The organism is Legionella brunensis (assembly GCF_001467025.1).
GTDB lineage: Bacteria > Pseudomonadota > Gammaproteobacteria > Legionellales > Legionellaceae > Tatlockia > Tatlockia brunensis.
This window is the reverse complement of sequence record NZ_LNXV01000004.1, coordinates 209264-324606: the sequence shown is the minus strand read 5'-3', so window position 1 is coordinate 324606 and position 115343 is coordinate 209264. Positions and strand designations below refer to the sequence as shown.

Here is a 115343-nt window from a genome sequence, read left to right as displayed (position 1 = left end):
ACATTGTAACGTAACAGAGGGGCAAGTAAGGCGCGAACCCATGAGTAGTTCGTTAATGAGTGCATAAATTTGGGCTTATGTTTTGCTGGTTTATTTTTGATATAATAAACTGCTGCCCGCTTTAATTGTCTTAATGGAACAACATCATCCACAACCCCTAAGTGCTTAGCTTTTTCCGCACTAAGTGGCGCTCCAGTGAGAATCACTTTAGACAATGCATCGAAACCACCAATTATCTGAGGCAACCGAACTGTACCCCCCCACCCCGGATGAATGCCTAACATAATTTCGGGTAAACCCAAGCGAGTCTCTTTATCATCGCTAGCTATGCGATAATCGCATGCCAGGGCCAGCTCCAATCCTCCTCCCATACAAAAACCATCAATCATTGCAACGGTGGGAATTGTCAGCGCTTCTAGTCGCGAAAAAACCGCCTGCCCCTTTCTTAAAAAATCGACTGCTTCTGCTGGTGTGGTAAATTGTGAAAAAGCATTCACATCCGCGCCAGCAATAAATCCTTTGTCTTTAGCAGAATAAATAATCAAACCTTTTAGATTAGAACGCTGGCCAATTTCTTGTAGGAGACCATTTAATTCATCTAAAACTTCATTGTTGATTACATTCACTGCCGTATCATGACGATTGATTGCTAACCAGGCAATATGATCAGCATCAGTTTGTAGCTCCCAATTTTTATAATTACTCATGTCCTTTCACCTCTGTCACACGTTCGAGATACATTGCTCCACCCTGACCACCACCAATACAAATGGCAGCCATTCCTCGACTTCCATTATGATGCTTAAGTGACTGGAGCACATGCAAGACAATGCGAGCCCCACTAGCACCAATTGGATGCCCCGCGGCTATAGCTCCACCGTCCATATTTAGTCGGCCAAGTGACGGAGCCCCCATCGCTTGTTTTAAACCTAACTGGGTACGACAATACTCTTCATCATCCCAAGCTGCCAAACAGCCAAGAACCTGAGCTGCAAAAGCCTCATTAATTTCCCAACAGTCTAAATCGCTAGGCTTTAAGTTATGGCGTTGCATAATTGGTGTAGCAGCATGGACAGGTCCCAATCCCATTTGCGAAGGATCGAGTGCTGCCCATTGTGAATCAACAATTCGTCCCATAACAGGCAAATTATATTTCTTAACAGCCTCAGCACTGGCTAATAGCAATAAACAAGCACCATCAGTCACCTGTGAACTATTACCTGGCGTAACCATGCCGTATTTTTTATCAAAATAAGGTTTTAACTTTGCTAATTTCTCAACAGTCGAATCTGGACGAATTCCATCATCTTGAGGATAAACACGTCCTTTGTAATCAATAATTGGGGTCACTTCTTCCATACGCCCTTCAGCATAAGCTAAGGCCAAACGATGATGGCTTTCACTTGCAAAAGTGTCCATCTGTTCTCTTGTAAGATTGAAGCGATAAGCTACTTTTTCAGCTGTTTGACCCATGTTCAATCCAACTATTGGATCAGTTAATCCTCTTAATAAAGCAATTACTGGAGCAAGAAAAGAGGGTCTAAACTTAGTCATTAGAACTGCTCTTTGCCCCATGCTTTTTGCTGCAAACCAACTTGCAAGCCATGCAGCCATCTTTTGATTGAACAGTAGAGGAGCATGACTCATAGCATCAGTTCCGCCTGCCAATATGAGGTCACTTCGGCCATTAGCAATTTGTATCGCTGCATTATCAAGGGCTTGCATACCAGAGGCACAATTTCTCATTACGGTAAACGCAGGTACCTTTTCGCCGCAACCTAATCGCAAAGCCACAACTCTGGCAATGTTTGCTTCGTCAGGTCCTGGCATGGCAGAACCAATAATCACTTCATCTAATTCAGTAGGGGAAAATGGTTGACGTTTTAACAATGGCATTCCGGCAGCGACAGCCAAATCAGAACCCGTAAAAGGACCTATTCCTTTTGCTTTTAAAAATGGGGTTCGACTACCATCAACCACATATACATCTCTGCCGCTTAAATTTGATTTGAGCTTCATTACTCCTCCTGATAGTTGCCAATGCAGCCTAACATCGTTCTAAGCTCTGTCGACAATTGCTTTTATGGTAATGATTTGGCTCAAATTTCAGCTTGAAAAAACGAATAGGTGAACCTACTCGAGAGCTCTCAAGCTAAAATTTGAGCAAATCGACGGCATTTGCAGCTGGGAAAAACGATTGTCGACAGAGCCTAAATCATCTTATAAAAGATAGCAGTTATCCTGAGCTTTTGTAAGCTTTTAGAGGTTTGATATTAAAAAAGATTTTTAAGAGAGTTGACGAGTTCTAAATACCTGTTATACTTCGCCTCCATTGAATGGAGAGATGGCCGAGAGGTCGAAGGCGCTCCCCTGCTAAGGGAGTATGGGAGAAATCCCATCGAGGGTTCGAATCCCTCTCTCTCCGCCAGTACACGCGCCCGTAGCTCAGTTGGATAGAGTATCTGGCTACGAACCAGGGGGTCGGAGGTTCGAATCCTTCCGGGCGCGCCATTTTCAGTAAATCACTGAAAAATAATAAAGCACTTCAAAATCAAAGGCCAATACATAGATGTAGTTGGCCGGAAGTGTTCAAACTCCAAATGAATATTTCAAAAGCCAGCTAACTAATAACATTACCAGTTGAGAGCCGTGCTATCTCATCCTCTTTCTCTTTGATTATTCCTTCAACTTTCTTTTGGGAACTCGTGTCTAAGAAAAATAACTTTGTCGTTAAGTCTTGTCCTGTTGAAAGCACTTTATAAGAAATACTTTTCTTGAAATCGTCTACAAAATGATCGAGTGTTTCTTTATCTGATATATCATCTAACTTATCTTTAAAGTCACTAATAATTTGACTTTTTAATATATCGCCTCTCAATGATTGATATTTTGTCTTAAAGTCTTCAAATTCAGAGCCTCGAACCTCAAACGAGTGTTTGCGATTTTGGGTAGGTATTTGAGCTGGTTGCTGTGGTTGATTTAAACTTTCATGAGGCCCATCCATCCTACCTTCTACTCTATCCTCTATATTCTCTGCTACTGTTTGATTTCGCCACATTCCTTTATGAAACTTTTCGAGGCCTAATTCTTCAATCTTTTTACCCTGCGATGCAACTCTGGCAAATGAACTGAGTTCCTTCATTCGCCTATCAGTTAGAGGTCCCTTTGTGTCGTTCAGCCCATCCAGGAGTGAAAAAATAGCAGTCTCACCAATTAATTTATCTCTGGCTCCGGGCATAGTCATTATTTCGCTTCCTTTCCCATAACATTCCCCATCAAGAACATTATATCCGCTTTTTCCTTTCAATCTTTCAATATCAATTTGCGCGCCTTCAAATTTTTCAGGGAAATAGAATTGGCATCTTTGTACATAGCTATCAATCATAGCCTTAAAGGTACCTCCCCCTGGCTTTGGATTATACATGGCCCATACATCAGGTAAGATAACAGCTTCCCCATCATATAGTTTTTCAGCTTCATTAGTAACTCTGGGAAACCAGACATCTTTAGGTTGATGATTGATTAAGGTTTCAACCGAGTCGATGGCTGTAGTTGTATCTAAAAAGTACCCCCCATATTCTTCTAATATTGCCGCCGAGAGGATGTCTTTTTGAGAGGCATAGGCATTATTTTCCCCTAATAAATCAACGGTTTTTTTTAGGTTTGCTCTTTCTTCTTCCGTTAAATGTTTAGCATTTCTATAGAGGTCTTCTACAGGTTTAAGAGTAATTTCTGGATTTAGAACACCTGAAGCTTTAATACCCTCAATAAGATCCTCAGGTACCCACATTATTATTTCTTGATCTTGAGGATTAGGAGTACCGGGGGCTCGATTTTTATTCTTATCCATTACATATTCATTTAATTGTCTCGCTAAATCATTTGGACCATTTTTAAATGAGTCTTCGTATTTACCAGTAGGTAAACGCCCCATCCAAATATAATGAAATTTATTTGTAGGCATAAAACATCCAGATTAATTAATTTACTTTGTGTTTATTTATTATAATATTAGTTTATTATTTAAATATTAATGGATTAATTAAGCGTTGATTTTGTAGAAAGAAACGCGCATCTTTTATCTAAAAGTCGTAATCAACTGCTTCTTAATTTAGAGAACAACAAGAAACTATCATAAATGCTTTAAATTAACTCACTTTGATATTATAATATACTTCTTAACCGCATTGGTTTTGCTATATTTTTACAAATTCGCCTCGCAAAACTAATATAACTAGCACTATCATTGTGTTTTAAATTTAAGAAAGGAATGTCACTAATGCCCCAAAAAATTGTTAAAGTCCTTGATATTGAAGAATTTGATACATTATGTGAACAATATAAATCCGAGCAGGATGTAAGGTTTGAGTTTTCCCCAACTAGTCCCACAACAAATAAAGTGCAAGCAATTTGTCAAAGTCTTTCTAAAGAAAACTCAAGAGATACTCTATGTTTAGATTTTACCCATCACCAATTAAGTGAAAAAGACATTTCCGAATTGGCGACATTTTTGCAATCTGATAAGTGTCCAAACTCTATTAATCTCATACTAACCAAGACATCTCTTAGTAAAAATTCATTAAATACCCTTGCGAATGTCATTGCAAAGGGGTGTAAGGCTTCGGAAGTTAGATTAGGGCTATGTAATAACCGGCTTGGGAATGCTGGCGCTGTAATTCTTGCTAATGCTTTACAATCAGAACATTGTCCAACGACAGTAGCACTAAATTTAGCAAGTAATGATATTTCAGACATGGGCGTCATTGCATTAACGGAGATGCTTAAACTCACGGGTAGCGCGAAGAACTTATCCTTAAATTTGTTATTTAATCCAACAACCAAACAAGGCTCTGCAGCTTTAGTTGAAGGCATGAAATGTGGGGCAACCAAAGATAGCTTAAAAATCCAATATGAATTTAGTAAGCATGGGACAGGTATCATTATTAATTTAAATAATGCACTAAAATCTAATGAGTGTCCCGAAAAATTATCCTTACAATTTGGCGTTAAACATCTCAGCACAAGTGAAGTTACTATATTATTTTCAGCGTTAAAAACAATGAGTTGCCCTGAGCAGCTTGAGTTAGATTTAAGTGAGCAAGGGTTACAGGATGACGGCTTCGCCGCCATTTTAGATGCTCTTCAAAATATGAGTCAAGGGTCAAAAATAAAACTTCATTTGGTATATAATGGGATTAAACAAGAAGGCGCCAAAAAACTCTCAGAATTTATTCGCTCGAATAAGATTGAATCAGAAGTGTATATGGATGTTACTCAAAACTCCTTTGGAGGTGAGGCTGCAAGACGCCTGATTTATGAGGCAATTATTACTAATCCTCAAGTTTTAAACAATCTGACAATGCAGGGACCCAGCGCAGATATCAATGAACTTTGTAGAAACATTCGCAAGAATAGGTTAGCAGATGCAGATGTCACTATCAGTAGGGATAATTCAAAGTACACGGATTTATAGCGTTTTGAACGCTTTGTAGAGAATAAGGATCAATGTCTATTCATGAGCTAGAGTTTTTTTTCTTAATACCTTTATTTGACTTTGCTTCGATTTTTCATCCAGCATCTTTTGCTTCGCTCGTCTTGAGCGCCTTTTCTTTTGGCGCTTTATTTTTTCATTTTCCTGTTGCTCTTTTGTTTTTTCATCACTAACTATTGCCTGTAATTTTTCGCAAAGTCGCATTCTTGCAAAATAGCGGTTATCTTCACGGCCTCTAGATTCCTGACATTTTATTTCCAAACTTGAGGGCAAATGTTTCAAATAAACCGTTGAGGCGGTTTTATGTAATTTTTGCCCTCCTTTACCGCTGCCTATGATGAATTTTTCAATGAGATCAACTTCATTGATATCCAGTTTAATCATAAAGTCGGACAATTTGTCCCATTTTTCTTTATTAATCATCTCAGTTCGTAACCCCTAGAGACTATTCCATAACCCAGCTAGACAATTTGACATGTTTTAAATTATAAGTTTAATTTAATTTCAAGTTGCTATTAATTTAAGGCCTTCAAAATGGTTAAAGTTTTAGTAGCTGCAAGTTTATTTTTATTCCTTCCGCCTATTTTCGCCGCTACTTCTGACAACTGCCAGCCTAATACCGATAGCTATTACGAAAAAAAAATTATTGGAACACGATTAGAGAGTGAAAGCCTTACCCTATTTGGAAAAACTTATTTGGCAATTACAATTTTTAAGCCAGACCATACCTTTATTGGTAAAATTGTCAATAAAGACGATCACAACGACGCAGTAAAAGCAGTGTCTGGCGACTGGAAAATAAAAGATGGCAAACTTTACGAAACAATAAAGGCTTCATTTATTGTTTTCCCTATACCTAACTCGGTTGACCAAATTCTTTGTATGAATGAAACCATGTATAAGGCGAAACATTTAAGTGACGAGAAAACCATTTATACAAGCACCAAGCTCCAGTAATTAATACGAACGATGATTGCTGATATTCTACGTATTGCAGCTCTAGCAATGGGTATTAGAAAATTTTATTCTTGAGAAGACCAGTTTTTGCCATCCACCCAACGTGCAATCAACATACTGCTGACAGTATTTCCAGTTACATTGAGCATAGTCGCAATGGGATCAATAATAACACTGATGGCAGCAACTGCAATTAACACTGAAGGAGGAAAACCATAAACAGTCAATATGAGCAATTCTCCAAGCATACCCCCACTTGGGATAGCCCCCATAACCGTACCTACCAATAATGAAACACCAATCGCTGTCAGCAAAACGCCCGCACCATTAAAATTTAGGTGGAAAATCCCAAATAAAAAAGCAATCTTAAACATTCCACCAATTATTGAGCCATCCTTATGAATGATTGAGCCCAGTGGGATGACTGTTTCATAGATTTCAGAAGAAACATGCATATTTTTAGCAGCGCTCAGATTCGCTGGAATACTAGCAGCACTACTACAGGTAGCAAGAGCCGTGGTTGCCGGCAAAAAAAGATTTTTCCAAAATGACTTTATACCGTTCTCTTTATCAGCGAGATAAGCATAAATTGTAAATACGAAGAAAAAGTAAACAAGAACTGCGGCATAGTAAATTACAGCAATCCGAATATAGTTTTCCATTATTTTAGGACCAAGGTCACTAACTAAAACTGCAAAATAGGCAAAAAATCCAATAGGAGCATAATACATAATGAGCGAAAAAACCCGCATAAAAATCTCTTCACCTGCTTTTAAAAAGTCGACAAAAATCGCTCCTTTTTCTTTGATTAACGCAACAGCAAGCCCTACTAAAATGGAAAAGACAATTAGAGCCGTCATATGCTCGTGTGAGATTAATTTGGTAAAATCAGGAACAGTAAAGATTCCCACTAATTGCTGTGCAAAATTGAGTGTTGATGATTCTTGAAACTTAGGCAATTCTATATAAACTCCCTGTGCAGGAGGGAAAATTTTTACGATAAAAAGAGCATACAATGCTGCTATTAGACCAGTAAGAAGAAACACAGCTGCCATATAAAACATAATTCGCCCTAACTTGCCTAGAGAACCTGATTTGGCTATAGCGGAAGTAATGCTGAAAAAAATAAGTGGGACTATCACTGTAAAAATCAAATTAAGGAAAATATCACCAAATGGTTTTAAAATTTTTGCCTCTTCCTGGAAGAAATAGCCTGCCAGCCCCCCTAAGATAATCGAAGATAATAAAAGAGTAGGGAAAAAATACGAACGAAGTGTTTTATTTTGACTTATCACCAATTTGCATTTCCATGTGAAAATTAACTAATAAAATGGCTTAATAACAGAACTCTTATTGAAAGTCACTTAAGATAAAAAGATTTGTCATACCCCCATTGGAATATATCGTGGCCTAATGCAACCTCTCTGGAGTTTTTCCATTCAGACCAGGTCCCCTTATATCCATGTATGGAAGCTTGAGAATAATAGTAAAATTGTCGTAAAAACTGTAACCGCTCAATGTAAAAAGGAGTTAGCTCTGGATCACTTCTAACAATTAATCCCAGATTATAGAAAGGTGGAATTGCTGCTTGTCGCGCTAAAATTTCCTCAAAACTCACTTTATCCGCATTGTTTAACATATCGACCAAGGCAAGAAAACTAGTTGAGCGCCCTTTACCCCCACGACAATGAATATGCAGCCACGTATTCGCCTCAAGGTGCTTATAAAACTCAACAAATCGATCAACCTCATTATCAACTGGAGCACGATGGTCGCTTACATAAAAACGCACATAATCCAAGCCTTTTTCCTTAACAGCTTCTTCCTCATCTTGGATAGTGTGTATTTCAATACTTCTGCCTTGTAAATAATCGTGAGTTTCGAACTGCTGGGGAGTAAGTACGCCCGAAACCATCATTTGACTTTTCAAAAAAAATAGCCAATTTTTCTCAGCTAATTTAATTTCTTCATTAGTTTTATTGATATTAATCCAGTTATGTGCGGTGGTTAAATTAATTGCCATTCCATTTAAATAACCGTGACTTTCTTGGCGCAAATCAACAACAATGATTTTTTGCGGCATAGCTGGTGCTTGCTGCTCAATATAATTTTTAACTTCCCCCCAACCTACTGCGTTTGGCATCGCACTGGCAGATAAATTCAGGGAGTCTATACCGCTAATATCACCCGAATAGTAGTTTCTTATTAAGCGGATATCGCGAAGATTCATGACGGGATTGACTGAATTTAGAGATTCTTGAACAAGACAGGGGTAAGCTTGAGAACCATCACAATTAAAAAGAACCTCTGAAAAAGCCACTCTCTGGCCGAGGATGTCCAGTAATAGCCCCAGTAGAAGCAGTTGAAGCTTTCCGTAGCTCATAGCAACTCCCATATTCTGAAACTACAGTCTAGGTGAAAATTCAGTTGAGTATCAAGAGTATCGATAAAAAATTACTCACTAAAGTTTTTAACAGGAATAATCACCTGTTGTTCTAAAACTTAATTATGAAGCGTTTAATTTTTTAATTGCATTGAGATAAACATGCTTCTCCATATTTTTTCTAACCGCATTAAACGCTAGAAGTTCATAGTCTTTTAGACTAATTGCCGCGTGATGATTATCCCAGCTAAAAGTAGCCGATTTTTGCAAAATAAAATTAACAAAAATATCTAGCATCTTTAAATCTGGATATAAATCTTCAATCCACAAAAACTGCCCTTGTTGGTTAATCTCAAGAAAATAAATTGCATCTTCAGGAGTGACTATAAAATCAAAGCATCCAAATACCACCCCTAATCTTTTCATGAACACTCGAATCATATTTTCAATCCTTGGGGATAGCTGATAAGGTTCAATTTTTAATTCATTTGGGGGAATAACTCGCCAATCTCCCATTCCCTTCGGATGTTGCTGCGAATCAATTTTTACGGCAACGATGTATCCGCCAAAACAGGTCACTCTTAATTCATATTTCTTTTGTAGTTTTTCCTGAAAGATGCCGGGAGTCATTTGAAGGATATAATCTGTAGGTAATTGATCTAAGGTCACAGTTTTAGTATACGAGAGTCTTAACCTATCGTTCTCTAACCAATGATGCGAAGAAAACCCCTTGTAGATAACATTTTTTTCATCATGCTTTAATATAAACTCTTTAATTCTTTCGGGAGAATTTGATACTAATGTCGAAGGAATATTAAAACCTGAACGAGCTGCCAATTTTAATTGATATGGCTTTGAATTTGCGTATTTGATAGATTCATAGGGGTTAATCCACCATGATCTATTAATTGCCAAGGGGATTGAGTCGTAGAATATAGAGTTTTCTTTTTTAATAAAATCAATATCATTTTGGTGTAAAGTTTCAGGAACAAAGGGACGTCTGGGTCTTCTCCACCACACCACATCAAAAGAACCATCGTCTATTTCTATTGGGGTATCAATATTATTTTCAGACACCCATTGATAGTGTTCATTTGAACAATAAATGCTATTAATCTGTTTTGTAGGTATATCAGCCATAAACCATAATATGCAAGTGTGTCCTTTATCTTCGAGAGCTAATTTTACAAGCTGAGCATGTACATCATCGGGCTCTGTTGCTATCAGAATATTCATAGATTACTCGTTTCCATGTAAGAGATTGTCTTGATGTGACCCTGATTTATATCAGGGTCACGAAAAAATTATTTAATCCCAATCATCATCACGCTCTCTATCTCCCCCAGCTTTTTTAGCAGTATAATAGTGAGTAACGTAGTGCGTTAATTTTCCGGCCCCTCCAGTAACATCATGCAAATCAGACTCACTAATTTCCGTTGATAAGCCATAGGCTAGGACTCGCTCTTTTATATTTTCCATTTATCTTTCCTAGTTGTTATTAAACTTAACAATATGAATCCCTTCATTATTAAGCTTATTATTATAATTTCTCATCCTTGAAATCTTGTGCTTAACCCTTTCGAGATTGCACTGAAGCTAACCAACTTTTCCAAGCCGCTATATTATTTTCCCCAAAATCTTTTCCGCTTATTTTTTTAAAGATTAGGTAAGCTATTTGATGATTATTAGGCTGTTTCAGTTGTAGCAAGGCTATTAATGTCCCCCCACCCTTTTGAGTAATAACTTTTTTTGAAGACTCAGAATCTGCTGCGTTTAGTAATACATGAAGAGCCTTATTCCTATCTGTTGTTGCTGGTGAATCTATCAAACTCAAAAAAGGCATCAAATCGATCTGGGTAATTTTTGACTTACTCATCGTCGCAGCGATGACGCGAATTACATTATTCCTAACACCGATATCTTGATCATTGACGTGTGGCAATAAGAGAGAAAGAATTTCCTTTGGATCATGAAAGTGCCCTATTAAAAAAGCAGCAGCAGCTCTTCTTTCAGGATCGGGATCTTTATTTAGTGTATCTGCTATCAATTGCTTTTCTTTTACAGCACCAGTATTAAAAACTTTCAAGTAAGGTTTTAATTTAGGATGATTAAAGCCGCTGAGGCAATGATAGACAGGGCATGAGTCGCTCCTTTTTTGATTATTAGGCATGAGTTGTAAATCTAAATTTATGAAGTTTACCATCTTATTAATTAAGTCATCTTTGGGCTGGCTTGCAGTTACAACTCGTTGATTAACAAATTGCAATCTATCTGGTTGGTTTTTATCAATAACTTCAATAGTCGTATATTGATTATTATCACCGGGGTATAGAATAGTAGAAAAATTCACAAATAAAAAATTACCCTCTCTTTTTATTTTCTCCTCTAACAAATATTTTTTCATTAAAATTTTTTCAGGGATTTCTTTTTCTAAATTGTCACTTATTTTCCTAAAGTTCTCTTGTAATAAATTTTCAATATACCCCACTTCATTTGAGTATTTTTTTATTATTTCTTCAGACTTTTTGGCATTCGTTCCGTACAAATCAACAACGTTTTTAGAAAATAAATTAGCAGATGAGATTAAACCTAATACTACTAACACTGTTTTTATCACAATTACTCCTTACTCATTATGTGTTTTCTCATTATTTAAATTCACATGATATCTTGTATTTTTTGAAAATATTTCCGTCATCTCATTTCTGTAAATTTCTATGGTATGCATCAATTTCTTAGGCTCCCACATAAATTTTTTAGATTTATTGAGTAGGAAATTAATAAAAATATCTAGCATTTTAAACTCAGAGTTATATTCCTCAATCCATAAAAACTGACCTTGCTCGTTAACTTCAAGAAAAACATAGTCATTGTTAGGGGTCACAATAAAATCAAATGAACCAAATACGATTCCTATTTTGGACATAAAATCTCGTATTTTATACTCAATCATTGAAGGTAGTGTGTAAGGTTCAATTGTCATTTTTCCTTCTGATATTGCTCGCCAATCAATCTGTCCCTCTTCATAACTTTGAGAATTTAATTTTGCGGCCACGAGAAAGTCGCCAAAGCATGTAACTCTCAATTCATATTTTTTCTTGATTTCTTTTTGGAAAATTCCAGGGACGAGTTGTAAGGATTTGTTGCTTGGAAGATCGGGAAAATTGATTTTTGACGTATAAGAAATTTTAATTTTTTTTCCTTCAAACCAAAAATTGGAACAAAGGGGTTTATAGATAACCCCTTCTTTGTCGTGTTTTAACAAAAAATGTCGTATATCTTGAGGATCGTTGGAACAAAGTGTAACAGGAATATCCATACCCGATTCACGAGCTATTTTTAACTGAAGCAATTTAGAATTAGCTCTATGAGCCGACTCTTTTGTATTGATCCACCATGCCTCTGGTGCAAAACTATAGGTTAATGATTCATAGAATAATACATTTTCTCTAACAACAAATTTGTGATCCTTTTTATGAATTATTTCTTTGGGGATATAAGGTTTTCTTGCACGACGCCACCATACGACATCATAATCGTTGTCTGAAATCGAGCTATACTTGTCAGAACTGCTCCACTCATAACCCTCACTGCTAATAGATACTGAATTTTTTTGTTTGGTTGGTTGGTCTGCTGTAAACAGAAGCCGTACTTGATGCCCTAAATTTTCAAGTGCGATTTTAACAAGTATGGCGTGCGTATCATCCGGTTCTGTAGGGATTAAAAACTTCATTTTTTCTCTTTATATGATAATAGAATTAATTATTCTTTCATTAGGGCTCATAATCTGAGCCCTAAATTTGAAGTCAACAATTACCAATCAAACGCAACATCGTATGCAACATCAGCACCTTGTCCACTGCCAGCCGTTGCACGCACTGTCTGTCTACTAGTCATCAGTGCACTACCTCCAGAGACCTTATCTAATTCCTCATTATCGATAGTTTTAGCTAATTGATAAGCAAAAACTCGCTCTTTATCTTCCATTACATTCTCCATATTTTTAATTATTTTTTTAATTAATCTTTAGTTGTACTTGCTATTATCTAACTCCTATTAGATTGTTATCTATCACTAAAGATGATTAATTATCATCAATTTTATAGCGATATAAACTTGCTTAATTATGGTATTGAATTCCTTTTATTTTCATGATATTTGAACTATGATGTTTAAATAAAAATATTTAATAACAATAACTTAATCTGCTTTATTAGCTTATATTGTTATAAATCTTTATTAGAGAAGATAAAAGGAATTTTTAGTGTTAAAACATCAAGGATATGCTTGATTAGACAGATCGATAATCCTATCTGCCATATTAATTGTTTCTTGTCGATGAGCGATTACTATTTGTGTTATTTGTAACTCTTTTAACGCTGCATTAATTTTAATTTCTTTTGCAATGTCCAAATGACTCGTTGCTTCATCTAGAAATAATATCTTTGGCTTTTTATACAATGCCCTGGCAATTAATATTCTTTGCTTTTGCCCACCCGATAATGAGCTTCCCATATCACCAACTAATGTTTCATAGCCCATTGTCATACTCAGAATATCATTATGAATTTGCGCTATTTTAGCAGCCTCATAAACTCTCTCAATATCGATCTTGGCGTCCATGAACGTTATATTATCTAAAATCGAACCACTAATTAAGGAGTCATCCTGCATAACACTAGAACAAATTTCACGGTATCTTCTCTGGCCTAAAGCATCCAGGGAAACATCGTCAACTAAAATTTTACCTTCAGTTGGGGGTATCAATCCCAGCATAATCTTAAGTAAGGTTGTTTTTCCGATACCTGAAGAACCTGTAATAACTACTTTTTCGGCTTGGCGAATATGAACGCTTATTTTATCAAAAATAGGTTTAGAATTACCCGGATATTTATAGGTTACATTTTCGACTTTTATATCACCCTGAATATGTTCTTTTACAATATTTGGGTCTTCAGGGGGGAGAGGTTGAGTCAGAATGTCTGCAATCCTGTTAATTTGAATTGTAATGAGTTTATACTCAAATATCTTATGGATAAACGAAGTGGCTTTATTAACTAATGTCTGTCTATAAGCAAGAAAAGCAACCAACATACCTACTGAAAACTGATTGGTAATAACCAAGGTTGCACCAATACATATTACTAAAACATGCTCGAAATTAAATAGCAAAATATTAGAGACATTATAGACAATATTAGCCTGTGAAATTTTAATATCTGCATTGACTGCCTTAATAAAATAATTTTTCCAGCTTCGGTACATTGTCTCTTCTTTCGCAAAGATCTTAACTGGCATAATGCTTTGGATAATCTCCAAAAATTTTGAATTAACATTCGCATGTTCACCTATAGAGATCTCCGTTTGATTCTTCAAATGATTGTAAGATATTGCTCTTAGAAGAAGATAAATGGTAAATGCGCTGGTAACAATAAGTGTTAGGAACCAACTGTAAACAGACATAATTATTAATGCTAATACAATGACAAGACCATCTAAAACGGTATTAATTGAATCGGTAGTAATTTTACTTTGAATCTCATTGACAGAGTGAAATCTTGATAAGATATCCCCTTTATGCCTTCTCTCAAAATATTCAAGAGGTAGTTTTAACAGGTGACTCATAACACCAGAAGAAAAATATTCTGATAGGCTGTTAGTTAAATAGATTACAAAGTTACTTCTTACATACTCTGTGAAAGCATGAAAAACTGTTAATATTATTACTCCTGTAGCTATTACATAAAGATTATTAAGATTAGTAGTAGTGGCAATATTGTCAGTGACATATTGCAGAAAAAGTGGATTGAGTAATATAAATACTTCGATAGCTAACGATAGTAATAACAATGTGAGCAAACTACTTTTGATACCCTTTACATTTTTAAAAAGGTTAACGAGTTTTAATCTATTACATAAATGAATATTTTTAAATTCGTCATTTTTTTCAACCTCTAGGGCAATCCCAGTAAATGAACTTGATAATTCACTCATAAGAATTTTTCTTCGCCCTGTTGCAGGATCGTGAATCACAACATAATTATGACCCACGTATTTTAAGACCACAAAATGATTCATATCCCAGTGTAAAATAGCGGGACATCTAACCTTCCCGAGCTCTTCAATATCTACCCTTAGTGCCCTGGATTTAAGCTTTAATCGTTCTAAGAGCTTAACCAAATCAAGCATTGTACCGCCATTTAAGGATGGGGTATCTAACTCTCTTAAAGAAAATAAATCGATATCATGACCGTAAAAATTACTTATCATTACCACACAAGCATGACCGCATTCGGAAATTTGATCTTGTCTAATTACCGGAAGTTTATTTTTTTCGGATCTAGACAATTTTAAACTTAACTCCATCATGAAACTTTCCCGTAATAACTGAAGATAGGGTCTAAAATCCATTGCCACATCTTTCTTTTGTCACCGGAAAATACGGCTGTCAGGGTCATTCCATGACTCAGATTAGTCTTTTCCCCATACACATTCACATAATATTTATCAAGCTCCGCTTTAATTTTATAATAGGGTTGCCCAACATTAATTGGTTTGTCTTCTTTGTCATCCGTCAATACAGTTAAATTAATTTCTTTCACTAGAGCTTTATAAATCCCAAATCTTTGGGAAGGATAAGCATCGTATTTTATAGCAACGGAGTCTCCTTTTTTTAAGAAACCAATATTTTGAGCAGGTATGTATAATCTAGCGATTAATTTGGCATTATCAGGTAGTATTTGCAGCAATGCTTTTGATGGATCAATTGATTGCCCCTCTTTGTAAAGAATATTAGTGACAACACCATTAATAGGTGACTTGATTAGCTGGTATTGATTTTGTTTGAATTGGATGAGTTCTAAGTCGACTGATTTTATTCTATTTCTAATTTCTAGTAGTTCGGCCTTTGTATTTTGTAACAATGTCAGTGAAACATAATGTTTCTTATATAACTTGGATAAAGATTGGCAATATTTCTTTTTTATTTGGTATTCATTCTTAAGATTTTTCCTTCTCTGATTAAGATTTTCGAGAAACTCTCTAGTTTTTTCCTGGCCTGCTCGCGCAATAACAAAGAGGGTACTGTTTTTAGTTATACGCTCCCCTTCCTCGATCATTGACTGAGTAATAATCCCTCTGGAATCAGAGTACACAGAAGTAATACCGTGCTCCGTATCTAAATAACCACGAACAACTATTTTTTCTGAGGTTTTTGCAAAAAATAAAAAAATTATAATTATCAAAATAAAAACCACTAAAACGACGCTGATAATTCGATAACTTAAAGGTATATTAATAGAAACACTACCTAAACTTCTATTTAGGCGGCTATCGATTGCCTCTTGTCTGAAGAGTGATGACTTATTATCCATGGGATAATTTAAATGGACGCTAGTTTTTGCAATTTAAATTTAATCGACTCATTATTGCTTTGATTTTTCATAACCCCTCTCACTTGTAATAACTCAAGTAGAATTCTATGAGTTTCAAAAACAGAGTACCTTCCTAAATTCGAGTGTTGAATTTTATTGTTCCCTATGTTACCTATGACTTATTTTTTTCTTGTGGCTATTAAATGATTTGTTTTACGTGGAATAGTGAAGTTCGCGCCCATGAGATTGATGCTCAAGGTATTGTCAATAATGCACATTATCTAAGTTATTTTGACCATGCAAGAACATTACTTTTACGTGAGTATGGCATCGACTGGGTTAAGCTGAGTCATGATGGATTTAATCTTGTTTTAGCACATGCGGATATTCGTTTTTTACACTCACTTCGTGCTTTTCAAACTTTTAGAGTTATTTCAACAGCCAGGCGTGAAGGGAAAATTAAGCTATTGTTTGATCAGACTATTGTTTGCACAAATAATGAAAAACTAATATGTACAGCAGTCAACACCATTGTTTGTGTAGACAGCAAGCGCAATAAACCTGTTTCTCTTGAGCTAATAAAGCAATTCGAGCTCATGGGGTAATTTTGACATACATCGAAGTTTACGATTTTGTTCTATATCGACTGTATGAACTATAATTCTTTTTCAGTATGATGAAAAACGTAATTTCATAAAATGCAACATGGAATGCAACTTCTCTTAATTAAGGAATGATTATGGATTACCAGTTAAATAATAAAACAGCACTGGTTACAGGCTCAACAGCAGGGATTGGTTTCGCCATCGCGCAATTGCTTGCTCAAGAAGGTGTTACTGTTGCTATTAACGGTCGAAGTGAAGCAAGAGTAGCTGAGTCAATAAAAAAAATAAAAGCGACACATGCCGCAGCTAAGCTTATTTCTGCTCCCGCAGATCTAAGCAATAAAAAAGGTATTGAAGCGATTACCCGTTACGTCCCGACTATTGATATTCTTGTTAATAATTTTGGCATTTACGAAACAAAACCATTTCAAGAAATTTCAGATGATGACTGGTTTCGATTCTTTGAAGTGAATGTCATGAGCGGCATCCGCTTAAGCCAACATTACCTTCCTGAAATGCTTCAAAGAAATTGGGGAAGAATTATTTTTATTTCCAGTGAATCAGGATTACAAATCCCCGCAGAAATGATTCACTATGGAATGACGAAAACAGCCCAACTTTCTGTTGCTCGCGGCATTGCAGAAACAACAGTGGGAACAAATGTTACTGTTAATTGTGTTCTTCCTGGACCAACAAGCAGCGACGGTATTAATGATTTTGTTAAAAGTATCGCGCAAGAACAAAACAAAAAGTTTGAGGAAATTGAAAAAGAAGTCTTTACATCTATGCGCCCTTCATCATTACTCAAACGATTTGCCACCCCCAGCGAAGTTGCTGCTATGGTAGTTTACTTATGTAGCCCTTTATCTTCAGCCACAAACGGTGCTGCATTACGTGTTGATGGCGGAATTGTACGATCTATTGCCTAAAAACTTCATGACTGCTATTAATAAAATCAGACTGGCTTAAACGCTAGCCTGATTTTAAAATAAATACCGCGCAAAAGGATATTACATGGTAATCGGCGAACTTTCTTTAGTTATTTCACTTATACTTTGCTCAGCATTCTACCAACTAATCAAAAAATTATGGCTACTGACGAGATGGCTGCTAATGAACAAACCCGAAATTTAATTAAACAATGGGGAAAGCTTCATGCAATCCGTAGTTTATTAGGTTGTGTAGCAACATTGTTCTTTTTGCTTGGCTCACTTGATTAAGCTCGCTCAGCCCCCTTCTCAAGAGCAATCTTAAGTCTTTCCACCCATCTTACATCAATGTAATTGGTTAACATCAAGTCGTGATGTAATGACGCCCTGTTCTCCTTGAAATGTTCACACAAATGAGGACGGTAATAATTGAGTTCGGGAACCTTTAAATCTATTTCCTTTGCTTTTTCGTCGTTAACCCTTACCTGAAGAATTTCTTTAAAGTAAGGATGAGTTTCAAAGTGATGCATTTCTTCAAAAGACATGACGCCCCCTTGAAACGCTAAAGTCCCTTTACTTGCTTCGGACAATCTATCGAAGTAATTGCTTTTTTTGGCGGCAAGATAACGCTTAGCCTCGACATGATATCCTACTAACAAGGCCACCTTAGCAGAAAAGCCCAAATCATAAGCCAATTTTGCTCCTATCCACTCATGGTTAACCACCCCCAAATTCGCCATAGTAAATTGTTGGGTATCAGAAGCAAAATGCCCCATATCATGAAATAAAGAGGCTAGAATAACCTCCCGACTATGTCCTGCTTGCTCCGCAAAATAAGCAGCTTGTAAAGCATGCTCTAATTGTGAGACAGACTCGCCTATGTAGTCAGTATCTTTAACTGATTTAAGACAGGAGAACGCCCTATTAATTTTATTCTCTAGATTCTCCATAGTTCACTGCATAGTTTCAGTAATTGGATTAGCAACATTATAAATTGCAGCACCAGCAGCGTAATCTTTATTTGGATCACGCTCACAATCGGGAGGGAATTTTTCGCGTTTATCTTTATAGTAAGCTTCTCGTTTTTCCCCACCTTCTGAGAACTTATTAAACGTAATAAACATCGCCCGACGTGGATTATTACTGCGATTCGGTTCTGAATAATGCGGCAGATACGAGTCAAATAAAATCACATCACCACTACTGCATTCAATGGGTGACCAAGCCAAAGTCGCAGCAATATTTTTTTGAATCGAGCCATCTGCTTCTTGAGGGAGAATAATCGGTTTGTTAGCCCCACCCTCAACAACCTGCAAACAGCCGTTCTCCAAAGTGCAGTCATCAATTGCCACCATCATCGTAATATGAAATTTTTGGTTAAAACTGACAAAGGCAGGTGCATCTTGATGAGGCTTAAAACCACCTCCACCAGGAAATTTATAATTGATCTTCTCTTTAAAAATGGCAGCAGGTTCATTCATTAGTTCAGAGACTAGTCCCAGTGTCCGTTCACCATTCGCAACATCATGCAAAGATTTATGGTAATCAATGAAATTTTCTACGCGGCAAAGTTGGCGTTGACCTTGTGCATTTTTTTCGAAATATTTCATCCATTTACCTGGTGTTTCTGGCAATGCTGTTAACTCATCACACCAAGTTCTCAATTGATTTTTAAACGCTGACGGGAAAAAATCCGTCAAAACAATAAAGCCATGTTTTTTCCAAAACGCCTGTTGTTTTTCATTCAATTGATAGTACATAACTCCCTCGCTTTTAAGTACTACGTAATAGTAATGACTCTGCCAATATATCATCTGTTGTTTTAGATAGCCTGACCTTTTCTTTCTCCAAAAGTTGCGTTAACGCCCAACCAAGTAATAAGGTACCCGCAAGAATGCTTACCGTTAAGTAAATATCTAATTTTGCCTGGAAAATAGGTAGCAATACAGTCCCCAGAAAAGCACCAAATTTGCCGGCTCCTGCAGCCACACCATGCCCTGTCGCTTTAACTTCTGGATTATAAAGCTGAGCTGGCAATAAATACGTTGTTATCCCAGGGCCAAAATTAATGAAAAAATTAAATAGAATAAAACCTAAAAATACCATACTGGTATTAGGTGACAGATAACTAACACTAAGTATTAATAAACCTAAAAATGAAAATAGAAAACCAATTTTTTGTAGTTTGATAAGGGGAACTCTATTGACAAAAAAGATCACTGCAAACGCCCCAAGGGAAACAAAGAAATTAACAAATAAAGTGCTTTTTAATACTTCTGCTTGTGCTGTAATAAAATTAGCATCACTCGTAATGCCAAATGCTTGTAAAACATAAGGGGTAAATAGGCCTATTCCGTAATAAGAAATATCAAGAAAGAACCAGCAAAAGCATAGATAAAAAGTGGCTTTCATCATATTCGGAGAGAAGAGCTTCCCGTAATAACTAATAATTGTAGACTTTGTAGTTGAGTTTTTTAGCTTCTGATGAGCTTTCCATAAAAAGCTTTCAGGTAATTTTGCTCTAAATAATAAGCCGATTACTGCAGGCAGTGCACCAGAGGCAAACATCCATCGCCAGACATCCATATGAGGATATATTTTAAACAAAAACCAGGCAACAACTACCCCTACTGGAGAAGCAAGGCAATTGAGAAACATCGCCGTAGCAATAAATTTATTGCTTTTATTTTCGGGTATCATTTCTGCAAGATAGGCAGCACAAATAGGATAATCAGCTCCAACACCAAACCCTAGTAAAAACCGCAAAATACACAGTGACGTGATATTCCAGGCACACGCTGAAAATAAGGCTACGAAGACAAAAAAGACAAGATTCACCATGAGCATGCTTTTTCTGCCAACCATATCAGCCAGTCGTCCAACGATAATGGCTCCAAATACTGCGCCTAGTGGGGCTGCGGCCTGAGTTAGTCCTATCATTAGAGAGGAAGGATGGTACAAAGCATTAATAAAAGGTTCAGCAACCGAGGCAATGTATAAGTCATACCCATCAATAAACAAACCTAAGGCACAAACTATCCAGACATGAATAGCCAATTGCTTACTGTAATTTTCGTCCATGAAAATCTCTTGAAATGAAGTGACTTTAAACTGCTACGACATTTTTAACACATGCAATTTTCAAAAACAAATAAAGTGCACCTAGTTAACTATCAATAAACATTCAAGTTATTTCATTAAAAAAATGGGTATTTATTCCTCCACAAACAATCACTAAGATTGATTGATATTCTTGAAGTGCACTATGTTTTGCATACACTAATGACAGTGCTGCTCCTGCTGATAACTCAACTAAAATTCGCTTGTCTTTTGCAAAAGCCCTACAACCTGATTCAGCCTCCTCATCCTTAACAACGATATTTCTTATCGCATGCTCTGAAGCCCATTGAAACAACCTTGCTGCGATTTGTTTTGCACCTAAACTTGTAGCTTTTGAAGTAATTTTTTCAAGAATAATACGTTTTTTAGCCTGTATAGATTGATAAAAAGCATCGGCACCTACAGTCTCTACTGCAATTAATGGAATATCTACCCAGCCATTTTGATGCATGCCTTGCAGAATCCCACAAGCAAGACCACCGCCTCCTACTGCAGCAATAATTACATCAGGTTTTAAACCAATCTCCTTGATTTCATCGATCATCGTAGCATGCCCCTCCCAAATGACAGGATCATCAAATGGTGGAATATAGGCAGCATTTTTTTCTCGCGCAAAAGATAGCGCTGCCTGGTGAGCCTCATCCCAAACATTGCCTGAAATAATAACTTGAGCACCGTAGGACTTAATTTCATTGATATAAATTGGATTACTCGTGCAGGGGATAAAAACTGTAGTAGGGATTCCTAACTTCATACCCGCATAAGCAACAGCAACTCCGGCATTTCCTCCTGAAGAGGCAACAAATTTTATAAAACCTTGCTCTTTATAGCATTGGCACAACTTCCCAATCCCTCTGATTTTAAACGACCCAGTTGGCTGTAATGCTTCGAGTTTAAAATATACATCTTTTCCCCAAGCGTTTTTAAGATGTTGTGAATACAGTAAGGGAGTTGCATGATGTAAATCTGGATGCTCCATAATGGTATCCATGTAATAAATTAAACAATCAATTTTAACATCATAAGCTATTATATAGCAAGCTATATAATAGGACAATAAAGTCTACCCATGACAACTTAGCTTACAATTGCCTCATTAAGAACAGCACGGAGGGGGAAATCAATTTGTCATAAAAGTCATCTTGTCTATCATCAGATACTTTAATAAAGCCTTTTTTCCCAAAAAATACTTCGCTTTTTTTTGTGGAGTCCACTTCCAATATAGTAACATTTTGATACTGTAACCACTGCTCGCAAAGAGTCAACATCTTTGTTCCAAATCCCGACTCTCTGAACGCTTCATTGATAAAGAGAAGTCTTATGATGGCTCTTTGTTTTGAGCTCAATTGAAGGTGTGTATAACCGATAATTTGAGTGCCCTGATATAGAACCAAATGCGCGTGCTCTTCGTGCTCAAAGGTCCAAATATAAGGATCAGAAATAGAAAATTCCTTAGCAAAATAAATCTGGCGAAAAGAACGTGCAGTATCCCATTCACGTGTAGTCAAGGCTTTGACAATTCGAACACCTGAAAACCCAGTTTGAGTATCAATATCAGTTATAAAAGCATCTTTTCCTAAACAATAGGCAAGAATATCGTCAGGATGCTTTTTGGCGAGCTCTCGTTTTAAATTCGCATAAGTATCTCTATCTTCCTTATGGGATCTCATCCAATCCCGAAACCTCAAATGCCTTTCAATTTCAGGATTGTTAATCTCAAACACATGGATATTATGAGTTCTTAAGTCACCACCTTTTTGGAAATAGCGACGAAATAGGATGCCAAACTCTCCTTTGACTTCATAACCTAGTGCCTGCATAGCATCATTTGCATCATCAACTTTCCTAATGTCCTTAACAACAGGTACCATATCAATGACCGGTTTCGCCGCTAATCCTGGAACGGCAGTTGAACCGATATGATGAATCTCAAAACAATTTGCACCTAAAGCATTTCTAATCTGTGCTGCTTCTTGCTCAAACAATAATGACCATTGTGGATTGTAAGGCACAACCTGAATAATTCTCATTTCTTTATTCTCAGGATACACTGAAATTCCTTATCATCTTGAAAGGATAAGCCGAATAAATTTTAGCATTTTATTATCAATACAAAGTTATCTGCTATTTCCAACTTTATCAATGTGTTATAGCTTGATCTATTCCTTTCCGGTAAGATGTATGGGCTTTTTGCACAAGAAATTAAATGCTTTAAGGGGTATCAATGAAACGGATTTTTGCTTTGCTTTATTTTTTTATCACCTCAGCGATGGCATCAGTTTTTTCGCCTACTGAAGTTAAAACACTCAAACAAAATTTTATTGCCAATATTACCAATACAGGAGCAGTTATTGCTTCTCCTTCCAGATATTATCCTGACTATTATTATGATTGGGTTCGTGATGCAGCTATTGCAATGGATTTAATTGAGACTTGGTATGAGAAGGAGAAACAACCAGAAGATAAAGCGCGCCTATTTAATTATGTCCATTGGGTAGAACAAGCTCAACATCAGATTGATACCATTCCTGGACAAGATATTATAGGCGAGCCTAAATTTTATTTGGATGGCAGGGCTTATGATGGCTCTTGGGGACGCCCCCAAAATGATGGTCCTGCCCTTCGAGCACTAACTTTAATTCGCTTTGCCCATATCCTCTTAAACAACAAAGAAGAACATTATGTTCGTTCCCATCTTTATAAGGGGGGGCTAGATCCCCTAACAATGGGGGCTATTAAAATAGACTTGGAATACGTTGCTCATCATTGGCAAGATAAAAATTATGATCTCTGGGAAGAGGTTTATGGCGATCATTTTTTTACAGCAATGGTTCAAAGAAAAGCCTTATTAGAAGGCGCTATTCTCGCACGCAAACTTAATGAGCCGTCAACAGCTGCTTTTTACGAGGTTCAAGCCCGCTTAATTGAAGAACGTTTGCAACAACATGTTAATAGCAATAAGGCAATTATTCAAGCAAGCTTGGCACCTCATCCAGGTCCACAAAAAACTGATGAATTAGATTCAGCAGTGATGTTAGCCATTTTACTAGGAAATACTAGCGATACGCCTTTTGCACCTGATAATACTTACGTCAAGAATACTGCTATTGCTTTAAAAGAGCAGTTTAAATTACTTTATCCTATCAATGACAACCACCATGAAGCCCTACTATTTGGACGCTATCCAGGAGATACCTACGATGGATATCGTAATGACAGTTTAGGCAATCCCTGGTTTATCTTAACTGCAACCATGGCTGAGTATTATTATACTCTAGCAGACACACTGCCTTCGGATACAGAACATCAAGCTACAATGCAAGCCTATATATCAGAGGGAGATAATTATTTAAAGCTCATTAAAATCTATGCTCCCAACTTAAACATGAGTGAACAAATTAATCTTAATACTGGTATACAGCAAGGTGCAGTTTCCTTAACTTGGAGCTACGTTGCAGTTCTTAGAGCAATCGAATTACGAGAAAAATTAATCACTCGTTAATAAGCATTTGACACAAAAGTTATGAATACTTTGTGTCAAATACTAAATATTAAGCCATATCAAGGTGAGCAAGGATGCTGATTTACTTTATATCGACTTATTCATACACCAAAGTAGCTTTTACAGTATCCTTCGTGTTAGAAATCACTTCATCTCGACCCAAATACTGTAAGGAATTCCCTTTCATTAAATAATCTTCAATCACTTCAAGACTAAGATTCTTGGTTTCCGGCATATAGTAATAAGTGTAAATCAAGCCTAGAAGACAAATTAAAGCATAAATTGCAAAAGTAAATTCAATACCGAATTGGTTGTGTAGTATAGGGAAGCTAAATACTGTAAGCGTATTGAACCCCCAATTGCTAATTGAAGACAATCCCATACCCATTCCACGAACATGCAGAGGGAAAATTTCTGACATCGCAATATGAGGTATAGGACCTATACTTATTGCAAATGAAAAAATATAAACAGTTAGACAAAGCACTGAAAGATAAGCGAGTAATGAGGCTTGATAAAAAGAAAACATACTTAGTGAGGCTAAGCTTATGCATGCCCCCGTGAAGCCAATGAGTAAAAGTTTACGTCGCCCCACTCTATCCACACAGAATATTGCAACAATGGTAACTAGTAAATTAACCACACCAACACCCATCGTTGCTAAGATCTGTCCAATTGTATTCGTAAACCCCAAGTTCTTAAAAATTTCTGGAGCAAAATAAATAATCACATTAATCCCACTCAACTGTTGTAAGCAGAATAACGTCATCCCTAACAACAATACGGGTAATAGTGGTTTCTTAAACATGGCACGCCAATTGTGCTCTTTAGGTTCATTCGCCAATGTAGTTTGAATTTCAATTAACTCCTGCTTAATTAATTGGTTTTTTCGTAAACGTCTTAATGCTTTTGCCGCTTTGTCTTCTCTACCAATACTCACTAACCAACGGGGAGATTCTGGCAAAAAGAAGACTCCGAAGACTAAAATCAATGCAGGAATAGCACTCGATGCAAACATTGACCTCCAAGCATGATGTTCAATGAGTAAATAATTTACTGAATAAGCACAAACAATTCCGACAGTAATTGCCAACTGATAAATGGCAACCATAGCTCCTCGCAACTGCATAGGGGCAGTTTCGGCAAGATAAAGAGGAGTGGTGACAGCCGCTGTTCCAATAGCAATTCCAAGAGTAAAGCGTGCAAAAATGAGTATCCACTCTTCTGCAGCTAAAGCAGTTCCTAAGGCTCCCATAAGAAATAGAAGGCCCGCTAAGAATAAAATTGAACGTCGACCAAAACTCTTAACAAAACGTGACGCCAACACAGCCCCAATAAGCATGGAGCCAATTAATGCACCGAATGGTAATGCTGAGGTCATTACACCTACATCGGTATGGTTTAAGCTAAAATGATTTCGTACTAAATCTAAAGAACCGGCGATGATACCTTCATCGTAACCAAATAAAAATCCTGTTATTGAACCAATGATTGCTACTAACCATGCCATTTTTTTAATCCTTAAAAAATGTTAAAATCCCTTACAGGGTCTGAAAGACTAGCCAGTAGCTTTTACTGCGGCTGAAGCTAGTTCAGTAATTTGATCCCATTGCTTTTCCCTGATTTTTTCAGAAGGGACAATCCAACTACCACCTACACACTCTACATTGGGCAAACTCAAATAGTCCAGAAAGTTTTTTTCATTAATCCCACCTGTCGCACAAAATCGTAAATCAGGAAAGGGAGCATGGATGGCTTTTAACATCGCTAAACCACCTGCAACCTCTGCTGGGAAAAATTTAAAATGGGTATAGCCTAAACCAACCCCCTCCATCAATTCAGAAATACTGCTTGCTCCTGGAATAAACGGTACATTCAACTCTCGGCCTGCATAGAGCAGATCTCGAGTTAATCCAGGACTAATCGTAAACTGAGCACCTGCCTCAATGACTTGTTGCAATTGATTAACGGTAGTTACCGTACCAGCACCAACAATAGCCTCTGGTACGGTGTCCTTTAACAAACGAATTACATCAAGCGCTATCGGAGTTCTTAGAGTTACCTCCAGGATATTGATGCCACCAGCCATTAAAGCCTTTGCCAAGGGAATTACATCAGCAAGCTCTTGAATGACAAGGACGGGCACAACGGGGCACAGCGAAAATAGCTTTCCAGGACTTACTTGCCAGTTACTAAATGACATAGGACTCCCTTACCATAACTTGTTTTAAATAGGCAGCTGCTCCTAATAAACCAGGTTGCTCAGCCACAATGACATAGGTGGGTATTTGACGATTAAAAGCGCTCGATCGTCCTTTAGCTTCAAAACGTGTTCTAAATTCGCTGAGCTCTAACAATGGCAATAATTTAGGTACTATCCCACCCGCAATGAACACTCCACCTAAAGCGCCCAAACTTAAAGCCAAATCACCAGCATAACTTCCTAAACTTGCAAAAAACTGTTCGACTGTTGCTGATGCAAGCTCACATTGGCGAGACAAAGCCAATGCAGTAATCTCCTCCGCCGAAAGTGCTGAAACTTGTTTCTGTTGATAGGCTGCCAAGGCTAAATAAAGATTCTCTAGACCAGGCCCAGAAAGCAGCCGCTCACAAGACACATGACCAAACTGTTCAGACAAATAGCGTTGAATAAACCACTCTTGCTCGGTTTGAGCTGCCCATGTTGCATGTCCACCCTCCCCAGCTAAAGCAATAAACTCATCATCAGCAGGAATTAAGTGTGCAACTCCAAGTCCTGTGCCAGCTCCAAGAACCACCATTGATTTGCTCAAATCAGCGATTCCTTGACCAATTTGTACTTTGTCATTAGCCGACAATAAAGGCAAACTCATTGCTGCAGCTGTAAAATCATTCATGACCTGCAACTGGCTTACACCAAGTTGATATTTCATATCAGCAATTGAAAATTGCCAGTGAAAATTAGTCATGCGTACGAGGTCACTGGTTACAGGACAGGCTATTGCAATAGCGATGTGTTTTATTTCTGAGAATCCTTGTTCTTTCTGATAAAAGGTTAATGCAGCAACTAAACTGGGAAAATGAGCACAAGGATATACCTCTATTCTGTCGACAAACCAATTCCTCAGATCAACACGACAAAACCGCGCATTTGTACCACCAACATCTGCAACAATAGCATGGCTCCCCTTAGTGTCATTAGTTGACCAATCCTGCGGATTAATCATCCTCAATCTCACTTGCAAATAAACAAGAGGCCCCTTCCTCTGCACCTGTTAATTGAAACCGTAAATTACTAAACATTTCCCTACCCATACCATAAAGTGATTGATTATGTTCTGGTTTAATGATTTTGCGTTGCGCTAACTCTTCTTCAGATACTAAGACCTCTAGGATACCTTCTTGGCTATTAATAAGTATCATGTCACCTGTTTGAATTTTGGCAATTACGCCCCCGTCAATTGCTTCAGGTGTAACATGGATGGCCGCAGGTACTTTTCCTGATGCTCCAGACATGCGACCATCGGTAATAAGTGCAACCCGAAAACCTCGATCTTGTAGCACTCCTAGCGCTGGCGTAAGTTTGTGTAATTCTGGCATACCACAAGCTTTAGGGCCTTGAAAGCGGACAACGACTACACAATCCTTGTTTAACTCTCCTGCTTTGAAAGCTTTATCCAAATCATGTTGATCAGAAAATACAACAGCAGGAGCCTGGATAATTTCAGCGCTAGGTTGCAGCGAAGACGTTTTAATCACGCCTCTGCCAATATTACCGGATAAAACTTGCAATCCCCCCTGCTCTTTGAAAGGGGTTACAGGTGATCTTAATACGCTCAAATCGGATGACTCTTTAACCCCATCCACCCATATTAATTGGTTTTCCTCAATAATAGGTTGTTGCGTGTAGTGTCGTAAGCCAAAACCCATAATGGTATTAACATCTTCATGCAGCAATTCTGCATCCAATAAACTACCTATTAAATAAGACATTCCCCCGGCTTGCTGAAACTGATTAATATCAGCACTACCATTGGGGTAGATTCGGGCTATTAAAGGAGTCACTTTCGATAATTCAGCAAAATCATCCCAATTAATGATCACCCCTGCAGCACGAGCGATTGCTACCAGATGCATTGTATGATTTGTTGAGCCTCCAGTTGTCAGTAGCGCTATCATGCCATTGACAATGACTTTCTCATCAACCAATTTGGCAATAGGTAAGTAATTAGTACTTAGATGAGTTAACTCAGTAACTTGACGAGCAGCAGCCTTTGTTAACTCTTCCCGCAACTGGGTTCCTGGGTTAACAAAAGAAGCACCTGGCAAATGTAATCCCATTGCTTCAACAACTAATTGATTGGAATTGGCGGTACCATAAAAAGTGCAAGTTCCCGGGGCATGATAAGAGGCCGCCTCCACCTCAAGTAGAGCATCTTTGCCAACCTTCCCCTCAGCGTATAACTGGCGCACACGAGCCTTTTCTTTATTAGGGATCCCCGAGGGCATCGGACCTGCGGGGACAAATATAAAAGGCAAGTGGCCAAAACTGAGTGCTGCAATTAATAATCCTGGAACTATTTTGTCGCAAATGCCAAGCATTAATCCGCCATCAAACATATTATGGGATAAAGCTATAGCAGCAGACATCGCGATAATATCGCGACTCATGAGGCTAAGTTCCATACCAGGTTGACCTTGTGTCACACCATCACACATTGCAGGAACTCCTCCTGCAAATTGAGCTACACAACCAACCTCGTTGATAGCTTGTTTAAGTATTGCAGGGTAATTTTCATAGGGTTGATGTGCAGACAACATGTCATTATAGGCAGAAACAATTGCAATATTAGCTTTTGTCAGCGCACGAAGTTCTGTTTTCTCTCGTGCAGGACAAGCCGCAAAGGCATGTGCCAAATTACCGCATTGTAAAGCGCCACGATGAGGCCCTTTCAACTGAGCTTTTTCGGTTTGTTCTAAATAGTTTGCTCTAGCTTTTTCGCTGCGCGCTATTATGCGCTCAGTAATTTTCTTGATAACTGGATGCATTAGTAACCTCTTCAGGTGCAAACATAATTTGGATATCGGTAGTCGGATGATGCAAAAAAGCCCTAATGGGCATTTCAAATAAATTACTTCCCGCAAGCGCTTTGTTAAGAGCAGCCATTTTGTTCTTTCCCACTAAATGCAGAAAAATTATTCGGCTATTGAGAAGGCGGGTTTTACTTAATGAGATTCTGCGGTAAGGGGCGCTTGTTGGGTTTACCATTAATACGGCAGAGGACGTATCAGCTAGTCCCGAATAAATTTCTGTACTACAAGGGAATAAAGACGCGGTATGACCGTCCTCTCCCATTCCCAAGATAACCACGTCGAATGTGGGTAAAACTGCAAGGCGAGTTTCAATTTCATCGCAACAATGGTCATCAGCCGTACTATACAAGCTAATAAAAGTAGCTTTTGCAGCTTTATCTTGTAATAAGTTTTCTTTAACCAAATATTCATTGCTGTCCTTATCCAAAGGATTAAGCCATCGCTCATCAGTTAAAGTAATAGTGACATTTCGCCAATCCAGGTTTGTTTGTGCCAGTCTCTTAAATAATCCCAAAGGTGTTTTCCCACCTGATACTGCTAAAAAAGCCTTTCCTCTCTGCCGAATAGCATCCGTCAAGAGTGTTGCAATTTGTTGCGCAAAGTGTTGATTTAGTTGGTGTACATCGTTAAATTGATGAATTTGCATCTTATTCGTCCCAGTTGCGTCCACCTCGAGCCAAGAGCGAAGTAGCAGCAACAGGCCCCCAGCTTCCCGCCTGGTAAGGCGATGGTATCTCATTGAAGTTACGCCATGCATCCAGAATCCCATCAACCCATTTCCAAGCTTGTTCCACTTCGTCACGACGCACGAATAAGTACTGATTTCCTAACATAACCTCCAGCAATAACCGTTCATAGGCATCAGCAATACGCTGAGATTTAAAAGTTTCATCAAAACTTAAATCCAATTTTGATTGCTGCAATTGCATAGTCTCACCTAAGCCAGGAATCTTATTCATGATTTGAATTTCTACACCTTCATCAGGCTGTAAGCGAATAATTAATTTGTTAGGTGTTAAATGTTTGTAGCTTTTCTGAAAAATATTATGCGGTTGAGGTTTAAAACAAATTGCAACTTCACTATGCTTTTTCAGCATGCGCTTTCCAGTGCGCAGATAAAATGGCACGCCAGCCCAGCGCCAATTATCAATATCGACCTTCAACGCAACAAAGGTTTCAGTTTTACTATTTTGCCTAGCATCAGCCTCTTCCAAATAGCCAGGTACTGCCTTACCATTGACAAAGCCATGACTATATTGTCCTCGTACTGTATTTTCTTGCACATTAGATAGATCAATTGGCCTTAAAGCCTTTAAAACCTTAAGTTTTTCATCACGAATACTATCAGCGTCCAAATTTCTTGGAGGCTCCATTGCTATCAAAGATAAAATTTGCAGCAGATGGTTTTGTACCATATCCCGTGTCTGCCCTGCGTCATCATAATAGCCCCAGCGACCTTCAACGCCAACTTCTTCAGCAACTGTAATTTGCACATGGTCAATAGCCGTATTATCCCAATTGGATGCAAAAATTGCATTGGCAAAACGCAAAACTAATAAATTAAGAACCGTCTCCTTACCCAGGTAATGATCAATACGGTAAATTTGGCTTTCATTAAAGTAACGAGAAACTTGATCATTAATCACTATTGAGGATGCTAAGTCATGCCCAATCGGCTTCTCTAAAACCACTCGTGCAGACTGCCCTGCAAGTCCTATCATCGATAAACCCTGACTAATCTGACCGAACAAGGAAGGAGGAGTAGCAAAATAACTTATGGGAATACGCAATGAGGGGTTAGTAACTGCAGCAAGCTTTTCGTAATCAGCTACCTGTGTCAACTCGACTCTCACATATTGCAACCTTTGTTGTAAGCGCTGCCAGATTTCGCTATCTAGTGAATGTATAAGAAAATTCTGTAACCTTGCTTGTACGATCTCAACATAGTCCTGCAGTACTAAATCTTCACGTGCGACACCCGTGATACGAGTATCCGGGTGCAGTAAGTTGGCTTTTTCTAATTGATAGAGTGCTGGTAATAATTTGCGAGAAGCTAAATCACCTAAAGTTCCAAATAGAATCAAATCACAGGCTTTGTTACTCACAGTTGTTGTCATATCTAATCCTTAGAACTTGTCTTCTGATGGACCTCTATTCAAGCTCTACTGCAATAATTTCATCGGTGTAACGTCTGATCCAGCAGAATGCGATAAAACCCAAATCGGGTATATCTACAGGAGTACTTTGTTACAGAAAATGGTTTTCATTCTACAGCAGTGATGGTTAGCGTCAAGACTAGAGCCCCCCGAATTAAAACTCATCATCCCACAAACTTAATTGCTTGTGTGCAGCATCTTTTGCTATTTTTTTAAACTTTTGAACATCAAGTTCCGGTGATAGTTTTATATTTAAATTGAATCGTTTACACGCTAACCGGAAGCGTTTTTCAATTAAGTTAGCAAACTCCCCTTCTCCTCGCATACGCTTCCCAAATGTCGAATCATATTCTTTTCCTCCCCGCATTTGTCGAATGAGACTCATAATGTGCTCAGCTCTCTGGGGGAAGTGAGTAGCAAGCCATTCTTTGAATAGATCCTTTACCTCATGGGGCAACCTGATTAATACATAACTGGCATATTGAGCTCCTGCTTGACATGCAGCCTGCAAAATTCTTTCCATCTCAACATCGTTCACCATGGGAATTATTGGTGCCAACATCACTCGAACAGGAATATTCTTTTCAGAAAAATGTTTTACTATCCTTAGTCTTGCTGACGGGGAAGATGTTCTTGGTTCCATAATGTATTTAAGTTTGGTAGAAAGAGAAGTAATGCTTACCGCTATTCTTACCAAATCATCCTTAGCCATATCACTCAAGATGTCTGCATCGCGTTCAATAAGTGAATTCTTAGTGATAATAATTACTGGATGTTGATGCTCTCTCAAAACCCCCAGAATATTACGGGTAATTTTTAATTTTGATTCTGCAGGTTGATAAGGATCAGTGTTTGCTCCCAAAACAATAGGTTTGCAGGTATAGCCAGGTTTATTAAGCTCTCTGACTAATAACTTGGCTGCATCCATTTTGTAGAAAATTTTCGTTTCAAAATCAAGGCCTGGAGACAAATTCATATAGGCATGACTTGGCCTAGCATAACAATAGATACAACCATGCTCACAACCACGATAGGGATTAATTGACTGTTCAAAACCAAGATCTGGAGAATCGTTACGAGAAATAATCGATTTCGAAGCTTCCGGCATCAGAAATGTTTCTAAAGGAGGTAATAAATCCTCCTCACGTACCCACCCGTCATCAAAATTTTCAGAGGTAGTTATTTCAAACCTACCCTCTAGATTACTGATAGCACCACGGTTTTTAATTGCAAATGAATCTTTCATACCCAGCATCAAAGCTTATTGTTTAACTAACACGCTCATAATATACCACTACTTTAGATCTAGGGGATTACCTCATAACTGATGCCAACACGCTAAATTTTGATAAAAATTTTCTTCCGATAAAGGATTGTTAAAATGAATAACCAGAATAGCGTATAAGTTAAAGCATAGAATAGTGAAGCATTCTGCATAGAAGCCCAACCAAAAAGATGATCAGTGATAAATAAACGTAAATTACCAGAAGTTGTAGTAATCATCAGTTGAATCTTTAGCAAAAGAATATGTAGAAAATAAACTGCCAAGGCATTAACGCCAAAAATCTCAAGAGGTTTTGACCATTTTTTCCACCCCTTTATTTCAATTAACCAATAACACAATCCTAAAACTAAAAGTGCTAAACCCCCAGTCCACAATACATAGGAGCTTGTCCAAAGCGCTTTATTGATTGGAAATTCTAATCCCCAAAACCACCCCACAACTAAGCTTAGAATACCTGCTACAATCATTCCCTTAAACTTTTCAGAGTTTTTGCGAGGAGTCAGTAACCAAAATCCCGTTAAATTCCCAATTAATCCAGTTGCAATAGTAGGAAGGGTGCTTAATAGTCCTTCCGGATCGAAGAATTTACCGTATAAGTGGTTTGCAGAAAAAATCATCCGATCAACATAAGCAGCTAGATTTCCTTGCGGGGTTAAATCATCTAAACCATAGCCTGGCACAGGGACTAATGTCATCAAGAGCCAGTATCCAATGAGTAATAATGCTAATAGAACAATTTGCGTTGAGATACGAGTAGTTAAAAAAAGCATGGCACAAACGAAATAACAAATTGCTATACGCTGGAGAACACCATACACACGAAGTGTTACCAGGTCGAAATGATTAGGGAATGCATTAAGGAGCAATCCTATTAAGAAAATAATGAAGCTACGCCGTATAATTTTCGGTAATAATTGCCCTGAAGTAAGACCAGATGCCTTTGCTTTAGTTAAAGAAAAAACTAAAGAGACACCCACAATGAAAATAAAAAACGGGAAAACAACATCGGCCAAAGTACAGCCGTTCCATTCAGAGTGTTCAAGCCATGCATAAGCAGTTGGATTTCCAGGGCTATTAATAAGAATCATTAAGGCAATGGTAAGTCCACGAAATACATCAAGCGACAATAATCGGGAAATTTTTTTTTCTATAGCTGTCATGTTCTAGACTATCAAGCAGTTCACTTTCAAAGTAGTCAGAGCATAACGAATTACCTCTTTTTTAGAAACTAAAAATGCTACTCATTGCAAGATATCCCTAATAAATCTAACCCTCTCTCTATATCATCTGGCATGGTAGGTCTTGATAAAAGATATTCGCCGGTATGCTCTGTCCATTCTTCTTTCGCAGTTAGCAAAGCATCTTTCCACTCTTTTTCCGTATAATCACCTCTGCCTAAGTACATCAGCGCGACCAAAGTAGCTTGTTGGGAAGGACGTAAGTTATCAATTGCAATCGTAACCTCCTGATATACTGGATCATCTTCGTGATCAGCTAATACATATAGTGCGTCCATTTCGGCAGTAACCTCTGGGAAACTTACATTTTCCTTGGCTTGAAATTGTCGTGCTTTAAGGATGATGTCGCAAATTATTCCTGAATTAAGGTTTAACATAATAACCCTCCTTAGTTTCATCCCCTTATAATTTTAAATTTATTCCATCCTTATCAAAAACACAATGTCCAATACTTGCGCTAAAAATTCATTTTATAACGTATTGATTTTTCGCTTAAATTATTCACTCACAAAAGCATATAAAATCACTAACTTAAGTTTTCTTGTCTTTTTTTGGGTATTATGACACCATAATGAGCGATTTTAGACTTGTTGGTAAACTATATGACTCCTGAAGATTTAGCCCTCCTTATTCAAACCCATAAATCACTCACTAGAGATAAGCTTTTAAATCGCTTTCAGAAATGGAGTTTTCAGACATTTATTTGCCCCCCACCGTCTGCAGAATTATCAGAATTCGAACTTCTACATGGGAAAAATGCTATAGATGCAGAGAAATTTGAAAGTAAAAATCTAGAAGATTTAAAATCTCAAACGCTTAAAGCAATTGAACAACAAAACTTCTCCGAAGCGTATTCTTTGTTTAAAAAATTAGTGAAGAAGCTTGATTTAGAAAAAGAGAACATGGAGGAGGATTTTAAAAACGGATTCTTAAGTAAAACACCTAAAGCCATTACCTCTCCAATAGACTATCGAGAATTTCTTCACGGACTTTATCGCATTGAATTTGCTTTTCGACTAAATCTTTACCAACATTATGCGGCAACTGAGGCTTTGCTATCATGCCTAAGTAAACTTTGGCCATTGCCGGCAAGGATTACTGATGATGAAAATCAACAAGAATTTGCAGACTTTATAAGAAATCAACTTCCAAATCTGCGCGAGGCGCACGCAGAACTGCAGAGATATTTGAATGCATATAATGAGGCCAAACCTATTGTTAAAAAGCATATAGAATCATCTCAACCAAAGCTTAACCAGAGTAAAGAAAAGTTTACAATTGCATTAGCTACTTTAGCTGTTAAAGTGGCGAAATTGTATGAAAGAGCACAAAAAGATGAAAATTATAGAAAAGGAAGTGATGAAGCAATAAAATTATATCGCACCTTAATAAAGGTAAATAACGATTATTTTGGTGACACCCCTCAAATCAACTACTCTGAGTTCCAGCAACGATGTCAGGACGCAATTGATTCAGCACGTACCGAATTAGAAAAACACCGTGGGTGGACTGAAGTATTATGGAATCTTACTTATATCGTTTTGTCTATTGCCAGCTTAGGCACTGCAAATCTGATTAGTAACTGGGTAAACAGTAGATACTGTTTTCTACCCGTTCCGAAAACAGACTCTGCAAAGAAATTAGACGACTTCGCTTCAGTTCTGCCTGCTCTCCAAGTTTAACATATTGATTCAATTGCCTGTTTAATCATAGAATTAACAGGTAATTGAGCAAGGACACGATCTTTTTCTTTTACTTTCCATTTGCGATTGCAATTTATATAAAGATAACCCCCCAGGACTAGTAACACGATGAGATCCGTTGTCATTAATACCACAGAAATTACTGGGGCTTTACCTCATTGCCCCACTGCACCTTCTGTACTTTTAGTAGAAGATAATCCTATCGTCCTACATCTTATTGAAGCATTGACTACAGCGGCCGGCTGCCAAGTAACTGCAGTAACCACTGGTGAGCAAGCTTTAGAGTTAGTAAAAATGAAAAATTTTGATTTGATCATAACAGACATTGGTTTGCCTGGAATGTCCGGCAACGATTTAACGCAATTTATCCGCAAATGGGAAAATGATTCTTCAAAACATCGGCATATTCCAATTGTTGGCTTAACAGCACTTCCTAGTGGCCAAACAGAGAAAAAATGTCTCGAATCGGGTATGAACAAAGTGTTAAGCAAGCCTCTTCAAACGAACACTATTCAAGAACTTTTAAACAATTTGCTTCCTACACACCATAAGGAAACAGTCATCACACAAGAGTCTCAATGTAAATTAGGCTTGGATTTACCCAATATAGAAGCAGAGTTATTTCAATTAGAGAAGTTTCTTTTGCTAGATACTAATAAAGGTATCGAAAATGTCGACAGTGAGAAAATACTAAGAGAGGTGCTACAAGTACTAGTTGAAAAAGCTATACCAGAGTGTACTCTGGACATTCAAAAAGCTTATAGCAATAAAAATTGGGAGAAAATTGCAGAGTTAACACACAAAATGAAAGCCGGAACACTCTATTGTGGCACAGAGAGACTACAGTATGCTTGTCTTTATCTCGAGCGCTACCATAAAGCCGGACATTCTGTATTACTAGAAAAACTCTACCAGCAACTTGTGGGCGTATTGAAAGAAACAAAATTATTCATTGAGCAATGGCTAACTTCTGACAAGCCCACTGCCAATGAATAATACATTTCTCTTAGTCAGAATTAATTCCCTATTTCCTTAGTACTTCTTAAACCTCGAACAGGAATATCAATATCATAAATATAATGTTGGATGATTTGCTTAGCCTGTTCACTAGTAAGCGGTTTAGTAAGAGCCCCTTCCATGAAGTAGTCTACGCAATCATATTTAACAACATCGGCCTCAAAACCTGTTAAAGCAATGATAGGAACCCGATGCCCTGATTGTTGCTCCATCTTTCTGATTTGTTTAGAAACTACATAACCCGATGTACCTTCTAAACCAATATCCATAAAAACAAGATCGTATTTACCTGGTTTAAATAAACCAATTGCTTTATCTCCTGAGTCTGCTACATCAACGTGACAATCCAATTGCATTAACAATGCCTGGGTTGCTTTTTGAGCTATAGAGTTATCTTCAACCATTAAAATATTGGGAATTTTTTTCCCATTATTGAGATCACTCGCTTTGACTGCAGATTGTGATTTTAGATTATTTGCTTGTAACTGGTCTTTCACTTTAGCTAATTGCTCGTCAAGATGTTTACGCTCTGTGACATCAATTAAAATAACCATTAAACCATCTGCATTCTTTTCTTTATCCAAAATTGGTATCCTTGCAGATTGATAATAAGTAACTGTCGTGTTCGAGTTAACAACAGGGGGCTCCTCTACATCATACAAAGGCTCGCCAGACAGTAATGCATTAATATCATCGCGTTTTAGCACCTGAACTCGCTCTTCTGACCATGGCAGATTTTTGGCTATTTCCTTATAAGTTTTGCCGATTAAATCTTCTAAACGGGTATACCCTAATAGATTTAGAAAATTATTGTTAGCACCAACAAAAGTACAATTTTTGTCTAGAATGTAAAGAATATTAGGTATCGCCGCAAGAATATCTTTATAATGTAGCTTTATAATTTCAGGCACTTCCCTCTGTTTTGTGTGAGACATGACTACTGCGCTCCCCTAAGGTTATGATTATGCATGTAAAGTATAGTACATAGATAGTCAAATCGCCGGAGAAAAACGATGAAAAAAATGTAGCGCAAATATCATCTCCCTTTTGGGAAGACTATAATTTTTATTTTAAATACCAGAAATTACATGATAGTTTTTAAACCACTGAATGCTCGAGATATTCCTACCCTCCACACTTGGCTGCAACTCCCACACATTCGTGAATTTTGGGATGATGGGCACAGAAAAACACGACAAGTAAAACAACACTATTTAAAATATGATGAAGTTTTGCGGTTTATTGTAATGATTGGCGGTGAACCTGTAGGCTACATACAAAGATACACCATTGATAAAAATCATTTTTTTTGGAAATACACTAAAAGCTTTCCAAGTATAGGAATAGATTTCTTTATTGGTAATACGCATTTTTTAGGCAAAGGGTGGGCTACTAAAATATTAGGATGTTTTATTAAACAATACTGCGCTATGGCAGCTGAAATTGTCGTCGATCCTGAGTTTACAAACTATAAAGCAATTCATTGTTATGCAAAGCTAGGTTTTCAGCCCCTTATGGAAATGACTTTGCATAAAAAGAAATATCACTTGATGACCCTTGAACGTCAGATAGAGCATCCACAGCGAATCATGATTATTGGTAAACCAGGTAGTGGAAAATCAACCTTTGCACACGTTTTAAAAGGAAAACTAGGTTTGCCCTTGTTTCATCTTGATAAATTTTTCTTCACAAAAAATTGGGCAGAACGAAACTATGAAGAGTTTCTTTTCATTCAACAAGAAATAGTTGCACAAGATTCTTGGATAATTGATGGGAATTCAACAAAATCCTTTGAATTACGTTATCGCGAATCAGATCTATGTCTTTATTTTAACTTTCCTCGTTGGTTATGTTATTGGCGATTGATAAAACGTCTCATTAGCAGAGATCCAGAAATTGATGATCGAGCACCCGGTTGTAAAAATACAATCCGTTGGCCTTTGTTGAAATACTTATGGAATTATGAATTTAAAGTAATCTCTCTCCTTAAAGAACTACGTGAACAGTATCCGCAGGTTAACTTTATTGAGTTGCGTTCTCATAAAGACTTATCCGCACTTGAAAAATATATTTTAATGCTAGAAAAATGAGATTTTTTGCTCTATAAAATTAGAAAAAAGATTCGAAAATAATATAGGGTTGCACTTATTTCACTCATTATTTCGTTAAATTTATGATAAAATTTCATTAATTTTATACAGAATTTAAATTAATTAGCTTGGTTGAAATAAACAAAAAAATGTCAAATATTCATGTTTTAAATGTACCTTCTGATTTCGAGAGGTTTCTTTCAGAGGCCGATACAAGCTATCGCCAGCAGTTGGAGTTGATTCCCTTATTTAGTCAAAATAAAAAAACCAAATTGAGCTTAGAACAAAGAAATTTTTTTGCTGCGGTTTTTTATCATCTCCGAGGTCATTTTATTAACTTTATGTGGTACGTAGCCAACTTTTCCACTGATCCATACACAAAAAAAATAATTCTTGAAAATATTAATGAGGAATTAGGCTCCGGAACCCGCTTTTCTCATGAAAAACTTTACGAACGCTTTGCTAAAGAATGTGGTATTGATATTAACGATGAAATTGTTAATCAAACTCATTATCTCCCATTTGCCAAAGAATTTAACAAAGGGCACTTACATTGGCTTACTACCCATGATGCAGATGAGCGTCTTGCAGCCTTTGCTGCTTATGAACGATTAGACAATATTGATTATCCTTATCTAACTAAGTTTGCCTCTTCACTCAATATACCTGAATCAGCCACAGCCTTTTTCCAGGTACATATGCACGTTGAACATTTTGAGCCAACAATCGAAAAATTAATCCCTATTTGGCAAAATTCAGAAAGCAAAATATCTGATTCACTTAATTTTATTTATTCACATCAAATAAAAATGTGGACGCAATTATCGAGTGCTATTTTTGAAATCACATAGCTTAATCTACTTTTGGAAATTTTAGAATAAAATGTGCATATTGGTTTGGTTTACCTTCACACGTAATATCTCCTCCTGCTGCAACCATTAAGAGTTTACTATAAGCCAATCCAACTCCAGTTCCACCCTTTCTATTTGAATAAAAGGTATCAAAAATTTTCTCAGGATTTTGAATGCCTTTGGCCGTATCTTTAAAGTGTAAATAATTAAAATCGTCTTTTTCGCCTCCGGTTACCAACCAGATAGTAATTTCTCCCTTCCCTTCCTCATCAATAAAATCAAAACTATTTTTTAATAAATTCCAGATAAGATTTTTAAAAGCCACCTCTTCCATCCATACAGAAAAGTTAGTTTCCACATTCATATGGATTAATTTCTTTTGTTCTTTTTTAAGTGGGTATTCTTCTACTGTTTTTTCTAATAGATCTTTGATAGGCATAATAGAAAATTTATACGTGTCAAATTTATCACGCTGAATGTTGTTCAATTGCATGCTAATCAGCTGATTACTCATCTCAATTCCGCGAGTTATTTTGTGAAGACTTTCTTTCAAATGTTTTCGTATCTCGGGATTTTTGAGCTTCTCAACAAACATCTCCTGTAACTCAGCTTGCAAATGGATGCTAGCTAAAGGTGTACGTAAATCATGTGCTATACTACCCGCCAAAAGACGCATACCAGAAATTTTGCCCTCATAAATTAACTCTCTGTCTCTGGCAAATAAAGCACCAATAATTACAGCGGCAGTGAAGGTAATAGTTAGGCTATATAGAGAAACATTCCCCGGAATATATTTCACAGCATTACCCATCAAATAAAAATAACTCACGAATGCTAGCCCTGCCCCACAAAATAAAAGAATTAGTGCACCAAGAACACTCGTTACTAAAAGAAGGAAAAAGATAGCTGAGACACAATTCATTAGCCACAATGTTGAACCATGATTAAGCAAGGTCAAATAGGCAAAAAAGAATGGTAGGCAAAATAATAATGTCGTATACCAAAGTAATGGCAATAGCTTAAGCCACGAGTTAGGCCAAAATTGATTGGTTGCTAAAAGTGCGCAGAGCAAGGTTGCTACTATACGTAATAAGAACTCTTCACTTAATTGAAATAATTCAAATTTCCACAATACGCCAAAAAGAGGAAAATTAATCATCATAACTATGGCAAATAAAGTAATTTGATGACTTGCTTCCTCAGTCTGCTTTGCTAAATATAAATAAATAAACAAAAGAGCTTTTTTTAATGCCCGCATAATTGGGTTCATTTATATGTAAATCCTACTTATAAAAACCGCTCCTACACTGGTTCGCCGCTATACCACTTATGAGTCTCAGTTCTTGGCAAAGCCTTCACACCATGGGCGTCAATAAATGCCACAATGGCCCATCTTGCAAAGGGCTTGCCAACCAACGCGTCATCCAGTTGAATTACATCATGCCAACCTGCCGACAATTCGTTAATTTGCATAACTTGTTTAAAATTGCTCGAAAGCATAAAAATAGCATGATTTTCTTTATGCTCGACAAGCTTTAAATCTTCAGGACAACAACCAATCCGCAAGCCCGGGGTGCTTTCTGCAATCGCTAATGTAAACGAACCAGCATCAAAATGTGGTTTTGCCAGGTATTTTCCTGATTCTTGCCAATCATATTTTAAAAACCTTAATAGAATATGAACATCTTCCGTATCAAAGACTTTTTTAACCACACCCGGCGATCTTTTTTCCAATGACTGCAAAATATCATATACCGTTTGATAAGCTAAATCCCAAATTGGTTTAGCTTTTGAAACAAAATCAAACACCGCTGGATTGGCTTTTAAAAATTCCTCATATTTTTTAAATAATGCAGGATGAAAATGAAAAAAATCCTTCGTGTCATCATAAATATGTTCACCTGCACGATGCTTAAATCCTACATCACCCCTTCGATGCAAGGGAGCGATGGTAAAATCAATGTGATTTTTAATAGATTCAGGCTCTTCTAAGAATTTAAAGAAAGCGGTTATTGCTTGTACAAGAACCGTCGACTTTATTGGAAATGGCACTTGTACATAAGATTGTTTTTGCAGGGACTGGAAAATCAATTCATCGGTTAGCATTTAAAACTCTATTGATTATGGTGTGGAATAAAACATCCTTTTTAATAATAGTAAAAGCAAATAATGATTCCAGCAAACTATATTTACCTACACAAGTAATCAGTTTTATATACAACAGCCTAGTAATTCTTTTGAGATAAGAAAAGCTGTGAGTCAGTTTCCAATGAATCAAGGAATTGAAGCTCTATTTTCAAATTTTTTGCCAACTCGGTTTTAATAAAATTGCTATGCAAAGCACAAAAATTATTTATTTCCCTTACAAGCTTATCTGCTTTTAATTCAGCACTAGAAACCTGCTTCTGCTTGATAGCCTCTACTGCGCCTTTAATCACATTAAACAATATTTTCTTCTTAACTTCGACTGAGAGCTCCAATTCATTAGTCAAGAATTGATCTGTAAGAGAAAGCGCCTCAGAAATACGATTCAATTTACGGTAAATCAGCACAATATTAGCAACTAAGCTTCCTTCTTCCTCACTACGTTTATCTATATCAGAAAAACGCAACATCAATAAGGAATCGTCATAAGAAGCTAAAGCTAGCTCATATTGGCCAACAGAGAAGTATTTCTTACCGTCCTCTCTAAGAGATTCACTTTCTCCTAGAGTTGATTTAATTATTGCAAATTCGTGCTTCAGTTCATTTTTTAGTTCACTCAGCAACTGCTTACTAAACAACGACTGATGCTCTAAATAAAAAGAAATAGCCATCCTAGCCAGCTTCCTGTACTCCCCTTTTTGAGAGCCAATTTTTTCAGCAATTGCTTTAAGAGTATTAAACAGGATTTTCTTTTTTGTTTCCAAAGAGAAAGGCACATCGGCTACTAACGCCTCTTGTGCTACAGATAAAGCTTCTTCAACCTCATTTAATTTGCGATGAGTTAAAACAATATTGGATTGTAAAATTAACTCACTTTTTTTATCCCTGTTATTGTCTTCATATGAAGACAATAATGCTTTCTTAAAATATTTTAAAGCCAAAACAAAATTTCCATTTGAAAACATATGCTTGGCTGAGTTTTGTAAAACTTTCTTATCAATAAACGAGTTAATTCTTTCAATATTTTGTAAGCTATCTTTTAAATGAAGTTGAATAAACCCTTTGTGAAGTGAGCAAAGTTCACTGAGTTGCAAGATATGTGCTTGTAATTTGTCGGTGGAAGAGGCCTTTTGCAACCCTTCTATTACTTTAACGCTGGCACCAATTGCATGGAAAAGTATTTTTTTCCTAAGATTTTCGGGAATATCCTGATTAGCATCAAAAGCTTTGCAAGCTAAAGCAATGACCTCCTCGTCTTGATTTAACTTATTATGAGTGAGGATCATATTCGAATAGAGGCTTATTACTTCAGGTGAGCTCGAAGCGCTTAACTGATATCCAGACAAGGCATGCTGATAGGCTTGCAAAGCCAGGTCAAATTGATTTTTTTGATATAATTGGTTCCCTAGATCTTTAAAATAGCCGGGCAGTTGAGCCAGGCTCAACTGAGCACCATCACGCTCTCGTTTATATTCTACTGGCAAATCAACACTTGCCTTAAGCAACAGATCCCTAGCCTTCACCAGATCTAAAATTAATTGGGCTAGATCAAATGAATTTGTAGTGACTTTACCTTTAGAAATTCGATGGGCAAGAATATCGCAAGCATCATGGTAATCTATACGTGCTTTAATTTCTTTTAGTCGCTCGTTAAAAATACCCTCTTCCAGATTACTAAGCGTGGCTGCTATGGCTTTCTTATAATAGCCCTCAGAATCATGTAACCATTGCACAAAAAAATCCTTCCTCTCTTTGTAATGGTCAATTAGAGCTTCTCGATGTCTGGTTAAAGCATGATTAACATCGATTTCATAGTCTTGTTCATCAAAATATTGAATTTTCCCATCGCTAATCGTTAATCCCGAAATCATGGTATCGATGCGTTCAAATGACTCAACAATGCCATGAGCGAGGTAATAATTTGGATCAATTTGCGTATCACCTTGTGTAATTACGCAAGGAAACCTCTTTTCCTGATAACAAAAACGATTAAGTTGTTGTGGTTCGACAGGAAATGTGGTCAACCTTGGTTTAGTATTGTGTGGTAATAATTTGAAGTTTATCGGTTTGCCGGAAGCACACTCAAGTACTGTTCTTAGCCACTCTTCTTTTTTACTTTCAGGAAGACCATCTGGCGCTTCAAGGTAAAAGCAGTGTTTGCCTTTACCAAAGGACATACTATAGCAACGAGGAAATGCGAATTCACGCCAACCGAATTGGCGTAATCTTTCCATTGATTTTGCGAACTCTAATGGCGTTTTACCATTGAGGCCAATTTCAGAGGAAGAAGGTAGATACCGGGCTGCGATAGCTGCATCCATTGGACTCATGTAAATATAAGCTAGTAAATGATTTTTGACGTTGATTTCATCCACAACCGGTGTAATTTGGAATGGCGGCTTATTTTGTTTATTTTTTGCCCTTTCATTCACTGCATGAACCACCACTCGCTTCGAACCACTGCAATCAAAAACATAGTCGCAAGGTATAAATTTTTCTTCTTGGTTTTCATCAGAAATAATGATTCCCTTTTTATCCTCAGCAAACCGGAGAAATTTGCATTTTCTAATGGAAATATTTTCTAATTCAGCCTGCTTATGAAGGGCACGTTCTATGTCCTTGATGTGTGCCGTGTCAGTGCTAGTGCGTAATTTTTTACCGATACCTCTCTCGGCTCTTCGAAAGACTGAGTCATTAATATGGCCAGGCCTTAAATAATCCCCTGCTCGAGGATCAAAAACCTTGATGTCTTTTACATGAGCTTTTTTTAATTGATTTGCTAAATAAAGACCACTAGGACCTGCACCTATGATTACTACAGTCATTTTCTCTAACCTGGCAGCTTAAAATTGTTGGATAGAGTACTAAATATAAATTAAGGAAATCTTAAGATTCAAACCAAAAGGGTATCTATAGACCATATTGTTCTTTTTTATTCCCAAATATAATTTTTGATATTCGCTGTAAATTTGCTTCAAAGATATGAAATTTCGTTTGTTTTCCTCTTGATTTGTTTTTTACGTTTAGTTAACATGATAGATGTGCTTAAAAAAAGAACACATATTAGGAAAAGCACACTTAATGGGCATGAGTTATTTTCAACTCAGGGCAAGAAACGAGGATGTTTTTATGTCTCTAAATGAGATAGCAGCAAGTATACCTGAAACACAAAGTCAGGCTTCAAAGTGGCGGAAACAAGATACGGTATGGATGCTCAGTCTTTATGGAACTGCAATTGGTGCCGGCACCCTCTTCTTACCCATTAATGCAGGATTAAGTGGTATTTGGCCCCTGATTATTATGATGCTCCTAGCCTTCCCCATGACTTATTTTTCTCATCAGGCTTTATGTCGTTTTGTACTTTCAGGTTCTTCTGCAAAAGACGATATTACGGCCGTAGTTGATGAGCATTTCGGCTCCATTGCGGGTAAAATATTAACCTTTCTCTATTTCTTTGCTATTTACCCAATTTTACTGATGTATAGTGTAGCTATCACTAACACCACTGAAAGTTTTATTGTCAATCAAATGGGTTTACAAGCCCCCCCACGCGCGCTTTTAGCCATTCTTCTTATTCTTACTTTAATGGCTATTGTGCGCTTTGGTCAGCAAATTATTGTGAAATCAATGAGCATGCTTGTATATCCCTTTGTGAGTATTTTATTAATATTGTCTCTTTACCTAATCCCCCATTGGAATGATGCCATTTTTCAGCAAAGTAATGCCATCAATGGAAATGGAACACATAGTCTACTAATGACTTTATGGCTAGTTATTCCTGTCATGGTATTCTCTTTTAACCATTCCCCCATTATTTCTTCTTTTGCTGTAGCACAGAAGCAACAATATGGTAGTGACGCTGATGAAAAAAGCTCTGGAATTTTAAAGTATAGTCATATATTAATGGTCGCCACGGTGATGTTTTTTGTGTTTAGTTGTGTATTGAGTCTTTCCCCTCAAGATCTCGCTCTAGCCAAGCAACAAAACATTTCTATTCTTTCCTACCTTGCAAACCACTTTCATACGCCTCTCATGGCCTATATCGCTCCATTGATAGCTTTTATTGCCATCGCCAAATCTTTTCTCGGTCACTATCTTGGTGCCAGTGAAGGGCTACAAGGGTTAATCACAAAAGGGCTTACCAGTCGTAATAAGAGTCTAAGTCAAAAGCGAATACAACAATTTATTGAAGCTTTTATGATTGTTACTTGTTGGATTGTAGCAACCCTAAATCCTAGTATTTTAGGTATGATTGAAACTTTAGGTGGCCCTGTAATTGCCATTATTTTATTTTTAATGCCCATGTATGCGATAGCTAAAGTGCCTGCAATGAAAAAATTTAGAAATCCAATCACTAACATTTTTATTAGCTTTATAGGCCTAGTGGCTATTTCTGCAATACTTTACGGATTGTTCTGCGCGTAATTACTAATTTGACTTCCCGCGGTTTCTGTCTTCCGTGGGAATAGACTCCTTAAAACCGCATCAAATTTCAATAATTTCTTCTATCCTCGGATAATAATATTCAGCATGTCCCGATTTAATAATTAAATTCTCACGAGGTTGATACACGCTTCGATGATGAACATGACCACACAAAACCAAAAACTTAATCTCAGGATATACATCTGCTATCTCAAGCAAAGTATCACCCGCTATTTGAGAAGCATAAAATGGCAAGAAATATTCATTATTTCCCTCACCTTTGTATAGACAATTTTCTTTAAATGGAGGGACATGCAACAAAATAATAACGTCGGATGGTTTCAGCATTGCTATACGAAAAAAATTTTCCCTTAATTCATCGCAATCATAAGCCGCAAGAGCTTGCATTTTTTCAAGAAGGTAGCTTTTTCCTAAACGATAAGCGTTTAATAAGTCAGCAATTAATTGGCTATCATTCATTATGATGGAGCTATGTTGGTAATCACCAAACCGTCCATCAGCCCATCCATCGTGCCCAATTAAATAAATCCCTTCTTGTAATTTTACTCCCCTTATTGCAGGCAGCCAATTTAAAAATGGCCTCTCACTCGTTAAATGCCTCATTTTATTACGGACACTTGAAATATCCCCACGAAAATAATCATGATTTCCCAATACAAAATAAATCGGTTTTGCAAGCAGTTTTTCCATTTCAAAGAGGAATATGCTCAATGATGGTGCTTCGGCAATATCACCAGTTATGAACAAACAATCGACCTGTGACTGAATAATTTTTTCATAAAATTCATATCGATGGATTTCATTCAAAAAATTAAGATGAATGTCTGTTAACCAAGCAATTCTCATCATATGTTAGTTATCCCTTCCAATAAAGAATTTTGCATAGTTAAGCCCTTGTAGTATAAGCCAGGCACTATATTTTTGCGAATTATCTCACAGTCTATATGCTAAAATTATATTCATAGACATAGTCAAAATTTTTGATATAAATGAAATATAAATACACAGCAAAAATCCATCTTGATGATGGGAAAATGGCTAAAAAACATGGAGATAAAATTTCAAAATTAATGGAATGGATGCAAGATGAGGCACAAAAAAATTTTTGCACGGTAAATGGTGAAATTATCGATAATAAATTGCATCGGATTATTAAACATTTTCAATACAGTCCCTTCGATGCAATCTAGGCAATAAAATAAGTAGCTCTATCATCCTATGTGTGGCAGTGAAATCTTGATGAGAGATGACACTTATGAGTGCAACGAGGTATTTATGGAAAAATTTATTAATCGACACGAAGCAGGAAGAATATTAGCAGATCAACTTAAAATGTATGCATATAATCCTGATGTGATTGTTTTGGCGTTGCCCCGAGGAGGAGTGCCAGTAGGCTATGAAATAGCAAAAGCTCTTTCTGTGCCGCTTGATGTCTTCATTGTTCGAAAACTTGGTGTGCCAGGACATGAAGAATTAGCTATGGGAGCCATTGCTTCAGGCGCCACGGCAATTTTTAATGATGAAATAGTTGAAGCTTTGCATATCTCAAAACAGGCAATTGAGGAAGTGATTCATTCGGAAGAGGAAGAATTAGAAAGACGTGAAGCAATTTATCGTCACAATCAACCTTTTCCAAAACTGGAAAATAAAATAGTCATTCTTGTGGATGATGGGGTTGCTACTGGAGCGACAATGCGTGCTGCTATTAAATCTTTACGCAAACAAAATCCGGCTCGTCTCATTATGGCAATCCCTGTGGCTGCCTTTTCCACTTATCAAGAAATGGCTAAGCTGGTAGATGAAATTATCTGCCCTCTACAACCCTTGCATTTTTATGCGGTTGGCCTTTGGTATGAGGACTTTGCACAAACTACAGATACTGAGGTTACTGAATTATTAGCCAACAAAATTAATAATCCACACAATGGTATGTCGTCAGTTTTATAATATACAAAGGGAGGTCGTATGAGTTTTTCCCTGAATATGGAACATTCCATCACCATTACTAATGGGCATGTTTCTCTCAGTGGGCTTTTATACATCCCTCAAAACGCTTTAGGTATTGTTCTATTTGCTCACGGTAGTGGCAGCAGCCGTTTTAGTATAAGAAATCATTTTGTTGCACAAATTTTAAATAAAGCACCATTGGCTACCTTATTATTTGATCTATTAACACCTGAAGAAGAAGCTGTTGACCTTCGTACTCGCGAATTTCGCTTCAATATTAATTTTTTGGCAAGTCGCCTAATAGACGCAACGAATTGGTGTCTAACAGAAAATTTTAACTTACCTATGGGGTATTTTGGCGCAAGTACAGGAGCTGCCGCAGCATTAATTGCTGCAGCAGCAAAAGGAGAACTCATAAAAGCCGTCGTTTCACGTGGAGGTAGACCTGACTTGGCAGAGGAATCATTATCAGACGTAAAAGCACCCACTTTATTGATAGTGGGTGGATATGATGACGTTGTTATTTTAATGAATAAAGAAGCCTTCTCTAAATTAGAATGTATAAAACAATTGGAAATTATTCCTGGTGCAACTCATTTGTTTGAAGAAACAGGAACACTTGGTCAGGTAGCACAACTGGCAAAAAAATGGTTCGTTAGCTATTTAGCACTGTAATTTGCTAAATGGATTACAGGAGTTTCTATGCTAAATAATCATCAGAAACTTATTAGTACTTTAAATAATGCTCTACTCCCCCTGGATATCACGAAAAGCGATTACTCATTTATTTTAAATAAAATTCGAGATGCGCGGTTTGTAATGATTGGTGAAGCCACTCACGGCACTGAAGAATTTTACCAAGCACGAATTGATATTACCCGACTGCTAATTGAAGAGAAAGGGTTTATGGCCGTAGCAATAGAAGGAGACTGGCCTGATGCCTATACAGTCCATCGCTATATCCAAGAGAAAAGTAATGTTTCCGATGCAGAGCAATCCTTAGAGGATTTTAAACGATTTCCTACCTGGATGTGGCGTAATACAACAATGCCTCCGTTTATCGAATGGCTACGCGCATATAATAAAAGTTTAACTTCTAGCAAGAAAATAGGGTTTTATGGCCTTGACTTGTACAGCTTGAATGCTTCTATGCAGGCAGTAATTGGTTATCTTATGCAAATAGATCCTGAAGCAGCCCAACGCGCAAGAAAACGATACGCATGTTTTGACCATACCAATATTGATCCACAGACTTATGGCTATTTAACGAACATAGGTATAAAAAAATCTTGTATAAATGAAGCAATTGCTGTTTTAGTTGAGTTACAACATCATGCTTTTAAATACATACGCGAAGACCGCATTACCGCCGAGGACGAGTATTTTTTTGCCACACAAAATGCTCGCTTAATCAAAGATGCTGAAATTTATTATCGCTCTATGTTTGAAGGACGAGCCTCATCTTGGAATGTTCGCGATAGGCATATGACAGAAACTTTGAATATTCTTGCTGATCATCTAGAAAATCGTTATGACAAACCTGCAAAGATTGTGATTTGGGCTCATAACTCCCACATTGGCGATGCACGAGCGACAGAAATGAGTGAGCGCGGTGAAATCAATATTGGTCAATTAGTGCGTGAACAGTATGATAGGCATAGCTATTCCATTGGTTTTTCCACTTATGGAGGCTTTGTGACTGCCGCCAGTGATTGGGGCAATCCTCCTGAGTATAAAAAAGTTGTCCCTGGTTTTGAAAGTAGTTATGAAGAATTGTTTCATCAATTAACATCTGATAATTTTTTCTTGGATTTAGCTGATAATCCAGAACTTGAGCATTACTTACAAATCCCACGGTTACAACGCGCTATCGGTGTGATTTACCGCCCTGAATCAGAACGTCTGAGTCATTATTTTTTTACACATCTTACTTATCAGTTTGATTCGATTATTCATATTGATAAAACAAATGCCCTAACTCCCTTGGATATCCTAGAGGAATAATAGATAGACCCGCGGCTTGACGCGAGATCCACAAACTTTTCCTTCCTACCAGTCGTCAATACTTGATTCCAAATATCAAAAAATTTGGGTATATACTATGTTGAAAGAATGCAACAAGGATGAAATATAAATGAAGTTAAACTACATTTTGTGCGCTACACAAGAAGGATTTCACAAAGTAACATACTCCGAATGGGGTCAGCCAAAAGAAGATCTTTCTGCAGTTATTTGCGTCCATGGTTTAACACGCAATCGTTGTGACTTTGAACCTCTCGCACAATTTTTGAGCGATAAAGGACGTCAGATCCTTTGTCCAGACATTGTTGGCCGCGGTGATAGTAGCTGGTTTAAAAATCCAAAATATTATAATTATCAGCAATATATTGCCGATATGAGCACTTTAATTGCAAGAACTTCAGCACAAAAGATAGATTGGATAGGAACATCCATGGGTGGATTAATTGGCATGGCGCTCGCGGCCTTACCTAACTCCCCTATCCGCTCACTTGTCTTAAATGATATTGGCCCACAAATTCCTGTGCAAGCACTCTGGCGATTAGGTCAATATGTAGGTAAACATCCTCTGTTTAAAAGCGAGGAAGAAGCTAAAGAGTATTTTAAAACTATTTATGGAAGTTTTGGCATCCTTACTGAAGAACAATGGAGCTATCTAACGCATCATAGCATTAAGGAGATTACTCCTGGCACTTTTACAGCCAAAATAGATCCTCACATTAAAGGCTCGAAATCAAGTGGCCAGCTGGTCAAAGAATTTTTCGTTAATCCTCATAGAGCTCTTGAAGGTATCTTGTTTGATGTTGACTTATGGTATCTGTGGCAAAAAGTAACATGCCCAGTCCTTGTAATTCGTGGCAAGAATTCAGATATGCTACTGCCAGAACATATAAAAAGAATGCAAAGAGGTCACCCCAATGTCGAAGTTATCGAGATCGAAAACGCAGGTCATGCTCCAATTTTATTCGAGTCCAGAGAACATGAAAAAATTGCGCATTGGCTAAATAGCGTAGAATCTAAGTATTTTTGATCTCTGAGGATTCTAATATCTCTAATCGGTTTTAGGAAATAAAATGAACAAGGCCCAAACACAGCACCATATCCTTGTGGTTGGCGGAGGAGCAGGCGGACTCGAACTAGTGACAAGGCTAGGACACAGCCTGGGCAAACAAGGTAAGGCCCGTATTACATTGGTTGATGAACATGCAGTTCATTTATGGAAACCCCTACTCCACGAAGTAGCTGCAGGGTCGCTTGACTCTAATATTGATCAAATCAATTATTATGCACACGCCACTGATAATTATTACTACTATCAACCAGGAAAAATGGAGGGTTTGGAAAGGGAGAAAAAAAGAATAGTCTTGGCTGCTTTAAATAATGAGCATGGTGAAGAACTCATTCCTAAACGCACTTTAGCTTATGACACTTTAGTCTTGGCTGTTGGTAGTTTAAGTAATGATTTTAATACTCCTGGCGTGAAAAAACATTGCTTGTCTCTGGATAATTTGGAACAGGCCAATTTATTTCAAAGAGAATATCTCAATAAACTTCTAGGCACACAGTATGGCTGCGGACTACCCCATTCACCTTTGAAGATCGTTATTGTAGGCGGGGGAGCCACGGGAGTTGAATTAGCGGCAGAACTTCATTATAGCTTGCGACAGGCAAATACTTATGGTTTAGATCATGAAGCAATCAGACTCGCTCAAATTACATTAGTAGAGGGTGCACCTCGTATTTTATCCCACTTACCCGATGTAGTAGCTGCCGCTATCAATGAACGACTAAAATCTCTAAGCATTGCAGTTTACACCAACGAGATGGTCACCACGGCGATGAAGGATGGTATTCATACTAAAAGTGGTAAATTTTTTCCAGCTGATTTATGTGTTTGGGCGGCAGGAGTCAAAGCCCCTGATTTTTTGACTCAACTTGATGGTTTAGAAACAGACTCTATTAATCGGCTTATTGTTAACATCACACTCCAAACAACAAATGACGACAACATTTTTGCCCTCGGTGATTGTGCTAATTTCATTGATCCAGTTCTTAAAACATCAATTCCTCCGCGAGCACAAACTGCACATCAGCAAGCACAGATTTTAGCCAAGTCTCTTAAAAATCGACTTAACAATAAACCATTGCTTCCTTTCAGGTATCATGATCGGGGTTCGTTAGTCACTTTAAGTTGCTATGATACTTTTGGAAACATAAAAAGCTTCTATAAGATGCAACACTACATTGGGGGTAAAATAGCGCAATCTGTTTATCGTTCACTATACTTTATGCATCTGATTGCTTTATACGGTTTTTTTGGTGCATTGACCGTAAGACGGGCAAAAAAATTGCTTACTAAAACAAGACCAAGATTAAAATTACATTTTAGCAAATATTAAAGACTTAGCTCATCACTCAGATTCATCAAAAGAATGATGAGCATCAAGGAGGAGTATAATGAAAAAGCAACTACAAGCTAAGCCTGTTTGGAATCGTGTTGCATTCATATTTCAAGGAGGCGGTGCCTTAGGAGCTTTTCAGGTAGGCATTTACGAAGCTCTTCACAATGCAGGGTATCAACTAGACTGGGTAAGTGGTGTCTCTATTGGAGCTATTAATGCCGCCATTGTTGCTGGAAATAAACCCGAAAATCGGGTAGCAAAATTGAAGGAATTTTGGCGAATTATCTCCACACCTACACATTTCTCTTGGTGGGATGAATACCTTGAAAATATCGATCTGCGTCGGTTATATAATCAACTCCATGCGCATGCTACCCTTTTTTTCGGACAACCAGGATTTTTCATGCCGCGCTTGATAAATCCACATTTCCTATCAAACTCCAAGCCGGATGAAATTAGCTTTTATGATACCTCCCTACTAAAAGAAACCCTAGAAAGTTTAATTGATTTTGATCTTCTAAATAGTGGGAAAACTCGTTTAACATTATCTGCGGTTCGTTTGAAAGATAGCCAATTAGTTCTTTTTGACACGAATCATCAAGAAATACGTGCTGAACACATCATGGCCAGCGGTGCCCTGCCTCCAGGATTTCCAGCAGTTAAAATTGATGGTCAATATTATTGGGATGGCGGTATAGTCAATAATACCCCAATCGAAGTTATTTTAAATGACCTTCCACGCGTCAGCACCTTATGTTTTATGGTACATCTCTTTGATCCAGAGAGTAGTGATCCAACAACTTTAGATGAAGTATTGTTGAAACAGAAAGATATGACTTACTCAAGCCATTATAAACGAGTCATTAAATCATTTTGCGAAGCACATGACATGCGTCATGGTATTAGCGAACTTTACGATATGTTGCCAGAGCATATAAAAAGAGAGCCTAAGGCACAGGAAATACGCGCTATGGGTTGCAAAACGATTATGGTATTAGTGAGGTTCCATCGCCACGGCTTAATGAGTGATTTGTCTTCTAAAGATTACGCTTTTTCCTCTGTCGCCATTGATGAAGGGATAAAAATGGGGTGTGAGCAAGCAACAGCGGCGTTAAAAGAATCGCAATGGCTGCAACCAGTACCATCCAATGTTGGGGCTGTTCTTTATGATGTCTGCCCTCATGAAGAAACAGAACAAACGGTCTTCAAGCATGGTAAAAAACATCAGAACTAATAGCACTTGGTAAACGGCCGATTTTGGTAGCGTTGTTAATTGTGTTTGGATGGATTAACACAAGGCGACTAGGGAGCCCCAATATCAAGGGAAGCTTGAATTATTTTTTGTCAAATCTTGCGGATTTGACGATATCTTTGTTTCCTCTTTTTCAGGTAAAAAACTATATCGTGATTTATTCAAAGGCAACATTGGCATTAGTCGATTGTAGTCAACTAACTCCTGAAAGCATATGCAATCAGCAATTGTTTGTCTTTTATAATTTTTATTTAAAACAGGGCAAAATGATTCGTCATTAGTAATAAAAATTTGACATTGTTGAGTAGAGCCCGAAACAAAAACCACTCCTTTTCCTAGAGAAGAAAAATAAGTACCTCTTAATTTACTATCCTGTCGCTGTTCAATAAATTCATAAATAGATAAAACCAGGGAGCGCTGTATATTATCTATACGAGCCATCGGAGTGTTTAGAGATCTGGTTAGAGGTCGTTCAAATATATCATAACCAATCACATAAATATGGTTTGGTACTTCTGAACTGCCACCACACTGATTAAAAAAAGATTCCAGCGATTTACGATAACCTTCAACTGTACCATTATTTAAGTGCGCTAAACCCAGTTTTTTTGTTACTGAATTATAAATGACTAAAACCATGCAAGAACCTATATCTGGAGTTCCTAAATATAGAGGCTCGTTATCTGAAATATCTTTAACAATAAAAGCATGCTCAGGAATTACAACTGTTTTCTCGACCTCACTTTTTGTAGCCTCTTCTCTTAATCTGATTTCATTACGGCGTAAGCAACTTAAACCTTCATTATTGATGGTTTCTATATTCTTCCTCAAAACTGTTTCTTCTATTTGATTCAGCGATTCGCATTCTGCGAGATGTTTTCGCATCTCAAGAATAAATGTATTAAGTTGAGATTTTAATGGTTGCAGATTATCAGGTGCTGTACTTAATAATTCTTGTAATTCATCAAATGTAAGATAACCGCTGCCAAATTGTATTATCCTACCTTGCTGAATATTAAATACTAAGGCTCGCCTTCTTAATGGTTCGCATACAGATAAAATTGATGTTCCATCAGCAGAAGACGCGAGCAATTTTGTAAATGGTATATTCTCCGTAAGTTTAAAAAATGTTGTTAGCTGCTCTACATTGATTTCTATCCCTGGGGCAAATTGTATGGGTTTAAGCAGTGGCATTAGAATCACCTAAAGCATAATTTATATATCATTATAGCAGGGCTCCGTTTTGAACATATGTATGATATAGGCAATTTCGATTTTGCAACGGAGCCATAAAAATCACCTGTATTTTCATCTTATCCGTTATTTACGCTGTAGATTTATAATCAATTTTGTATAAAACTATCTATTCAAGCAATGAGGATGATATAGGCTGAAATGATTTCTTTTCCTCGACGAATTTATTACTTATTTCCCTTTCTACTACTAATTTTGCTGATTGTGGTTGAGTGGTTAAGAATTCTTCATCTTAATAATGGTGTGTTTAGTTATACGCTGGATGACCCCTATATTCATCTCTCTCTTGCCAAACAAATAGCCGCAGGTGGATATGGTTTTAATAGTGGTGAATATTCAAGTCCTTCTTCAAGCATATTGTGGCCTTTTCTCCTAGTTCCATTTTCTTCTTTTTCTTTTTTCGAATTTATCCCACTATTATTTAATAGTTTATTATCTCTTTTAATCTTATCTGTTTTCATTTCCCTTTGTTTATCTGTAAGCACACAAAGCACCAAAATTCAGTGGAAACCACTCATTTTATTTTGTTTACTAATCCCATCACTTAATTTGGTAGGGCTAATATTTTCAGGCATGGAGCATTCTCTACAAATGCTTTTTAGTGTTCTTTTAATCTACGGAATTATCATTGAAAGTAGAGATCAATCTTTTCCCTTATGGTTATCCGTGGTTATTGTAATAGGACCATTAATACGCTATGAGAATTTAGCGCTCTCTGTACCAGCATTAATTTTTTTGTTCTACCAAGGACACAGAAAAAAAGTTATTTATACCCTTATCATTGTATTAGCATTTTTGAGTTTATTTTCTCTGTTTTTGCTTCACATTGGGCAACCTTTTTTAGCCTGCTCTATTTTGAATAAAGTTGGTTTTGGCCAATACTCTACCTTAGGTGAAGAATTAATTGATCAATTTAACCTAAATTTAACGCAACGACAGGGCCTAATTTTCTTCACCCTTTTGCTAACCTTCCCTGCTCTTATTTTTTTCTCAAATTTATCCTCAATCAAAAAGAAATTATTAACTGTAGTTACTTTTAGCCTTTTATTGCATTTATTTTTAGGAAAATTTAATTGGTTCCATCGCTACGAGCTTTATCTATATGCAGCTATTTTACTACTTATATTCTATTTATATTTTGATAGTGATCAGCGTATTAAGAATTCTACCCCATGTTATTTATTTTTTTTAGTCGGGTTAATCCTGAGTAGTTATCCTTACTTTACGGTATTGTACAGTATCCCTTATGCCGCCAATAACATTTACCAACAACAATATCAGATGCGTAAATTCGCAGTTTATTGGGTAAAATCACCGGTTGCCGTCAATGATATCGGATGGGTTTCTTTTAATAATCCTTATTATGTTTTAGATCTTTTTGGATTAGGAAATTATGAGATTTATAAAAAAAGAAGTTCCGAAAAAAGCGCCTTATGGATGGCACAAGCCACAAGAAAATCAAAAGTAAAATTGGTCATGCTTTATAAAAATTGGTTTGTAGCAATTCCCAAAGAATGGGTTTCTTTAGGATGCTTATATTTTGATATGCCAAGAGTAAGTGCAGCCAATAAAACAGTCTATTTTTACGCAACTGATATAAAATATGCATCAGAATTTAAACAGCAATTGCTCCAATTCAGTCGGGTACTACCCTCAGGAGATCATTTTAAATTTGACTGCAATTAACAAAAAAATGGCTAATTTTTTTATTTCTATGATAGAGTGCATAACTATTAATTTGCAGTTTGACTTTACTGAATGAGGATACTGTGAGTCTTAGGTCTATTTTTCGTCGCATACTTCAAAGAAAAATTCTCATAAAAGTAGCTCTATTTTTTTTCGTTTGCGGTTTACTTACTTTTGCTTACCAATTATTTTTTGGTTCTAAAGCTAAAATTAATAACGATGCAATCAAAATAGTCGAAGTAGAAGAAATAACTCCTCATGATATCCAACAAACCACAGAGTTAATCGGTACTATTCGCCCCAAACACGCTACTGTATTAATAGCCAAGGCCAATGGCATGCTAGACTCTTTAGTGGCCACAGGCCAAAAAATACAAAAAGGCATGTTAATTGCCAAAATTGACAATCCAGATATGGAAAAAAATCATCAACTTTCCGAAACGGCCGAAAAAATTGCTCACACTCAATATGACCGATTATCCAAACTACTTAAAACCGGCTATATTAGCGCGAAAGAAGTAGAAGAGAAAAAACAAGCATGGATAGAAGCTTCAAAGAATCTCTCACAAACTAAAATAGAATTAGATACTATGCGTTTTTACGCACCCTTTGATGGTATTATTGGAGCCTATAAAAAACGTGAGGGAACACAAGTTAATGCGGGAGATCCGATTGTCACTATCTATGATCCAGCTCGCTTAACAGTTGATTTCGACATACCCTGTACCAATATTAAAAGTTTAAAAGAAGGCCAACATGTTCGCATCTTAGGTACCGAATATCGGCTTACCCATATTCAGAGAATGATAGATGAGGACACACACATGTGTCCTGCTGATGTGGACATTGTCTGTGAAGATTGTGTAATAGGTGCTAGTGTTGATGTCGAATTAGTGGTCAAGGAAAAGAAAAAGGTTCTAGTTATTCCTTATCAAGCCGTTTTTCTAAAAAATGGTAAACATTTTGTTTATATTGTAGAGGATCATAAAGTTATATTAACTTCAGTTGAAACCGGTCTACAAAACAAATCTCGCATTGAAATAACTTCAGGATTAAAAACAGGACACATTCTCGTGATAAATGGTCAGGAACGTCTATATCCCGGAATGACCGTTGGGATTTATAAATCAAAATCCAGGGCTGATAATTAACCATGAAACTGCCTAATTATTTCATTAAGCATCCAGTTATAGCCATTGTCTTTAACTGTGTGCTGATCGTATTAGGCTTGCTTTGTTTACATGCTTTGCCTATTCGCGAATATCCCAATATTAGTTTCCCGATAATTACTGTCTCTACCGCCTATCCGAATGCCAGTTCAGAACTCGTTGAATCGGCAGTTACCAACGTTTTAGAAGAGCGTCTAGCAGGTGTTGAAGGATTAGAAACCATTACTTCACAATCAAGTTCAGGCTCCTCTTATATTACCTTATCTTTTCGCTCTGGTACATCAATGGACAGAGCTTTGAGTGCAACTCAAGATGCCGTTGCATTGGCAAAGCCTTTGTTGCCGTTGGAAGTCAGAAGCCCCGCCATTGAAAGGCAAAAAAAATCAAATGGGTTACCCTTTTTAGGCATTGCTCTTGAATCATCCTCCCTTGATTTTGGCGAATTAACTCATTTTGCCAACCTTAATTTAAAAAACTCTTTTCGTAGTTTAAACGGTGTCTCCTCCGTTGACGTTTGGGGACAGCCCTATACTTATGCCATCACCCTTGATCCAAAGAAGCTATTTTCTTTTGGGGTCAATGTCGATGAAATATTTGATGCCATTTCAAGAAGCAGCATTTCCCTTCCTACAGGTAATTTTCAGAACAAAATTCCAAGCACCCTAAACTTCGAGTTAAAAACAATACAAGACTATGAAAACCTATTGATACGAAGCAATAATCATCATCCTATCTTCCTAAAATCTCTCGCGAAGGTAAAATTAACTACAGACAATGAACGCATGCGGGTAAGGGTAAATGGTCATGCCGGCTTGGTATTGTCAATTAATCGCGCAGATGACGCGAATCCCCTTGAGGTATCAAAATTAGTTCGTCGTGAGCTGATGTCGTTACAACAGAACTTACCTGATGATATAAAAGCAAGAATTATTATTGATCAATCAGATTTCATTAATGCTTCATTAAAAAATATCCAGTCATCCATTTTGGAGGCAATTCTTTTAGTACTTATTATCGTTTTTATCTTCTTAAGAAATGGCCGAGCAACCGTCATTCCCTTGATTACTATTCCTATTTCCTTATTAGGGTCTTTGATTTTTCTAAAATTATTTGGTTTTTCCATCAATCTCATGACACTTTTAGCCATGGTACTTGCTGTAGGCTTAGTTGTCGATGATGCCATTATTGTTTTGGAGAATATTTGGCGTCATATTGAGAAAGGCCTGTCTCCAATGAACGCTGCCATGCAAGGTTCTCGAGAGATTGGTTTTGCAATTGTCGCAATGACATTAACTCTTGCAAGTGTTTATGCTCCCGTTGCCTTTATACCGGGCATGCTCGGGCAAATTTTTATTGAGTTTGCAGTCGCTTTGGCAGGAAGCGTATTTATTTCTGGACTCGTGTCATTAACACTTTCTCCCTTAATGTGCGCGAAGTTCTTAAACAAGAGGAATCGGCAATTATGGCCACAATTTGACTCTTTTCTTCGCCGAATTGAACAACAATACGCTAACCTTCTGAACCATGGTATCAATAGGAAAAAAATTATTTTTACAGGGATAGGCTGTTTTATCAGCCTTAGTTTATTTTTTTACAATTTATTATCTCGGGAAACCGCGCCCAAAGAAGATCGTGGGCTAATTGGAGTATATACTCCATTACTTGCTGGAGATAACGTTCAAACCCTAGATAACAAAGTACCACTGATAGAAAATAAAGTGAAAAATCTACCAGAAATTAATAATCAACTGACTTTTATTGGTGATTGGGGCGCAAGTATTGTCCTTCCACTCAAGCCACATACTCAACGAAAACATTCTGCTGAGCAATTAGTAGCTAGCCTACAGCCACAACTTAATAATTTTCCATCGATGGACTCTTACGTATGGAGCTGGGATACAGCTTTACCCGGGATTGATGATGCAGGTAGTGGTACAGAACTGGCTTTAGTAATTTCAACAGCCGATAATTTTCGTCAATTATTAGGCGAGGTAGAGAAATTAAAGGCCACACTCGATGAAAAGGGCCAATTTGAATCAACGCGCTATGATCTCCGCTTGGACTCTATGGGCTATAGTATTGATATTGACAACAACGCACTAGCCCAACTCGGTTTCTCCGCAAAACAGGTAGCAAAAACCATTGAAGTATTCTTCAGCGGTGATAAATCTCTTAACTTTCAAAAAGATGGTGTGATTTATAACCTAACCATTAAAGGAAAGCATTCGCCCTGGACCTTAAATGAATTATATCTCTCCACCCCAGCAGGAAAACATGTCTCCTTAGGGGCCCTGACCACAATGAAATCTAAAGCCCAACCGCCAACGCTTGATCATCACAACCAAATGCGCTCAACCATCTTGCATGTAAAACCACATGCTAATGAATCCATAAAAAAAGGCATGGGTAAGCTTTGGGAGATTGCCAGAAATGAATTACCTAAGCATTACAAAATGAGCTGGGAAGGTGCCGCAAAAGCTTACACACAATCCTCGAACACCATGTTGATTCTATTTGTTTTATCAATTTTCTTTATTTTTGCCATTTTGTCCATTCAATTTGAAAACTTCATCGACCCACTAATTATTATGTTTACGGTACCGCTGGCAAGTTGTGGGGCTTTGTTTTTTGCCTATGTGTTTAAGCAATCCTTTAATATTTACACTCAAATCGGACTCATCACATTAGTAGGCTTGATAAGTAAACATGGAATATTAATTGTTGAATTTGCGAACCAACTAAAAGATAATGGTCTACCCTTATTGGAAGCAATAAAACAAGCAGCTGTTCTACGTTTACGCCCTATTTTGATGACTACAGGAGCTATGCTTTTTGGTGTTATACCTCTCATTTTATCACACGATGCCGGCTCTGAGGCTCGTCATGCAATCGGCTTCGTCCTTCTCGGTGGATTGAGTATGGGCACATTGCTGACTCTTTTTATTTTACCAACTGTCTATTACGCAGTGAAATCTAAATTTTATAAATCTCAAGGATACTGATTAACACATTTATCCCCCTTATTAGACATCTTATCTTAAGCTATATTTAAATTGGGGATCCTAAAAAGGATTAATTATGAATGAATTGGACATCCTATTACTCTTCTACAATGAAATGAGAACTCAGGGAACGAGCCGTGACAAAGTTTTTTTGAGCATGGACCAAAATACTGTAGCCATACTCGCCGAAAAATTTGGTGATGACGTTACCTTAGAGCAAGTCCATAAACTAACAGATATTTGTATCGCCAATGAATGGCTAGAGCGCACAACAATCGATCCGGGTTACAACTTTCTAAATCTAACTGCCGCTGGCCTACAAATTGTGTTAGCTCATGCCTATCGCTAGTATCTCACTCAACATAATATTCACGGGGCTGCAATCCTAGGCTAGCACCGAATTTTTGCGCAGCAGAAATAAAGCTACAAAAAGCAATAAGTTCAACCAACTCACCCTCTGAGAAATATTGCTTCATCTGTTCGATATATTGTTCATCAATCGTCTGATGGTCTATTGCATAACAGTTAGCAAAACTTAAGGCTTGCTCCAATTTTATTGACTCTGGATTCTCATCAGGTTTTCCTGCTTTTGCCATACAATATTGGCATAAATTATTAAAGGCCAAAGCCCGTCTAACTTGCTCAAGAAACTCTGAAGAAAAAGTCTGACTTTGAAAAAAAGCACTTTCAAGTTGAGCCCATTTGTGAGAAATTTCAGGAACATAACCTAAAAGTTTTTCGAACGGAGTCTCCCCATGCTTTGACAATTTTATGTAGGACATTATCAGTTACCTGTTAAATTGAGTTGCATTAAATTCCATTTCGTGTAAAATTTGCCCAATGAAAAGAACATTACTTTACTCATTACTCGCAGTTGTACTAGTTGTTACCAGCTTTTGTGTATGGTGGTGGTTTTGGCCACAACCGAAACCTCTGAGGCTTAGACAAGGTTCTTTTTCTCAACTTCCTGGTTGGAATGAGGCCAATATTCAGGAATCACTAAAGACTTTTCGGGTTTCGTGCAAAACCTTCCTTAGACAAAATCCTGAAAAAACTGTCGGCAGCCATCATTTAAATTTAAAAGCCAAAGATTGGCACCCAGCATGTCAAGCAGCTCTTGCAATCTCCCCCATCACTAATAAAAATGCAAGAGAATTTTTTCAAAAATGGTTTACCCCAGTTGAATTTTACAGCAATCAGTCTGTACGGGGCTTATTCACCGGCTACTATATGCCCCTTCTTTATGGAAGCCTTACCCGAACAGATAAGTATAATGTACCCATCTATAGCATACCCTCTGACTTAGTCACTATAAATCTCAGTCAATTTGATCCAAACCTTAAGCATAGGAAGCTGATTGGACGCGTGACGGGGCATAAAGTTGTTCCTTACTATAATCGTGAACAAATCAATAAGGGTGCTATTAAGAAAAAAGCTAAAGTCTTAGTTTGGCTTGATAATCCTATTGATCGCGTCTTTCTAGAAATTCAGGGCTCAGGAATTGTAGAGCTTCCTAATGGGGAGCATATTTATCTCGGCTATGCCGCACAAAATGGCCAGCCTTATACTGCTATTGCCAAGGTTCTAATCGACAAAGGTGTAATGACCAAGCATACTGCTTCCATGCAAGGAATTAAGCGATACTTGACGAAACATCCTAAGGAAATGAACAAAGTTCTAAATCAAAATAAATCCTTTGTATTTTTTAATATGCTTCCACAAAATGCAGCATTGGGTACGCAAGGAGTCGCTCTAACACCAGGTTATTCATTAGCAGTTGATCTGAAATGGATCCCTATTGGCACCCCACTCTGGCTAACCACGACAAGACCAGACAAACATAGCGATGACAAAAAACCCTTCCAACGTTTGATGATTGCTCAAGATACTGGTGGTGCTATTCGTGGATTAGTAAGAGGGGATGTCTTCTGGGGAGCTGGTAAAAAAGCTACCTATATCGCCGGTCATATGAAAAATGAAGGACATTATTGGCTATTGTTACCTCAACATGCAGTAGAACGATTGAAAAAAGAGTTTGCCAGTTTAGAGATAGAAGCACCCGAGAATAAAAAGCCTTAAGAGTTTTTCTCGTTTCAAATAAACCTGCCTCTACGAAAGAACCAAAGTTTCACACGAAACTTACAAACCTCCCTGCCCCCCAAAGGAAGCATTTGTAATTTTCCCTTAAGGCTAACTCTTTTGATTAAATAAAGACCTCAAGACACTATCATTAAAAAACATTTCATAGCGTTCATTCTCACCTGCTGGTGTATTTATAGCTTCTGCAGGTGCTGTTAAGGCCTCTTCCAAACTAATAATGCGGTACCCATTTTGTTGATATAAATCAATAATGTCACCTAAAAAATGGCTATTTAGCAAATTAGCATGAATCAACAATATGTGTTTTACAGGTTTATTTGGATTAGCCTTAGCAGCTCTACTTTCTGCTTTAAGGGTTTGGCTCCAAATAAATGCAAGATATCTTTTTTTCAGTTGATTTAAATTTTTATCACGTAGTCGATAAGGAATAGCGAACAATTGTTGGTTAAATACGAAATCTTTACTATCAATGGTTACTGGGGCGACCGTATAGTTATGAGCAGCAAGATAATCGTAGACCGCTTGTTTCTTTTCTCCTGAACTTTCTGCAAGATATGGATAGCGGAAATATTTATGCTCAGGGAACAAAGGGGTTAAAACTTTATCGGCTCGATCTACGTCATCAATGTATTTTTCTGCGGTAACACTATTTAAGCTTTTATGAGAGTACGTATGGTTACCTAATTTAAAACCTGCTTGACGAAATTGCTCCAGAAGCTCCCATTGCCCCTTTTCTATTGAACCAGCAATCACAAAACCAGTTGCTGGAACATTCTTGCTAATTAAAGTTTGTAAAATTTGCATGAATCGATCGTTTTCACGCTTTAATTTTGCAGGATTATTATTACAAGAGCCAACAAACGGCAAGTCATCGATCGTGATAGCAATTTCACGATCTTGAGCAAATGACAAATTATAAAATAAACACCCTAAAGCTAGACAGACAATATATTTTTTTAACATTTGCCAATCCCTTATTAAATAATTCTGCAAGTTTAATTGCAAACTTTGTACCAAATTTTTAAAACTTAATTCTCGCTCATCCCCAACCATTGCAATTTCCATAACTCGAAAAGAAAGAATTTATCAGCTTCATTTTTCATGAATGGCTGCAACTCCTTAAGCGATAATGAACGGTTATTAGCAATAAGTTTGATTAATGCTACAGAGACTCCTTCAATATTCCACTGATAACCGTTAATAAATAGATTAACAGAGTCTCTTTCTGATTCCTGGTAAGCAAATCGGCATAAAGGATTACGCATAAGCTGCTTACTTATTTTTAGCTCTTGCATAAACACATCCAAACAAACCTCATGAGATAAGGGTATGGGCAAAAGTTCTTCAGCATGTTGATCCAACTTAGTTGCAAAAGTGCCGAACCATAACTTAAGTTGAGATTCATTAGATAACAATTGCTGCATTAAGTCTCTGGCATTTTTCCACGCTTGCGGCAATAACTCTGAAGATGTATTCATAGCGCGCCAGTCAGGATCTTCATATAAGATACCCGCTTGTTTCTTGTCAGCTAAATATTCACCAAAACTATCCCATAATTCTTGGGCTTGATAACTCCTATAACCGAATGAATAGGTCATACAATCTTTTGACATGGCTACTCCATAATGGCCTACATGAGGAGGCAAATAGAGCATATCGCCCTCTTCGAGAATATATTCTTCCTCAATCTGAAAATCTTCCATAATCCTTAATTCAATACCAGATATACTATTTTCCACACAGCAATTTTTTGTGGTTAATGACCACTTTCGTCTTCCCATTGCCTGGTATAAAAAAACATCATAATTGTCATAATGAGGCCCTACACTTCCCAGCTCTGCTGCGTAACTTATCATGACATCATCGACTCGCCACTGAGGAATAAAATTAAAATGATCGAGCATCAACGCTACCTCAGGAATAAAGCGATCTACGGCTTGGACGAGTAAAGTCCAATGTGTGTTGGGCAAGCGCTTAAAATCGTTAGCTGTGAAGGGTCCACGTCTGAGATGCCAATAAGGTGATTTATTAGGAGTTTCAAATATAATGCGACTTTCAATATCTTCTTCCATAGCTAGACCAGCTAACTCGTCAGGACTCAATAGGCTAACGAAGGTAGGTAAAGCTTGACGAACTACTAAAGGTTTTTTTTGCCAATAATCTGCCAGGAATTTTTTAATACTAAGATCACTAAAATTAACCATGCTAATGCCTCTTTTCTTTTTATAGTAAATCCGAAGGATAAAAGATCGATAATAGCTGGGGATTTTATAATCTTTCTCTAGCAAAAAAAGCATATTATCAATTAAAATTTCACTAGAAAATATGAATTATTTCTTAATAAATAAGCTATATTTGAAAATAAATATCTTAAGGATTAGATATTATGAATAAGAAAAACATAGTTTTGCTATCTTTCCTTCTTCCTTTTGCATTAAATAGCGCGACAGAAAATAACTCATTATGTCGAAGTAACGAGCAAACTTTATTTACATGCCCTACAAAAAGTAACAAAATCGCCTCCATTTGTGCCTCTAAGAATTTATCGGCAACTAGCGGGTACATGCAATATCGATTTGGTCAACCCCAAAATATTGAATTGAGCTATCCATCTGAACAAACACCTCCAAACAAAGCTTTTATGGGTCGCTCACAGATGTTTAGCGGCGGTGGCGGTATTTATTTGCGCTTTAGTAAAAATAATGACGACTATATTTTGTACAGTGGCATCGGTAAAGGATGGGAAATAAACGGAATTATTTTATTACAAAATGGAAAATTTATTTCCTATATCCCCTGCATAAATCAACCGATTTCCGAAATTACGCCGCAACAATTGGAAAATTTAAATATCCCTCACGATCCTGATAACCAGGAGTTTTTCCCAGGCGACATTCCTCAAAATAAAACAGCAGCCAGACTAAATCAGTCTACAGAGGAGTTAAAAAAAATAAAGGCTTGCTATGACAAAGCAGTGACAACAGTTGACATGAAAGCCTGTGCAAACAGCGAATACACGTTTTATGATAATTTGTTAAACAAGCAATACAATGCTTTATTGGGGATTTTATCAAAAACGAATCAAAACTTATTCATCGATACCCAGAAAGCCTGGTTGAGCTATCGCAAGAAAGAATGTGATTTTGAGAGCCTTCAAAATAAAGGAGGAACTCTACAGCCTCTTTCATTAATTGAATGCTATACGTCTTTTAATAAAAAACGAGTCGCTAAATTCAATGAACTTATTCAATTGTATCAAAATTAAATTATATACAACTATTATTAACTCAAAGGTAGGTTCTCATGGATGACGAAACCTTATGGATTATAGGCAGTCAAAAAGAGCATTTTGATCTTCCCGTCTCAGTTAATTGGGCATTATCGGAAAAAGACCTACCCCAAGAGGGTTGTTTTGCTATTGCTCTGGTGTTAAATGATTACAAAAAAAGCCTTAAGCTTATAGCAAAACTAAGGCAGCAAAAGGCTTATTGTCTTACACCTATTTTTTATATTGGCAAAATCGATGAGCCAAACGCCGATATTTTTGACGGTTCATTAGAAAAAACATCGTTGACTATTGCAAAAGAAATTAATCAACGTATTCAATTGCTTCCTAGCGAGCAACTCTTAGAGAATGAAGAGTTATTGCTTCTAAGTTATTTATTTACCCGTCCTAATACAATCATTCATTGCCATTTAACCTCTCATTCAGCCAAAGGAATAAATTTTCCTCTACTTCATACACTTATTCATAATTCAAATAGTTTTGATGAATGGAGTTTTTTGCAAAATTTAGTTTCTCGTGATTTACTCGAACAAGAAAAACTAATTGATGAAATTCACACCTGTCCTCACTGTTATTCTGGGCTACTAAACTACAAAAACTCTTGTCCTAATTGTCATTCCATTGATATTAAGACCCAACAATTTATTCATTGCTTTTCTTGTGGCAATATCAGTCCATTTAGTGAATTCTTAAGGCAAGAACGTTTAATATGCTCACGTTGTAGCGCAAATCTAAGACATATAGGCATTGATTATGATAAACCCCTAGAGGATAAATTATGTAATCAGTGTGGCTTTTATTTCTTGGATGCAGAGGTAAATATCATTTGCATGAGTTGCTCTAGAATAACCGCGCCAGAAAACCTGGTTTCTCGCAAATTACATAATTACAAACTAACCAAACGCGGTGAATTTTTAGCTCGAGGCATAGAGAAAAAATTACAGACACAAATCAGTGATTTTTTTGAATTTATTGATTTTGACATTTTTCTTACTGTCATAAAATGGCAAACCAAGCTCGCCATCCGTTATAAGACTTTCCATTTTAGTATTCTTGCCCTGAAGATAATTAATGAAGATGACATTCTCAATGAGTTCGGGATCTTTCATGCTGAAAAATTACTTATTGAATTTTATGACCGATTACGTCAAGTTTTTAGAGACAGTGATTTAGCCTCTCGGGGAGAGGGATTTGTCCTGTTTTTTTTACCTATGACTGATGAAACAGGGTGTGACGTATTATTAAGCCGGATCAAAGAGTTCAGCGAACAACAAAAACTCAGCAGCAGCGAAAACAAATTAGTTGTTAACATTGGCTTTATGACCTCCCATGAAATGATAAAGTCACAACAAGGTACTGAGTTTCTAATAGCCAATTTGCACTCAAGGATGGATAGTAATGACTGATTTTTTCTACCAGACCTATCTGTATTTTACGATGGCATTAAGTACACAAAACCTCTGGTTTTTCATTGCTTTCTTTTTCCCTTTTGTCATTTTATTAGAGCTCCCCTTTTATCTTATCAATCTGATATATGTTATTAGAGGTTGGTTACGAATCCATTTTAATAATCAGCAACAACCGACATTTCATCCATTAATTAGCGTCGTGATTACGGCTTACAGTGAAAGCAAAGAAGAATTAGAGATTTCCTTGCGTTCAGTAGTTGAACAGCTATATTGCGGCAAAATAGAAGTACTTTTTGTAATTGATGATGCTAAAAGAAACTATCAAACTGTTTACAGTATGAAACAATTAGCACTGAAGTATCAGAACATTCAAAATTGCTCCATTCGTATCATTGAAAAAAAGACGAGAGGTGGCCATGCCAGCTCAATGAATTTAGGTTTAAAAATGGCGCGTGGCGAAATTCTCGTTATGATAGATGCCGATACTTCTATTGATAATCTTACTCTTATAAAAATTACTAAACACTTTACTGATCCCAATGTTATTGCAGTCTCGGGAGCAATTCGAGTTAGAAACTGGCGTGAAACTTTTTTAACAAAACTCCAAGCCTTGGAATATATGATAGGTATTCAATTAGGGCGCTTTGGTTTAACAGAAATTAATATTACTAATAATATCTCTGGGGCTTTTGGTGTCTTTAGAACCCAGTTTTTACGACAAATAGGGGGCTGGATGAGCGGCACTGCAGAAGACCTGGATTTAACTTTGCGAATCCATGCCTATTGCAGACGCTACCCCCAATTTAGAATTGTCAATGAACCTGAGAGCATCGCCTGGACAGCCGCACCTAATACTCTTCGTCGCTTATTAAAGCAAAGAATGCGATGGGATGGGGATTTATATTATATTTATATCCGTCGTCATTGGCGCATGTTTAGCAGTAAAATTATGGGGGGCAAAAAAATGTTTTTGCTTAGTTGGTATGCTCTCTATTATCAATTGATTTTACCATTCTTGATTTTACTTTATTATCTTTACCTGCTGCTACACTTTGATTTTTCAACCATGTTAGCTATTAGCATTATTGTTTATAGCTATTATCTAATAACAACGACTTTTTTATTTATTGTCTTCTTGCTATTAGTCTCCGAAAGACCTAAGCAAGATTTAAAATTAATAGGTTGGATAGTTATTACACCTATTTATCAGCAGTTCATCCGGACCATGGCTGCTGTTTTTATCACGAATGAAATATTCTTTAAAGGACACCAAGATACAACCATGGCACCTTGGTGGGTAATCAGGAAGAGCAAATAATGGCTATTAAATTTAAAAAAATCTCAGGTGAGCACTTGGCAACTAATTATGGCAGTGGAACACGTACCCCCCCCAAAATGAGGTGGTTATTACTCATTATTTTAATTAGCTTGCCCTTGATTTTTTTAATGACAAAACTAGTTTCAGAATATATTTTTGTCAGTTTTTCAGGCTTAGTGGTTTTTGATACTTTTACAATTCGTGCTCCAGGTGCAGGATATATTGAATCGCTTACTGTTCGGGCAGGCCAACAAGTGGTCCCCGGTACCCCCTTACTTCAGTTTAAATCACCTACTTTAGAGGTAAAATTAAATTATTTGCGCAAAGAAAAGCAGTTACTCAAAGCATTGTCTGAGCAATTGAGTCTGCAAAATTACCAACCTTTTGACACAATGCTGCAAATTGCATCCCAGGATATCCAGATAAGTAAAGAAGTTTATGAGCGATTTAAGAATTACATGAAGAATGGCGACATGTCCGAACTGCAATTGGAAGAAGCCAGGAAAAACTATGTTAGTGCCCAACGTGTATTTTCTAATTTGCAAAAGGAAATCATTGAAACAAAACTTCGTAATAAGACAACCTTAGAGGTAAGTTACCAACGAAAAATGCGTGAAATAGATAGTGAAATCAATGAACTACAAGAAAAGAAAAAATACTTTATAATTCACTCGACCAAAGCTGGTACTATCATGCACATCAATACTTATAACAATGAATTTGTTGCCAGCGGCCAGCAATTATTATCGATAGTCACCCAAGAAAACTTAAAAATTATAGCATTTATTGAGCCACAGTATCTCGATAAAATTTATCAAGGAAAGAAAATTACTATTACCTTTCCCGATGGTGAAACCGTAGATGGAAAAATAACCAATACGCCTAGTTACGCTGAAAAACTTCCTATCTCTGAAATAAACCCACTTGCTACGCGACAAAATAAACTAATCGCTATTATTGCCCCGCTATCACCTATTCCAAAACAATATCATGTTTTTGGTATTCCGGTTAAAGTGAGCTTTTAATGAGCGGTACAATCCATAAATCTCACTCTATCAACAATAGCATCAGGAATTACCACTTATTTGTAATAAATCCTATAATTACACTATTAGAAATACATCTGAATCCAATGCAAAGGATTAATTGGGGGATATGATGAAGATTTCACGCTCCATTCTGATGAAAGCCGTGGAAGCCAATATTATTACCTCTCAACAAGCGAATACCTTAATTGAATTTATTAAAAACCAACCCGAGCAAACTCCTAATTTTAACTTCACGAATGTCTTGTATTATCTTGGCGGCTTAATTGCCATAGGAGCAATGACCCTTTTTATGAATTTAGGTTGGGAAAAGTTTGGTGGATGGGGAATTGTTTCCCTCTGCCTGGTTTATGCAGTCATTGGTCTTTTATTGGCCTATGAATTTGCCAAACATGATTATCATGTCCCTGCTGGAATATGTGCTACCTTTGTCATTGCCTTAACTCCTCTGGCGATATACGGATTCCAGTTAGCAATGGGATGGTGGCCTGATGAGTCGACCTATCAACAGTATCACTACTATGCTAAATGGCATTGGATATTCATGGAGCTCGGAACTCTCATTGTTGGCATTATTTTAGCCTGGATTTACCGTTATCCATTTATGGTAATGCCCATTGCATTGACCCTTTGGTACATGTCAATGGATCTTACAGAAATGCTGGCAGGTCAATACGCAACATTTCAACTTAGTGCAATGATTTCTATGTACTTTGGATTGGTTATGATCTTAATCGCCTTTTGGGTGGATTTAAGATCGAGAAATACTCTTGACTATGCATTCTGGTTATATTTATTTGGTGTGCTTGCTTTCTGGGGCGGTCTCACATGCCAGCATTCCGAAAGCGAATTATCAAAATTCTTTTATCTGTGTATTAACTTGTTGATGATTGGCGTAGGTGTTCTGTTAATGAGAAAAATATTTGTCATCTTTGGTGCTATAGGCTGTGCTTTTTATCTGGGACATCTTGCCTCTGAAGTATTTAAAGATAGTTATTTATTTCCAATTACCTTGGCAATTATTGGTTTACTAATTATCTATTTAGGCACCTTATGGCAAAAGCATGAAGCCCTACTAACTGAGAAAGCTCAATCGATACTACCAACTCAATTGCGAGAACTTTTACAAGCTCGTAATGAATGATTAAAGAAACCCTCATTTGTTATCTTGGTGCATCATACCTTGTCTTTAAGCCCTTTGAAAAAACAATTTGCCACAGCTGAAGCATGCGCGTATTAAAACCTCCAGCACAACTCAATAAATAATAATTCCACATTCGAAAAAACTTCTCATCGTAATTTGCCTTGAGAGAACTCCAGTGAGCATTAAAATTTTGATGCCAGGCCAGGAGTGTTTTGTAATAATCAATCCCTAAATTTTGCCAGTCCTCCATAATGAATAATTTTTCAGTTGCCTTACCTATTTGAGTAATCGAAGGCAGCATTCCATTTGGGAAAATGTATTTTGCAATCCAAGGCATTGCTTGAGTAGTACTTTCATTGCTGCCAATTGTATGTAATAAAAAGAGTCCATCATCAGCAAGACACTGGTGTACAATCTGCATATATTTGCGGTAATTTAAATACCCGACATGCTCAAACATACCTAGTGATGCAATACGGTCAAATTTTTCATTAACATCACGATAATCTTGAAAGCGGATTTCAACTGGTAAATTTTTACAGCGTTCTGTAGCTAGTTCATATTGCTGCTTTGAAATAGTAATCCCAACAACTTTTACGCCATAATTCTCTGCAGCATATTTTGCTAATCCACCCCAGCCACAACCAATATCCAATAAACGCATACCGGGTTCTAATAATAGTTTTCTGCATGTCAGATCTAATTTAGCTATCTGAGCTTCTTCTAAAGTCACCACATCTTTCCAATAGCCACAAGTGTAATTCATATTGCTATCAAGCATGGCTTCGAAAAGATCATTTCCCAGGTCATAATGACGTCGCCCCACATGCAAAGCTCTTTTTTTTGATTGAAAATTAAAAATTTTAGAAAGCAATAATCGTAAAGCAAGCTGTGGATTTGTTTTGATTTTATTTTCGATATTAGCATTCACAATATGTTCGATTAACATATCAATACGTTGACAATCCCACCAGCCATCCATATAGGACTCACCAAGCCCAAGATCAGCATCGCGCAAAACCCGGCTATAAAACTGATCATTATGAATTTGTAAATCCCAAAGAGCGTTGCCGTTAACAGTAATTCCCGCCAAATTTAGAAGCTTAATAACAAGTTCTCTAGCAGTATTGACGTTCCTATACATTTTAACTATCCAAAAGTTAAATCCCTTTAAATTAATTAATACATTAACTATTTATCTGATACTTCGCAAATTTAAAAAGGTCATATTATAAATTTTAGGTGATCATCCAAAGGAGTTCTTGCTTATCTCTAAAATAGTTAAACCCAGCCGGCATTAACCGACTGAGCTTAATAACACGAATCTTATTGATTAGGATTCGTACTCTCTGGATTACTTGGGGTACTAGTGCCTGTATTGTCTGGGGTACTGGTATTTGTAGTATTGGTTGTATCAGGAGTTCCAGTTGTAGTTGGAGTTGTTGTGTCTTTATTCTCTGGCGGGGTAACTACAGTGGTGTTACTAGGCGTTGTAGGTGTCGTCGCAGGTGTTTCTACGTTAATATTGGTTGTTGGAGTAGTAGTTGTTCGAGGCGCGCCAAAGTAATACCATAGTGCAATGCCAGCTAAAATTATTATTACAATAATAGCAACGAACCCGACACTATTATCATTTCGATCAGCCATGACTTTCTCCTTATTTCCTTATCTTATTGTTTAATTATAGTAGAAAAACAAATCACCCTGTTTTTTTTATTTACAAAACATGCCGTTAGATCTTACAACAGCATAATAATATGCTTCATTGATTGTTGTCATTTAATTCTAATTGATGTTTAATGGACCAACAACACTCAAGATGGATCTAAAAATGGGAATCAGTACGATATGCTGCAAATTATTTGAAAACATGATTGAATCATATAAAAACTCCAGTGATGAATCTCGTACTCAAATCTGTTCGAAGCTACTTGCTATCCGTAAGGAAATTAAAGCAAATCCAGAAATCTATTCTGATGAAAGCCTTATTGCACGATTATCCTCCTCTGCAGTGATATTACAGTCAAATAACCCACAATTTTTAGATTGTCTAAAAACTTTCTTAATCACTTATGAGAAAAAAGTTCACTCGTTAGACATTCTAGCGGAATACCAAGATAGTACAGATAAAGAAGACTTTTCACATGAAGATAGAGAACAATCTGTCAAGGAAACATCAACTTCTACTACCTCTCCTTTTTTCCGTGAATTAGAAGCCGCAATTAAGGCTCGAGCAGCACGAATGGATCCAAATCGTTCTAACTCCTCTTTTCAAATTTAACAATTGCCTGAATATACCTGCGTCAAGCAATACTTAAGTGGCTATTATTTGATTTTATAAAATGTAATAATCAAATTTTAGCTGCTCATTCTATTGTGCAGACAATAAAAACCTTATAAATCATGAATGAATCAAATATCCATCAATCCCGATCAGGATGGGAATTAAAAACATTAGCTTTTTCAGCAATTATTTTTATTATCTACATTAGTCAAGATATTTTATTTCCTCTTTCGCTCTCTTTTTTTCTTTATTTACTATTAAAACCCTTCAGAGATCTACTACTAAGGCTTAAATTTCCTAAAATTCTAGCTTCAGCCATTATCTGTGCTTTACTCTTAGCAGTTATTAGTTTTGCAATCTCTTTTCTTATGGAACCTGCTGCCCACTGGATAGATAAGGCGCCGGAAAATATGCTCACGATAGAAAAAAAATTCTCATTTATAAAAAAACCTCTTGCAAAGGTAAGTGAAGCATTCAAAAAAGCACAAACAATCACTGAGGGCTCACCAGAAAAAAAAATTATTGTAAAAACTGACACCGAGAATATTGGATATTCTTTATTTGATTTAACTACTAATGCAATGCTAATGATTTTTATCACAATAGCCTTTCTATTTTTCTTGCTAATCTATACGGATAACATTCTCAGCAACTTGCAAAAAATTATTACGTCTCGACAAACAAAAATTACAAACATTTTTCTTCTAAGTATTGAAGAAGAAATATCTACTTATTTGGTCACATTCACAATCATCTGCTTCTGCCTGGGAATAACAATTGCTCTGATATTATGGCTTTTAGGCGTCCCTAATGCAATGCTTTGGGGGGTGATGGCAACTTGTCTTAATTTTATTCCTTATATAGGTCCTGCGATCGGTATCGGTGTTATATTTTTTGTTTCCCTATTAACTTTCGACACCTACTTTCAAATTCTATTACCTCCTTTACTTTATTTCTTAACCAGCAATTTAGAGGGTCAAATTATTACCCCCATATTGCTCGGACATCGCTTAAACTTAAATCCACTGATAGTCTTTTTTAGTATTATTTTTTGGGCATGGCTATGGGGTATAAATGGTGCATTGCTGTCTATTCCTTTTCTAGCTATAGCTAGAATTATGATGGCTCACGTACCTTCGACTTCAAAATACAGTTTGTTATTGGAGAAATAGCCTCTTTACACCAATGTTTCTTTGTTAGCATGATGACCACAACGACTGAGGAAAACTAATGAAAATTGCATTAAAGCAGCAAACGACTGAAAGAAAAAATAGCGAATATTGTCTCGTTACTGAATATCCTATAGGAGAAAAAGCAATTGATTTTGCTGTTGTTAAGCTAAGTGGTCGTTACCCAGACGAGCGGAGAGCATCCAATTTAGTTTGCCAAGAAATTGTTTATATACAGAAAGGCAATGGGAGAGTTGTAGTTGAAGGCAAGGAAAATATCTTAAATGCCGGCGATGTTGTCTTGATTGAACCTGGTGAAAAGTATTTTTGGGAAGGACATATGGAGCTTTTTATTTCCTGCCACCCTGCTTTTCACATTGAACAACATCAACTTGTTGATTAATAAACCTTAGAGACCATAGCCCATTTTCATACTAATCAGCATCGTTAGTTAGATTAAATGGACCAGTTATTTCGTTTGTGGCTAATGAGTATCGCCAAACATTATCCAGCGTTAAGTGCACTCCTCCCCGCCAACAATCAATGCCATTTAACTTAACCCAATCCTCTTCCCCTTGTGCCACCCTTTCCCCAAGATTAGTTAATTCAAGTTCAGACTCATCCTGCTCATCTAATCGTGGCTTGATTTTAAGTAGAGGACTCTCTGCCTTGGCTAGATTCTTAATGATTCGCTTGAACGTAGTATCCCCCATGCCAAGGAAATACTTTCCCTCTGAGATGGGAAGCTGATGGAATAACTCGGGAATATTGGCAACTCCAGCAATAATGGAATCCAATATATATTGTTCAGTCCAGGTCAGGCCATTGTGATTTGAGGGAAACTCTCGCAAATATCTCAATAATGCATTCTTCATAAAAGGCAATGCCGACAAATTGCTATTTACTACTTGCAAAACCAGAGTCGGATCTGTCCTGGTCAATGCCCTCCAGATTGTTTCAGCAAGTTGAAATTGCGCATCTGTAATTTTTTGGCGACATGAGAATAATGCTTTAATTTGCTGCTCATCCAATTGACCTAAACCTAGAAAAGGAACTATCCCTGGGTAGTGATTGATACATATTAAAGAAAGCTTCGAATGTAATTTTTTCCCAGCTAAATAAACCAATATTTGCACAAGCTGCAATTGATCATAGGTATCGTGCTCAAACCAAAGAATAATTTCTTCAAAATTAGGCAAATTATGTAATTGCTTTTCCAGCTCATGAAAAGATGAACGGATCTCATCTAAAGTCCCATATTCCTGGGAGGCAAGATATTCAGAACGCTGCTGGCTAAATTCCTCAAAACTTAGATTAGCTTGAACAGGCCCTTCATAGAGGACATCGCGCCAGGCAATGACGTCTTGAGTATTAAAGCCAGTTTTGATTAACTCTGCAGCATAATCACCATTAGTTATATGTATCGAGCTCATATTTAGCAGTAATTAATGATAGCTGTCTCTAGTATACAGATTAATCCCTTAATGTCTAAGCTAAAACTCACTTGCAAAACCTAATCAATCTATTTCTTCCTATTTGAATTTTATGGTTAAAAAACTGCTAGACAAGCCACAGTCATAGAGGGTTTTCATATTGACCGGCAAGACCAAAATAAGTACAATAAGAGCATTTATTTTGTATTTCTGCAATTAAGGATTTTTGTAAGCATTCCAAGGGACTGAGTTATCCAATTCTCTGGAGTCGTATACATGCCTAGTCAAAAAGCAAATGATCTAGAAGAGCTATTTACTCTTTTAGAACTAGAAAAATCCCCTCAAAAAAATCATTTCTTATTTTTATTAGGCACCGACACTGTATTTACAGAAGAGCCCACAATTTCTCTTAAAGACCCTACAGAAAGTAAATCTTATGAACGAGGAGAGACACTGTCTTATGCTGCTCAAGCTGTTGTTAAGATTCTAGGAGAAGAAGATGAAGTTATAAGGACGGATGCACCCTTATCTTATTACTCCCCTTCAGTCGATGTTGTAAACGGCCCGACCACTTTAGGCAGCGAAGTAGGCGAGCGTATTGCTCAAGGGGTTTTCCTTGCCCTGCGAGCAGCTGCGAATGGAAAGGAAAGTTTACAAATTTCGGCACACAGTAGAGGAGCTGTCGAATCAATTCTGGTAATGAATGAGTTAGCTCGGATTAAAAAAGCCTTGACCGAAGAACCCGATAAGGCATTATTTGAAATTCTAAGCGAAAGTCCTTGTAGCTATACATGTACAGCAATGAAGAAGTTTTTTAAACAAACGGTAAAAGACCGTGCTGAATCACGAAAAGAACTTTTAAGTCGCTTAAATCAATTAAAAATTAACCCTTTTTTAATTGATCCAGTACCAGGAGGCGGCTTTTTGAAGATTCCGGGTGTTGGTTGGTATGACGAGCGTTTTTTCCACCAACCAGAATGTAATGACTATGAATTATTATTATACCGCGATGAGCGAACTCGCTGTTTTACTCCAATTGTTCCTAATGGGATGCAGCCTAGCGTTATCCCAGGACATCATGGCTCAGGAAGTGGTAATCGATACAATCAGCAACTTCAAGAAGTACCAGCTGAAGTTAACGACAGAGATACGACAACTATTCAAGATCTAGTGTTATGTAAGCTATTTCACTTTTTCCATCGCACAACCGGGATCTTTCCCCCCAAAGACTACAATATCGACCTTAAACATCAAGGGCTTGATACTGTTCTAAACAACTTTTTAAAAACAGAAGAAACTGACAGATATCACTTGATGCTACAGCATTATTTGGCAGTAGAGAAAAATGATGAAGCTTTTCGCTCCTTTTCAAATGGTTCATATGCCTATTTAGGCGCACAATATACAAAGGATAAACAACGCTTTGTGCATTTCCGCAGTCATAATCACGGAAGCATGTCAGATGTTGCTCCGCAAGTACACGGCGGTTTTCTCAACTCAGAACACGCTATGCTCTTTTTACGTGACTACATCCAACTTGATCGCTTAACTGATGCCAATCCGGCTGTTTTAGTAATCGCTATAACCAACGCACTAGAGCAAACTATTTCAGAAATGAGAAATAAGGAAAATATTAATCCCTCTAAGTTATTGGTCTTAATTCAATCTCCTACTGGTCGTGGAATCTTTTTTAACGGCTTATCAATTTTTGTTGATTTAATTAGTCAAAAATATATAAGAAATAATTTATCTGTAGAGGAAAACAAGCAACTACGCGAGGCTATCCAAAAACCATTTAATGTATTAAAGGAAGCACTCAATCTAAGTGGCGATAAACAACTTTCTGTAGCAAATCGTGAGATTATCCAAAAATGCGAGGACTTTTTAAAAAATGGGTTAAAAGGTACGATTGAAACTCATTACCAATCAATAATCCGACAAGCTGATGACTTATCTCGTCGAATAGAATTTTTCTTAGCCCCCCCTGAGCGTTTCAGCATTACATTCGAGGATTTTTTGAGCAACTTGGACATTAAGGATGATGAAACCGGAAAGTTACGCATTATCAAAAAGCGCTTGCAAGAATTAACCCCAGTTAACATTGAAAATGTAGAAAGCGTATTGACTGAAGCGCTTGAACAAATTCGAGTCGATAAAAGTTTATCGATTGATCAAAAAGCAAAAATTAATGCCATTCTTGTCAATGAAAAAACTCCTTTGCAAAGCCATTTCGAGGCTCATCATACTACATTAGAAGAGTATCTATCTCAGCTCGAGCACCTTTTTGAGTTAGCAAAAACCTTGCGTGACGACAGTCCTGAACTGAATAACATTTTGGCTCCAAAGTCCTTGGATATTGATAGTAAACAGCTTAACTTTCGCTGCCTTGCTCTCATCCAAATAGGTGGGATACTGCTTAAAGAAAAAAATATTGATTTACACGTCAAGCCAGAAGGTATAAGCGCATCCTTCTTTGAACACCTTAAAAAAGAAGCCATTGCCAATGGAGCCCATTTCCCGGAATTGGAAGATTTAATTCAAGATTGGGAAAATAAGCAGGGAAGGATTTCTGAGTTAGAACAGCAAGAACAGAAACTGTCCGAAGAAATTGAGCGCATTAAACAAGCCAAAGAGCAAGAAGCTGAGCAACTTAATGACCGATTAAAAAAACTTCGTGATGAGGTCCAAAAGTTACAATCGCAAGCTGAGCAACTTAATGATCAACTGCAAAAGCAAAATAGGGAAGCTGAAAAGCAACGCCGGAAAATAGAGAAACTGCAATCACAAGCAGAATTAGATACAGAATGGCTAATCACCAAGAAGATTCTTCCCTTAACCAATAAATATCTAAATCATTTATTAGCCGAGGCAATCGAACTTCAACCTCAAATAGTGAATCACGACATCAACAAGCCGCTTCCTTCATGTAATTCTGAGGATGAAAGGACAAAAGAGGCCTATAAAAAAATAGCTCTCAAATTTAATGCCGTACAAACTCTGAAACAAGGATTGGAAAACAAAGAAGCCGTTCCTTTCCCAAGCAAAAGATTGGAGAACTTTAAAGAATCATTAACACGCATTGAAAATGATTTAAACCTACATCGCGACCCAACCTGGAAAAGGTATCTACGAACTTGCTTGGCAATCGTCGGAATCCTTGCCTCAGGTGTTGTATTTGGCATGGCCGGAATGGTGCTTTATTCAAAGTTTGCCGATAAAAAAGTATCCTACTTCTTTTCTCAACAAACTCAAGGTAATGAGTTTGTCGAAGAAATCAACCAATTAGAGGCTTCTTTGTAAAAGATCCAAAAGAAAAATGCTAACTCGTAATCAATTCTCTTTATAACAATTGAGGTGTTTAGGGATAAACCCTTTTGTACTTTGTACCATTTGATCATAAATAACTTCGCAAGAAATTATTTTTTCTGGCAATTGTTTAGTCAGACGAATGCTTGTTTCGTTGTATTCGCAAACAACATAAATTGTGTCATTGGCGGCAAAAGACCATTTTGCTTTCCCTTTACTTGCAAAATCAGGTTTCAGGCTCGCCAATTCTTTAGGATGACCTGCGTAGATAGAAATACCCTCAAGAAAATAGTTAGGTTCCTTCGCCAATAGTTCCCATCCTGATGGGGGAAGTATCACCCTTTCTGAAACTTGAATTTTTTCAGGACAGATGGGAATACTTACTGAAGAAGAAAACGCTACAACACTTATGAAAATGGGCATAAAAAAAAGAATAAGCCCTGGAATTTTCTTACTCACAATTATCACCTAGAAAGCATTAAGAATGATTATCATATCTTGAAATATACTACTTTACCTCCTAAAAAACCCAGGCCTCATTTTAGTTGGCTACCACCGATAGACTATAATTTAAATTGGACAATCTAAATGAAGGACAAATATATGAATAATTGTTCTGCTAAACAGCTTAGGTTGCTACCTATTTTAATTGCTTCATTGATTTTTATAGCCATTGGTTTCTCAAGTAATGTACAGGCAGCAACCCCAACACACGGAACTTCAAGTGCCAATCCCATGCAATTAGCTTATTTTTACGTCTATGATTCTTATCCTGGACGTTATTGGGGACCGTGGAGACACGGACGATGGGGACCAAGATACTACCGCCCTCATAATCTATATTGGACAGGTTGGCACACCTATTATTACCGTCATGGCCATCGTTGCCAGAAAAGTTGTCTTATAAACTCATGGAATGGTTTTATTATCCGTTGTGTAAAACGTTGTATTTAAAGGGTTCAACAGTCCTGGCTCATACGCAGGACTGTTATAAAATACTAGGAAATATTTTGCAAAATTATGCAAAATAATCAACGATTCCCCTGATTTTGGAGTGAACTACAGGTGTCGTTAGTGCTTGCTCTATATCAGCCTCATTTTCTTTTGATATGGGTTCATAGGGTCGTGAAGAAAAATGACGCGGGTGGTTATTCGATTCAATATTAACTTGAGAAAGATTAATTCCTTGTTCAGACATCATTTCTCGTAGCTTCGGGACGTTTTGCTCAATTAAGTCACGCACTTGTGTCGTATGAGCAGTAATGTTGATACTGGCCGAATCTTTAACTAGTTTAATATTTACCTCTAATGGCCCCAATTCTTGTGGATTCAGCTTGATAATTGCTGTTTTAATTTTTTGTTGCCCCAACCATACCACTTGTTGGGTAAATTTTCCCCCCCAATCAGAGCTGGAGACACTCGATGGGATATTTAGCGTTTTGGGGCTCGCTATCTCGCGAGAAGCAGAACCTTTAAGCTCATTATGCGTAACGGAATGTAGTGTAGAGGTATTAGCAGCTTCCCTGTTTTCATCAATAGCTGGATTTGCCATGTCCAGTAAGGTTTTAAACTCAGAAACATTGTCTGTATTCATTAAAGGATTTACAGGCTTCTCGGGAGAGTTTTCCAAGACTACCTGGTGATCTGTCGATATTTTTATTGGTAAATTTTGATGCGAATTTTCTTTTTGTAAATGAACGCTGCTCGCATTCTTCGGATCTGTAATTACTTCTTCACCATTTTTATTTTCCATGGAAGGCTTAGAGTCAATAATTTCTATCCCAGGTTGCTTTAGTTCTAAAACAGGCTGAAACTGGGCCACCTCTATTATCTCAGTTTCCACATTAAAATTCTCCCCACTATTGCACTCATTAACAGCAACAACTGGCTCTGAATTTATTTTATCTTTACTCAAATCAGACAATATGTCAGAAGATATTTCTTCTATCTCTTCCTTATATTTTTTTAAAATTAAACCATCACTATTGTCTTTATTAATAGTAAATTTATTGTCAGATAACTCAAAGATTGTATCATCAAATTCAATTAATGAAATATTAGCATTTATAGAAATATCACTATCATGATTTTCTTTTTCGAGAGTATTGCTATTGAGTTGTATTTTTGGCTCAGCTAAAGATTGCGTAGAAGACAACTCTTCCTCAGTTAGATCTGCGTTTAATTCTTTAATATTTAAGGCCTCTTCACCTGCCATAATCTTATTAGCAGTAGTGGTGGCTTTGTCTACTCTTACTTCTTCACTGACTAGAAGTTGAGTCATCAAGGCCGTAAAATCGGCATTTCCTTGTGCATCTTGTGCTTGCCCCTCACAATGAAGCTTGATGTCCATTTCTGTTGCAGTTTGCTGCATTGAGGTCAATTGAAGCAAATCAATCATCTTTTAACTCCCTGTTTTCAACAGCTTCTTGCAAAATATGTACCAATATTCAATAAATTATAGGAAACAAAGCCATCTTTAAATAGTTTAGATTAAATCTAAAAATCTGACCATCTCAACCTAAAAATCCCTTAAAATCCATGCCCAAAAAAAGTTCGAATATAGGCTACATAAGCCAACCTGTTTATCTGTTTTGTTAAAAATTATTTCCTGGGTGTAAAAGAAATTTTCAACTTTTCTGCGCATGCTAGTCTCAATTGAAAATCATGGATAAGGACGAACTTTATGCTAACTTTTTTTATGCAAAAACCTAAAGTAAAAGAAAGCCAAATTGATACTTTAATTTCAACTATACTCACGCATTTCAAGCATCAAAGTGAGATTGCTAAACTTATCACTCAAAAACAATGGATCTTCCAACATCAAATTACCTTGTCTAAACGCACATCAGAAAAAGAAGCGATTCTTCTTTGCTACGCTCTTTTCGCCAATACATTAATGAATTGTATTAATTCACCAGAAGATATTCCTGAGTTAATTAGAAATTACTACTCTTCTTCTGATTATCGTCACATTGGTGGTGATAATGGCTGTTATTCTTTTACTCTATTTGATGAAGTAAACAATGCTCTTTTAAAAGCAAGCATAGCTGCCTTGGTTTTAAGCTTAATTACTCTTCCATTTAGTGTGCCAGTTGGGATAATAGCCCTTGGGATTACCCTCTCAACTCTCCTCCCTACCGCCTTTTATGCTTTAGCTGAAACATTACCAAACCAAATGCAAGTTAAAAAAGAAGAGGACCAATTATTTAATGAGGTTCTTTCCAATTTATACCCCAGAGAATTATTAGAGTCTGATAACCCACATATCGCTCAAAATGACCCAGATTCAACCAACTTAGCAATGGTCCATTGATTCCGTGAGATTCTGTGTAACAAAAAAATAAAGCAAGCTCTCTCTTGCCTCATGAAAACTTGCTTTATTTCAGCTATGATTAGCGTTTTGAACTCAATGGAGTTGGTATATGAAAGTGGGTCAAGATAGTCTTGCAACTGAATCTCAATTATCTATAGACGGCAAAGTATATAAATACTTCAGTCTTAAAGAGGCGGAGAAAAATCATTTCCCCGGAATTAATCGTTTGCCCTATTCTCTAAAAGTATTGTTTGAGAATTTGCTACGCTTTGAAGATGGGACTACTGTAACTACAGGCGACATTAAAGCAATCGCAGAATGGCTCACAACCAGAACCTCACAACATGAGATTGCTTATCGTCCAGCCAGAGTGCTTATGCAGGACTTTACGGGCGTGCCAGCGGTAGTCGATTTAGCAGCGATGCGTGATGCTCTTGCAAAGCTAGGAGGCAATCCTGAACGCATTTCTCCCCTTTCTCCCGTTGATTTAGTTATTGACCACTCCGTCATGGTAGACAAATTTGCAAGCCCCGATGCACTTGAAATTAATACGGCAATTGAAATTAAACGAAATAAAGAACGTTACGAGTTCCTACGCTGGGGACAAAAAGCATTTGCAAACTTTCAAGTAGTTCCTCCAGGTACTGGTATTTGCCACCAAGTAAACCTTGAATATTTAGGCAAGACTGTTTGGTCAAGTGAAGACAATGGCCAGCATTATGCTTACCCTGATACGCTTGTAGGAACAGATTCGCATACAACCATGATTAACGGCTTGGGAGTATTAGGCTGGGGAGTTGGTGGAATTGAAGCTGAAGCAGCTATGCTAGGTCAACCCGTTTCCATGCTAATCCCTGAAGTAGTGGGCTTTAAATTAACGGGTAAGCTTAGAGAGGGAATTACTGCAACAGATTTGGTACTAACAGTGACTCAAATGCTTCGCAAAAAAGGAGTTGTGGGGAAATTTGTTGAATTTTATGGACCTGGCCTTGCGGATCTCCCTCTCGCTGATAGAGCAACCATTTCCAATATGGCACCAGAATACGGCGCTACCTGTGGCTTTTTCCCGGTAGATAAAGAAACCTTACGTTATTTGGAATTAACCGGACGTGATCCTCATACAGTCGCTCTGGTTGAGAATTATTGTAAAGCCCAAGGTTTGTGGTATGACAAAGAGACAGAAGATCCTGTGTTTACCGATACACTAAACCTAGATTTAACGACAGTTGAGCCCTCTCTTGCTGGACCCAAGCGACCACAAGATAAAGTTAATTTAAAATCACTTCCTGAAGCCTTTGACGTGTTTTTGAAGGAAGTTGGTAAAGGCATTGAAAAAAATAAAAAATTCCCTGTAAAAAATCATGATTATGAAATGCAGCATGGGAACATCGTGATTGCTGCAATAACTAGCTGCACCAACACTTCCAACCCCAGTGTTCTTATGGCAGCAGGTTTGGTTGCTAAAAAAGCTATTGAGCGAGGGTTGAAACGTAAGCCTTGGGTTAAATCTTCTCTAGCCCCAGGCTCAAAAGTAGTAACCGACTACTTAAAGAATGCAGGTTTGCAACGCTATTTGGATGACTTAGGTTTTAACCTTGTAGGCTATGGTTGTACTACTTGTATTGGTAATTCTGGACCTTTACCAGATGTTATTTCTGATTGTGTAAACGACAATGATCTTGTTGTTTGCTCTGTTCTTTCTGGTAACCGTAATTTCGAAGGCAGAGTACATCCACAAGTTCGTGCTAACTGGTTAGCCTCTCCTCCTCTCGTTGTTGCCTATGCACTATGCGGTACAACTAGCATTGATTTAAGCAATGATCCCATTGGTCAAGATACGGATGGTAAAGATGTTTTCCTTAAAGACATTTGGCCAACCAATGCCGAAGTAGCTTCTGAAGTTGCCAAGGTAACTAGAACTATGTTCCGTAAAGAATACGCTGAAGTATTTAAAGGAGATGCTAATTGGCAAGAAATTCAGACAGGTAGTGATTCAACTTATCGTTGGAATGCTGACTCTACTTATATCCAGCACCCACCTTTCTTTGAAAATCTCTCAACAAAACCTGACTCGATTAAGCCAATTAAGAGAGCCTATGTCCTAGCATTATTAGGTGATTCAATTACTACTGACCATATTTCCCCAGCTGGCTCCATTAAATCAAATTCACCCGCCGGTTTATATCTAAAATCCAAAGGTGTTAGTGAAGCTGATTTTAATTCTTATGGTTCAAGACGAGGGAATCATGAAGTTATGATGCGAGGAACTTTTGCAAATATTCGCATTCGTAATGAAATGACTCCTGGAATTGAAGGCGGAGTTACACGTTATATTCCTTCTAACGAAGTAATGTCTATTTATGATGCATCGATGCTTTATCAAAAGCAAAATGAATCCTTAGTGGTAATTGCTGGGAAAGAATACGGTACGGGTTCTTCTCGAGATTGGGCTGCTAAAGGTACTAATTTATTAGGCGTCAAAGCTGTTATCACTGAAAGTTTTGAACGTATTCATCGTTCTAACTTGATTGGTATGGGTGTATTACCTTTACAATTTCAGGAAGGTACCAGTCGCTTAACTCTAGGGTTAGACGGTACTGAGCGAATTAGTATTGATGTAAATGACTCATTAAAACCTGGTGCCAAGTTACCGATGCTCATCGAGCGGTTAGATGGTACTCAAGAAAAAATTGAAGTTATATGCCGCATAGATACCACTAATGAATTAGGGTATTACCGTAATGGTGGGATTTTACAGTATGTACTTCGTAATCTAATGTAAGCTAAGCACTCTGCCGTTGTGGGATCCCTCAGTCCCCCCCGGGATCGCACAACGTATACTCCTCACTACAAAGATTGAAATTTCAAGGAATTTTTAAAAACAATTTGGCTCTTATACTGCAGACTAATTGATTTTATATGACTAAGCTGCTAAATTTTGCCGCTTACAAATTTTAGCTTAATTGTCTGCATGATATCGTCATTCATCACCAATTTTTCTGGTATCCATTAAGGATTTCGCATGCATCCTTCAAGAAAGGTTTTATCTGTTTTTTCGTTGGTTATGATTAACGTCATTGCAGTAGATAGCCTAAGAACGCTTCCTATGAGCGCAAAATTAGGTCTGCCTTTAATCTCGTATTATCTTGTTGCTGCTTTTACTTTTTTTATTCCTGTTGCCCTGGTTGCGGCAGAGTTGGCAACTGCTTATCCTAACACTGGTGGTTTGTACGTTTGGGTTCGTGAAGCTTTTGGTCGGCGAGCAGGTTTTATAACCATTTGGCTACAATGGATCTACAATGTCGTTTGGTATCCCACCATACTTGCATTTATTGCCGCAACCTTCTCTTACCTTTTTGCTCCACAGTTGGCCAATAATAAATTTTACTTACTAGGGACGGCACTTTCCCTATTCTGGGTATTTACGCTATTAAATTGTTTTGGTATGCGAGTATCAAGCATTGTCAGCATTATAGGGGCAGGCTTTGGTACCATTTTGCCAATGCTTGGAGTTAGTATTTTAGGGGCAATTTGGTTGCTGCAAGGTCGACCAATTTCAGCGGATATGCCCTCTACATGGCTTCCTGACTTCAGCTCAATTGGCAACTTATCGCTCTTTTCCGCCGTATTATTTGGATTACTCGGTATGGAAATGTCTGCAGTTCACGCCGAAGAAGTTAAGAATCCACAGCGTGACTATCCGCGGGCCATGCTATATTCAGCTCTCATTATTTTTGCAACCCTCGTCTTTGGCTCCTTAGCCATCGTCATTGTTGTGCCTAATCAACAGCTCAGTGTTGTCTCTGGATTGATTGATGCCTATGCAGTATTTTTCAAAGCTTACCACCTCCCATGGATGACAGCCGTTATCGCTATACTAATTATTCTTGGTGGCTTAAGTGGGGTTTCAGCTTGGATTATAGGCCCTACAAAAGGCTTGTTAGTGTCGGCACAAGATGGCTCTTTACCGGAGGTATTTGCTAAAGTTAATCGATACGGAGCCCCCGTGGCTATTTTAATTACACAGGGCGTTATTTTTTCTCTTTTAAGCTCCGTTTTTATTTTATTTGATTCCATTAACGCTGCTTATTGGTTATTAAGTGATCTTAGCGCACAAATGGCCTTGTTAGTGTATGTTTTTATGTTCTCAGCTGCTATAAAGTTACGCTATAGCCAGCCTGATAAGCCACGCAGTTATAAAATTCCAGGTGGGAATGCCATGATGTGGTTAGTTGCAAGTATTGGAATTATATGTTGCGTGGGGGCAATGCTAATTGGTTTTGTTCCTCCTACACAGATTCCAATTAATAATATCTATTTTTTTGAACTTTTTTTAGTGGGTGGATTATTCTTGTTTGTGGTTTTACCCTGGTGGTTTGCCAAAAAACATGAAGAAGCCTTTGATAAAACCCATCCTGATCATTACGTCGATTAACTTAAAGTCTGCATTAAACTTTGCCCAGAACACTACGCTTGTGAGACAAAAAAATGTTTGCTACCATGCGCCTTTTTTTAATCAAGGCCCCCTCAAATGCGACAACAGCTCCCATTTACCCCCTGTTTCGAACATCTTCAAAAAATTAATCAGACTTTTAATGAACACAATGAGTTATTGGCAGAAATTAAAGTTGTGTCATTTGAGATTCTTAACCACATTCATAAGCCCAAACAAGTTAATGTGTACTCAATAGATGGTAAAAACGTCTTTGAATGGAGAGGCTCCTCAGGCGCCATCCACCTCTTTCTATTAGAGGATACCGATCCCCTAAGGGAAATTAGGGATGAGCGATTGTACAATTACTATGTCTATCACATTGCCGCTCAAAAATTGGCTAGCTTAAACTTAAAACTCACTCATGAAACACTTCAAAAAACTGTTCGTGGAATCCTTAATGAAGTAAAGGCTCGTGAAAAAAGCGCTTCCTTTTCTTTACTAGCAGAAGTATTGTCAACGACTCAGGCTTTATTGTTGGCAGAGCCAACTCAACGCAAACAATCCGTAGAAGAATACAGGAAATTTATTGACCAAATAGCCGCGCAAGGGGATGAAGAACTTAAGCAATTGTGCTCACTTATGTTTAAGCTCTCAGCTATTTTTTTAATAATTGGATTGATTGCCATTATCCCGCCTGTAGGTTTACTGAACTCTCTGGCGGCTCCCAGTTTTTTCTTATCTGCTGTGGATGGAGCCTTAGGTTTTTTTACTGCTATAGGAAATAGAAAAGTTAAGCAACTTTCAGTACCAATGAATACTTTAGCAGATGATCTGTGTAGTGATATATGTGATGATTATTCCTTTGTTAGATAATTCTGTTTATGGGGCTAGACTAGCCCCAGGATTACTATCAAAAAGTTATCAACTCTATTAATGCCCCTCAGGAAGAGACATTAAACTTGCGTTTCCACCGGCAGCAGTGGTATCTACAGTATAAGTGCGCTCATGACACAAACGAAGTAGATAGTAAGGACCTCCAGCCTTAGGGCCTGTTCCTGAGAGACCTTCACCACCGAAAGGTTGCAAACCTACTACAGCACCAATCATGTTACGATTAACGTAGCAGTTTCCTGCATGGATACGCTTGCGAATATATTCAACGGTTTGATTAATCCGACTGTGAATACCGAGTGTTAAGCCATAGTCAGTATCATTTATTTGCTGAATCACTTCGTCCAGCTCTTTTCGCTTATAACTAATCACGTGTAAGACAGGTCCAAATACTTCTTTTTTAAGTGCTGACATATTGCTGATAGCAATAGCTGTAGGCGGCATATAATAGCCAGCATTGCATTCTTCTGGTAACTGACATTGATAAATAATCTCATGATCTTGCTGCATTGAATTCACATGAGCTTTTAAACTAGCCAAGGCCTCCCCATCAATAACTGGTCCTAGATCGGTCGATAACCAGCGTGGATCACCAATTCGTAATTCAGCCATTGCTCCTTTTAACAGTTCAATCATACGAGGATAAACTTCTTCTTGAACAAATAATACGCGAAGTGCTGAGCATCGTTGACCAGCACTGCCAAAGGCTGAAGTAATCGCATCTACTGTGACCTGTTCTAGTAGCGCTGAAGAATCCACAATCATTGCATTTTGGCCACCAGTCTCAGCAATTAAAGGAATAATTTCTCCCCCACGTGTCGCCAAAGTCTTATTGATACTTGCCGCAGTTTGCGTAGAGCCAGTAAAGATTACACCCTTGACTCGCTTGTCAGCGACTAATGTAGCTCCTACCACCTCACCATTACCTGGCAACAATTGGACAACATTATTTGGAATACCAGCTTGATGCATTAACTGCACCGCAAAGGTAGCAATAATAGATGTTTGCTCTGCTGGCTTAGCAATAACACAATTTCCAGTGACTAATGCGGCAACAACTTGCCCTGTAAAAATCGCCAAAGGAAAGTTCCAAGGACTAATACAAGCAATGACACCTCGCCCATGTAAGCTCAACTCATTTAATTCACCTGTATAGCCGTGAAGACTCATAGGTTTGGCCATCAATTTTTCCGCCATCATTGAATAATAACGACAAAAATCAATAGCTTCTCGAACCTCTGCCACTCCATCGCTCCAGGTTTTGCCAGCCTCAAGGCAAGTCATAGCCAATAACTCCGGCATATTTTCTTCTAAAAGCTGAGCAAAGCGCTCTATATAGGCTGCCCGTTCATTTACAGAGATAACACTCCATGAAGGAAACGCTTGTTCAGCCTGTGCTAAGGCCCAATCGACATCCTCTATTGTCGCATTACTAACTCGTCCAATAGGACTATCAAAATTTTGCGGTGAAGTAACACTTCTATCCACATCGCCGCCTTGTTTACCCGCCACAAGTGGTTTTGCATGCCAACGCGAAAGATCCATTTCAGCATATTGTTGCTGTAATTTTGCAACTGCTGCTCGATCAGAAAAATCAAAGCCACTGGAGTTTTTTCTTTCTGGTAAAAAGATAGAAACTGGTAGAGGAATATTCTGATTTATTTTACCCAATAAATGATTTGCTTTACTGACGGGATCTTCTACTAATGAGCTTATCGGAGCCTTTTCATCAACGATACGGTTAACAAAAGATGAGTTAGCTCCATTCTCCAGCAAACGACGAACTAAATAAGGTAATAAATCTTCATGACTACCTACTGGCGCATAAATACGGCAAGGAATACCCAAACGATTTGCAGGAACTATCTGCTCATAAAGCTCATTACCCATACCATGCAGGCACTGGAACTCAAAATCTCTATAACTACCTACTAAATTTAATATCATGGCCACTGAATAAGCGTTATGAGTAGCGAATTGGGGATAAATGGCATCTGTCATCGTTAATATTTTTTTAGCACAGGCTTGGAAAGATACATCAGTAAATACTTTACGGGTAAATACAGGGTACTCAGACAAACCTAACATTTGTGTTTTCTTAATTTCACTGTCCCAATAAGCCCCCTTTATTAAGCGAACCATCATACGACGTTGTTTGCTTCTGGCTAAATCAGCAATCCAATCAAGTAAATAAAATGCTCGCTTCTGATAAGATTGTACAGCTATCCCAAAACCATGCCAGCTATGTAAACTATCGTCTCTGAACACTCGTTCAATAATGTCTAAAGAAAGCTCTAGTCGCTCAGATTCCTCAGCATCGATAGTCATTGCAATATCAAATTTTTTTGCAAGCTGCGCCAACTCCAATAATTTCGGGGGCAACTCCTCCATAACACGCGCGTGTTGAGCCTCCTGGTAGCGGGGATGCAACGCCGATAACTTAATAGAAATTCCTGGTCTTTGGTAAACATTCGTATTTTTATCAACACTTTGCCCAATCGCCTCAATGGCATTTTTATAGGCGATAAAGTAACGATTAGCATCTACAGAAGTCAGCGCAGCTTCCCCGAGCATATCATAAGAATAGCGGTAGCCTCTTGCTTCCTTTTTCTTCGCTCGCCCCAAAGCCTCTATGATGGTACGCCCTGTGACGAATTGCTTACTCATGATTCGCATAGCTGTATCTACAGCTTTACGAACCATACCCTCACCACTACGATTTATTAACTTGAATAATGCCTTGGTTAATGTAGAGTCAGCTCTTTCGGGAGTGAGTACTTTACCGGTTAACATTAGTGCCCAAGTTGTAGCATTAACAAAAAAAGACTCACTTTGGCCACGGTGAGACTTCCAATCCGCGCTAGTTAGCTTATCTTTTATCAAACCATCGATTGTGGCATTGTCTGGAACACGTAGTAAGGCCTCAGCCAAACACATAAGGGCTATTCCTTCATCACTGGAAAGTGAGTATTCAGTAAGAAATGAGTCAATTCCTGTACTTTTTTTTCGTTCAGCACGTACTTGTTCGACCAGAGTGGTTGCTTGATTACGAATATCATTGACTTGTTTATTGTCTAATATCGCCTTTTCTATCAATTCCGTCATCAACGTTAATTCATCAATACGGTAAGCTTGATTAATAAGTGCTCGTAAGCCTTGCGGAAGTTGTATTGAATGCCGCTCAAGCATGTTTATCTCCAAATGAGGGGTCAAAATATCAAGGCATGATAATAGACTTCACTCAAAACTGCTATTGAATGGTAAGTTTGAAAGCATATTCTGTGTGAAATTCTTCCCGATTCAATACTTCAAAGTCTAACATTACTGCGCAAAATTATATCAATATTTGGTTTAAAATTAACTCCTTTTATTCTACAAAAACCAATTCTCAACTCGAAGTATTGATCTAATTTTATACAATAAGATCTATTTAAATACTATTAAACATTCAAATTTTACACATATTAGATATTATTTTAACCAAACTGGATTATAATTGCACAACAACAAAAGCGATCGAAACTTTTAACCCTCTGAATTGATTAATTTTTTCTCCTAATGCTCAATCAATTTTCTTCTGATTTTACATTTGTCTCAATTGTAAATATAATTACCAGCTTTTTGAGACCTGATTTCATGCGACTTAACAAGAAAAAAGGAGTATTATGAAAACAATATTAAGCATTCTTTCTGCAGCTTTCTTTTCAACAAGCATGACTCATACAACACCTCCAGCCCCAACCAAAACTGGATTTGATGTTAATAGAGAAGTGCAACACCTTAGTCAAAAGGCTCCCCAGCTCAATAGAAGAGTCTTGAAGTTGGCTTTAACAGCTTATAAAAAAGCCACTGACAAAGGGGCTGTTAAAAACCCCGTGCTAACCGTCATCGACTATTCTTTACCTTCAAACAAACAACGCATGTGGGTTTTTGATATTCGTAAAGAGCGTCTATTATACAATACTTATGTAGCTCACGGTAGAAATTCCGGTGGGGATGTCCCGCGTCATTTTTCAAATAAAACATCTAGTAAAGAAAGCAGCTTAGGGACTTATATCACTCGGAATACATACATGGGATCAAAAGGTTACTCTCTTAACTTACAAGGTTTAGAGCGAGGCTTTAATGACAATGCCTACAATAGACGTGTAGTAATCCATGGAGCATGGTATGTAGAACCTGATTTCATTCGAAAATCGGGGCGCGCTGGACGCAGTTGGGGCTGTCCTTCTATAGCTAAAACATTAGCAAAACCAGTAATCAATACTATCAAAAATGGTTCAGTAGTTTTTGCTTACTACCCAGATAGCTATTACCTCTCACACTCTGGTTATGTAACCGTATAAAAATAAAGCCAGGGCAAGGCCCTGGCTTAGCAGTCTTCCAATCAAGACATCCTATCTTGATATTTCATCCTTGACTATCACATCCTGTGATTGCAAATCCCTTTGAAAAGACCTCAAATCCGTTGAAGTCATATTGAAAATTTAGCAATTGGCGTTTTACTCTGCAAGAGTGCTTGTTTTAGATACGTTAGGTTATTTTTCTTTCATTTTTTTAATTATTACTTAATATTCAATAAGTTACTAAAAATTGACGGTTATTAAAGCACTTTGTTCCTGTTAATTTCTCAACCTATATTGAGAAATTTCTTGGACTTTGCCAAGACAAAACTTGCTCGGAGTAGACTGTAATTATCCTTTACCGGCTATAAATTAGCATTTTGTTTCTCATTAAACTCAAATTATAAAGTTTCTTAAACGATCTTATTTTAAATTTACAACAAGATATCCTCGATGCTTTTGAGCATCAGTGTCTGAAGTCGCCATTGCTTTCAAGAAAATCTCTTCTGGAACCCAATAAGGTTCATACAATGTTCTGTCTGGATCCATAATTAGCACGCGCTTGTTTTTAGCATCATAAGCACCTACAGGAGCAAAATGCCCCACACTTACATCACCAGTAAAAAATTTTTGATCAAAGTTTGCGATTATGAATGATTGACCATCTTTTTCGCTGTTAAGGAGTGCTTCATGAAGCTTAGCGGCAGTTTGTTCAGAACTATCCTCTGCTCGGACAAGTTCAATAGTAAAATTGTTTATTCCATAAGCTTCTAGCGCTTTAGCCAAAAATAATTTCAATTGATCCAGCGTTACTCCATCACCATTGACTCTAACTCCCTCAGCCCAATCCTTATCTTTAACGCGGTTTAAAATATCATCCTGAGTTGCCAATTGTTGTTTTGCATGTATAGTTTGACCAGCGAGAGCCGCATTGACAATCATCGTCGCTGTCGCAAGGGAACAAGAAATGTCATTACGCTGGTGGATATAATATGGACTTAATTTCCAATAAAGCGGCGTTTCATGTGTACGGATATATTCATGAGATTGCAGAATCGAGATAACCCCCGGAACATACCTCGGCGCGGCAGTCTGTAAAGAAGCTGACGCCATTACTCCTTGATTAATAGCAAGGCTTATAACCAGGAAAAACCATAGAATACAATTCCTAGATTTCAATTTTGATAATAAAATCATTAATGTCCCCTTATACAATGCAGGACTAGCATTTTTAGTAGATAAAACAAATTATAGTTGCAAATAATTTACTTTAATTGATTTAATTTTTATTATTGTCAAACTAATAAAACCAGCTTGCCAAAACTACCAATTATGGGTAGTTTAGTTACACTTAACTCTCCCTCTGAGATTACTATGAATCAGCAGCCTGAAAGTATTAAAAAAGATAAATTGCAGATCATTGACTGGCTAATAGAGCACTTTCCCAATGCTTTCTTTAAAAAGGGAAATCAAGTCAAACCGTTACAAATTGGTATATTTGACGAAATCATTGATTTCTATGAGCGTTTAGACACGCCTCCTTTTAGCAAAAAAGCACTCAGAGAGGCATTAAGTTATTACAGCTCATCACCAGCATATTTGAATTGCCAAAAACCTAATGCTGCCCGAGTAGATCTCTTTGGTAATGAAGTTGATGTAGTCACGGAAGAGCAGGCAAAATATGCTCATCAACGTTATCAGCAACGATACGTTGAGAAGAGAAATCAAGGTCTTAAACAAGAAACTAAATAATTAACATCAACGGAATCACAAAGGCTAGCCGTGCGCGTCCAGGGGTTATAAGTCATACCAGTCATACTGGATAACTCCATTTCGGCCACTCTTATCATTGCCGCCAGCTCACTTGGTTTAATAAACTTATCAAAATCATGGGTTTGCCTTGGCAATATGCCTAAAAGATATTCTGCAGCTAAAATCGCTGTTGTATAGGCTTTAATTGTTCTATTAATTGTTGACAAGAAAAGATAACCACCTGGCTTTAATAACCGAGCACAATGAGAAATAATTGTTTGCGGCTCAGGCACATGCTCTAACATTTCCATACAGGTTATCACATCAAATTTCTCACTGTCGTAATCCTCAATTTGACAGCAAACATAGTCTATTGACAGCTTGTTTTCTAATGCATGAACTCTCGCCACTTCCAGAGCATCTGATGCCATATCCAAGCCGGTAACTTTAGCACCTTCAATTGCCATAGCTTCCGATAAAATTCCTCCCCCGCACCCTACATCAAGAACCTTTTTATTTTTTAGGCTACACGTTCTCATGATAAACCTCAGACGCACAGGATTGATATCATGTAATGTTTTTAAAGGCCCCTCCATATCCCACCAGTCTGCAGCGTGTGATGAAAACTTAGCAATCTCCCGCAAATCAACCGTTGATTTAGTGTTCATAGTTACTCAGTAAGTCTAAAGGTTTAAAAAATTCCAGCACTTGAGGATTATTAATAAAGCTTAGATTGTAAGGATGCTCTGCAATTAAGCAAGAAAAAAACTTAGCTTGCGGTATCTCCTTCGCAATATTGCCAAATAAGATTAATTGTAAGGAAGAATTATAATTTGCGAGTTGATCCAATAAATTATTCATAAAAGGTTTCCACTGCCGCGCATGGAATCTCACCTCACTTGGACTATAAACCAAAGAAGCATTGAGAAGTAAAAAACCTTTTTTTATCAATGAAGTAAAAAATTGTTGTGCTGTTTGGCACAAGTGAGATTTATCCAAGTTCGCAATTGCCATCTGTGATAAATCATTCCGCAAATCCCCTCGAGCAACAAGTAACATCTTTATCCAATTTCTTAAAGAAGTTGCACGGTTGACCTCTTTACTAAGACCTTTTTTACTCCATAAATTGTGTACAGCATTATCCCAAAAAGCATAACCGTTCGCAGATTGAGCACGGGGATATGGCGACTCCCCTAACAGAAGGTACTTCGTTTCATACAAAGGTAAACTAAATGCAGCAAGTAACTTATTGTTACCTGGCAACCAGTTTTGATTCTGCTGAAGGCCAACTAGATACTCTTTATCAACACACTGCAAAGCTTGGCTTAATAAAGGATGCCATTGTTGATGTGTATTTTTTATTAATGACTCAACCAATCTGTCCATAGTTATTGCTGACTTTGTTAGGGTATAATGAATTGGCTTATATCATAATTTCTTAAGAATTAAATAATAAAGTAGCACGAGAAGAAAATTTAAGGACTAAAATGTCAGCTAGCCTAGAAGAAATAACAAAAATGACTAGTGATAGTCTGCATAATAAAAACTGTTTCTCTTATTTAAAAAACTTACAATTTAGTGAGTCAGTCCTACAACGCCTCCCTGCTTCTTTGGCAAACAATTTTCGTACTGATAGTTATAACCCTGGTTATGCATATGCTGACGTATATACCGATTTCTTTTCCAAGGTAGAAAGTAACATTGAAAAAATTTATGATAAGCCCAAACAGGAATTCGTCCTCAAAAAAGCCCAGCTTGAACAAATCAATACAAGCAGCAAACAAACTATTCCGGGAATGGAAACTTTTATACTGCGTTATAAGCAATCACTTGAAAAATCCCTCGCTGAACTCAAAGAACTAGATAACTTTATTTTCTCTATTTATGACAATGATAATGACATCCTTGAAGATACTTTCGACGTTATCAAGAATATCCCTCTTAACCATGCACCTGTAAACGTGGATATAGAACAATCTATCTCCAGCGCGTTAAAAGACAAAGGACCAAGGATTAATCGAACACAATCCCCTTCAGAGGCTGGCTCACTGTTTGGCCGCTTTACAGCCATGATCGCCGATGACTTTAAACCCCAACATACCACCAGTTTAGCTACTGTCCGCAAATACAACTATACTCAAGCACATTCTGATGCTGAGCACCTACCGCGGGAATATCGTTTTGGTACACAAGCGCAACGTGATAAAGGCATAGAGCGAACCAGTCCTTTGTTCGAAAGATGGTTGCAAGTTCAGGCAGAAAAAGCAGCCGAAAAAACAAGAAGTAGTAAAAAAATAACTCATATTTATTTTAATAACCTGGGCCTTGACAGAACAGACGCCGAAGGCAAAAAGGAGCGGGCACTTACGCAAGAGTTACATCAACTTGAAAAATACCCTAACGTTGCCGTGATTACGCTTCCAGCAGATAAAGGTTTAATGACTGGCGATCGTTATAGAAAAACCAAAGATAGCCATAGCTATGCTCAAGTTTATGAGGAGTTTCTCGGTATAGCCAATCAAGATCCACATGCCACGAACAAAATTAAAGACTTTTTTATTAGTGATAAGATTCGTCATCTGATTTTTCAAGACCCAGCAGGAGACTACACAAACGAAGAGGAAAGAACCCAGTTAAGTCAACTATTAGATAAAAGTTTCCATGTTATGGGTATCCTACCTGGCACCCCCATTTCAAGTGCACAAAAACAGGCCGTTTGGTTTCATTTCATTAAATTTGAACTAACCAATCATATCATCCAAAAACTTGAGCCAGAAAGTATTAATTTTTCCTGTAAGGATGCCATTGACCGAGGTGGTGTCTCTTCAGCTTATTACAATCTTATTAAGTCTTTTGAAAGAAATACTCTCGATAAAAATAACATCCCGATGGATAGAGAAGAGTTCGAACGAGCCTTGCATGCAGCTCCTGCCATGGTTAAAGCACGTGGAATGAATCATCATCTAAAAGTGATTTGGAATGCCGTTGATGCTTATGTTAATGCCAATTATGATAAGTTAAAAAATAATGAAATGAAAAATTGGCTTATCGAATGGCGAGACATCAATTGCCCTCACTCTCGAGTAAATGATTTATTAGCACAGAGAATCGAACAAAGCATACAAGAATTAAAAAATGCCAAAGATGCTTACCCAGAAAGCATGCCCATGATGAAACCGCCATCAATAAAAGCTTACAAATCTTGGAGCAAATTAAATTACAACAAAATATAGGGGTGAGCGGTAAACGATTATTACTTGAAGCAGCCATACGAACGCCAGAAGTCGCCTTACATCCTAATCCAGTCAATATGCAAGCCTATCACTCACTCGCCGACAAACTGGTAATTCATTCACCAGTCCTCCAAAAACTTGCAGGAATTATGAAATCTATCCTTGGGCTTATTTTATATCCGTTGTCATTAGGCCACACCAAAGAATGGATCACTGCAGGAATAGCCACTTATAAAGCAGGTGTTGACTCAGAGCGTCGCAAGGAAATCCAACATACAATGAAAGATCAACTCCATCATCTCAAAGACGTGGAGTTTGTTAACTCAGTCAAGACAGATACCCAATCTACTTCACTTGTATAGTACCATTTAACTATCCGTGCTCTACTCTACAGAAAATTTCTTAGGGGTTACAACATGCCAACTGTGAAGTTTTCATAGCCTAACCCAGGGCAAAATTAGATGCATTTACCCTGATAACCTAGTTAACAATGTTGCGAAGCTAGGAGTTTTCCGCTAATGTCATAAGCTTTGTAGATAGGTTATCAATATGGATCAAGCTTTAAAGGGATTGTTGCCTTATCTGAATGCTCGTAAAAAACTCATGGTAGAGCAATTACACCAATTTTGCGAGATCAATTCCGGCACAGAAAATATGCAAGGTCTCGCAGTCATGCTTCAAGCTTTGCAGAGCGCTTTTAAGCCACTCTCTGATGAAATACACGTCCACTCATTTCCTGAAATAGCCACCATTAACATGACAGGGGAAACCTCCAAACAACGATGTGGCGATGCCCTTTTTATTCGTAAACGTCCTGAACTAAAGCGTCGCATACTGTTAACCGGGCATATGGATACAGTCTATGGAGCCAGTCATCCCTTCCAAACTTTAAGATATGTCAATGAAAACCACATCAATGGCCCAGGCGTGGCTGACATGAAGGGAGGATTAATTATCATATTACATGCACTTAGTGCATTTGAAGAAACACCAATAGCCAAAGAATTAGGATGGGATATAGTTATCAATGCTGATGAAGAAATTGGTTCCCCTGCTTCTAAAGATTTATTTGATGAAATTGCTGCCAATTATCAAGCTGCTTTAGTGTATGAACCCACGATGAATCCTGAGGGCACCTTAGCAAAAAATCGTCGTGGCAGCGGCAAATTCACTCTAGTCGCCACGGGTAAAACAGCACATGCTGGGAGATCATTTTATCAAGGACGCAATGCAATCTGCTATTTAGCCGAAGCAATTACCGCGATTCATGCTCTTAATGGCCTACGAGACAATGTCACTATTAACGTAGGTAAAATTGCAGGAGGTGGCGCATTAAATGTAGTTCCTGACAAAGCAGTTGCAAAAATGGACATTCGAATTGGTGCATCAGAAGATGAAAATTGGGTCAGAGAACAATTTGATGCAATCCTCGGTAGGATGAAGCGTGAAGATTACTCATTCACCCTTCATGGGGCGTTTACCCGCCCTGTCAAACGAGTCTGTCCTGCAACGGAAAAACTATTTTTTCGCATACAACAAATAGGGCAGCAACTTGGTTTAAAAATTGATTGGCAAGATAGTGGTGGTTGCTGTGATGGTAATAACCTAGCTAACCACGGTTTAGCAGTTATTGATACTTTGGGGGTTCGTGGAGGAAATATTCATAGCTCTAATGAATACATTTTACTAGATAGCTTTGTAGAACGTACGACACTCAGTACCCTCCTACTTACTGACTTAGCAAAAGGTGGACTTGAGGAGTTACAAGGATGATGTTATTTCGCAGTGCTCGTGACTCTGATCTCGATGCGATTCACCATCTTGCTGAACATTGTGGAATAGGTATGACAACGCTTCCCAAAGATAAAGAACTCTTGCGTAAGCGGCTTAAATGGGCTTGTGATTCTTTTCAAAAAACAGTGAGTCATCCAATTAGTGAATATTACTTATTTGTACTTGAAGACCCTGCCACAGGACAGGTAGTCGGCACATCAGGCATTGAAGCTTCTACAGGCCATGATCTCCCTTTTTATTCCTATAAAATTTCTAAACGTACACGTATCTGTCATTCACTTAACATACGCAGTGATTATGAAGTGCTTAGCCTCGTCAATGATAATCAAGGACGTAGTGAAATTTGTACACTATTTTTAGAGTCTGCTTTCAGACACAGTAGTAATGGTTTATTGCTTTCACGAGCACGATTTTTATTCATGGCACATTATCCGAATCGTTTTGCTTCCACTGTAATCGCAGAAATGCGTGGCATTTCTGATGAATGGGGACACTCTCCCTTTTGGGATAATGTGGGTAGGCATTTTTTTCATATGCCATTTGCAGAAGCAGATAGGCTAACTATATCCACAAACAAACAATTCATTGCCGATCTAATGCCAAGAAATCCTATCTATGTAAAACTCCTTGCTCCAGAGGCACAAGCAGTTATTGGTAAACCGCATCAATCAACAGTCCCAGCGATGAATATTTTGATGCGTGAGGGTTTTCGCTACAATTCCTACGTCGATATTTTTGACGCAGGCCCAACCATTGAAGCCCCACGAAATCAAATACGAACGATTGCGAGTAGTCATATTATGACGGTAAAAAGCATTAGTGATGAAGTCAGCTCCAAACGCTTTTTATTAGCGAACACTAAACTCGATTTTCGCGCCACTATCAGCCAAGCAATCTTTAATGAGCAACAAAACTCCTGCATTATTAGCAAAAAAACAGCAGAATTATTGGCAATTAAACGTGGCGATTGCGTACGCTTAGCTCCTCTACAAATCGAGGAACAAACCATTTACAGTGAGCCCAAACATGAAAACAAGTCAGCAAAGTAATAGAGCAATTCATTACATTGGCGGCAATTGGATTCGAGGAGAAGGAGAAGCTTTCCACTCTCAAAATCCGGCAGATGGTAGTATTATTTGGCAAGGGAACCATGGCAACGAAGAGGAAGTCTTCGCTGCTTGTGAAGCTGCACATCTTGCTATTCCCTCCTGGGCATCACTCGACTCTTCAACGCGTATGACTTACTTGCAAAATTTTGCCAAGGAAATAGAAACAAAACAAACGGAGTTGACCTACTTAATCGCTTTAGAAACAGGCAAACCACTGTGGGAAGCAAAAACAGAGGTCAGCTCTGTGATCGCTAAAATAAATTTATCAGCGCAAGCCTACCAGGAAAGAACCAGTGAAAAGCAATCGAGTACCTCTGATGCCCAAGCTTACCTCCGCTACAAACCTCATGGTGTGGTTGCTGTTTTAGGTGCTTTTAATTTTCCGGCACATTTAAGTAATGGTCATATAATACCAGCTCTTTTAGCAGGAAATACCGTCGTCTATAAACCCAGCGAATTGGCACCTGCTGTCGCACAATTCATTGTTCAATGCTGGCATGAAAGTGGATTGCCACAAGGTGTCCTTAATTGTATTCAGGGAGGTATTGCTACTTCGCAGGCACTTTTGGCCTCAGACATTCAAGGGGTTTATTTTACAGGCAGTTATCGTGCCGGAAAGCAAATTCATGAGCACTTTAGCGGCAGACCTGACGTTATATTAGCGCTTGAAATGGGGGGAAATAATCCCTTAATCATTGATATTATTAAAAATTTTGATGCTGCAATCTACCATACTCTACTCTCAACCATGATCACCGCAGGTCAGCGTTGCACTTGCGCAAGACGTATATTCATTCCTGATAATGCAGTAGGCGATGAATTTCTATCGCGTTTTATTAAGGCTTGTAAACAACTCAATGTGGCTGCATTCACTCAGCAGCCAGAACCCTTCATGGGCCCTGTTATTAGTCATGAGCATGCACTGATGCATCTTAAAGCGCAAGAAACCCTTATCAAACTTGGGGGCCAACCTTTACTAGTGATGTCGCTACTCAAAGAAAAATCCGGACTTCTGTCACCAGGCATTATTGACATGACCAAAGTTGATAATCCTCCTGATGAGGAAATTTTTGCACCATTGAGCCAAATTTATAGATATGGGAGTTTTGAGGAAGCCTTAGTTTTAGCTAACCACACACGCTATGGTTTAGCAGCAGGATTACTTAGCGATAGTGCTAAGAGCTATCAGCAATTTTATCATAGCATTCGTGCGGGACTAATTAATTGGAATAGACCAACAACTGGTGCAGTAAGCAGTCTACCTTTTGGTGGTGTAGGCTCTAGCGGCAACCATCGACCTAGTGCTTTTTTCGCAGCCGATTATTGTGCCTATCCAATTGCAAGCCTTGAGCAACCCCATTTATCAATACCGTCGCAATTATTACCAGGAATTCGGTTGGAATAAAATTATGGCAGACTTTGAATTAAATTTAGATGGGTTAGTTGGGCCAACTCACCATTATGCCGGCCTGGCGGCCGGCAATCTTGCATCAACAACCAATGCCTTAAGTATTTCCAATCCACAAGCCGCTGCTCTTCAAGGGCTTTCTAAAATGCGATTATTGCATCAAGTGGGGCTAAAGCAAGCTTTACTTCCACCACATCAACGGCCTAATTTGCATTTACTTTATCAACTTGGTTTTAGTGGAAGTCCAGCACAACAAATTGAAAAAGCCTATCGGAGTGCTCCTGAGTTGCTTAGTGCCTGCTACTCTGCCTCAAGTATGTGGACAGCAAATGCAGCAACTGTTTCTGCCAGCATTGATACAGCTGATAATCGTGTTCATTTTACTGCTGCCAATTTAATCAGTAACCTGCACCGCCACCAAGAAGCCGATTTTTCGAGTTATTTATTAAAATATTTATTTGCAGATAAAAATTACTTTCAGCATCACCCCCTCCTCCCCAAAAGCACTGCCACAGGGGATGAAGGTGCTGCCAATCATAATCGACTCTGCGCAAAGCATAGCAGCCCAGCAATCAATCTATTTGTCTATGGTAGGCGCGCTATCGGTGGAGGATTTCAGTCTAGCCCTTTAAAACACCCAGCCAGACAAACCTTAGAGGCTTCTCAAGCGATTGCCCGTACTCATTTACTGCCGCGCCAGCAAATCGTTTTTGCACGCCAGAATCCATTGGCTATTGATCAAGGGGTTTTTCATAACGATGTCATTGGAGTGGCTAATGAATCAGTTTTATTAATCCATGAGGATGCCTGGGTTAATCAAGCAGAAGTGTTAGAGGAACTACGGAAAAAAGCAAATTTTCCTCTAAACATCATCGAAATTCGGCGTGATGAATTAGCCGTCTCTGAAGCCGTGAGCACTTATCTTTTTAATTCCCAACTTCTTACCTTAGAAAATCAAGATGGGAAACATTCCATGATGTTAATTGCTCCAGCAGAGTGCGAACAAAATAGCCAATCCAAGGCGGTGGTTGATAATCTTATTGCTGATGATTCAAATCCTATTATAACAGTGCATTATCTTGACCTTAAGCAAAGTATGCGTAATGGCGGAGGCCCTGCTTGTCTTCGGTTACGAGTACCATTAAATGAAGCAGAGTTACAAGCCATGCACCAAGGTATTTTAATAAACGAAACACTGCTGGCCGATTTGGAAGCCTGGGTCATGCGTCATTACCGCACGCACCTACATGTAGATGATTTAGTCGATCCATTATTTGTTAATGAATGTTTAACTGCCTTGGATGAGCTCACTCGCTTATTAGCCTTAAACTCTATCTATCCATTCCAAAGAGAAAAAAGCGATTAACTATGTGGAAAACCTTTTATGGTCGATGTATTTATAAATCCTCTAAGGGAGTGCAAGTTTTTCAAAATTTTTTATTTCGTTGGCTAAAATTCAATAGTCATGCTTTGCAAACACTGCTAAATAGGTACTACCCTTATCGCCCTGGCCTTTATTATATCAGTCTACTTACTTTATTTGTTCGTATGAATCCTACCAGCTGTTGTATGTTTGGATTGGGAGGAGCAGGAGCAGCACACGCCCTGTACCCTTATAGGAAAAATCTCAAACTAACCGTCGTAGAATATGACAGTGATATCATCGATATTGCACAGCGTTTCTTTATGACCAATCGGCTCACAAATATGGAAATCATCCATCAAGATGCCCAGATATTTGCAAAGCAAACAGATCGCTGTTTCCAACATTTACTTGTTGATCTATTCACTGATGAGATTTTTCCCGCCCATTGCAATACTGAAGAGTTTTTCAATCACTGCAAACGCATATTGCTACCAGAAGGCATTCTTGCTGTCAATTTAGCGAATCGCAATGAGCAATGGCCTATATTTCAGTTAATTAAAAAGAGTTTTGCCAATGCGACCATTGCAGTACCTGTCAAAAAATCTGCAAATATCATCATATTTGCAACGAAAAATGAGTCTGTAAATACATTGATAGATTTGCTTAAACAACATAAGAGTTTAAAACGACTCTTTTGGGATACAGAATGGGGGTGCATTGCAGAAATAAAGGATTAATCCCCATTTTCACCTAGATAACTGGACCAACATCGAACGAATAATTAATTCTTATAACCAGGAAAAAGAGTAATCATTATTATAAAATTTTCGGAACCTTAGGTGTAAATGGAAAAGAAATAAAAATAGTTCTTAATTAAAGAGAAGATCTTTGATTAATGATTCTAACGTTAAATGCTATAAGGATAAACAATTAATGTTGAATTCACCACTAATGAACACCCCTACCCATTCCTTATACAGCAAAACTAAGAAATAAGTTTTATAAATTACGACACAGGGTTTAATTATTAGTTGGCATAATAAGGGGTAACCCACCTTTGTCATTATTTCCAATAATGATAATTTTAGCGTTCGGCGATTTAGCTAAAGCTTCAGTAGCCTCAATTCCTTTCCATGCCAATAAATTTTGGTCTATTCCTCTCTTAACAATTTCTTGGAACTGTTGAATTCCCTCAGCTTCAATTTTCTTACGCTCAGCCTCGAGCTTTTCCCGCTGTAGTCGAAACTTCATCCCCTCAGCTTCTTGTTGTTGAGCTTGCTTATTTTCAATTGCTAGTCGGATTGATTCAGGAGGCAATATTTCCTTGAGCATTATCGACTCAATAACAACGCCTCGTGGTTCTAATTCCTGTATTAATGATTTTTGAATATTAGATGCTATTTCGTTTCTGTCACCTGAGAAGAACTGCTCTGCATTATAATTACTTGTTATTTGGCGAATGCTTGAGCGGATGTGAGGTTCTATTAGTTTATCGAAGTAATCAACACCTACGCTGCTATAAATATCGACAATTTTAGATTTATTTAGATGGTAGTTAACCGAGGTCTTAAGAGTCAGATTTAGCATTTCTTTGCTTGGTATCACCCCTTCTTCATCAGCTTTTTGAGTACGTAAATCAAACTTAACAACCCGAGTGAATGGGTTTGTAAAATGAATACCTGGATCAAGATAGCCAGTCTGGACACGACCAAAAAGAACAGGTATCCCTACATAACCTACTGGAATAATACTGACGGTTGAGATTATAAAAAAAAGGAATATAACAAATAAAAGTGGGATGAAGATTGGGTTTATTTTTTTCATTTTCTCTTCAAATAGGAGTTAGATGACATAATCTCTAAATTTATTAGAAGTAAATCATATCACTATATGCTCATTTTAAGAATGCAGTGGTTAATATTATTTCAAGCATAATAAAGATGGATAATGTGCTTCATTAAAGTCACCTTAATATAATCATCTTCTTGTTCTCTGAGCTGCCTATACGGCAGTGAACCTTGGGTCATGCTCACAATAATTTTCAATCATTTTCTAAGCTGCCTATACGGCAGTGAACGAATATATTCTTGCGCTCTATTGAACTTAAACTTTCTAAGCTGCCTATACGGCAGTGAACAGTTGTCGATGTAATTGTCTTGCCAGTACCATTTTCTAAGCTGCCTATACGGCAGTGAACTTTTACAAGTGCTGAACGTATCTTAGCTGTCTTTTCTAAGCTGCCTATACGGCAGTGAACAGTGATAAGAGCATTGACGATGAAACGTTTAATTTCTAAGCTGCCTATACGGCAGTGAACCTAAAACGAGAAGAAGCGGAAATTGAGGCAGATTTCTAAGCTGCCTATACGGCAGTGAACAGCAACAGGGATAACAGCGGCAGATGCTACAATTTCTAAGCTGCCTATACGGCAGTGAACGCCTAGCGTTAATCCAGAAGGAGAAATAGCTATTTCTAAGCTGCCTATACGGCAGTGAACCTTGTCTATAAAAGAAAGCCGTTGATTGCTCATTTCTAAGCTGCCTATACGGCAGTGAACGCTTCTGGGGTGTTCACAAGATAGAAATAGAATTTCTAAGCTGCCTATACGGCAGTGAACTTTAAGAAAATTGCAAACTGACCTGCGTGAAATTTCTAAGCTGCCTATACGGCAGTGAACGCCAGTGTCTATATAATGAGCGTTTGCACCTTTTTCTAAGCTGCCTATACGGCAGTGAACACATCCCCGGACGCTGCGCTGTAGTGCCACTTTTTCTAAGCTGCCTATACGGCAGTGAACGTTACAAGTACTCACCTTAGAGCGAAATCTGATTTCTAAGCTGCCTATACGGCAGTGAACCGCAATTCTGAATAAACCTAAACCTTTACCTTTTTCTAAGCTGCCTATACGGCAGTGAACTTTAGGTTTTGGCTTTTCCTGCGTGAGTTCTTTTTCTAAGCTGCCTATACGGCAGTGAACTGGAAGAACTTATGGCAGGTGTATTATGAAAATTTCTAAGCTGCCTATACGGCAGTGAACTACGCTTTATTGTTTTGTAGTCAAGTAATATATTTCTAAGCTGCCTATACGGCAGTGAACAAGTACATCAGAACCTATTGTCACTGCTTCATTTTCTAAGCTGCCTATACGGCAGTGAACTGAAATATAAACTATTAAAACACAGATACAACAAAGAGTTAACTGAAAAATATGGATTTAACCAATTTTTCTAGTTAACTTATATCTATTTGATTTTATTAAAAAATTTTTAAGGGCTGAAATTATTGGTAGTTAGAAGACCGAAATATTCTCAAACTTGGATTATTTCTCATCTCATTTCTAGAAAATGACTCAAATATTTGAACCAATTACAACTTCCGCTTAAACCTTTCCAACTTAACAGATTTCATATTACTTTATTTAGTCAAACCAGGGAATGGTAGCTGTCTTGGAAAGACCAAACCGATCAAATTTTCCATAAACTGGCTGGTCGAGTAACTCACCAAATTCAATGTAGCGCCTATACCTGTTCCCATTTGATCCGCTTACCAACTCAAGGTAAGGGCTATCAATACTTTTGGAGAGCATTTTTGCTTTGTATTGCCTGATATCATCTTCTGTTATGGAACCACGTTTAAATAACCTCCTCATTTTTGATTGACTCATGGTAGTTTGTTTGCGTGAAATAGTCCGAAACTTCGAATCCATAGGGATCGGTTTAATCGGACTTACTTCACAGTATTTATTTATCCCACACAAAATGTTCCTACCAAGCAGTTCATCTAAAACTACTTTTTTGCTATGAATACGTAAAACATTACCCAAAGTAATATTATACCTCGGAAAGCTAACCCCAATGTAAGTTGAAGCCATATCATGCAAAACTTTGTGCAGTTTTGAGTAAACAGTATTCAATAGAAAGATCGAACTCTTTTCTGAATCAGGCATAATTAGAATATCAACATAATAATCCATAGTTTTCTCCTTAACGCACATCAATATGGGAAACATAGGCAAGTCCCTTTTTCCCCAAGTAAAAAGAAGAAACTCCAGCAGAATCGATCATTTTTTTAAGCTCTATCGCCTTTTCCAAATCAACATCTAAATATATTTCCATTTGGCCACTTGCTTTAATCAAAGTATGTTTGATTTTCCCCTGGCCCTTGACAAACTCCTCTCGAACATAGGGATTACCATAGATTAATTTTTTAGGGCCGGTTGTATACCTGCCCATAAAATCTTTTGGCGTAAATCCATTATTAGAGATTCCACTTATCCCGCCTTTTTTGGATTTGGCGCCTGAAATATCATAATGCTTTTCTAATCGATTAAGTTGAAGATAAAGTGATGAACAATACATTGGAAGAGGTTTTAATTGCCCCTTATTGTCTAAAGGACTATATTTCGCAAAATACGAAGCCAGCTTTTCTGAGGCTAATTTTGCATTTCCGGCATATTCAACAGCCTTCATTTTTTTTATTTCCTCAAGGCGGCCTAAAATACCAATCGGATTTAACTCGATATTACTTTCAAACTTTGAATTCTCAAGAATAAATTGACATAGTTGCTCAAAGTCGAGAGATAGAATCCCCCAAAAAGTCTGCGAAAAGTCTGATTGGAAAGCGGAATCGTTCACCTTAATCATTCCTGTAAAAGCATTTTGATCAGTATTACCACTCATATTTCTTATAAAGGCGATTTCCTGACACTGTATCTTTGGTTTATCTTCAAAGCGAATAGACTCAATCATATCTTCAAAATAATGCCTGTGATCTCCAAAGCCTTGTTTGATTTGATAAAGCTTCCGTTGTTCGCCAATCAGCCGATTTAACACTCCAAGGACTGTATCGATTGTAATCTGCCGAGATTGATAATTTTCTTCTGCCGCTAATTTTGTCATTGATCCAATGAAATCACGCCCTTTTTTAGTTATTGGTTGATTATTTGAACCATCCAAGAAAGAGTTTCTCCAAGACGCCTCATAGTCAATGGTTATTTTCATTCTTTACACCTCTTTAGACTCAAAATAAACTGCATATTCGTCTTCTGGTATAGGTGAAATTTGGTCTGGGGTGCGCTTAATACGCATCATTTGATTGCTATTATTAAAATCCACAATAACTTCATCTACATACATGTAGGATTTTGCTTGACGAATGGAGAGGGCTTTAATCATTTCTAAAGTTGTCTCTACCAATGCTTGGATTGCATCCTGATTCAAAAGAATGCCTGCTTCCCCAATTTCAAAAATAGTACCCTTACGTACATAGTTCCGATGAAATACTGCTTTGGGCTTCAATGCTGGTTTTAGAGATTGGATAAATTCTTCAATGACTTTAGCAATAACCTCTCCTTGATTGTCTTTAATGATCATTGCTGCTCGATCAAATTTATTATCTAATGAAATAAACTGGAGCTGTTCTATACTTATCGAACCATAGGAGATATATTGAGTGTCACCAAACGTGGTCTTAGAAAAGAACGAAGAACTATCTCTCTCCCCTGACTGACAAAACTGTTCAAAATTACCATTCCCTAATTGATCAACAAAATCTTCAAGTAATAAGGGACTAGTACGTTTACATTGACTTGCAGGAACCACGTAGCCTCGAATAAGACCCGTTACTGAGGCAAGTACTTTTTCAAGATTTTTTTCCGCTGCATAATGCAAATCAAATGCCTGCATTCTAAACAGGTGGTGGCGAATACAGTTTTGGCTAATATACAAGGGAGTCTGTTTAAAATCGATGTCCGTTGCTTCCTTTATATACTTATAACCAGTTTCATCCTTTATCCTACCCGTTAAATTAGTGTACCCACGAAGCTTCGGCAGAGTATGATTGTCGACAGGACGTCCTTCATTACTTAATGTTGTTGGGCCATTCCAATTCACAACCCCATGCCCGACAGCTGTGATTTTAAAGTCCACACTTTTAATGCCTGTGATCTTATTCATATTGATTGTATCTCCTCATTTTGCCATGGTTATTTAGAAATATCAGTTCTTTGAAAATGTTGTTTGAGTTTGTCAATTGACATGGCACCAACGGGTTGTTTATTCGTGATGACATAGTAGACAGCTTGTTGATGTGCTGCACTCATACCACCGATTTGCTCCAGATCTTTTGGAGTATAACTAAGATAGATAGGAGCCTCAGGAGAACAGGCTTCTTTGATTAATACCCATTCGTTGCGTGCTTGTTTATAGCCAGAGCCATATTTAATACTATGATGTTTTTTCCGCATAAATTGCACAAGGTTATTATTATCATCACCATAACCTCTCATACTTTCTACTGAGGCTGTCAGATTTGGTTGAGGGGCGATTGGATTAAATTCCTCGCTATAGACATAATCATTAGTCACCTCAACTTCTAGAGAATTTGTTATCCGACAAACAGCCATTTGGACAAAACGATTATCACCTCTGAGCGAATTAGCAGAGATCTTGACTACGTTATCTGCCCTTTTTGACTTTGGCGGAACAGATATTGGGTCGATGACTTTGTCATTAATTAAGTCCACACTCTTTTTAAGAGCCATTAGAAAATCTTCTTTAATAGCTTTTTGTGAGGTGGGATTTGCAAAGAACTCCACGTAATATTTATATAATTGGTTAATATTGACTTCACGATTGTCATACAACTTGTCTTTTAAAAAATTAAACCATGCTTTAGTGCTTTGCCAAATACAGAGCTGGTTCAAAAACTTTGCACAATTGCTGGTTTGTTTTCCTTCCTTATCAATATTGTCTGGCAATACAGTGGTATAACGATTAATCTCTGAGTTAATTCCAAAACGATCCAAGCGTCCTAGACGCTGCAGCCAGTTCTCTGCACAGGTCAATTCCGTCAACATACGTTCACAACTGATATTAAGAGAAGCCTGAACAATTGGACCACATCGCAACACGTCAAAATTTCGGTTACCATCACGTTTAAAACTTTCAAATACCTGATTAAACCAAAAGGCCTTATCCTGTTTAGTATATTTGGAATGTAGCAACACACTATTCTCTGTGTTGTGGTGTTTCAGATAACCCAGCTGAGCATCTTGTGCCGTATTACTGATAACAAATGTATTTTTTCCTTGATGCTCACTTATAAGTGGACTAGGCATCTCTTTTTCGTTATAAACCTGAAATTCAATCTGATAGCGAGAATTATTAAAGCTATCGATAGGCACAATATCTTCGGCAGGGATATCTAAAAATTTGTTTATAAAAAAGTAATGCGGTGTGGCTGACACCAATAAAGTATTAGCCTGCGCACCCCTTGCTTTCTTTGCCTCAATCAATTCGGCAAAAAGAAGATTAAAAGCAGGCATATGAATCAGCTCGTGAAACTCATCAAACACAACATGAGCCTGCATTAAATCAATAAGTGCTGTTACTTTATGATGTGTAATAACGGAATTTACAGCCTGATCAATTGTTGTGATAACAATATCTCCAGAAAAGTAAGAATCCTCTTCAGTATCTGGAGCATCATCAAAAGCAATACCGCCTCGTAAAATTTTCTTGTATTCACCAGTAAAAATTTCAATCTTGCAATCTGGAAGGTAATCAAACGCTGTTAAGTCATTCAGTAAACCAAGACAAACTTGAACTCTCGGACAAACCCAAATAATTTTTTTTGCCTCAGTAAGTAATGCCCATTCCAGAGAAATTTTGGTTTTACCACATCCAGCTGGACCTTGAAGAACACTAATGTTAGGTAACTCATTAATTGAGGCAATTTTTCTTAATTCAGCAAGTTTTTTGGCTGCTTGGCTTTGAGCGCGATTTTGAACGTTTAAAGGAAAGCGTCTCTCAAATCCATCCAGACAATCGCGAATTCCATTTAGCAGTTGGCCATCTTCCTCCGTGAGATTATCCACTAAGTTTTTTAATGAGCCTTCAGCAAGATACTCTTCAAGTTCCTCCACAGGACAAGATGAAACCAGGCGATCTGAGCTGATAACAACCGAGCGAACAAGATTATTTAAAGCGTTATGCCGAATATCCAATTTATAACGTTCTAAATCATCTAATATGTTGTCATACTTTTTAAATTTTGGCAGACTTCTATCTGTTAACTCAAAAGTTTTTGCAAAATCAGGCAAGAGATTAGAGATATTATATTTACTCGCGAACATAGAGACATCATTCAGAACCGCCCTGGCTTGAGTATAAATATCTTTAATATTGTTATTCGCTAATGACGCTTTAAAAATGGCAAATATCTTTTCTGCATCAATAAATTTATCCTCTTTCCTAAACGGTTTTGTATGATGCCAATATATGCCGTGGACAATCTGGACTCGTTGATCTTTTGAAAGCTCTTGTGATTCAGCCAGCAATGACTCACTCAATAACCATGAAAGCTCGTGATGCCTTGGATGATTTTCGAATGAGAACTTCTTCGGCGCATCAATATGTACTCCGTCCTCAGGAACAATATTCTCTGAATGTTTGTTGCTGCAGACCCACCTTTGAAACTCCGGATCTATTTTTCCGATATCATGGAGTATTCCAGAAATAAAAGCAGATTGTTTTAATTTTTGGTTTACTATCCCTATTTTTTCAAGCAAACAGTAAGCAACGTACCCTACTGCAAAAAGATGATGACTGAGAGATTGAGCTTGTTTGTTGGCAATTAAATATTCAGTTTCTATAGGCAATTTATCCATTATGACTTCCATTGATGTAAAATTAACTGGTACAACACCAAGATGGTTAAAAGCGTGTCTGCAGCCAACAACCCAAACTAACTCAGCTCTCGATCTTGCTCTGATCCAATGACAACTCACCGCTGTATTCTTAGTGGCGGTTTTGCGCAAAAGTTTCTTAACGGAGGATAAGCCGTCTTGGGTAATTACAGTTTTCCAAGTGTTGTCACCGATACGATCGGCAAAAGCATCTAAGACGCGTCGAGTTCTAGAAAGAGCTTTTTTCTGGCACTGAGAAACAAAAACAACCATCATAGAGTACATTCTCTCTTATTTTTTATTTCCCAATCAGTCTTTAAGGCCACCGCTTTAACTTGATCAAACATAAAGTCTAATGCCTTAAAATCGACAAAAGCCTGTAAACATTGCTGACGAAACTCCTGTTCAGTGGCATTTTCTTTAGCACAGATAAACGCCCAGGGAAGAATGATGGCATCTTTTACTAAATCAGCCACATCAAATACCAACGCCCCACGCCGCGTTTTACCATGCATAACGGCGAATCCATGAGGAATTCCAAGCACCCAGAGTGTCGTTGCGCCTAAACCATAAGCTAGATAGTTACCATGGTTTAAAAAAATGTTGGCCTTATCCTTAGCTTCACGTTCTCGACTAAATTTTCCATACTGAGTTCGGCTTGCAGCGTACCTGTAAAGATTTTTTGTTAATTCTGCTTCAGCCTGCATTAGTTTATTGACTTCGGTTGCACTCTTGATTTTAGCTTCGCAAATTAATAATTCTTGTTGTAAATCGTGGTAATTAAATCCTTCCGCAGCAAGATCTCGACTTTTTTCCCATTGGTTTCTTAAAAATTCGATACGTGAGAGTTGAAATTGCTTTGCAGCAAATAATCGTTTTTCCTCATCAAACCAGAATTTCATCCACCCTTGCATATACTCTGTTGGTCGGTATTCACTTTGTGGAGTGAACCACTCAACTTCGTTAGCCATGATTAAAGGTGTACCGCCTCCTCCACAGAACCCTATCACTACCCCTGCTTGAGCTAGCATACGCACTGCAGCTTGAGTAATAGATGTACCAGTTCCCAGTAAAAGACACGTTGTGTTGGCAATAGGAATATTCCAATATTGGTTTTCGCTTTTTTCCTCAGTCAGATAAAGAACTCGACCATCTTTTTGCATAATACGGCACTTTTCTAAGTAATAAATATTGGCGCGTTTTGAGTGCAAAATTGCTTTTAAGTCGGTTAATATTTCCATTAAAATTCTGCCAAGTTAAATCTTGCATTTCCATTAGATAATTTAGCCAACTAGAATAAGAAAATGAGATCTCAAACTATTTCAGGAATTCAGAAAGTGAATAGCCGAAAGCTATATGATGACATTCATTAGGCTATAGAAATGACCATTATTACCATAGTATGTTATTAAGCACAGATGGAAATATAAACTACTAGTAGCGTATTTTAAGAGCACAATTTTGGTTTTGTCAAATATTTACCCATTCATTGCTGAATTTAATTTAGCCACTTGGTTTTAAATTAATTTTTTTAACTAATTTAATTTCAATTTGTACAAAATAATTTTTTGCGATGCAGGCACTTAGATAAGCTCTTAATGGTCTAAAATTTTTTAATTATTAATTTGAGTAATCGTAGCAGAGATATTATCAAGTACTTCCTCTAATTCATTGCTAATTTCTTCAAAATTAAGCCCGACAGTAACTGGAAAATACTATCAATAGGATTTTTATTTTTTAAAGGTAAATATTGTTATCTTTTTTAATATTGATAGGAAATCAAAAGCTCTTGTTTGTTATGCCAATGTATCCAACATAAATCCAGATTTTTACACATATTCTACTGGATAGTTTAAAAAGATAATAAACAATTGATGCGCTCTATGATTTTCACAAATTAAGTAACATTTTCTTGCTGATAAATAACACTAACTTTTTCTAGATTTATCAGGGATTTAGCATGATAAATATCAAAATTAGCCTGCATATTCAACCAACTTTCCGCTGAGCGACCAAATGCTTTATTTAAGCGTAACGCCATAATAGGAGATATGTGAGCCTCTCCACGGATTAATCTATTTAACGTAGAGGGAGCCACACCAAGCTTCTCTGCAGCTTGGCGAACACTAATATCTAATGGCTCTAGATATGTTTCTTTAATAAATTCCCCCGGATGAGGGGGATTATGCATATTCATTAGTGATAATCCTCATAATTAACGATGCAAACATCACCGCTATCAAATTCAAAAGTTATTCTCCAATTTCCATTTACCGTAATAGACCAGCAATTTTTCCTTTCACCTTTTAGTCTATGAAGTCTATATCCTGGTAGATTCATATCCTCAATAACATGAGCCGTATCCAAGGCAGCCAATTGCAGCCTTAGTTTTTGTTCATGTTTAGATTGTATGCCTGAACAATCTCCTTTTTCGAAAAATTGTTTGAGGCCTTTATGTTTAAATGATTTAATCATGACTAATTATAGCGCGTTGCGCACCACAACACAAGCAAATGACCGCGTTCTACCATGAATCATCGATTCCTCTTATTCTTATTAAAAAGGATTAAAGTGAACTATAAAACTCAAAACAGTTACATTAACTTTGTTACTCCGTAATTGTAGGCCAGAGACTTTAACAATGAGATTTGTTAATGGGCTATGTTTAAAATAAACAGAAGCGGAGGTGACAATGAAATGAATAGACAGAAAAAGTGCTTACCATCCCAGTCAGGGAGATATTTAGGCTATATAGGGAAAATAGATATGTATAGATTTGATCATATAAAAAAGGAATATTATAATGAAAGTACGCCGACTGGGTTTCCTTGTGTAGTCAATTATTGGATGAATTTGCCAAATGCGCCACAAGCGGAATAGAAATCTTATAGCTTTGTACTGATTCATTCAAATAACTTTTCAATCGTAGATTGAATCTCATCCGGACGTGGCTTGGCATAACGAAAAATTTCTTTAATAGAAACGTTACCACTTAACTCTTGCGCAAAATGCACCCGATGCTTATCAGTGACCTTCTTTAGAAAAGTATGCCGCAACTTATGTGGTGTAAAATCAAACTTCTCATGTTCCGGTAAAAACGCGAGGGCTTGTTTTAAAACTCGCTGACATATTCGATAAACATCTAGAGTTTGCAATTGTGTTCCATAGCGTGAAATAAATAACGGTTCATCTTCTTGTGCTTCTCTTTTTTCAAGATATTGATCCAAATACGCCCTACTCTCTTGTGGTACAGGAATTTTTTGGCTAATTCGTTTTGATTTGTGGCGAAGAACATCGCACAAACTTTTTTGTCGATATTGACCGACATTTAAAGAAACCACTTCGGACTCACGAAGACCGGTTCCAAGTAACAAATAAAAAAGTGCTGTTTCCATTAAGGGGTTTTGATTTTTCCGAGTACAG

The 115343-nt window shown here is 37.5% G+C and carries 100 protein-coding genes, 2 tRNA genes and 1 CRISPR repeat array (1 of these 103 cut by a window edge); of the genes, 48 read left to right on the top strand and 54 right to left on the bottom strand.

The genetic code is table 11. The features are described from left to right. Together Lbru_RS03065 and Lbru_RS03060 are read right to left on the bottom strand one after the other, a co-directional pair. Positions 1 to 707, bottom strand: partial view of a 3-hydroxyacyl-CoA dehydrogenase NAD-binding domain-containing protein gene (locus tag Lbru_RS03065; protein ID WP_058440705.1) — the start only. It extends 1315 nt beyond the left edge of the window; the window shows 707 of its 2022 coding nt (coding positions 1-707); it begins with the start codon at positions 705 to 707; the stop codon falls past the left edge of the window. Continuing rightward, on the bottom strand, positions 700 to 2019 hold the full coding sequence (locus Lbru_RS03060; RefSeq protein ID WP_058440704.1) for an acetyl-CoA C-acetyltransferase: 1320 nt from the start codon (positions 2017 to 2019) through the stop codon (positions 700 to 702). Before Lbru_RS03060 ends, Lbru_RS03065 begins: the two co-directional genes overlap by 8 nt. A gap of 319 nt (positions 2020 to 2338) precedes the next feature. On the opposite strand from Lbru_RS03060, the gene Lbru_RS03055 reads away from it, so the two are divergent. Further along, positions 2339 to 2428, top strand: a tRNA-Ser gene (locus Lbru_RS03055). A gap of 6 nt (positions 2429 to 2434) precedes the next feature. Beyond that, a tRNA-Arg gene (locus tag Lbru_RS03050) sits at positions 2435 to 2511 on the top strand. Positions 2512 to 2620: 109 nt separating this feature from the next. Here Lbru_RS03050 and Lbru_RS03045 read toward each other — a convergent pair. Next, positions 2621 to 3964: a hypothetical protein gene (locus tag Lbru_RS03045; protein WP_058440703.1), complete on the bottom strand. Its 1344-nt coding sequence runs from the start codon at positions 3962 to 3964 to the stop codon at positions 2621 to 2623. A 315-nt stretch (positions 3965 to 4279) separates the two neighbouring features. Here Lbru_RS03045 and Lbru_RS03040 point away from each other — a divergent pair, with 315 nt between their 5' ends. After that, positions 4280 to 5473, top strand: a complete 1194-nt coding sequence (locus tag Lbru_RS03040) for a leucine-rich repeat domain-containing protein (protein WP_058440702.1) — start codon at positions 4280 to 4282, stop codon at positions 5471 to 5473. Between the two features lie 36 nt (positions 5474 to 5509). On the opposite strand, the gene Lbru_RS03035 is transcribed toward Lbru_RS03040, so the two are convergent. Further along, positions 5510 to 5914, bottom strand: a complete 405-nt coding sequence (locus tag Lbru_RS03035) for a peptide chain release factor family protein (protein ID WP_058440701.1) — start codon at positions 5912 to 5914, stop codon at positions 5510 to 5512. 111 nt (positions 5915 to 6025) lie between these two features. Between Lbru_RS03035 and Lbru_RS03030 the strand changes: the two genes are divergently transcribed. Further along, the gene (locus Lbru_RS03030) at positions 6026 to 6448 is read left to right on the top strand and encodes a hypothetical protein (RefSeq protein WP_058440700.1); all 423 of its coding nucleotides are present in this window, start codon (positions 6026 to 6028) and stop codon (positions 6446 to 6448) included. A gap of 65 nt (positions 6449 to 6513) precedes the next feature. Here the strand turns inward: Lbru_RS03030 and Lbru_RS03025 are convergent, their stop codons facing one another. From Lbru_RS03025 to Lbru_RS02995, 9 genes are all read right to left on the bottom strand, one after another. After that, on the bottom strand, positions 6514 to 7743 hold the full coding sequence (locus tag Lbru_RS03025) for a dicarboxylate/amino acid:cation symporter (protein ID WP_058440699.1): 1230 nt from the start codon (positions 7741 to 7743) through the stop codon (positions 6514 to 6516). A gap of 65 nt (positions 7744 to 7808) precedes the next feature. Then, positions 7809 to 8831: a phosphatase domain-containing putative toxin gene (locus Lbru_RS03020; RefSeq protein ID WP_065235412.1), complete on the bottom strand. Its 1023-nt coding sequence runs from the start codon at positions 8829 to 8831 to the stop codon at positions 7809 to 7811. A gap of 123 nt (positions 8832 to 8954) precedes the next feature. After that, positions 8955 to 10067 carry an MvdC/MvdD family ATP grasp protein gene (locus tag Lbru_RS03015; protein ID WP_058440698.1) on the bottom strand — a complete coding sequence of 371 codons (1113 nt, stop codon included), beginning with the start codon at positions 10065 to 10067 and terminating at the stop codon, positions 8955 to 8957. Positions 10068 to 10139: 72 nt separating this feature from the next. Continuing rightward, positions 10140 to 10310: a hypothetical protein gene (locus tag Lbru_RS17065; protein ID WP_157061480.1), complete on the bottom strand. Its 171-nt coding sequence runs from the start codon at positions 10308 to 10310 to the stop codon at positions 10140 to 10142. A gap of 91 nt (positions 10311 to 10401) precedes the next feature. Beyond that, a complete protein-coding gene (locus Lbru_RS03010) occupies positions 10402 to 11448 on the bottom strand; it encodes a HEAT repeat domain-containing protein (RefSeq protein ID WP_058440697.1) in 1047 nt (348 codons plus the stop codon). Between the two features lie 9 nt (positions 11449 to 11457). Beyond that, the gene (locus Lbru_RS03005) at positions 11458 to 12564 is read right to left on the bottom strand and encodes an MvdC/MvdD family ATP grasp protein (protein ID WP_058440696.1); all 1107 of its coding nucleotides are present in this window, start codon (positions 12562 to 12564) and stop codon (positions 11458 to 11460) included. A gap of 80 nt (positions 12565 to 12644) precedes the next feature. Continuing rightward, positions 12645 to 12818, bottom strand: coding sequence for a hypothetical protein (locus tag Lbru_RS17060; protein ID WP_157061479.1), 174 nt, complete (start codon positions 12816 to 12818; stop codon positions 12645 to 12647). Between the two features lie 288 nt (positions 12819 to 13106). Beyond that, entirely contained in the window at positions 13107 to 15200 is a 2094-nt protein-coding gene (locus Lbru_RS03000) for a peptidase domain-containing ABC transporter (RefSeq protein ID WP_058440695.1), read from the bottom strand. Next, entirely contained in the window at positions 15197 to 16204 is a 1008-nt protein-coding gene (locus Lbru_RS02995) for an HlyD family secretion protein (RefSeq protein ID WP_058440694.1), read from the bottom strand. Before Lbru_RS02995 ends, Lbru_RS03000 begins: the two co-directional genes overlap by 4 nt. 203 nt (positions 16205 to 16407) lie before the next feature. On the opposite strand from Lbru_RS02995, the gene Lbru_RS02990 reads away from it, so the two are divergent. The 3 genes from Lbru_RS02990 to Lbru_RS17905 all read left to right on the top strand — a co-directional run bounded on the left by Lbru_RS02990 (position 16408) and on the right by Lbru_RS17905 (position 18029). Continuing rightward, the gene (locus Lbru_RS02990; RefSeq protein WP_058440693.1) at positions 16408 to 16809 is read left to right on the top strand and encodes an acyl-CoA thioesterase; all 402 of its coding nucleotides are present in this window, start codon (positions 16408 to 16410) and stop codon (positions 16807 to 16809) included. A gap of 134 nt (positions 16810 to 16943) precedes the next feature. Next, the gene (locus Lbru_RS02985) at positions 16944 to 17738 is read left to right on the top strand and encodes an SDR family NAD(P)-dependent oxidoreductase (protein ID WP_058440692.1); all 795 of its coding nucleotides are present in this window, start codon (positions 16944 to 16946) and stop codon (positions 17736 to 17738) included. A gap of 63 nt (positions 17739 to 17801) precedes the next feature. Next, on the top strand, positions 17802 to 18029 hold the full coding sequence (locus tag Lbru_RS17905; RefSeq protein ID WP_083500803.1) for an anthrone oxygenase family protein: 228 nt from the start codon (positions 17802 to 17804) through the stop codon (positions 18027 to 18029). Here Lbru_RS17905 and Lbru_RS02980 read toward each other — a convergent pair. The 5 genes from Lbru_RS02980 to Lbru_RS17055 form a co-directional block, all read right to left on the bottom strand. Continuing rightward, positions 18026 to 18688, bottom strand: a complete 663-nt coding sequence (locus Lbru_RS02980) for an HD domain-containing protein (protein ID WP_058440691.1) — start codon at positions 18686 to 18688, stop codon at positions 18026 to 18028. The genes Lbru_RS17905 and Lbru_RS02980 overlap by 4 nt on opposite strands. A gap of 3 nt (positions 18689 to 18691) precedes the next feature. Continuing rightward, on the bottom strand, positions 18692 to 19498 hold the full coding sequence (locus Lbru_RS02975; RefSeq protein ID WP_058440690.1) for a phytanoyl-CoA dioxygenase family protein: 807 nt from the start codon (positions 19496 to 19498) through the stop codon (positions 18692 to 18694). 13 nt (positions 19499 to 19511) lie between these two features. After that, positions 19512 to 20819: an MFS transporter gene (locus tag Lbru_RS02970; protein WP_058440689.1), complete on the bottom strand. Its 1308-nt coding sequence runs from the start codon at positions 20817 to 20819 to the stop codon at positions 19512 to 19514. A gap of 103 nt (positions 20820 to 20922) precedes the next feature. Next, positions 20923 to 21837, bottom strand: coding sequence for a pyridoxal-phosphate dependent enzyme (locus tag Lbru_RS02965; protein WP_058440688.1), 915 nt, complete (start codon positions 21835 to 21837; stop codon positions 20923 to 20925). A gap of 103 nt (positions 21838 to 21940) precedes the next feature. Continuing rightward, entirely contained in the window at positions 21941 to 22888 is a 948-nt protein-coding gene (locus Lbru_RS17055; protein WP_065235420.1) for a GNAT family N-acetyltransferase, read from the bottom strand. Positions 22889 to 23082: 194 nt separating this feature from the next. On the opposite strand from Lbru_RS17055, the gene Lbru_RS02955 reads away from it, so the two are divergent. Then, entirely contained in the window at positions 23083 to 24360 is a 1278-nt protein-coding gene (locus Lbru_RS02955) for a glycoside hydrolase family 15 protein (RefSeq protein ID WP_058440687.1), read from the top strand. A 97-nt stretch (positions 24361 to 24457) separates the two neighbouring features. On the opposite strand, the gene Lbru_RS02950 is transcribed toward Lbru_RS02955, so the two are convergent. The 9 genes from Lbru_RS02950 to Lbru_RS02910 all read right to left on the bottom strand — a co-directional run bounded on the left by Lbru_RS02950 (position 24458) and on the right by Lbru_RS02910 (position 34489). Continuing rightward, positions 24458 to 25870, bottom strand: coding sequence for a sugar porter family MFS transporter (locus tag Lbru_RS02950; RefSeq protein ID WP_058440686.1), 1413 nt, complete (start codon positions 25868 to 25870; stop codon positions 24458 to 24460). 48 nt (positions 25871 to 25918) lie between these two features. Further along, positions 25919 to 26563: a bifunctional 4-hydroxy-2-oxoglutarate aldolase/2-dehydro-3-deoxy-phosphogluconate aldolase gene (locus Lbru_RS02945; RefSeq protein WP_058440685.1), complete on the bottom strand. Its 645-nt coding sequence runs from the start codon at positions 26561 to 26563 to the stop codon at positions 25919 to 25921. Beyond that, on the bottom strand, positions 26553 to 27566 hold the full coding sequence (glk, locus tag Lbru_RS02940; RefSeq protein ID WP_058440684.1) for a glucokinase: 1014 nt from the start codon (positions 27564 to 27566) through the stop codon (positions 26553 to 26555). The genes Lbru_RS02945 and glk overlap by 11 nt, the downstream gene beginning before the upstream one ends. Then, positions 27559 to 29388 carry a phosphogluconate dehydratase gene (gene edd / locus Lbru_RS02935; protein WP_058440683.1) on the bottom strand — a complete coding sequence of 610 codons (1830 nt, stop codon included), beginning with the start codon at positions 29386 to 29388 and terminating at the stop codon, positions 27559 to 27561. The genes glk and edd overlap by 8 nt, the downstream gene beginning before the upstream one ends. Continuing rightward, positions 29360 to 30079, bottom strand: coding sequence for a 6-phosphogluconolactonase (gene pgl / locus Lbru_RS02930; RefSeq protein ID WP_058440682.1), 720 nt, complete (start codon positions 30077 to 30079; stop codon positions 29360 to 29362). The genes edd and pgl overlap by 29 nt, the downstream gene beginning before the upstream one ends. A gap of 1 nt (position 30080) precedes the next feature. Next, positions 30081 to 31550 (bottom strand): glucose-6-phosphate dehydrogenase, encoded by a 1470-nt coding sequence (zwf, locus tag Lbru_RS02925; RefSeq protein WP_058440681.1) that lies wholly within the window; start codon positions 31548 to 31550, stop codon positions 30081 to 30083. A 193-nt stretch (positions 31551 to 31743) separates the two neighbouring features. Then, the gene (locus tag Lbru_RS02920; RefSeq protein WP_058440680.1) at positions 31744 to 32835 is read right to left on the bottom strand and encodes a PA0069 family radical SAM protein; all 1092 of its coding nucleotides are present in this window, start codon (positions 32833 to 32835) and stop codon (positions 31744 to 31746) included. Positions 32836 to 32927: 92 nt separating this feature from the next. Further along, positions 32928 to 34034 carry an acyltransferase family protein gene (locus tag Lbru_RS02915; RefSeq protein WP_058440679.1) on the bottom strand — a complete coding sequence of 369 codons (1107 nt, stop codon included), beginning with the start codon at positions 34032 to 34034 and terminating at the stop codon, positions 32928 to 32930. 77 nt (positions 34035 to 34111) lie between these two features. Next, entirely contained in the window at positions 34112 to 34489 is a 378-nt protein-coding gene (locus Lbru_RS02910) for a DUF3775 domain-containing protein (protein WP_058440678.1), read from the bottom strand. Between the two features lie 225 nt (positions 34490 to 34714). Between Lbru_RS02910 and Lbru_RS02905 the strand changes: the two genes are divergently transcribed. Together Lbru_RS02905 and Lbru_RS02900 are read left to right on the top strand one after the other, a co-directional pair. Beyond that, the gene (locus Lbru_RS02905) at positions 34715 to 35794 is read left to right on the top strand and encodes a hypothetical protein (protein WP_058440677.1); all 1080 of its coding nucleotides are present in this window, start codon (positions 34715 to 34717) and stop codon (positions 35792 to 35794) included. A 129-nt stretch (positions 35795 to 35923) separates the two neighbouring features. Next, positions 35924 to 36811: a response regulator gene (locus Lbru_RS02900; protein WP_058440676.1), complete on the top strand. Its 888-nt coding sequence runs from the start codon at positions 35924 to 35926 to the stop codon at positions 36809 to 36811. A gap of 20 nt (positions 36812 to 36831) precedes the next feature. On the opposite strand, the gene Lbru_RS02895 is transcribed toward Lbru_RS02900, so the two are convergent. Next, positions 36832 to 37767 carry a response regulator gene (locus Lbru_RS02895; protein ID WP_058440675.1) on the bottom strand — a complete coding sequence of 312 codons (936 nt, stop codon included), beginning with the start codon at positions 37765 to 37767 and terminating at the stop codon, positions 36832 to 36834. A gap of 153 nt (positions 37768 to 37920) precedes the next feature. Here Lbru_RS02895 and Lbru_RS16715 point away from each other — a divergent pair, with 153 nt between their 5' ends. Both Lbru_RS16715 and Lbru_RS02885 read left to right on the top strand, forming a co-directional pair. Then, positions 37921 to 38922 (top strand): GNAT family N-acetyltransferase, encoded by a 1002-nt coding sequence (locus Lbru_RS16715; RefSeq protein WP_083500802.1) that lies wholly within the window; start codon positions 37921 to 37923, stop codon positions 38920 to 38922. 149 nt (positions 38923 to 39071) lie between these two features. Then, a complete protein-coding gene (locus tag Lbru_RS02885; RefSeq protein ID WP_058440674.1) occupies positions 39072 to 39773 on the top strand; it encodes an iron-containing redox enzyme family protein in 702 nt (233 codons plus the stop codon). A gap of 1 nt (position 39774) precedes the next feature. Here the strand turns inward: Lbru_RS02885 and Lbru_RS02880 are convergent, their stop codons facing one another. From Lbru_RS02880 to Lbru_RS02870, 3 genes are all read right to left on the bottom strand, one after another. After that, entirely contained in the window at positions 39775 to 41031 is a 1257-nt protein-coding gene (locus tag Lbru_RS02880) for an ATP-binding protein (protein WP_058440863.1), read from the bottom strand. Between the two features lie 44 nt (positions 41032 to 41075). Further along, on the bottom strand, positions 41076 to 41879 hold the full coding sequence (locus Lbru_RS02875; RefSeq protein ID WP_058440673.1) for a hypothetical protein: 804 nt from the start codon (positions 41877 to 41879) through the stop codon (positions 41076 to 41078). Between the two features lie 119 nt (positions 41880 to 41998). Continuing rightward, on the bottom strand, positions 41999 to 44743 hold the full coding sequence (locus tag Lbru_RS02870) for a hypothetical protein (RefSeq protein WP_058440672.1): 2745 nt from the start codon (positions 44741 to 44743) through the stop codon (positions 41999 to 42001). A 304-nt stretch (positions 44744 to 45047) separates the two neighbouring features. Between Lbru_RS02870 and Lbru_RS02865 the strand changes: the two genes are divergently transcribed. Beyond that, positions 45048 to 46343 carry a serine/threonine transporter gene (locus tag Lbru_RS02865; RefSeq protein ID WP_058440862.1) on the top strand — a complete coding sequence of 432 codons (1296 nt, stop codon included), beginning with the start codon at positions 45048 to 45050 and terminating at the stop codon, positions 46341 to 46343. 60 nt (positions 46344 to 46403) lie between these two features. On the opposite strand, the gene Lbru_RS02860 is transcribed toward Lbru_RS02865, so the two are convergent. Next, positions 46404 to 47213, bottom strand: a complete 810-nt coding sequence (locus tag Lbru_RS02860) for a metallophosphoesterase family protein (protein WP_058440671.1) — start codon at positions 47211 to 47213, stop codon at positions 46404 to 46406. Positions 47214 to 47353: 140 nt separating this feature from the next. Between Lbru_RS02860 and Lbru_RS02855 the strand changes: the two genes are divergently transcribed. From Lbru_RS02855 to Lbru_RS02825, 7 genes are all read left to right on the top strand, one after another. Further along, positions 47354 to 47554: a hypothetical protein gene (locus tag Lbru_RS02855; protein ID WP_058440670.1), complete on the top strand. Its 201-nt coding sequence runs from the start codon at positions 47354 to 47356 to the stop codon at positions 47552 to 47554. A gap of 85 nt (positions 47555 to 47639) precedes the next feature. Continuing rightward, entirely contained in the window at positions 47640 to 48311 is a 672-nt protein-coding gene (locus Lbru_RS02850) for a phosphoribosyltransferase (RefSeq protein WP_058440669.1), read from the top strand. A gap of 18 nt (positions 48312 to 48329) precedes the next feature. After that, entirely contained in the window at positions 48330 to 48986 is a 657-nt protein-coding gene (locus Lbru_RS02845; protein WP_058440668.1) for a dienelactone hydrolase family protein, read from the top strand. 27 nt (positions 48987 to 49013) lie between these two features. Continuing rightward, a complete protein-coding gene (locus Lbru_RS02840; RefSeq protein ID WP_058440667.1) occupies positions 49014 to 50315 on the top strand; it encodes an erythromycin esterase family protein in 1302 nt (433 codons plus the stop codon). A gap of 130 nt (positions 50316 to 50445) precedes the next feature. Beyond that, complete coding sequence (locus tag Lbru_RS02835; protein ID WP_058440666.1) at positions 50446 to 51360, top strand: alpha/beta fold hydrolase; 915 nt, start codon at positions 50446 to 50448, stop codon at positions 51358 to 51360. 43 nt (positions 51361 to 51403) lie between these two features. Beyond that, a complete protein-coding gene (locus Lbru_RS02830) occupies positions 51404 to 52729 on the top strand; it encodes an NAD(P)/FAD-dependent oxidoreductase (RefSeq protein WP_058440665.1) in 1326 nt (441 codons plus the stop codon). A gap of 58 nt (positions 52730 to 52787) precedes the next feature. After that, positions 52788 to 53966, top strand: coding sequence for a patatin-like phospholipase family protein (locus Lbru_RS02825; RefSeq protein WP_058440664.1), 1179 nt, complete (start codon positions 52788 to 52790; stop codon positions 53964 to 53966). Positions 53967 to 54050: 84 nt separating this feature from the next. Here Lbru_RS02825 and Lbru_RS02820 read toward each other — a convergent pair whose 3' ends face one another. Further along, positions 54051 to 55178 carry a hypothetical protein gene (locus tag Lbru_RS02820; protein ID WP_058440663.1) on the bottom strand — a complete coding sequence of 376 codons (1128 nt, stop codon included), beginning with the start codon at positions 55176 to 55178 and terminating at the stop codon, positions 54051 to 54053. Between the two features lie 201 nt (positions 55179 to 55379). Here Lbru_RS02820 and Lbru_RS02815 point away from each other — a divergent pair, with 201 nt between their 5' ends. The 4 genes from Lbru_RS02815 to Lbru_RS02800 all read left to right on the top strand — a co-directional run bounded on the left by Lbru_RS02815 (position 55380) and on the right by Lbru_RS02800 (position 61444). Further along, positions 55380 to 56924, top strand: coding sequence for a hypothetical protein (locus Lbru_RS02815; protein ID WP_058440662.1), 1545 nt, complete (start codon positions 55380 to 55382; stop codon positions 56922 to 56924). An 83-nt stretch (positions 56925 to 57007) separates the two neighbouring features. Beyond that, positions 57008 to 58075, top strand: coding sequence for an efflux RND transporter periplasmic adaptor subunit (locus Lbru_RS02810; protein WP_058440661.1), 1068 nt, complete (start codon positions 57008 to 57010; stop codon positions 58073 to 58075). A gap of 2 nt (positions 58076 to 58077) precedes the next feature. Next, on the top strand, positions 58078 to 61095 hold the full coding sequence (locus tag Lbru_RS02805; RefSeq protein ID WP_058440660.1) for an efflux RND transporter permease subunit: 3018 nt from the start codon (positions 58078 to 58080) through the stop codon (positions 61093 to 61095). A 76-nt stretch (positions 61096 to 61171) separates the two neighbouring features. Further along, entirely contained in the window at positions 61172 to 61444 is a 273-nt protein-coding gene (locus tag Lbru_RS02800; RefSeq protein WP_058440659.1) for a hypothetical protein, read from the top strand. Positions 61445 to 61448: 4 nt separating this feature from the next. Here Lbru_RS02800 and Lbru_RS02795 read toward each other — a convergent pair whose 3' ends face one another. Continuing rightward, positions 61449 to 61877, bottom strand: a complete 429-nt coding sequence (locus Lbru_RS02795) for a carboxymuconolactone decarboxylase family protein (protein ID WP_058440658.1) — start codon at positions 61875 to 61877, stop codon at positions 61449 to 61451. 58 nt (positions 61878 to 61935) lie between these two features. Here Lbru_RS02795 and mltA point away from each other — a divergent pair, with 58 nt between their 5' ends. Beyond that, on the top strand, positions 61936 to 63174 hold the full coding sequence (gene mltA, locus Lbru_RS02790; RefSeq protein WP_058440657.1) for a murein transglycosylase A: 1239 nt from the start codon (positions 61936 to 61938) through the stop codon (positions 63172 to 63174). Between the two features lie 111 nt (positions 63175 to 63285). On the opposite strand, the gene Lbru_RS02785 is transcribed toward mltA, so the two are convergent. Both Lbru_RS02785 and Lbru_RS02780 read right to left on the bottom strand, forming a co-directional pair. After that, a complete protein-coding gene (locus tag Lbru_RS02785; RefSeq protein ID WP_058440861.1) occupies positions 63286 to 64158 on the bottom strand; it encodes a polysaccharide deacetylase family protein in 873 nt (290 codons plus the stop codon). 65 nt (positions 64159 to 64223) lie between these two features. Further along, a complete protein-coding gene (locus tag Lbru_RS02780) occupies positions 64224 to 65399 on the bottom strand; it encodes a JmjC domain-containing protein (RefSeq protein WP_058440860.1) in 1176 nt (391 codons plus the stop codon). Positions 65400 to 65581: 182 nt separating this feature from the next. On the opposite strand from Lbru_RS02780, the gene Lbru_RS02775 reads away from it, so the two are divergent. The 5 genes from Lbru_RS02775 to Lbru_RS02755 all read left to right on the top strand — a co-directional run bounded on the left by Lbru_RS02775 (position 65582) and on the right by Lbru_RS02755 (position 71398). Further along, a complete protein-coding gene (locus Lbru_RS02775; RefSeq protein ID WP_058440656.1) occupies positions 65582 to 66460 on the top strand; it encodes a lysozyme inhibitor LprI family protein in 879 nt (292 codons plus the stop codon). A gap of 38 nt (positions 66461 to 66498) precedes the next feature. After that, a complete protein-coding gene (locus Lbru_RS02770) occupies positions 66499 to 67887 on the top strand; it encodes a TackOD1 domain-containing metal-binding protein (protein ID WP_058440655.1) in 1389 nt (462 codons plus the stop codon). Next, positions 67880 to 69208 (top strand): glycosyltransferase family 2 protein, encoded by a 1329-nt coding sequence (locus Lbru_RS02765; protein WP_058440654.1) that lies wholly within the window; start codon positions 67880 to 67882, stop codon positions 69206 to 69208. Before Lbru_RS02770 ends, Lbru_RS02765 begins: the two co-directional genes overlap by 8 nt. Continuing rightward, on the top strand, positions 69208 to 70233 hold the full coding sequence (locus Lbru_RS02760; RefSeq protein ID WP_058440653.1) for an HlyD family secretion protein: 1026 nt from the start codon (positions 69208 to 69210) through the stop codon (positions 70231 to 70233). Before Lbru_RS02765 ends, Lbru_RS02760 begins: the two co-directional genes overlap by 1 nt. A 133-nt stretch (positions 70234 to 70366) precedes the next feature. After that, complete coding sequence (locus Lbru_RS02755) at positions 70367 to 71398, top strand: hypothetical protein (protein ID WP_058440652.1); 1032 nt, start codon at positions 70367 to 70369, stop codon at positions 71396 to 71398. Positions 71399 to 71417: 19 nt separating this feature from the next. On the opposite strand, the gene cfa is transcribed toward Lbru_RS02755, so the two are convergent. Next, a complete protein-coding gene (gene cfa, locus Lbru_RS02750; RefSeq protein ID WP_058440651.1) occupies positions 71418 to 72542 on the bottom strand; it encodes a cyclopropane fatty acyl phospholipid synthase in 1125 nt (374 codons plus the stop codon). A 182-nt stretch (positions 72543 to 72724) separates the two neighbouring features. Then, the gene (locus tag Lbru_RS02745; RefSeq protein ID WP_058440650.1) at positions 72725 to 73045 is read right to left on the bottom strand and encodes a hypothetical protein; all 321 of its coding nucleotides are present in this window, start codon (positions 73043 to 73045) and stop codon (positions 72725 to 72727) included. 184 nt (positions 73046 to 73229) lie between these two features. Between Lbru_RS02745 and Lbru_RS02740 the strand changes: the two genes are divergently transcribed. The 3 genes from Lbru_RS02740 to Lbru_RS02730 all read left to right on the top strand — a co-directional run bounded on the left by Lbru_RS02740 (position 73230) and on the right by Lbru_RS02730 (position 75254). Then, positions 73230 to 73679, top strand: a complete 450-nt coding sequence (locus Lbru_RS02740) for a hypothetical protein (protein WP_058440649.1) — start codon at positions 73230 to 73232, stop codon at positions 73677 to 73679. A 122-nt stretch (positions 73680 to 73801) separates the two neighbouring features. After that, positions 73802 to 74854: an AI-2E family transporter gene (locus tag Lbru_RS02735; protein WP_058440648.1), complete on the top strand. Its 1053-nt coding sequence runs from the start codon at positions 73802 to 73804 to the stop codon at positions 74852 to 74854. A gap of 58 nt (positions 74855 to 74912) precedes the next feature. Next, positions 74913 to 75254, top strand: a complete 342-nt coding sequence (locus Lbru_RS02730) for a cupin domain-containing protein (RefSeq protein WP_058440647.1) — start codon at positions 74913 to 74915, stop codon at positions 75252 to 75254. A 31-nt stretch (positions 75255 to 75285) separates the two neighbouring features. Here the strand turns inward: Lbru_RS02730 and Lbru_RS02725 are convergent, their stop codons facing one another. Continuing rightward, entirely contained in the window at positions 75286 to 76284 is a 999-nt protein-coding gene (locus Lbru_RS02725; protein WP_058440646.1) for a DUF1835 domain-containing protein, read from the bottom strand. 276 nt (positions 76285 to 76560) lie between these two features. Here Lbru_RS02725 and Lbru_RS02720 point away from each other — a divergent pair, with 276 nt between their 5' ends. After that, a complete protein-coding gene (locus tag Lbru_RS02720; protein WP_058440645.1) occupies positions 76561 to 79584 on the top strand; it encodes a hypothetical protein in 3024 nt (1007 codons plus the stop codon). A 30-nt stretch (positions 79585 to 79614) separates the two neighbouring features. Here the strand turns inward: Lbru_RS02720 and Lbru_RS02715 are convergent, their stop codons facing one another. Then, the gene (locus Lbru_RS02715; RefSeq protein WP_058440644.1) at positions 79615 to 80049 is read right to left on the bottom strand and encodes an STY0301 family protein; all 435 of its coding nucleotides are present in this window, start codon (positions 80047 to 80049) and stop codon (positions 79615 to 79617) included. A 144-nt stretch (positions 80050 to 80193) separates the two neighbouring features. Here Lbru_RS02715 and Lbru_RS16710 point away from each other — a divergent pair, with 144 nt between their 5' ends. Next, entirely contained in the window at positions 80194 to 80544 is a 351-nt protein-coding gene (locus Lbru_RS16710) for a hypothetical protein (protein WP_083500801.1), read from the top strand. 64 nt (positions 80545 to 80608) lie between these two features. Here Lbru_RS16710 and Lbru_RS02710 read toward each other — a convergent pair whose 3' ends face one another. Beyond that, on the bottom strand, positions 80609 to 81988 hold the full coding sequence (locus Lbru_RS02710) for a flagellar hook-length control protein FliK (protein ID WP_058440643.1): 1380 nt from the start codon (positions 81986 to 81988) through the stop codon (positions 80609 to 80611). Between the two features lie 285 nt (positions 81989 to 82273). On the opposite strand from Lbru_RS02710, the gene Lbru_RS02705 reads away from it, so the two are divergent. From Lbru_RS02705 to Lbru_RS02690, 4 genes are all read left to right on the top strand, one after another. Further along, positions 82274 to 82903, top strand: coding sequence for a lpg1689 family Dot/Icm T4SS effector (locus Lbru_RS02705; protein WP_058440642.1), 630 nt, complete (start codon positions 82274 to 82276; stop codon positions 82901 to 82903). Positions 82904 to 83012: 109 nt separating this feature from the next. Continuing rightward, positions 83013 to 85685, top strand: coding sequence for an aconitate hydratase AcnA (acnA, locus tag Lbru_RS02700; RefSeq protein ID WP_058440641.1), 2673 nt, complete (start codon positions 83013 to 83015; stop codon positions 85683 to 85685). 240 nt (positions 85686 to 85925) lie between these two features. Further along, entirely contained in the window at positions 85926 to 87338 is a 1413-nt protein-coding gene (locus Lbru_RS02695; RefSeq protein WP_058440640.1) for an APC family permease, read from the top strand. 96 nt (positions 87339 to 87434) lie between these two features. Then, on the top strand, positions 87435 to 88211 hold the full coding sequence (locus tag Lbru_RS02690; RefSeq protein ID WP_058440639.1) for a hypothetical protein: 777 nt from the start codon (positions 87435 to 87437) through the stop codon (positions 88209 to 88211). A 57-nt stretch (positions 88212 to 88268) separates the two neighbouring features. Here the strand turns inward: Lbru_RS02690 and putA are convergent, their stop codons facing one another. Continuing rightward, a complete protein-coding gene (gene putA, locus Lbru_RS02685; RefSeq protein WP_058440638.1) occupies positions 88269 to 91418 on the bottom strand; it encodes a bifunctional proline dehydrogenase/L-glutamate gamma-semialdehyde dehydrogenase PutA in 3150 nt (1049 codons plus the stop codon). Positions 91419 to 91942: 524 nt separating this feature from the next. Between putA and Lbru_RS02680 the strand changes: the two genes are divergently transcribed. Then, entirely contained in the window at positions 91943 to 92575 is a 633-nt protein-coding gene (locus Lbru_RS02680) for a murein L,D-transpeptidase catalytic domain family protein (protein WP_420795300.1), read from the top strand. A 420-nt stretch (positions 92576 to 92995) separates the two neighbouring features. Here Lbru_RS02680 and Lbru_RS02675 read toward each other — a convergent pair whose 3' ends face one another. Continuing rightward, a complete protein-coding gene (locus tag Lbru_RS02675) occupies positions 92996 to 93769 on the bottom strand; it encodes a phytochelatin synthase family protein (RefSeq protein ID WP_058440636.1) in 774 nt (257 codons plus the stop codon). A 177-nt stretch (positions 93770 to 93946) separates the two neighbouring features. Between Lbru_RS02675 and Lbru_RS02670 the strand changes: the two genes are divergently transcribed. Beyond that, on the top strand, positions 93947 to 94324 hold the full coding sequence (locus Lbru_RS02670; RefSeq protein ID WP_058440635.1) for a ProQ/FINO family protein: 378 nt from the start codon (positions 93947 to 93949) through the stop codon (positions 94322 to 94324). Here Lbru_RS02670 and ubiG read toward each other — a convergent pair. Next, the gene (ubiG, locus tag Lbru_RS02665; protein ID WP_058440634.1) at positions 94297 to 94992 is read right to left on the bottom strand and encodes a bifunctional 2-polyprenyl-6-hydroxyphenol methylase/3-demethylubiquinol 3-O-methyltransferase UbiG; all 696 of its coding nucleotides are present in this window, start codon (positions 94990 to 94992) and stop codon (positions 94297 to 94299) included. The two genes, Lbru_RS02670 and ubiG, sit on opposite strands and share 28 nt — an antisense overlap. Further along, positions 94982 to 95701 carry a uracil-DNA glycosylase family protein gene (locus Lbru_RS02660; protein ID WP_193786908.1) on the bottom strand — a complete coding sequence of 240 codons (720 nt, stop codon included), beginning with the start codon at positions 95699 to 95701 and terminating at the stop codon, positions 94982 to 94984. The genes ubiG and Lbru_RS02660 overlap by 11 nt, the downstream gene beginning before the upstream one ends. 110 nt (positions 95702 to 95811) lie before the next feature. Here Lbru_RS02660 and Lbru_RS02655 point away from each other — a divergent pair, with 110 nt between their 5' ends. The 7 genes from Lbru_RS02655 to Lbru_RS02625 all read left to right on the top strand — a co-directional run bounded on the left by Lbru_RS02655 (position 95812) and on the right by Lbru_RS02625 (position 103971). Further along, a complete protein-coding gene (locus Lbru_RS02655; protein ID WP_058440632.1) occupies positions 95812 to 97557 on the top strand; it encodes a hypothetical protein in 1746 nt (581 codons plus the stop codon). Then, positions 97527 to 97919, top strand: coding sequence for a hypothetical protein (locus Lbru_RS02650; protein WP_058440631.1), 393 nt, complete (start codon positions 97527 to 97529; stop codon positions 97917 to 97919). Before Lbru_RS02655 ends, Lbru_RS02650 begins: the two co-directional genes overlap by 31 nt. 187 nt (positions 97920 to 98106) lie before the next feature. Then, a complete protein-coding gene (locus Lbru_RS02645; protein ID WP_083500800.1) occupies positions 98107 to 99330 on the top strand; it encodes a hydrolase in 1224 nt (407 codons plus the stop codon). After that, on the top strand, positions 99327 to 100400 hold the full coding sequence (locus tag Lbru_RS02640) for an arginine N-succinyltransferase (protein ID WP_058440630.1): 1074 nt from the start codon (positions 99327 to 99329) through the stop codon (positions 100398 to 100400). The genes Lbru_RS02645 and Lbru_RS02640 overlap by 4 nt, the downstream gene beginning before the upstream one ends. Further along, the gene (astD, locus tag Lbru_RS02635; RefSeq protein ID WP_058440629.1) at positions 100378 to 101865 is read left to right on the top strand and encodes a succinylglutamate-semialdehyde dehydrogenase; all 1488 of its coding nucleotides are present in this window, start codon (positions 100378 to 100380) and stop codon (positions 101863 to 101865) included. The genes Lbru_RS02640 and astD overlap by 23 nt, the downstream gene beginning before the upstream one ends. Before the next feature lie 4 nt (positions 101866 to 101869). Then, on the top strand, positions 101870 to 103234 hold the full coding sequence (astB, locus tag Lbru_RS02630) for an N-succinylarginine dihydrolase (protein WP_058440628.1): 1365 nt from the start codon (positions 101870 to 101872) through the stop codon (positions 103232 to 103234). 2 nt (positions 103235 to 103236) lie between these two features. Next, positions 103237 to 103971 (top strand): spermidine synthase, encoded by a 735-nt coding sequence (locus Lbru_RS02625; RefSeq protein WP_058440627.1) that lies wholly within the window; start codon positions 103237 to 103239, stop codon positions 103969 to 103971. A gap of 283 nt (positions 103972 to 104254) precedes the next feature. On the opposite strand, the gene Lbru_RS02620 is transcribed toward Lbru_RS02625, so the two are convergent. The 9 genes from Lbru_RS02620 to Lbru_RS02575 all read right to left on the bottom strand — a co-directional run. After that, on the bottom strand, positions 104255 to 105058 hold the full coding sequence (locus Lbru_RS02620; protein ID WP_058440626.1) for a prohibitin family protein: 804 nt from the start codon (positions 105056 to 105058) through the stop codon (positions 104255 to 104257). Positions 105059 to 105223: 165 nt separating this feature from the next. Further along, a CRISPR array of direct repeats spans positions 105224 to 106391; the repeat unit is 28 nt; unit sequence TTTCTAAGCTGCCTATACGGCAGTGAAC. 261 nt (positions 106392 to 106652) lie between these two features. Next, positions 106653 to 107207 (bottom strand): type I-F CRISPR-associated endoribonuclease Cas6/Csy4, encoded by a 555-nt coding sequence (cas6f, locus tag Lbru_RS02615; protein ID WP_058440625.1) that lies wholly within the window; start codon positions 107205 to 107207, stop codon positions 106653 to 106655. Positions 107208 to 107217: 10 nt separating this feature from the next. Next, the gene (cas5fv, locus tag Lbru_RS02610) at positions 107218 to 108234 is read right to left on the bottom strand and encodes a type I-Fv CRISPR-associated protein Cas5fv (RefSeq protein WP_058440624.1); all 1017 of its coding nucleotides are present in this window, start codon (positions 108232 to 108234) and stop codon (positions 107218 to 107220) included. Between the two features lie 3 nt (positions 108235 to 108237). After that, the gene (gene cas7fv / locus Lbru_RS02605) at positions 108238 to 109188 is read right to left on the bottom strand and encodes a type I-Fv CRISPR-associated protein Cas7fv (protein WP_058440623.1); all 951 of its coding nucleotides are present in this window, start codon (positions 109186 to 109188) and stop codon (positions 108238 to 108240) included. A 29-nt stretch (positions 109189 to 109217) separates the two neighbouring features. After that, positions 109218 to 112196 (bottom strand): CRISPR-associated endonuclease Cas3'', encoded by a 2979-nt coding sequence (locus Lbru_RS02600; protein WP_058440622.1) that lies wholly within the window; start codon positions 112194 to 112196, stop codon positions 109218 to 109220. Beyond that, entirely contained in the window at positions 112193 to 113161 is a 969-nt protein-coding gene (cas1f, locus tag Lbru_RS02595) for a type I-F CRISPR-associated endonuclease Cas1f (protein WP_058440621.1), read from the bottom strand. Before cas1f ends, Lbru_RS02600 begins: the two co-directional genes overlap by 4 nt. A gap of 656 nt (positions 113162 to 113817) precedes the next feature. Continuing rightward, positions 113818 to 114117, bottom strand: a complete 300-nt coding sequence (locus Lbru_RS02590) for a HigA family addiction module antitoxin (RefSeq protein ID WP_058440620.1) — start codon at positions 114115 to 114117, stop codon at positions 113818 to 113820. Next, on the bottom strand, positions 114117 to 114395 hold the full coding sequence (locus Lbru_RS02585; protein ID WP_058440619.1) for a type II toxin-antitoxin system RelE/ParE family toxin: 279 nt from the start codon (positions 114393 to 114395) through the stop codon (positions 114117 to 114119). The genes Lbru_RS02590 and Lbru_RS02585 overlap by 1 nt, the downstream gene beginning before the upstream one ends. Before the next feature lie 428 nt (positions 114396 to 114823). After that, a partial coding sequence (locus Lbru_RS02575; RefSeq protein WP_157061484.1) for a tyrosine-type recombinase/integrase occupies positions 114824 to 115343 on the bottom strand: 520 nt, incomplete at its 5' end.

Coding starts and splice junctions, on each gene's coding strand:
- Lbru_RS02945 (WP_058440685.1), bottom strand. CDS start 26,563: ATGTCATTTAGTAACTGGCAAGTAAGTCCTGGAAAGCTATTTTCGCTG.
- Lbru_RS03045 (WP_058440703.1), bottom strand. CDS start 3,964: ATGCCTACAAATAAATTTCATTATATTTGGATGGGGCGTTTACCTACT.
- Lbru_RS02655 (WP_058440632.1), top strand. CDS start 95,812: ATGTCAGCTAGCCTAGAAGAAATAACAAAAATGACTAGTGATAGTCTG.
- Lbru_RS02920 (WP_058440680.1), bottom strand. CDS start 32,835: ATGAAAGATTCATTTGCAATTAAAAACCGTGGTGCTATCAGTAATCTA.
- Lbru_RS02760 (WP_058440653.1), top strand. CDS start 69,208: ATGGCTATTAAATTTAAAAAAATCTCAGGTGAGCACTTGGCAACTAAT.
- Lbru_RS02990 (WP_058440693.1), top strand. CDS start 16,408: ATGATTTGTTTTACGTGGAATAGTGAAGTTCGCGCCCATGAGATTGAT.
- Lbru_RS02885 (WP_058440674.1), top strand. CDS start 39,072: ATGTCAAATATTCATGTTTTAAATGTACCTTCTGATTTCGAGAGGTTT.
- Lbru_RS02975 (WP_058440690.1), bottom strand. CDS start 19,498: ATGTACTATCAATTGAATGAAAAACAACAGGCGTTTTGGAAAAAACAT.
- Lbru_RS02970 (WP_058440689.1), bottom strand. CDS start 20,819: ATGGACGAAAATTACAGTAAGCAATTGGCTATTCATGTCTGGATAGTT.
- Lbru_RS02680 (WP_420795300.1), top strand. CDS start 91,943: ATGACTCATACAACACCTCCAGCCCCAACCAAAACTGGATTTGATGTT.
- Lbru_RS02720 (WP_058440645.1), top strand. CDS start 76,561: ATGCCTAGTCAAAAAGCAAATGATCTAGAAGAGCTATTTACTCTTTTA.
- Lbru_RS02880 (WP_058440863.1), bottom strand. CDS start 41,031: ATGCGGGCATTAAAAAAAGCTCTTTTGTTTATTTATTTATATTTAGCA.
- Lbru_RS02675 (WP_058440636.1), bottom strand. CDS start 93,769: ATGATTTTATTATCAAAATTGAAATCTAGGAATTGTATTCTATGGTTT.
- edd (WP_058440683.1), bottom strand. CDS start 29,388: ATGCATCCAGTTATCAAGAAAATTACTGAGCGCATAATAGCGCGCAGC.
- Lbru_RS03035 (WP_058440701.1), bottom strand. CDS start 5,914: ATGATTAATAAAGAAAAATGGGACAAATTGTCCGACTTTATGATTAAA.
- Lbru_RS02845 (WP_058440668.1), top strand. CDS start 48,330: ATGAGTTTTTCCCTGAATATGGAACATTCCATCACCATTACTAATGGG.
- mltA (WP_058440657.1), top strand. CDS start 61,936: ATGAAAAGAACATTACTTTACTCATTACTCGCAGTTGTACTAGTTGTT.
- Lbru_RS02815 (WP_058440662.1), top strand. CDS start 55,380: ATGATTTCTTTTCCTCGACGAATTTATTACTTATTTCCCTTTCTACTA.
- Lbru_RS02900 (WP_058440676.1), top strand. CDS start 35,924: ATGAGATCCGTTGTCATTAATACCACAGAAATTACTGGGGCTTTACCT.
- Lbru_RS02745 (WP_058440650.1), bottom strand. CDS start 73,045: ATGGCTGATCGAAATGATAATAGTGTCGGGTTCGTTGCTATTATTGTA.
- Lbru_RS02955 (WP_058440687.1), top strand. CDS start 23,083: ATGAAACGGATTTTTGCTTTGCTTTATTTTTTTATCACCTCAGCGATG.
- Lbru_RS02620 (WP_058440626.1), bottom strand. CDS start 105,058: ATGAAAAAAATAAACCCAATCTTCATCCCACTTTTATTTGTTATATTC.
- Lbru_RS02840 (WP_058440667.1), top strand. CDS start 49,014: ATGCTAAATAATCATCAGAAACTTATTAGTACTTTAAATAATGCTCTA.
- Lbru_RS02780 (WP_058440860.1), bottom strand. CDS start 65,399: ATGGTTAATTTTAGTGATCTTAGTATTAAAAAATTCCTGGCAGATTAT.
- Lbru_RS02895 (WP_058440675.1), bottom strand. CDS start 37,767: ATGTCTCACACAAAACAGAGGGAAGTGCCTGAAATTATAAAGCTACAT.
- acnA (WP_058440641.1), top strand. CDS start 83,013: ATGAAAGTGGGTCAAGATAGTCTTGCAACTGAATCTCAATTATCTATA.
- zwf (WP_058440681.1), bottom strand. CDS start 31,550: ATGACAACAACTGTGAGTAACAAAGCCTGTGATTTGATTCTATTTGGA.
- Lbru_RS02585 (WP_058440619.1), bottom strand. CDS start 114,395: ATGATTAAATCATTTAAACATAAAGGCCTCAAACAATTTTTCGAAAAA.
- Lbru_RS02995 (WP_058440694.1), bottom strand. CDS start 16,204: ATGGATAATAAGTCATCACTCTTCAGACAAGAGGCAATCGATAGCCGC.
- Lbru_RS02775 (WP_058440656.1), top strand. CDS start 65,582: ATGAATAAGAAAAACATAGTTTTGCTATCTTTCCTTCTTCCTTTTGCA.
- Lbru_RS02965 (WP_058440688.1), bottom strand. CDS start 21,837: ATGGAGCATCCAGATTTACATCATGCAACTCCCTTACTGTATTCACAA.
- Lbru_RS02590 (WP_058440620.1), bottom strand. CDS start 114,117: ATGAATATGCATAATCCCCCTCATCCGGGGGAATTTATTAAAGAAACA.
- Lbru_RS03000 (WP_058440695.1), bottom strand. CDS start 15,200: ATGATGGAGTTAAGTTTAAAATTGTCTAGATCCGAAAAAAATAAACTT.
- Lbru_RS02850 (WP_058440669.1), top strand. CDS start 47,640: ATGGAAAAATTTATTAATCGACACGAAGCAGGAAGAATATTAGCAGAT.
- cas6f (WP_058440625.1), bottom strand. CDS start 107,207: ATGGATTATTATGTTGATATTCTAATTATGCCTGATTCAGAAAAGAGT.
- Lbru_RS02795 (WP_058440658.1), bottom strand. CDS start 61,877: ATGTCCTACATAAAATTGTCAAAGCATGGGGAGACTCCGTTCGAAAAA.
- cfa (WP_058440651.1), bottom strand. CDS start 72,542: ATGTATAGGAACGTCAATACTGCTAGAGAACTTGTTATTAAGCTTCTA.
- Lbru_RS03040 (WP_058440702.1), top strand. CDS start 4,280: ATGCCCCAAAAAATTGTTAAAGTCCTTGATATTGAAGAATTTGATACA.
- Lbru_RS02830 (WP_058440665.1), top strand. CDS start 51,404: ATGAACAAGGCCCAAACACAGCACCATATCCTTGTGGTTGGCGGAGGA.
- Lbru_RS02875 (WP_058440673.1), bottom strand. CDS start 41,879: ATGCTAACCGATGAATTGATTTTCCAGTCCCTGCAAAAACAATCTTAT.
- Lbru_RS02800 (WP_058440659.1), top strand. CDS start 61,172: ATGAATGAATTGGACATCCTATTACTCTTCTACAATGAAATGAGAACT.
- astB (WP_058440628.1), top strand. CDS start 101,870: ATGGCAGACTTTGAATTAAATTTAGATGGGTTAGTTGGGCCAACTCAC.
- Lbru_RS02910 (WP_058440678.1), bottom strand. CDS start 34,489: ATGTTAAACCTTAATTCAGGAATAATTTGCGACATCATCCTTAAAGCA.
- Lbru_RS02690 (WP_058440639.1), top strand. CDS start 87,435: ATGCGACAACAGCTCCCATTTACCCCCTGTTTCGAACATCTTCAAAAA.
- Lbru_RS02695 (WP_058440640.1), top strand. CDS start 85,926: ATGCATCCTTCAAGAAAGGTTTTATCTGTTTTTTCGTTGGTTATGATT.
- Lbru_RS02735 (WP_058440648.1), top strand. CDS start 73,802: ATGAATGAATCAAATATCCATCAATCCCGATCAGGATGGGAATTAAAA.
- Lbru_RS02725 (WP_058440646.1), bottom strand. CDS start 76,284: ATGAGCTCGATACATATAACTAATGGTGATTATGCTGCAGAGTTAATC.
- Lbru_RS02765 (WP_058440654.1), top strand. CDS start 67,880: ATGACTGATTTTTTCTACCAGACCTATCTGTATTTTACGATGGCATTA.
- Lbru_RS02805 (WP_058440660.1), top strand. CDS start 58,078: ATGAAACTGCCTAATTATTTCATTAAGCATCCAGTTATAGCCATTGTC.
- Lbru_RS02600 (WP_058440622.1), bottom strand. CDS start 112,196: ATGATGGTTGTTTTTGTTTCTCAGTGCCAGAAAAAAGCTCTTTCTAGA.
- Lbru_RS02905 (WP_058440677.1), top strand. CDS start 34,715: ATGACTCCTGAAGATTTAGCCCTCCTTATTCAAACCCATAAATCACTC.
- Lbru_RS03030 (WP_058440700.1), top strand. CDS start 6,026: ATGGTTAAAGTTTTAGTAGCTGCAAGTTTATTTTTATTCCTTCCGCCT.
- Lbru_RS02645 (WP_083500800.1), top strand. CDS start 98,107: ATGGATCAAGCTTTAAAGGGATTGTTGCCTTATCTGAATGCTCGTAAA.
- Lbru_RS02950 (WP_058440686.1), bottom strand. CDS start 25,870: ATGGCATGGTTAGTAGCAATCATTGGTTCAATAACAGGATTTTTATTT.
- Lbru_RS02710 (WP_058440643.1), bottom strand. CDS start 81,988: ATGATTGATTTGCTTCAATTGACCTCAATGCAGCAAACTGCAACAGAA.
- Lbru_RS02865 (WP_058440862.1), top strand. CDS start 45,048: ATGTCTCTAAATGAGATAGCAGCAAGTATACCTGAAACACAAAGTCAG.
- Lbru_RS02730 (WP_058440647.1), top strand. CDS start 74,913: ATGAAAATTGCATTAAAGCAGCAAACGACTGAAAGAAAAAATAGCGAA.
- Lbru_RS02740 (WP_058440649.1), top strand. CDS start 73,230: ATGGGAATCAGTACGATATGCTGCAAATTATTTGAAAACATGATTGAA.
- Lbru_RS02915 (WP_058440679.1), bottom strand. CDS start 34,034: ATGACAGCTATAGAAAAAAAAATTTCCCGATTATTGTCGCTTGATGTA.
- Lbru_RS03005 (WP_058440696.1), bottom strand. CDS start 12,564: ATGAAGTTTTTAATCCCTACAGAACCGGATGATACGCACGCCATACTT.
- Lbru_RS17060 (WP_157061479.1), bottom strand. CDS start 12,818: ATGGAAGATAAAGAGCGAGTTTTTGCTTATCAATTAGCTAAAACTATC.
- Lbru_RS03015 (WP_058440698.1), bottom strand. CDS start 10,067: ATGAATATTCTGATAGCAACAGAGCCCGATGATGTACATGCTCAGCTT.
- ubiG (WP_058440634.1), bottom strand. CDS start 94,992: ATGAACACTAAATCAACGGTTGATTTGCGGGAGATTGCTAAGTTTTCA.
- Lbru_RS02705 (WP_058440642.1), top strand. CDS start 82,274: ATGCTAACTTTTTTTATGCAAAAACCTAAAGTAAAAGAAAGCCAAATT.
- Lbru_RS03020 (WP_065235412.1), bottom strand. CDS start 8,831: ATGAGCTACGGAAAGCTTCAACTGCTTCTACTGGGGCTATTACTGGAC.
- Lbru_RS03060 (WP_058440704.1), bottom strand. CDS start 2,019: ATGAAGCTCAAATCAAATTTAAGCGGCAGAGATGTATATGTGGTTGAT.
- Lbru_RS02825 (WP_058440664.1), top strand. CDS start 52,788: ATGAAAAAGCAACTACAAGCTAAGCCTGTTTGGAATCGTGTTGCATTC.
- Lbru_RS16710 (WP_083500801.1), top strand. CDS start 80,194: ATGAATAATTGTTCTGCTAAACAGCTTAGGTTGCTACCTATTTTAATT.
- Lbru_RS02855 (WP_058440670.1), top strand. CDS start 47,354: ATGAAATATAAATACACAGCAAAAATCCATCTTGATGATGGGAAAATG.
- Lbru_RS02670 (WP_058440635.1), top strand. CDS start 93,947: ATGAATCAGCAGCCTGAAAGTATTAAAAAAGATAAATTGCAGATCATT.
- cas7fv (WP_058440623.1), bottom strand. CDS start 109,188: ATGAATAAGATCACAGGCATTAAAAGTGTGGACTTTAAAATCACAGCT.
- Lbru_RS02835 (WP_058440666.1), top strand. CDS start 50,446: ATGAAGTTAAACTACATTTTGTGCGCTACACAAGAAGGATTTCACAAA.
- Lbru_RS02770 (WP_058440655.1), top strand. CDS start 66,499: ATGGATGACGAAACCTTATGGATTATAGGCAGTCAAAAAGAGCATTTT.
- cas5fv (WP_058440624.1), bottom strand. CDS start 108,234: ATGAAAATAACCATTGACTATGAGGCGTCTTGGAGAAACTCTTTCTTG.
- astD (WP_058440629.1), top strand. CDS start 100,378: ATGAAAACAAGTCAGCAAAGTAATAGAGCAATTCATTACATTGGCGGC.
- pgl (WP_058440682.1), bottom strand. CDS start 30,079: ATGCAAATTCATCAATTTAACGATGTACACCAACTAAATCAACACTTT.
- Lbru_RS02820 (WP_058440663.1), bottom strand. CDS start 55,178: ATGCCACTGCTTAAACCCATACAATTTGCCCCAGGGATAGAAATCAAT.
- Lbru_RS02785 (WP_058440861.1), bottom strand. CDS start 64,158: ATGTTAAAAAAATATATTGTCTGTCTAGCTTTAGGGTGTTTATTTTAT.
- Lbru_RS17055 (WP_065235420.1), bottom strand. CDS start 22,888: ATGAGAATTATTCAGGTTGTGCCTTACAATCCACAATGGTCATTATTG.
- Lbru_RS16715 (WP_083500802.1), top strand. CDS start 37,921: ATGATAGTTTTTAAACCACTGAATGCTCGAGATATTCCTACCCTCCAC.
- glk (WP_058440684.1), bottom strand. CDS start 27,566: ATGATTAATCCGCAGGATTGGTCAACTAATGACACTAAGGGGAGCCAT.
- Lbru_RS02860 (WP_058440671.1), bottom strand. CDS start 47,213: ATGATGAGAATTGCTTGGTTAACAGACATTCATCTTAATTTTTTGAAT.
- Lbru_RS02625 (WP_058440627.1), top strand. CDS start 103,237: ATGTGGAAAACCTTTTATGGTCGATGTATTTATAAATCCTCTAAGGGA.
- Lbru_RS02640 (WP_058440630.1), top strand. CDS start 99,327: ATGATGTTATTTCGCAGTGCTCGTGACTCTGATCTCGATGCGATTCAC.
- cas1f (WP_058440621.1), bottom strand. CDS start 113,161: ATGGAAATATTAACCGACTTAAAAGCAATTTTGCACTCAAAACGCGCC.
- Lbru_RS02985 (WP_058440692.1), top strand. CDS start 16,944: ATGGATTACCAGTTAAATAATAAAACAGCACTGGTTACAGGCTCAACA.
- Lbru_RS17065 (WP_157061480.1), bottom strand. CDS start 10,310: ATGGAAAATATAAAAGAGCGAGTCCTAGCCTATGGCTTATCAACGGAA.
- Lbru_RS02755 (WP_058440652.1), top strand. CDS start 70,367: ATGAAGATTTCACGCTCCATTCTGATGAAAGCCGTGGAAGCCAATATT.
- Lbru_RS02870 (WP_058440672.1), bottom strand. CDS start 44,743: ATGACTGTAGTAATCATAGGTGCAGGTCCTAGTGGTCTTTATTTAGCA.
- putA (WP_058440638.1), bottom strand. CDS start 91,418: ATGCTTGAGCGGCATTCAATACAACTTCCGCAAGGCTTACGAGCACTT.
- Lbru_RS02980 (WP_058440691.1), bottom strand. CDS start 18,688: ATGGAGAATCTAGAGAATAAAATTAATAGGGCGTTCTCCTGTCTTAAA.